Below are 115343 nucleotides of genomic sequence, written 5' to 3' on the forward strand. Positions count from 1 at the left end.
GCCGGCCATGCGATGCAACCGGGGAAGGCGCTCAAGCATGGAAAGTTCGATCTCGGCCAGGTCGAGCGCATCATGGTGCGCGGCAAGTTCGGCCGCCCTGCCCCGGCTCCCGCCAAATTTAACATTGGCGACCGCGTGCGTGCCAAGAACATACACCCGGCCACGCACACCCGGCTGCCGCGCTATGTGCGCGGTCATGTCGGGGTAGTCGAGCTCAACCATGGCTGCCACGTGTTTCCTGATACGGCGGCGATGGAGCTCGGCGAACATCCGCAGTGGCTCTACACCGTCGTGTTCGAGGGCCGCGATCTCTGGGGCGAGGATGGCGATCCCACGCTGAAGGTCTCCATCGACGCCTTCGAGCCCTATCTGGATCCGGCGTGATGAGCGGTGCGCTTGCAGCCGCCGCGACAGCGGCGATCCCGAGCATTCCGCGCGACGACGACGGTCCGGTATTCCGCGCGCCCTGGGAGGCGCATGCCTTCGCGATGGCGTTGACGCTGCACGAGCGCGGCGTGTTCACCTGGCCCGAATGGGCAGCTAGCCTTGCAGACGAGATCAAGCGCGCACAGGCGGCCGGCGATCCCGACACCGGCGAGACCTACTACCTGCACTGGCTCGCCACGCTGGAAAGCCTGGTTGCGCGCAAGGGCGTTGCGTCATTGGACACGCTGCAACGCTACCAGGCCGCCTGGGACCACGCGGCCGATCGCACGCCGCATGGCAAGCCGATCGAGTTGAAGGCCGAGGATTTTGGGTAGGTCGCGCCACTCTTGTGTCCCGGACAAGCTGCAACGCGCAAGCGTTGCGGCGCAGAGCCGGGATCCAGAGGCAACGAACCCCAATGCGGCATGGGCCCCGGCTCTGCAGCGCACCGCTGAAGGAGCGCTGCGCTGCGTCCGGGGTACGAGCGCGTAACGCGGCGAACCTACTTCGCCGCCACGAACTCCCGCCACCCCTTCGCCCGAAGGTCGCATGCCGGGCATTCTCCGCAGCCATAGCCCCAATCATGCTGCGCGCCGCGCATCCCGAGGTAGCAGGTGTGGGAGTGTTCGCGGATGAGATCGACCAGCCCCTCGCCGCCGAGATCCTGCGCGAGCTGCCACGTCGCGGCTTTGTCGATCCACATCAGCGGCGTGTGCAGCTCGAACGTCCGGGCCATGCCGAGCGAGAGCGCGGCCTGCATGGCGCGGATGGTCTCGTCGCGGCAATCGGGATAGCCGGAATAGTCGGTCTCGCACATGCCGCCGACGATGTGGGTGATGCCGCGCCGGTAGGCCAGCGCCGCCGCAAAGGTCAGGAACATCAGGTTGCGGCCGGGCACGAAGGTGTTGGGCAGCCCGTCGGCGCCCATTGCGATCGCGACGTCGCGCGTCAGCGCGGTCTCGGACACCGCCGCCAGCGTCGGGATCGACAGCGTGTGGCTCTCGCCGAGCTTTGCGGCCCAGTCCGCGCGTAGCGCCTTGACGCCGGCGAACAGGCGGCCGCGGCAATCGAGCTCGATGGCGTGGCGCTGGCCGTAGTCGAAGCCCAGTGTCTCCACGCGCGCGAAGCGGCTGAGCGCCCAGGCGAGGCATGTGGTGGAATCCTGGCCGCCGGAGAACAGGACTAGCGCGGTTTGTGATGAAAATGCGTCACTCATGGCCCCGCGCTTTAGCACCGCGGAACGTATCAGCCAATCGGTGGAAATCGGCCCGTTCCGCCCGCCCCCGCTGGGAACGGCGGCCCGCTTTTGGCATAAGGCTGGGACCCAGGAGAGCGCCCCGCAATGACCCCTTCCCGCGACATTTCCCGCCTGATCGAGATCATGGCGGCACTGCGCACGCCGGTGACCGGCTGCCCCTGGGACCTCGAGCAGAATTTCGCGACGATCGCGCCCTATACGATCGAGGAGGCATATGAGGTCGTCGATGCGATCGATCGCGGTGATCTCGATGATCTCCGCGAGGAACTTGGCGACCTGCTGCTGCAAGTGGTGTTCCACGCCCAGATGGCCTCGGAGCAGAATGCCTTCGCGTTCGGAGATGTCGTCGAGGCCATCACCCGCAAGATGATCCGGCGCCATCCCCATGTCTTTGCGGACAAAGACGGCAACCTCGCCTCCTCCCACGTCAAGGAAGTCTGGGACCGCATCAAGGCGGAGGAGAAGGCCGAGCGCGCCGCGCGCCGGCCGCCGGAGCAGGCTCCGACGCACAAATCGCTGCTGTCAGGCGTGAAAACCGGCCAGCCCGCGCTGACGCGTGCCATGGAGCTGCAACGCAAGGCTTCCACCGTCGGCTTCGACTGGAACGACCCGCGCGCGGTGCTGGCAAAGATCCGCGAGGAAGCCGATGAGATCGAGGCCGCGCTCGACCGCAACGACAAGCAGGAACTGGCGGAAGAGACCGGCGATCTCATGTTCGCGCTCGTCAACCTTGCCCGCCATGTCGATGCCGATCCGGACGCCGCATTGCGTGCGACGAACGCGAAATTCGAGCGGCGCTTTGCCTATATCGAACGGGCGCTTGCGGCGCAGGGCCGGACCCTCGAGCAGGCCTCGCTGGCGGAGATGGATGCGCTGTGGAATGAAGCAAAGGGCGAGACGAAGCTGCCTTCCGAGGCCTACAAGGAAGCGCGCCGCTAATTCGCTCCCGGATCAGCGCTCTAGACAGCCCCGCGTTCTCGGGAGCTACGCTTGTCCGGGACGGCAACGTTGTCGGGGCGTCCGCCGTGCAACTCGTTTGCCTGGACGACACTGGTTACCCGGATAGATGCGGCACCGCATCGAACCTCGACACCACGATATCCCGCTTGGTCTCGTCCACCCGCACGGTCATGTCGAAGCGGCCGTCGTGCAGCTCTTTCGAGAGCACCTCGGAATTGCGATGCAGCCAGCTGATGCCGGCACCGTCGGCGGCGTCGATGGAGAGATCGAGCGTGGTGCGTTTGGCGGCCAGACGCTCCTCGATCGCGGCCAGAAGCGCATCGACGCCCTCGCCCGACACGGCCGAGACCAGCATCGCCGGGTGATCCTCAGGCCTGCGCGCCGCGATGTTCAAGAGCTCTTCGCGCTGCTCGGCATCGTAGCGGTCGATCTTGTTCCAGACCTCGATGATGCGGCCTGAATCGTCGGGATTGATGCCGAGCTGGCGCAGCACGGCGTCGACGTCGCTCTGCTGCGCCTCGGCGTCCTCATGCGAGATGTCGCGCACATGCAGGATGACGTCGGCCTCCAGCACCTCTTCCAGCGTGGCACGGAAGGCGGCAACGAGCTGGGTCGGCAGGTTGGAGATGAAACCGACCGTGTCCGACAGCATCGCCTTGCCGCCATGCGGCAGGCTCAGCGCGCGCAAGGTGGGATCGAGCGTGGCAAACAGCATGTCCGCGGCCTGCACGTCGGCGCGCGTCAGGCGGTTGAATAGCGTCGACTTGCCGGCATTGGTGTAGCCGACCAGCGCAACCACGCGATACGGCACGCGCTGGCGTCCGGCACGATGAAGCCGGCGCGTCGCCTGCACCTTCTTCAGCTCGCTCTCGAGCTTGGAGATGCGCTCCTGGATCAGGCGGCGGTCGGCCTCGATCTGGGTCTCGCCGGGACCGCCCATGAATCCGAAGCCGCCGCGCTGGCGCTCCAGATGGGTCCATGAGCGCACGAGGCGCGAGCGCTGGTAGTTGAGATGCGCCAGCTCGACCTGAAGTGAGCCTTCCCTGGTCTTGGCGCGGCGACCGAAGATCTCCAGGATGAGCCCGGTGCGGTCGAGCACCTTGGCGTGCAGTTCCTTTTCGAGATTGCGCTGCTGGATCGGCGCCAGCGCGCAATCCATCACCACAAGCTCGACATCGAGGCTCTTGATCAGCCCGGCAATCTCCTCGACCTTGCCCTTGCCGATATAGGTGGCGGGTCGGATCTGGCTGATCGGCGCGATGATGGCATCTGCAATGACGAGATCGATCGCGCGCGCGAGACCGGCGGCTTCATCGAGCCGGGCTTCGGCGTCACGCTGAACATGTCCCTCCGATTGCGCGTCGGAACTTCCCGCGCGCACCCGCAGATAGGGGCCGATGACCAGCACCCGCCCCGTCTGTTTAGCCCCTGCCGGCCGCGGACGGTCGGCATCCCCGTCGAAGTTCCGGGGTTCCAATCAGATCACTCTCAAGCCGGCTGATCCTCGCCGCCTTCGAACAACTGAATCGGTGCGCCCGGCATGATGGTCGAGATCGCGTGCTTGTAGACAAGCTGCGAGTGACCGTCGCGCCGAAGCAGCAAACAGAAATTGTCGAACCAGGTCACAATGCCCTGGAGCTTCACTCCGTTGACCAGAAAGATCGTCAGTGGCGTCTTGGTTTTGCGAACGTGATTGAGGAAGGTGTCCTGTAGGTTTTGTGCGCGGTCTGCCGCCATTTTTTTTCTCGCTTTGAGTTTCTTTTTATTGCGCCGGTTGCGGCCCTCTTTGTGATGTTCGGGGCCTCTCCCGGTTGCCGTTCCTCATGAGATCCCCCTCGGAAGGAACAGCTGTGCGATTAGAGGACAGGTGGACCTTTTAGGCAAGCCGCTTCACGCGGCAGGGCACGCCCTATTGCCCCGAAAGACTACGGAAATCGATGATTTTCCTGACCTATCCCCGAGATGTCACCGCAGGCTCGCGGCGTTAGACTCTTGTTTTGACGCGTTTTCTTTACGCGAACCGGTATCCACTTCGCCCGAAAACGCTCTAGCCGACACCGAGCGCCTTCAGCTTCCGGTGCAGCGCCGAACGTTCCATGCCAACGAACTCGGCTGTTCGAGAAATATTTCCTGAAAAACGGCTGATCTGTGCAATCAAATAGTCGCGCTCGAATACTTCGCGCGCTTCGCGCAGCGGCAGGCCCATGATGTGCTCGCCGTTGTTGCTGGTCGGCATCGCCGGCACCATGGAGCCGACGTCCTGCGGCAGCATGTCGGCGGTAATGATGACCTCGGGGCCACCCGCAGCTAGAATCATGACTCTCTCAACGTTGTTGCGAAGCTGGCGCACATTGCCCGGCCAGACATGCGATTGGAGCACCGCCATCGCATCCTGCCCGATCTGGCGCTTGGGCAGGCCGCTGCCGGCCGAAATCTGCTCCATGAAGTAGTCGATCAATTCCGGAATGTCCTCGCGCCGTTCCGACAGCGCGGGCACCCGGATCGGCACCACCGAGAGCCGATGATAGAGATCCTCGCGGAAATGGCCGGCCGCGATTTCCTCTTCGAGATTACGCGCGGTCGAGGAGATGATTCGCACATCGACCTGCACCTTGGCTGTGCCGCCGACGCGCTGGAACGATTGCTCCACCAGCACGCGCAGGATCTTGTTCTGCGTCTCGCGCGGCATGTCGGCGATCTCGTCGATGAACAGCGTGCCGCCATGGGCTTCCTCGAGCGCGCCGGGCTTGCGTGCCTGCTCGCCGTTGGACTGCTCGATGCCGAACAGCTCGTGCTCCATGCGCTCAGGCGTGATCGCAGCGGCGTTGATGACGACGAAGGGACCGTCGGCACGGCCCGAGGCCGTGTGCAGCGTGCGCGCGGTCAGCTCCTTGCCGGCGCCGGCGGGGCCGACGATCAGGATGCGGCTGTTGGCCTTGGCCGCGCGCTCGATGGTCTGACGCAGCTGGTTCATGCTGGGCGAGCGGCCGACGAGCTGGCTGGCGCTCGGCGCGAGCTGCTTGAGCTCCTTGACCTCGCGCTTGAGCCGCGAGTTCTCCAGCGCTCTGGTCGCGACCAGGATCAGCCGGTCTGCCTTGAACGGCTTCTCGATGAAGTCGTAGGCGCCGCGCTTGATCGCCGCGACCGCGGTCTCGATGTTGCCGTGCCCGGAGATCATCACCACCGGCAGGTCGGCATTGTCCTTCTTGACCTGCTCCAGGAGCTGCAAGCCGTCGAGCTTGGAGCCCTGCAGCCAGATGTCGAGGAACACCAGATGCGGCCTGCGGTTGGCGATCTCGGCGAGCGCCGAATCGCTGTCGCGCGCGGTCCGGGTCACGAAGCCCTCGTCCTCGAGGATGCCCGCAACGAGATCCCGAATATCGGCCTCATCATCGACAATCAGAATTTCACTTGCCATGGGTCGCGCCCGCCTTGTCAGCTACCTGTTGAGGCTTCGATTTTCGTTGAATCATTGGTCTTTTCAGCCGGCTCTTTGGTTTCGGCCGCCGGCCCTTTTGTTTCCTGCGCCTGACCCTTGACAGCAGCGCCGGCCTGCTCTGCTCGCTCGGCCTTCGCGGGTTGCCCGGAGATCGCAAAGCGCATCCGCATCCAGGCGCCGCGCTGGCCTTCGCGAAAGTCGGAAGCATCCTTCAGCTCGATGCGCCCGCCATGGTCCTCCAGCACGCGGCCGACGATGGCAAGGCCAAGTCCGGTGCCTTTGGCTCGTGTGGTAACATATGGCTCGAGCAGACGCGAGCGCGCGACCTTGGGCAGGCCGATGCCGTTGTCGACCACGTCGATCAGCACGTCCTCGCCTTCGCGCGACACCACGACATCGATGCGGCCTTTTCCGTTTTCACGGCCGAGTTCCTCCGGCGGGACCTGCTCGATCGCCTCGGTGGCGTTCTTGACGATGTTGGTGACCGCCTGGGAGATCAGCCGCCGGTCGAACTGAGCGCGCAGCGGATCCTGCTTGAATTCGGCCTCGATATCGATCTCGGGATGCGCGACCTTCATCAGGAACACCGCCTGCCGCACGGCGTCGGCGACGTCCTCGCCTTCCATCACCGGCTTCGGCATCCGCGCGAAACGCGAGAACTCGTCGACCATGCGGCGGATATCGTCGACCTGGCGCACAATGGTATCGGTGCACTGGTCGAAGATCTGCTTGTCCTTGGTCTCGGTGATGTCCTTGCCGAACTTGCGGCGGATGCGCTCGGCGGAGAGCTGGATCGGCGTCAGGGGATTCTTGATCTCATGCGCGATGCGGCGCGCCACGTCGCCCCAGGCCGAGGTGCGCTGTGCCGAGACCAGCTCGGTGATGTCGTCGAGTGTGATGATGTAACTGTCGTGCGGCTGGTTCTTCTCGGCGCTGACCCGAACCGACAGATTGCGTTCCTGCCCGTCGCGGGTGATCGTGATCTGGCCCTGCACCAGACGCTGGGTCCCCTCCCGCGCCGCCTTCATCATCTCGTCGAGCTCGGGCAGCACGTCGGAGAGCGGGTGGCCGAGCGTCTCGGCTTCGGAGTGCCCGATCAGCTTCTCGGCGGAGCGGTTGAGGATGCCGACGCTGCCGGAGGTATCGACGCCGATGATGCCCGCGCTCGCCGAGGACAGCACGGCCTCGATGAAGCGGCGGCGGCTGTCGATGAGGTCACTGGCGTTGACGAGCTCGTCGCGCTGGCTGCGCAATTCCTGCGTCATCTTGTTGAAGGTCTCGCCGAGTTGCGCGAGATCGCCCTCCGACTGGTGCACCGGCACCTGGACATGGAGATCGCCGGTCGAGACCGTGTGAGCCGCATTCATCAGCCGCCGGATCGGCGAGACCAGCGAATTGGCGAAGTTGAGGCCGATCAGCACCGAAGCCATCAGGATGGTGAGCGCAATCACCGCGAACATCAGCGCAAAGGCGACCTGGATGCCGAGGCGGCGCGACTCGATCTGGGCGTATTCGGCGACGCTGACCTCGGTCTGCTTGAGCTGAGCGACAACATTCGGATCAAGCGGTCGGGCGACATAGAGGAAGGTGTCGTTGAAGGCGCGCAACCGGATCACCGCGGCAACGTAGCTCGCGTCCGGCAGCACCGCGATCTCGGGTTCGTTCTCGTTGACGTTGCTGAGGAAGTCGGGCGCCGGCGGCGAATAAGCGAGCCGCATGCCGGTGTCGGCGGATTCCAGGATGTTGGTGTTCTTGTCGATGATCATCGCGCCAGGCAGGTTGCGGGAGCCGGCGCTGGCGGTGAGCATCTCGCGGAACGAGCGGCGATCCTGGTCGAAGAGCGGCCGGGCGTGCGCGATGTCGTTGGCCATGCCGAGAATGTCACCACGGATCAGCTGCGCATGGTCCTGCATGTAGGCCCGCGCGATCGTCAGCGAGTTCTGGATCACCTGCTTGGTGGGACCGGAGAACAACCGGTCGAGGCCGCGCTCGATGGTGACGTTGGCAACGACGGCGACCAGCACCGCCGGCAGCACCGCCACGATCGAGAACAGGCTGACGATCTGGACATGGAGGCGCGCCGCCGCCCTGCCCCGCCGCCGCGCCAGGATCAGCTGCCAGAGCTCGCGAACGATGATGCCGACCAGCAGCAGGATCGTCGCTGCATTGATCAGGTAGAGCGAGCGGACGATCTCGGGCGTCGGATCAATCGTGGTGAGGCCGGTCAGGACCAGGAAAGTCAGGAAAGCCGACAGCAACGCCAGTGCCACGGCAAAGGGTGCCAGCCAGCGCCTCACCGACCAACGCCGGGGCTCATCTGCTGGGGCCGTGTCAAAGTGTGCGGCCGAGGTGTCTGCGCTGGTCATTCCGGCAATGGCGGTGCTGAAAACGGGTCCGCGACGGGGCGGATACTGATGTATTCGTACCACATTGTTGCCGAATTGCGACAATTCCGCGGCGTCCTCAGCGGGGCGATGGGGCCCATCCACAGCGCAATGCCAAACCAGCGGGAACGGAAGCCGGCTATTCCGGCTTGACCCGGTATGGACAGGATCTTTCTCGCGATAATGGCTTCGGCTGTGCTGCTGCTGATCGTGGCCTCGGACCTGCTGGTCAATGGCCAAGGTCTGCAGGAGCGAGCTGATTTTGCCATGCTGCCGACATCAACTCGCCTGGTCAGATAAGGGGCGGCAGCGCGCCCTGCGGCCAAATGCCGGGATCGTCCCTTTTTAGCGGAACAATTAGGTCCGTCTCGGACTTCTGCTCACCGCGTCAGCCACAACGGCCAGCGCGATCCGGACAGGCTCAGCTCCGCTTTGGTAGGGGGAGCTGAGCCACCTCCGCGCAAACGCGTGTGGCGTTTGTCGCAAGCGAGCTATCCCCCGCTCCGATACACCTGAATATCGAGATCCCGGATCTTCTTGCGCAGCGTGTTGCGGTTGAGGCCGAGCAGGTCCGCGGCGCGGATCTGGTTGCCGCGGGTGGCCGCGAGCGCGGCCGTGAGCAGCGGCACCTCGATCTCCTTGAGGATGCGATGATAGAGGCCGGGCGGCGGCACGCCGTTCGGGAAGCCCTGGAAGTGCGAGGACAGATACGCCTCCACCGCGCCGCCGAGATTGTCGACGCCTTGCTGGACCGCCGCACCCGGACTGACCGTGGGTGGGGCGAGTTCCCCGTCGATGACGGAGCCCGTGATCACGTCCTGCGGATAGAGCGCCGCGAGACGCCGTGCCAAATTCTCCAGTTCGCGCACGTTGCCCGGCCAGCGGTGCTGCTTCATCCGTTCCAGCGCCAGGGTATCCAGCTTCTTCGGCGGCAGCCCGTCCTTCTCGGCCAGCGTGAAGAAGTGCCGCACGAGATCCGGCAGATCCTCGATGCGTTCGCGGAGCGGCGGCAGCCGCAATGGCACGACGTTGAGGCGGAAGAACAGATCCTCGCGGAACATGCCTTGCTGGATCAGCACGCGCAGATCCTTGTTGGAGGCCGCGACGATACGCACGTCGGTCTTGATCGGGGTGCGGCCGCCCACGGTGGTGTATTCGCCCTGCTGCAGCACGCGTAACAGACGGGTCTGCGCCTCCATCGGCATGTCGCCGATCTCGTCGAGGAACAGCGTGCCGCCCTCGGCCTGCTCGAACCGGCCGGAGGCGCGGGTGTTGGCGCCGGTGAAGGCGCCGCGCTCATGGCCGAACAATTCGGATTCGATGAGGTCGCGCGGGATCGCGGCCATATTGACCGCGACGAACGGGCCGTTGCGGCGCTTGCCGTAATCGTGCAGCGCGCGCGCCACCAGCTCCTTGCCGGTTCCGGACTCGCCCGTGATCATCACGGTGAGGTCGGTCTGCATCAGGCGCGCGAGCACGCGGTAGATTTCCTGCATCGCCGGCGAACGGCCGACCAGCGGGATCGCCTCCATCTCGGCGTCCTCGTCCGGCGTCGAGACGCGCTCCTTCGGCTCGGCCAGCGCCCGGCCGACGATGGCGATCAGTTCTTTCAGGTCGAAGGGTTTCGGCAGATATTCGTAGGCCCCGCGCTCGGAAGCGCGGATCGCCGTCATGAACGTGTTCTGCGCGCTCATGACGATGACGGGTAGATTGGGCCGCATCTTCTTGATCCGCGGCAACAGGTCGAAGGCGTTTTCATCCGGCATCACCACGTCGGTGATGACGAGATCGCCTTCCCCCTGGCTGACCCAGCGCCACAGTGTTGCGGCATTGCCGGTGAGTCTGACCTCATAACCGGCCCGGGACAGTGCCTGATTGAGTACGGTGCGGATGGCGGTATCGTCATCAGCTACGAGAATGCTACCTGCGGGCATCGTAAATCCTCATTTCGCCCCCTGTGACACAGGCGACGACTTCCCGGCAGAGTCGGCGCGACTGCTTTGATCGGCATGTTTCACCGATGTGGAATACATCGGCATCAGCACGCGGAAGGTGGTTTTGCGCGGCTGAGATTCGCATTCGATGATGCCCCCGTGATCGCCGACGATCTTGGCGACCAGCGCAAGTCCCAGCCCCGAGCCGGTCTGCTTGGTGGTCACGAAGGGGTCGAACAGGTTGGGCAGGAGATCGTCCGGCACGCCCGGTCCGTTGTCCTTCACGCAGAATTCGAGCGGCAAGGATACCCGGGATTTTTGACCGGGGACTGACAGGCGCACGCCGGGGCGGAAGGCGGTGGTGAGCTGGATCTCGGCGTCGGGCACATCGATCAGGGCTTCCGCGGCGTTCTTCACGAGGTTGAGGAACACCTGGATCAACTGGTCCTGATTCGCCAGCACCGGCGGCAGCGAGGGATCGTAATCCTCGATGAAGCGGATGTTGCGGGCAAAGCCCGACTGCGCCAGCCGCTTCACGTGGTCTAGCACCGAATGGATGTTGACGGGGCCGCGCACCACGGGACGCTCGTCGCCGAACACCTCCATGCGGTCGACCAGCGTCACGATGCGGTCGGCCTCGTCGCAGATCAGGCGCGTCAGCATGCGGTCTTCCGACGAGGCCTGCTGCTCCAGGAGCTGCGCCGCGCCGCGGATGCCGGAGAGCGGGTTCTTGATCTCATGCGCCAGCATCGCGGCCAGCGCGATCACCGAGCGCGCCGCGCTGCGATGGGTGAGCTGGCGGTCCATCTTGTCGGCGATGGAGCGCTCCTGCAGCATCACCACGATATGGCCGGGCCGCTCGGTGAGCGGGGCCACGTGCAGATCGACCTGGCGGTCGCCGCCCATGCGCGGCGTGCCGAGATCGACCTTGTATTCGTTGACCGGCGAGTTCGACGAGCGCACCTGGTCGATCAGCGCCAGCAGCGGGCTGCCGAACGGGACCAGCTCCTTCAGCGACTGCCGCTTCAGGAATTGCGTCGAGATCTCGAAGAAGGCTTCGGTCGCGATGTTGGCGGCAACGATCTTGCCGTCCGGCCCGATCATCAACACGGGATTGGGAAGCGCATCCAGGATCGCGTCGCTGTCGGACGGGCGGCGATGTTCGGCGGCCGAGGTCATGCTGCAGCCCTCCAGGCGAAATCGTCGAAGGCGTCTTGCAGCGATTGATGAACGAGGCGCGGATCTTCGGAGGTCAGGATCTTCTGGCGCCAGGATTTCAGCGTCTCGGCCGGCGCCCGGCTCGCCTCTGCCGCGACGTCGAGCGCCCAGCCCAGATGCTTGCGGGCGTGCCTGAGGCCGACGCGGAAACCATAGAGCGCGCAGACGCCCTCATAGAGCGTGCGGACATAATGCAGCTGGGTCGCGAGCGAGGGCGCTAGTTCCTCCGCCCCGCCCTTCAGGCGGCGGCCGATCTGGCCCGGAAGCCAGGGCTGGCCTTGCGCGCCGCGGCCGATCATCACGGCATCGGCGCCGGAGGCCTCGAGGGCGGCGAGCGCCTTGTCATAAGTGGTGATGTCGCCGTTGACCACGAGCGGAATGGCGATGGCTTCGCGCACGGCGCGGATCGCATCCCAATCGGCCTCGCCCTTGTAGAACTGGCTGCGGGTGCGGCCATGCACCGTGACGAGCTTGATTCCGGCGGCTTCCGCGCGCAGCGCCAGCTCCGGTGCGTTGCGCGTCCGATCGTCCCAGCCCAGCCGCATCTTCAGCGTCACCGGCACATTCACCGCCGCGATGGTCGCCTCGATCAGGCTGAGGGCATGGTCGAGGTCGCGCATCAGGGCCGAGCCGGACTGGCCGCCGGTGACGTGGCGGGCCGGACAGCCCATGTTGATGTCGATGATATCGGCGCCTTCGGCTTCGGCGATCCGAGCCCCCTCGGCCATCCAGTGGGTCTCGCAGCCGGCGAGCTGGACCACGTGCGGACCGATTCCGGTGGCTTCGCAACGCAACCGGGACCTCCGGTGCCCGTTGGCGAGCTCATCGCTCGCGGTCATTTCGGACACGACGAGACCGGCCCCAAGCTCGGCGGCCAGCTTGCGGACGGGCGAGTCCGTCACCCCCGACATCGGCGCCAGGAAGACCGGGGTGGCGACATCAATATCGCCTATTTTCAGCGGCTTAGAGCCGGATATTGCTGAACCGGTCACAGGGGTCTCGTCACTGGGCGGCGCCTCATCGCGCCTGCCATGACCTATCTTGCGCACAATTCTTGTGCAGTCAAGCGTCATGCCTACAGTTTAGACAATTCTGCAAATCTTGCAAGTGCAGTGCAGCAAAATGCTGTTTCCAACAATCCGGGGAAACCCCCTTTTTTTGCGGGCCTGCCGTGCTAGAGGCATGCGGCAATCACCCCACTCCCCCGACTCTTCATCATCAATTGAGTATTTGAGTCCTATGGCGAAATCACAGCGCACCGCAGTCGTCCTTGTCGCGGCCGGTCGGGGCTTGCGCGCTGGCGCCGGCGGGCCGAAGCAATATCGCGAGATCGGCGGCGTGCCCGTGATCTATCGCGCCATGGAAGCCTTCAGCCGCCACGCCGACGTGTTCGCGGTGCAGCCGGTGGTGAATCCCGATGACAGCGCGATGTTCACGGCCGCGGTCGCGGGGCTCCGGCACGAGCCGCCGACCAATGGCGGGGCGACGCGGCAGGCGTCCGTGCTTGCCGGCCTCGAGGCCCTGGTCAAGCACCGGCCCGATATCGTGCTGATCCATGACGCCGCCCGCCCCTTCGTCTCGGAAGGATTGATCTCGCGTGCGATCGAGGCGGCGAGCCGCACCGGCGCTGCGATCCCCGCCATTGCTGTGACCGACACGATCAAGCTCACGGGCGATGGCGGACATGTCGAGGGCACGCCGGATCGCGCGCGGCTGCGAATCGCGCAGACGCCGCAATCCTTTCGTTTCGACGTCATCCTCGAGGCGCATCGTCGCGCGGCGAAGGACGGCCGCAGCGATTTCACCGACGATGCCGCGATTGCCGAATGGGCGGGATTGACGGTTGCAACCTTTGAAGGCGATGTTGCCAACATGAAGCTCACCACTCCCGAGGATTTCGTGCGCGAGGAAGCGCGCCTGGCGGCCCAGCTCGGCGATATCAGGACCGGCACCGGCTACGACGTGCACGCCTTCGGCGAGGGCGACCACCTCATGCTCTGCGGCGTGCGCGTGCCGCATACTAGAGGCTTTCTCGCCCATTCCGATGGCGATGTCGGCCTGCATGCGCTGGTCGACGCCATCCTCGGCGCGCTCGCCGACGGCGACATCGGCTCGCACTTTCCGCCGAGCGATGCGAAGTGGAAGGGCGCCTCCTCCGACCAGTTCCTGAAATACGCCATCGAGCGCGTCACCCAGCGCGGCGGCCGCATCGCCAATCTCGAGGTCACCATGATCTGCGAGCGGCCGAAGATTGGCCCGTTGCGCGACACCATGCGCGCACGCATCGCCGAGATCTCCGGCATCGACGTCTCGCGCGTCGCGGTGAAGGCGACCACCAGCGAGCGGCTCGGCTTCACCGGCCGCGAGGAAGGCATCGCGGCCACCGCGAGCGCCACCATCCGTCTTCCCTGGAGCATGTAGGATCATGGGCGGCAGCGACGCACGCGCCCTCTCCCGCTCGCTGCTCGATCTGTGCCGGATGCGCAAGCTGACGATCGCGACCGCTGAGTCCTGCACCGGCGGCCTTGTCGCCGGCGCGCTGACCGACATCCCCGGCTCCTCTGATGTCATCGATCGCGGCTTCGTCACCTATTCCAACGATGCCAAGCGCGCGATGCTCGGGATCGAGGCGAGCACGCTCACCAATTTCGGCGCCGTCAGCAAGGAGACCGCAACCGCGATGGCCGTCGGCGCGCTGGAGCGTGCCGGCGTCGATCTCGCCGTCGCCATCACCGGCATTGCCGGTCCCGGCGGTGCAACGCCCGGCAAGCCGGTCGGTCTCGTGCACTTCGCAGCAGCCGCGCGCGATGGCCGGATCATCCACCGCGAGCATCGTTTCGGCGCGATCGGCCGCACCGCCGTGCGTCAGCGCTCCGTCGTCGAGGCGCTGCGCATGCTGATGGAACTCGCCCGCGGCCCGCAGGCCCCGACCAAGCCGCGCGCCGCCGCAACCCGCCTGCGCCCGCGCGTCACCCGCTCGCCGCGGCGGCACGCGGTGAAGCGCAGGCCGACGCGGTCGCCACGGAGCTGACGCGCCTCACGCCACCGCGAGCAGCGCGCTGGCATGGTCGAGCACGCACTGCTTGACCGCTCCGACCTCCGAGGGTTTCGCCTTCGCGCTGACCGTCAATTCCAGGATCGGTGCCGCGGGATTGCCGACGTCGAGCACCTTTGTGACCGAGACCGTCGGTTGCGCCTGGTCGTCGATGCGAGAGTCGTTGCGAAGCTCCTCGAGGATGCGATCCGCAAGCGTATTGGCCGCGCCGGCCGGGACCGGAAAAGCCACCTTGACCTCTCCCGTGCCGGGGTAGGCGCTGTGGTTGATGATGGCCGCGCCCCATACCTGCCCGTTCGGCAACAGGATCTGCGTGTTGTCGGGCGCGACCAGCTCGGTCATGAACAGCGACAGCGACTTCACCTTGCCCGCCTTTCCGGCCACCTCGACGTCGTCGCCGATGTGAAAGGGCCGGAACAGCAGCAGCATCACGCCGGCCGCAAGATTGGAGAGCGTGCCTTGAAGCGCGAGGCCGATGGCGAGTGATGTCGCGCCCAGCACGGCGACAAGGCTCGCGGTCTGGATGCCGAAGAGCTGGAGCACGGCGATGCCGACCACCGCGAGCACGCCGTAGCGCGCAAGACTGCCCACGAACAAGGTCACCAGCGGGTCGACGCGGTGCGTGACGTTCAACAGGCGAGTGACGAACCGCTGCATTGCGCCGGACAGATACCAGCCGATCGCGAGCAACAGCACCGCATAGATCGCGTTCAAGCCATACAGGACGAGCGAGGCCTTCAGCGTGTCGAAATTGATCGTCATGGCAGCTCCAACCCGGACAATCCGTACTGAACTCGCGGCAGTGCGAATTGATCCCTCGTGGCGGCCGAGGGGAACACGGCCCGACACTCCCGATCTTAAGGACTACGACGAGGCCAGCTTCGGTCGCCCGTAGATCGCATCCGCCCGCTTCTCGAAGGCGGTGGAGAATCGCGCGAAGGCGGCATCGAACATCGAGCCCATCAGCAGTGCAAGCATGCGGCTCCTGAACTCGTAGGACAGGAAGAACCCGACGTCGCAGACGCCATCGCCCTGCTCTTGGCCTTTGGGCTCGAACGTCCAGCGGTTTTCGAGATTGCTGAAAGGACCTTGCAGATACTCGACGAGAATTTTCAAATTGGCGCGGTCGAGGCTCACCCGGCTGGTGAAGGATTCCTTGACCAGCTTGAACGACACCGTCATGTCAGCGACCAGCACCTCGGTGCCGTCGGGCTTGGCCATCCGTTGGCGCACCTTCAACGCGCTGCACAGCGGCACGAACTCCGGATAGCGCTCGACGTCGGCGACCAGATCGAACATCTCGGAGGCGCTGTGATTGACACGGCGCTTGCTCGAAAATTTGGGCATGGCGGTTCAGCGGGCGGTCGCGGCCCGCGCGGCCTTCAGTCTCGCGAAATCCTCGCCGGCATGATGCGACGAGCGGGTGAGCGGGCTCGCCGACACCATCAGGAAGCCCTTGGTATAGGCAACCTTCTCGTAGGAGGCGAACTCGTCCGGCGGCACATAGCGCATCACGGCGTGGTGCTTGCGGGTCGGCTGGAGATACTGGCCGATGGTCAGGAAATCGACCTCGGCCGAGCGCAGATCGTCCATCACCTGCTGCACCTCGTGGCGCTCCTCGCCGAGGCCGACCATGATGCCGGACTTGGTGAAGATGGTGGGATCGAGTTCCTTGACCCGCTGCAACAGCCGGATCGAGTGGAAATAGCGCGCGCCGGGCCGCACCGTGAGATAGCGCGACGGCACGGTCTCGAGATTGTGGTTGAAGACGTCGGGCTTGGCGGCAACGACCACTTCGAGCGCGCCTTGTTTGCGCAGGAAGTCGGGCGTGAGGATCTCGATCGTGGTCGAGGGACATGCCGCGCGGATGGCGCGGATCGTCTCCGCGAAATGCTGGGCGCCTCCATCAGCGAGGTCGTCGCGGTCGACCGAGGTGATGACGACATGGGCAAGGCCAAGCTTGGCGACGGCCTCGGCGACGTTCTGCGGCTCCGCTGCGTCCAGCGCATTCGGCAGGCCGGTCTTGACGTTGCAGAAGGCGCAGGCACGGGTGCAGGTGTCACCCATGATCATGAAGGTGGCGTGCTTCTTGTCCCAGCACTCACCGATGTTCGGGCAGCCCGCCTCCTCGCATACCGTGTGCAGGCCGTTGGACCGCACGATGTTGCGGGTGTCGGCATAGCCGCGGGTATTGGGGGCGCGCACGCGGATCCAGTCCGGCTTCGGCGGGGAAGCGGAGTCAGGCCGGTTCACCTTTTCGGGGTGGCGCGGGCGCAGCGGGTTCGAGATGGTATCGACAATAACGACCATGGGGTGTCCGGTCTGTTCAGGTCCTACCTAGTCGGTCTGGACAGGCATCGCAACCCGGCTCGCACCGCTTCAGGGAACATGGCAGATATGGGCAATATCCTGCTCTGTTCTCAAGCGATTCTCACCTCGAATGGCTCCACCTCCGAAGACATCAACACCGCGGCTCGGCAAGCCGCTCAAGCGTGCCTTTTTCGGCCGCAGCGTCCACGAGGTCGCGCCCGACCTGATCGGCGCGACGATGCTGGTCGACGGCGTCGGCGGCATCATCGTCGAGGTCGAGGCCTATCATCATACCGACCCGGCGGCGCATTCTTATAACGGGCCGACGCCGCGGAACCAGGTGATGTTCGGCCCTCCCGGCTATGCCTATGTCTACCGTTCCTACGGCATCCACTGGTGCGTCAATTTTGTCTGCGAGGAGGAAGGCTCGGCGAGCGCCGTGCTGATCCGCGCGCTGGAGCCGACGCATGGCTTGGCTGCGATGCGCCGCCGCCGTCATCTCCAGGATTTGCAGGCGCTCTGCTCGGGCCCGGGCAAGTTGACCGAGGCGCTTGGCATCACCATCGCGCACAACGCCCTGCCGTTGGACCGGCCGCCGATCGCACTGCATGCGCGGACGGAGGACGTCGAGGTCGTGACCGGCATCCGGATCGGCATTACCAAGGCGGTCGAGCTGCCCTGGCGCTACGGAGTCAGGAGCTCGAAGTTTCTCAGCAAGCCGTTTCCGAAATAGGGACAGAGCCCATTCCACTTCGCTGGAAAACGCTTCAGGACGCCTGCTTCAGCCGTTCCATGGCTTCGAGCAGCTTGGCCTTGCGTGCCAGCGCGGCCTCGCGCTTTTCGCGCTCCTCCTCGACGACCTCCTCGGCCGCGTTGGCGACGAATTTCTCGTTCGCCAGCTTGGATTCGGCGCGCTTGATGTCGGCGTCGGCCTTGCCGATCTCCTTGTCGAGACGCGTGCGTTCGGCGGCGACGTCGATCACGCCCTTGAGCGGCAGCGCGGCCACCTCGCCGCGCACGAGCAACTGAACCGCACCGTCGGGCGCACGGTCGGCGAAGGAGATGTCCGACAGCCGCGCCATGCGCTTGATGACATCGGTCCAGCGCGGCGCGCGCTCCTTCGTTTCAGTCGATGCGCCGGCGAGCACCAGCGCCGTCAGCGTCGCCGGCGGGATGTTCATCTCGGCGCGCACCGAGCGGATCTGAGTGACGAGGTCGATGACCCAGCCGATCTCGGCCTCGGCCGCAGGGTCAGCGAAGTCGGCATGGTCGAAGATCGGCAGCACCCAGGCCGGCGAGCTGAGCGGATCGATCGGCCCTGTCGTCGCCGCAAGCATCGCAAGCTGCTCCGGTGTCGGCTCGTCCCGCTTCAGGGGCCACGGCGCCAGTGCGAGCAGGCCGTCGCGCTTCGCCGTCACCTCCCACAACTCTTCGGTGATGAAGGGCATGAAGGGGTGCAGCAGCTTCAGGATCTCGTCGCGCGCCCAGGCGACCATGGCGCGGGTCTCGTCCTTGGCGGGACTGTCCGGGCCAAGCAGCACGGGCTTGGCGAGCTCGACATACCAGTCGCAATAGACGTTCCAGACGAAGCGATAGATCGCCCCCGCGGCATCGTTGAAGCGATAGGCTTCGATCGCCTCGGTCACCTCGCGTGTGGTGTGCGCGCTCTCATGCGCGATCCAGCGGTTCAGCGTTTCCTTCGCCTTCGCCGGCTCGAAACCATTCGGCACGGCGCAGTGGTTCATCTCGGCGAAGCGGGACGCATTCCAGAGCTTGGTCGCGAAATTGCGATAGCCCTCGACGCGGCTGGTGGCGAGCTTGATATCGCGGCCCTGCGCCGCCATCGCGGCCAGCGTGAAGCGCAGCGCGTCCGCGCCGTATTCGTCGATCAGGCTGAGCGGATCGATGACGTTGCCCTTCGACTTCGACATCTTGGCGCCCTTCTCGTCGCGGACGAGGGCGTGGATGTAGATGGTCGAGAACGGCACCTCCTTCATGAAGTGCAGGCCCATCATCATCATGCGGGCGACCCAGAAGAAGATGATGTCGAAGCCGGTCACCAGCGCGTTGGTCGGATAGTAGCGCTGCACCTCGGGGGCGTCTTCGGGCCAGCCGAGCGTCGAGAACGGCCACAGCGCCGAGGAGAACCAGGTGTCGAGCACGTCCTCGTCGCGCGTGATGAAGCCTTCGCGCTTGTTGCGGTCGAGCGCCATCTCGCGGCCCTGCTCGACGGTGATGACCTCCTGCTCGACGTAATAGCCGAGCGCGTGGCTGACGGCCTCCTCCTCGGTTTCGGCGACGAACACCTTGCCGTCAGGGCCGTACCAGGCCGGAATCTGATGGCCCCACCAGAGCTGGCGCGAGATGCACCAGGGCTGGATGTTCTCCATCCATTCGAAATAGGTCTTTTCCCAGTTCTTCGGCACGAAGGAGGTTTCACCCGAGCGGACCGCCGCGATCGCGGGTTTCGCGAGTGTCTTCGCGTCGACGTACCACTGGTCGGTCAAATATGGCTCGATCACGCTGTTCGAGCGGTCGCCGTGCGGCACCATGTGGGTGTGCGGCTCGATCCGCTCGACGAAGCCGAACGATTCCAACCGCTCGACGATGCGCTTACGCGAGACGAAGCGATCAACCTTGTGGAACTCCTCAGCGAACTGCGATGCGCCTTCGGGCAGGTCGCGCAGGTAGTCCTCGTTGTCGACGAGATCGAGGCAGCCTTCCCTGTCGATCACGCTGATGCGGCGCAGGCCGTGGCGATTGCCGACCTCGAAGTCGTTGAAATCGTGCGCCGGGGTGATCTTCACCGCGCCCGAGCCCTTTTCCGGATCGGAATAGTCGTCGGCAACGATCGCGATCTTGCGGCCGACCAGCGGCAGGATCACGTTCTTGCCGACGAGCTTCTGATAGCGCTCATCCTCGGGATGCACGGCAACGCCGGTGTCGCCGAGCATGGTCTCGGGGCGCGTGGTGGCGACGACGATGAAGGTCGAGGGATCATCGGGATTGAAATTCCTGCCCTCGATCGGGTAGCGCAGATACCAGAGGTGGCCCTTGACCTCGGTCTGCTGCACTTCGAGATCCGAGATCGCAGTCAGCAGCTTGGTGTCCCAGTTCACCAGCCGCTTGTCCTTGTAGATCAGCCCCTCGCGGTGCAGTTCGACGAACACCTTGACGACGGCTTTCGACAGGCCCTCGTCCATCGTGAAGCGCTCGCGCGACCAGTCGCAGGACGCGCCGAGCCGCTTGAGCTGGTTGATGATGGTGTCGCCGCTCTCGGCTTTCCATTGCCAGACCCGCTCCAGGAATTTCTCGCGCCCCATCTCGCGCCGGCCGGGCTGCTGGCGTTCCATCAGCTGCCGCTCGACCACCATCTGGGTCGCGATGCCGGCATGGTCGGTGCCGGGCTGCCACAGCACGTCACGGCCGCGCATGCGCTCGAACCGGCACAGGATGTCCTGCAGCGTGTTGTTGAGGGCATGGCCCATGTGCAGCGAGCCCGTCACGTTCGGCGGCGGGATCACGATGGTAAACGGCACGGCGTCGCGGCGGTCGGGACGGCCGGCCTTGAAGGCAAGGCTGTCCTCCCACACCACGGACATGCGGGCTTCGATATCGGCGGGCTGGTAATTTTTTTCGATCATGGGGTCGTTAGAAAGCCGCGCGGGCGGATCAAGTCAACGGGAAGCTCAGCGGCAAAGGGCATTCGGCCCGGTCCGCAGGCCGAATATGCCACGGGAGCAGGGCTATATCGGGGCCGAACCGCCGGTCTCAGCGGCCGCCGCGCGAGACCCGCTCGATTTCGGCCTTCACGATGCGTTCAACCAGGCCCGGCAAATTGTCGTCGAGCCAGGATTTCAGCATCGGACGCAGCATCTCCTTGACCAGATCCTCCAGCGTCCGCGCATTGCTGCTGAGCACCGTATGGGCCAGGGAGTTGAAGGCGGATTCGACCGCCGAGACCGTCGACTGCGCGAGCATGGGCTGCTGCGGCGGCAGCGGCGGGGCGTCGAAATCCACCGGCGCATAGGACGGCGGCGGCGTTGGACGCGGCGGAGGCGATTCGGCGAATTCGAGATCGTCGCGCGGCTCGACCTTCCGGAAGCTTGGTGGCGGCGGAGGCGGCGTCGGATCCACCGCCATCTCGTCGGTCAATTCGAGCACGTCGGGTTCGGGCTCAGGCTCGGGTTCTGGCGCACGGACCTCGGGCGCAGGCGTAGCCGCGTCGAGCCCCGCCAGCAGCGCGTCGATGTCGTCCTGGTTGTTGGACGCATCCGCCGCAGGCGCGGGTGGCGGCGCTGGAGCGGGCTTTGCTGCCGGTGGCGGCACGGGCTTCTCGGCGACAGGCTTGGCGGCGGCGGGAGCGACCTTGGATGGCGGAATGTCGTTCATCGCCTGCGGCTTCGGCGGCGCGGCCGGTGCCGCGGCTTTCTCGGGCTTGGCGGTCTCAGCCGGCGGCGGCTTGGCCTCATCGTCGGCAATGATGCGCCGGATCGAGGCCAGAATCTCCTCCATCGAGGGTTCTGTGACCTTTGCAGGCTGCGTCATCTCCGACTCCACATCATCAACGCCCTCGCATGCGCTGTTTTACACCAAGCACGACAGGATTGGCCGGTTCCGCAACGGGAGCCCCGACATTTTCGTCGCGGCAGCCCGACTTGTCCCCAGATCACGGCTCAACGTGCAGCGGTGCGCCCCTGCCCCCGGCACTCGAGCTTTACGCATACGGCATCAACGCGGGGCGAATCGACCCGCATTGTCTCGGCAAGGCTATGTCAGGGATTTTGATGATTGCAAGCAAAGCACCGATCGGCCTCGGCTATTCGCGAGGCCGACCGGATGACTACGGGGAATCAGCGCCCGTCAGGCGTACGCACGCCGGCCCAGCTGTCGCGGACCTGATGGTAGTGAACGCTCGCATCATAAACCGTGGTCGAAAGGCCGAGGACCTGCGGCGTGAGACGGCCGACGGCGGCGAGGACGTTGTAGGATGCGACGACACGGTCGTGCTGCGCGGTCACCAGCGCCACGCGCGCGTTGACCAGCGCCTGCTGCGCGTTGAGCACGTCGAGCGTGGTACGCTGGCCGGCCTTGGCTTCTTCGCGCACGCCGTTCAGCGCGATCTCTGACGCCGTCACTTGCGCTTGGGCGGATTGCACCTGCGCCTTGCCGGCCTGCAACGAACCCCACCACTGGACGATGGTGGCGCGGGTCTGATCCCGCGTGTTTTCAAGGTTGAGACGTTGCTGCGCCAGGTTTTCCTTGGACTGGCGGATCAGCGAATATTCGCCGCCGCCCTGATAGATCGGCACCGAGATCTGCGCCACCGCGGACGCGGTGAATGCCCGATACTGGATCAAGGATTGCTCGTAGGCTTGGCTCGCGCTCGCCTGCAGGGTGACCGTCGGCAGCAGAGCGCCCTCGGCGACCTTGACCTGCAGGAAGTTGACGTCGATGCCGAACATGGCGGCCGTGACGTTGGGATGCTCGACAAGGCCGAGCTGGACCGCCGTGGCGAGCGTCGCGGGCAGGAAACGATCGACAGGCGAGCCGGGCGCCAAGTTCGTCGGCTCGTTGCCGATGATGCGGCGGAAGTTCGCACGGGTCGTATTGAGGTTCGATTCGGCAGTCAGAGCCTGCGTTCTGCCGGCCGCCAGCTGTGCTTCCGATTGCGCTACGTCGGTGCGCGTGACTTCGCCGACGTTGAAGCGGTCACGGGTCTGCTTGAGCGTCTGCTCGAGCACCCGCACGTTGCTGCGCTGGACTTCGAGCGTCGCCGCGTCGCGCAGATAATCCATATAGGTCGTGGCGGCCTGGAGCAGCACGCTTTGATCGAGACTGCGCAACGCCTCGCGAGCGCCGGAAACCTGACTCTCCGCGGCGCGCGTCCTGTTGGCGGTCTGGTTGCCGTTGTACAGCGTCTGGGAGGCAGTCAGTCCCACGCTTCGGGGAATGCCCGTGCCATTAACGGGATCGCTGGTAGAGGCACTCTTGAAGTCCGAGTACTGGTAACCGCCGCTCGCCGTCAGCGAGACCCTGGGGCGATAACCGGACAAGGCCTGCGGCACGTTTTCGTCAGTCGAGCGCACCTGGGCACGCTGTGCGTTGAGCTGCGGATTGTTCTGATAGGCGCGTACCAGCGCAGACTCGATCGTATCCGCCAAGGCAGGCGTCGGCCCGGCAAGTGCGAGCAACAGGACCGAAACCGCAGCTCCGGTGAAGAGCTTCACCCCATGCATCCCAAAAATTCCGTTCATTCTAACGCCCGGCTCGTGCCCGCGAGCTGAGTACCGTCTACGAGTGGAGTCGCTGCCCCGCCGCAACATAGGACGCGGTCAAGCGCGACGGAACCACCTGAGGGTAGTTCTCGGTGGAAACTCTTCACGTGCAGCATCCCGGCCACACTTCTGATTCAGAACGGGATTTTAGCTGGTTTTGGGCTGTCAGAAGACGAAGGCGGCCGCCCGCGCCAGGCCGGGAAGGACCGGAGCGGCAGCGTCGAACAGGGTTCGATGGCCGAATTCACCGTGGGTACGGGTCACGATCATGGCCCGAGGGGGCCGAGATTCGGCCGAAACCCCCACCAGACGCCCGCCCTCCTTGAGCTGCCCGAGCAGCGCCCCCGGCATCACCTCGGCAGCGCCATTGAGGATGATCACGTCATAGGGAGCGGCGGTAGGATCGCCTTCGGTGCAGGCTGCGGCCTTGCAGGTCACATTGGCGAGCCCGAGGGCTGCAAAGGCATCCTTGGCCTTCGCGGCCAGAGCCGAATCGCATTCCGTTGCGGTCACCTGCCGTGCCAGCCTGGCCGTCAGCGCGGCGAGATATCCCGTGGCGCAGCCGACCACCAGCACGTTGTCACCCTCGCCGATTTCGGCGGCCTGAAGCAGCTTGCCGGTCAGTTGCGGCTTGATCAGGAAGCGCTTGGCTGCGCCCTCGCTCACGTCGAGGTCGAGGTCGAGATAGGCCAACGCCTGCCGGCCGGCGGGCACGAAGGCCTCGCGCGGAACCGTGAGCATGGCATCGAGAACACGACGATCGGTGACGTCACTGGTGCGCACCTGGCCATCGACCATTTTGAGGCGCGCGGTCGAGAAACCGGACATTTGCGGACCCTGCAATGCGGCAATGCCGCGAACCAAAGTTGGCGGCATCTTTGGAACATGCCCGGCCAAAACGCAACACGGCCATTGGCCTTCGAGACCAAGGCTTCCGCATCTTACCGCAGCCCCGGGGCCGGAACGATTATTCGATTGCGACCGCAAGGCGCCCGATCAGAGCCGCGACCTCGTCCAGCCGCGCCGAGTCGGGTGTCTCGACCGCGCGCGCCAGGCAGGCGAGGCATTCGTCATCGCTGAGTTCGGGAATGTCGGCCGGCAGAATCGAGGGGGCCATGTGGTCGACCTGGATGTCTGGCATGGGAATCAGCTCCGTAAAAACCCGGCAGTTGCGAAGCTCGATTTCAATTGAGTCGATTTGGCGCCGCCCACATGGCGCGACGACGCCCATGCACACATCTGCTTGAATGCGATTCCAGTCGGGGATCGTGGGCGCGCTGCTCAGAAATCAGTCCAACGAGGTTGTGCGCCGCATGAGGGTGCGACCATATCTCATTGAATTTGCAGCAGGATTTGGCTCCCCGGGCTGGATTCGAACCAGCGACCATCCGATTAACAGTCGGATGCTCTACCGCTGAGCTACCGAGGAAAAGGCGAACCAGTCGTTCGCGCGCGGCTGCGTATAACAAAGCCGCTTGCGCTTGCAAAGGACGAATTCGTCATCGTCCGAACGTACTTGAGGAAGGACCGAACGGCCCATCCTCCGGACGATGTCAGCCGGCGCTATTCCGCGAGGAAGGAGGTGGTCTTGGTGCCGGGATCGTAGCGCAGCCGAAGCGCGGTCATCTTGCAGAGGTTGACGTTCTTCCAGAGCACCGCCTCGTCGTAGCTCTGCCAGTCGACGCGGATGTTCCAGACACAGCCCTCGTCGTCCTCGTCGAACTCGACATAGGTGCTGGCTTGGTTCTGGAGCACCTTCTCGAGCTCGTTGTCCCACTCGTCCAGGCCGTCATCCGGCGCGTTGAAGCCCAGGAATTTGATGGCATAGCCGGTCTCGTTGACGACGGTGACGTTGCGGGCGTCAGCCGCGAATGACGGCATGGCGGCGATAGAAAGACCGATCGCGATCAATCCAGACAGAAAATACTTCATGTGAAAATCCTCCGATCGAAACAGGCCTCGGCGCCTGGCGTCGATCGGCGCAGGCGCCGCGGCAGTCCTATGCGTTGCCTCCAGACACGCCCGGAGCGCGATCGAAAGGTTCAGGACACGACCGATCTGCACTCCGGGACGTTTGCGCGACGCGAGACGCGCCCAGCCTGTTTATCGTTTCGAATTCTCCGCAGCAATGAACGGGCATTCATAGGTCGGCGGCGTCTGTCTTTCCCGGCGCCCGCGCCGGTACGGCGGCGCCGTTGCTCTTCCCGGTCACGGCGCCGACCAGCGCCTGCACTGGATCGTCGCCGGGCGCAAAGCCGCTCTGGCGCAGGATCTCGTCGATCATCGGACGCAGCGCGTGCACCTTGAGCAGCTCGCCGGCGAGCCCTTCGCCGAAGCCGACATTGCCTCCGCCGGCCCCGTTGCCCCCGAATGCGCCGCCGGTGTGCAGGATACGGACGTCCTTGAGGTTGGCGATGGGCTTGACCATCTCGGCCAGCGCCGCCGGCATCGTCTCGATCCGCTTCTTGGCGATCTCGAAGTCGATGACGTTGCTGCCGAGCTTGTTCTGCGCCTCGTTTTTCATGGTGATGACGGCGGCCTCGGCCTCACCGATGTTGCGGACGCCCACGGCCTTGATCTTGTTGGATTCGGCTTCGGCGGTGGCCAGCGTCTTGACGGCCTCGGCGCGATCGAGCGAGGCCTTCTTCTCGGCCTCGGCCGCGACGATCAGCTCGGTCGATTTGCGCTCGGCCTCGGTCCGCGCGGCGAGCACCTGAGTGAGACGGGCGCGATCGGCGACCTCGACGGCCCGCGCGGTGACGACCTTTTCCTCCGCCGAGACTGCGAGCGCTTCGGCGGTCTTGGCTTCGGTGACGGCTTCCGAGGTCTCTTTGCTCTTGGCCGCGATCTGGATCTCGTTCTCCTGGGTAGCGATCTGGATCTCGCGCTGCGCGTCGGTCTTGCGCTTGTTGATCGCCAGATCCGACTCGATCACCGCGGTTTCCTTGACCTGCTTGGCGCCCGCCTCCTTCTCGGCAACGGCACGGTCGGTGTCGATCCGGGCATTTTCCTCGGTGAGGCGCGCCGTCTGCGTCGCGGTCGCGACCTCGGCCCGGGTGCTCGCGGTCTTGTTGGCGATGTCGCGCTCCTGGGAGAGCTCGGCTTCCTTCTTGGTCCGCTCGATGCCGAGGGTCTGCTGGCGCGCCTCGAGGTCCTTTTGCGCTATCGCCACCTCGTTGTCGCGCACGATGGCATTGCGGTCGCGCCGCCGGGTCTCGGTGACCGTCTTGAGTTGGGTGAGACCTTCGGCGTCGAAGAAGTTTTCCGGGTTGAAGAACTTGACGTCGGTCTGGTCGAGCTTCGTGAGCGACACGGATTCGAGCTCGAGGCCGTTGGATTTGACGTCGGACTCGACTGTCGCCTGCACGTGCTTGACGAAGTCCGAGCGCTTCTCCTGGAGTTCGAGGATGCTCATGGTCGCCGCCACCGAGCGCAGGCCGTCGACGAATTTCGCCTCGACCTGGTTGCGCAGGGCTTCGGCATCGTTGGTCAGCGCACCCAGCGTCTGGCTCGCAAGCGCGATACTCTCATCGTCGGGGCGGACGCGCACATAGAATTCGGCAACGATGTCGACGCGCAGGCGGTCCTTGGTGATCAGGGATTCCCGCTCCTTGCGTTCCACGGTGAGCCGCAGCGTCTTCAGATTGACGCTGGCATAGGAGTGGAAGATCGGCAGGATCATGGCTCCGCCGTCGAGCACGACCCTTTTGCCGCCGAGTCCGGTGCGCACGAAGGCTTCGTCACGCGTGGCGCGCTTGTAGAGGATGGTGAAGACGATCCCGAGGACGACGATCAGCGCGACGCCGATCATGGCCGGGACTGCGATGTCGAACATGACTTTCTCCAATGAATGATCTAGCTGCTGCTTAGAGGTGGCTTGGACGGCTTGAGTTCATCGTCGGCCTTCACCGCCACGAAGCGGGTGCCGTCGCGATCGACCAGGAGAACCAAGGTTCCCTGCGGCAACGGTGATGATGAAGGTGCTGCGACCGCCGAGACGAAGTGACGGTTGCCGTGGATGTCGGCGACGCTGACGCGTCCGGGCGGACCCTGGTCCAGCGGGCCGATGACGACCTCACCGATGCGGCCGACGAGATCCCCCAAGCCGACGGCGTAGGTCTCGTCCTTGGGAATGACCCGCGCGATGACCCTGCTGGCGGCACGGACCAGCGGAACCGAGACCACGACGGCCCCGACGGAGGCGAGCGTCGCCGGCAAGGGGCCGGCCACCATCCGCGCGATGTCCTGGATCAGGAAGCCGGTAATGGAGAAGGCGCCGAGCAGCAGCAGCAGGAAGATCAAGAGCGGCACGCCGCCGGCATTGATCCAGGAGATGGCGCTGATCACGCCATTGTCGCTGGGGTGAGCGAAATCGATGTTGGTGCCGAGCATTTCGCTCAGCGAAGCTCCGACCAGCATCGAGATTGCCTCGATCGAGCCGACAATGACGATCATGGCCGCTGCGATCGCGAACGGCCTGACCTCCGGGGACATGACGTGTTCGAGCAGAGCGCTCATGACACGGCACTCAGGAGCCCGACTTCAACCGGGCCAGCCTCGCTGCAATTTCCCTGTCGCGATGCAACGTGCTGAGCTCGTCGATGTCGCTCGAATACGGGATGCCCGGCGGCACACCGGTGGCCCGCGCCACCGCCCTGCCCGCCCGCAACGCCTTCGCCGCCGCAGCGCTGCCGCCCGGTTTCCGGGGCGACGTCGAAGCCTGCTGGCTTGCGACCGCCTCGCTCTTTTCGAGGTCGGCGCGGCGCTGCTCGGCGTCCTGGAGGGCCGATAGCACGGCACGGAGGGACGTGACGGACTGCTCGATCTTCTCGTTGTTCTCGTCGATCGCCCGCGAGAGCACCTCGAATTGCGCCTCCAGGTCCATCTGCCGTGCAATCCCGGCGCGGGCGAGATCGTCGCGGCCATCAGCGATCGCGCCCTCGATCTTGGCGGCAAGATCGGTCATCGCGCGCTCGATCTCGCTGCGACGCGCGTTGAGACGGTATTCCTCGGCCCGCGCGGCCGCGAGCGCATCGCGCGCCTCGCTCTCGGCGCGCTCGATCTCGCGGATGGCCTGTCCGACCACCTTCAGCTTGTTCTTGCCTTCCGCCTGCTCGATCGCGTCATAGGCGATTCCGGCGATCAGGCGCCCGACCCGGGACAGGAAATTCTCGGGAGCGGCAGCGATGCTATCCATGGCGTTCTCCTCCTCTGGCAGACTGTTCGGCGTGACGCCGTAGTGAACTTCGAAACCGTCATCGGTGCGGATCAGGCGCGCCGGCACGCTATGCCCCCAGCCTTCGGCGTAGCCCGCATAGTCGAACGGCACGCTGAAGCGCCCTTGCACGGTCGCAATCGAAATGGTGGCCGGCCCCTTGATCTTGGCGAGCTTGTCGTCGAGCGGCAGACGGCGGCCCTGCGCCGCGCGATATTCGGTGCGGTCACGCAGACCCAGCGTCACCAGGCGCGACGGCAGCGCGGTCTGTTTGCGGATCTGGTCATAGGCGTGGGCGTGCAGGAGCACGACGTTGGAACCGACATTGTGGCTCCGCGCCACCTCATCGAGAATCTCCATCATGCGGTCATAGGCCCTGAACGTCGCCTCCAGCGCGGCCTTGGCGGCCGGATCGGGGGCAAGCCTGTAACGCAGCGCGGCCGGCGCGTTTCGGGGGGATTGGCTCATGATAAGCACTAAAGCACCATTTTGGTGCTTTAGAAAGGACGGATGCGATCACGTTCCGCTGATCCTTATGCACTCTATCGATTGGTCGTCGTGGCCCGGGCGCGCGTTCAAGCCGGCCTATCACCGGTCGATCAAGACTTCTTGCACGCGTCGGTTGCAATTTGATATAATGCGGTAGCATTCGGCAACGACACCCGTCTGCTCGCAGTCCCGGACAAGCTGCCATGCCAAAGGCTTTGCAGCGGATCACTTCGTGCTGTAGCGGGGCACGAGAACATAGGTCCGCGTCCTCGCGGCGCATCTCGCCCGAGTTTTGCTTCATCTCATCACCCTCTTTGTCAGAGGGCGCAGGGAAGACCGGATGCCGGCTGGCACCCGCGGTCCACTGTGCGAAGCGCGTGCTGAACAAGGTGCACAGCGGCATACAGGTGAAGCCAAACAACCGGCCTTCCCTGCGCAGTGGTTTGACGGCTTATGCCGAGCTCTCCCCGGGGAGCGATGCACTATTGCCCCCGTCGCCTTGCAGATGGCTGACGCGCGCACCCGGTCGGGCCGCCACATCACCGCAAGACTTGACGCACAGACCCCGGGCGTCAGGACGACACGGTTTTGCCGTACGCTGATTGCACCGGTCGTGTGCGCGCGGGCCGTCGCTCACGGTTGCCCGCCCTGCGATGCCTCTCGCGCCGATGCTGCCAGCGTCCACCACGGCTCACCCCGCGTTTCGTGACGATCGCGATACGCCCCTCTGACTGGGGTGAGGTGGCGAGACATTGCGACAAATCAGAAATTCTGTAAAGGCGAATATTTTCGCGCTCGTGCATTGCCCCAGGGATAGGGTGTTTTGCCTGCCGGGCAACGCAAGGGCTTGTAGGTGCGTGGGTGGATTGCAGCCATCGCCTGCCGCGCGCAGTTGCAGGTCTAGTCCACTCCAAGGACTCTCACGGCCGCCGGCACACGAGGTCGATCTCTATCAGCGCGTCATAGGCCAGCCCGGTGACGCCGACACAGGTGCGAGCCGGCAGCCGACCGGGCGCGAAGTACATGCGATAGGTCTCGTTCATCGCTGCATAATCGTCCTTGAAGCGCGTCAGATAAATCCGCGTCATGACGACATGCTCGAGACCGAGATCGAGGCCGGCCAAAACCAACTTCAAATTCTCCATTACCGCTCGGGTCTGCGCGACGATGCCGTCGGGCAAGACCCCCGGCGCTTGCGGCGTATCCGGCATCTGGCCGGTGACGAAGACGAAGCCGTCGGTTTCCACCGCGTGGCTGAAGGGTGCGACCGGCTTCGGTCCGCCGCTGATCATGTGGAATTTCACCTGGGTGTCCTTGTCAAGGTTCGTTCTGAAACAGGCGCTTGCTGATGATGGCATGTACGCCCCAATTGCCGTCGACCACCTGCGTGACGCCGAAATCGACGGCCGCCGACATCAGCGCGATCGCCTCGTCTTCGCTGAGGCCTTTGACGTTCATCAGGAAGCGCCGCATCTTGCGAAAAGCGTCTTTCATGGCGAGGTCGAGCGAGGACTTGGCGTAGACCTCGCTCTGCCCCTGCGCGCCGAATTCCGCGAGGTAGTTGGGATGGCTGAATCCGGTCAGCACCCAGTCGGTCTCGGTCTCGATCAGGGGATAAGAGAGATCGGCGAAGGGACGGCCGGCGAGATCGGCCTTCTTGTGCAGGATCACCTCGAAGGTACCGGTCATCGAGCATTCGATCGCAGTGCCGCTCAATTCGCCGTCGCCCTGTGCGGCGTGAGGATCCCCGACCGACAGCAACGCGCCGGGAACGGAGACCGGAAGATAGACGGCCGCCCCCTTTCCGAGCCGCCAATTGTCCAGATTGCCGCCGAAATAGGATGGCGGCACGGAATCGACGAAATCGACCTCGCGCGGCGCCACTGCGATCACGCCGAAATGCGGACGCAGGGGAATCTTGACGCCGTCGAGCACGGCATGGCGGCGCTTCATCGTGGCGGGTGCGACGGGAACGCCGGGATAGTCGTAGGTGGTGTGCACGACGCCGAAGGGATCGGTCTGCGGCTCCCAGCGGTAGGAATAGAGCGCGCGGGCGTGCGGCAGCTCGGCGTCATCGAAGATCTCATAGATGGTGACGACTTCGCGCGGCTTGGGACCGCCGAGAAACTCGTTGTAGTGATAGCCCCACCACGCCGCGACCGAGGAGCCGAATACACGGCCCGCATGGCTCGGATTGCGGCTCGCGCGCGGCACGATGTCGAGGATGCGCACCTCCAGGACGTCGCCGGGCCGGGCGTCCTTCACCGCGACGGGCCCGGTGCAGATGTGCACGCCAAATCCCTCGCCGGCACCGCGGCCGAACACGCTCGCATCCATGGGCCCTGCGCCGCGGCGGTCGACGTTCTTCTTGTGCCGCGTCCAGCCGAACACGCTTTCTGCGGCGGCATCGCCGGCGATCATCAACGCAGGATCGTCGGAGGCGTGCTGCGTCAGCGTCTCGATGGTGATGATGTCGCCCGAGGCGATCTCGATCTGCGGCGGCAGCGAGCGGCTGAAATAACCCCAATGAACGCGGCTGGCTTCGACCGGGAGATGGTGATGCTTACGCCCCGCGGGCGTCCGCTCCTCGGCGCCGGGACAGGCGACACTGGTGCGCGCCTCCACGCTCTGATGCGCCCGCGGTTGCGCCAGTGCCTCTTGCGGCCAGCCGCGCTGACCGGCGACCCCGTGCTGTGCAGTCGCTCGTTCCGCCTCCTGCTGGCGAAACTCGCGCGGCGGCAGACCGAAGCGATGGCGGAAGACGCGGCTGAAATGCGCGGAGTCGCCAAAGCCATAGGCGTACGCGATCTCCGAGATCGAGCGATGCGCCTCGGTCGGATTGGACAGGTCGGCCCAGGCGCGCTGAAGACGCCGCTCGCGAACGTAGTGGGTGAAATTGTCGCCGACGGTTTCGAACAGCTTCTGCAAGTAACGTTCGGAAATGCCCTCGGCTTGCGCGACACGCGCAGGCACCAGGTCGGGATCGTCGAGGCGGCGCTCGATGGTCTGGCAAATCCGGTGCAGCAGCGCAGTCTGCGTCGCACTGGATCCAGCATCGGAACTCGACGCCACCAGCTGATGCGCGAGCGTCAGGAGAAGATCGGCAAGCGACTGCGCGAGCGAACTCCATTCGGCATCGCTCAACGTGTCGAGCGTGCGCGCGGTCGCGTCCAGCAAGCGCGCGAACACGTCGGCGAAGCCGCCGGGTGGAACGACGCGCGGCTCGCCGAGCCGTGGCTTGCCCGAGAGGCGTCCGCGCAGCGCCTCCGACGTCAGCGACAGCACGATGGCGCGCATGTCGCGCTGAAACACGATGCTCCAGTCCCCGCTGCGCGGCAGGAGCACGAGATGACCGACAGGAACGATGCGGTGTCCACCGGCGCTCTTCAGCACCATGCCGTCCTCAACCGGCATCAGCGCGATCGGAAGGTCTTCATTCGCCTGCGGGAGGGGACCAACGCTCTGCGCGCCCGCGGCCATGCGCGTCAGCGCGACACCTGCGACGTGACGATGACAGGCGGTCGCGTGCCCGTCGAAGAAGGAATGCCCGCCTGCCGGCTGCAGGCCGACCGCCGCCAGCACGTCCCGCCAGGCTTCGGGGCGGTCGTCTTGCGCGTAGGACTCGCTCGTGAACGGGCGAAAGCTCATCGGATCGACCCAGATTGCGGTCGATCGAAGCAACCTCTGTGCCAAACGCACGCCGTCGTCCGTCGCCGCGACGGGCCGCAAACGATCTCTGCCTGTCACCCGCTCATCCTGAAAACAGACCGCGTCTCAATGCATTACTCGCACCGGAAGACGTTCTTGCGGATCGTGCCGTGGACACCCCAATTGGCGTCGACAACCTGAGTCACGCCGAAATCCGCGCCGACCGACATCAGCGAGATCGCCTCGTCCTCGCTGAGGCCGTGCACGGTCATCAGAAACCGGCGGAGTTTCCTGAACGCGTCGCGCATCGCACGGTCGAGACTGGAGTGGTTGGCAATCTCGGTTTGCGCATCGGTGCCGAGCGCGGCGAGATAGTTCGGATAGGTGAAGCCGTAGAACGACCAGGCGTGGTCGGTCTCCAGCATGGGATGGTCGAGGCCTTCGAGGCTGGTGCCGGCAAGGTCGGCCTTCTTGTGCAGGATAAACTCGAAATCGCCGGTGAGCGAGGTCTCGATCGCGGTGCCGCCGAGCTCGCTGTCGCCCTGGGCGGCATGGGGATCGCCGACCGAGAAATAGGCGCCGGGGACGGCGACCGGATAGAACATCCGCGCGCCCTTGCCGATGCGCCAATCGTCGATGTTGCCGCCGGTGTAGCTCGGCGGAATCGAGCTGACGAAATCGGCCTCAGACGGCGCGAGGCCCATCGTACCGAAATGCAGCCGCGCCGGCACCTTCACGCTGGAGAGGATGTTCTCGCGCTTCCTGATGGTGGCGTGGTCCACGCGCACCCCGGGATAGTCGATGGTCGGATGCACGATGCCGTCTGGGTCGGTCTGCGGCGTCCAGACGTAATTGTAGACGGCCTTTGCTTGGGGCTCGCCGGAGGTGTCGAGCTCGAAGATGGTGACGACCTCGCGCGGCTTCGGCTCCTCGATCAGGTCGTGATAGTGAAAGCCCCAGTTCGCCGCGACATTGGAGCCGAAGCAGCGGCCGGCGTGGCAGGCGCTGCAGCTCGGCCGTGGCCGGACGTCGAGAATGCGCACTTCCAGGATGTCGCCGGGCTCGGCGCCTTCGATCGCCACCGGTCCGGTGAGCAGGTGCACGCCGATCCCTTCGCCTGCGCCGCGGACGAAGGGACCCTCGACCGGGCCGGAGCCGCGGCGCGCCACGGCCTTGTGCTCACGAGTCCACTGGAACACGCTTTCGGCGCCGGGGTCCCCCTGGATCATGCGCTCGTAATCGTCATTTGCGTGATGGGTCAGGGTCTCGATGGTGGCGCGATCCCCGGAGCGCAGCGTCAGGGCCGGCGCGACGATCTTGGAGAAATAGCCCCAGTGAACGGTTTTCGGCGAAACCGGCAGGGTGACATGCTTCATGAGCTGGCCTCTTCGGGAGTCTTGAACATTGTGGAGGCGCCGCTCATCGCACCGCCTCCGAAGTCTTGTCGGCCTCCATCACACTGAGGAATCGCGCCGTCAGCGGATTGCGGGGGTTGGAGAGCACCTCGTGCGCGGGCCCCTCCTCGATGATCGTCCCACCACTCAGGAAAGCGACGCGGTCGGCCACTTCGTCGGCAAAGCGGATCTGGTGTGTCGAGATGATCATGGTGAGGCCGTCGTCGATGGCGAGACGCCGGATCACCTCCAGCACCTCGTTGACCAATTCGGGATCGAGCGCGGAGGTCGGCTCGTCCAGCAGCAGCACACTCGGATTGGGTGCGAGCGCGCGGGCGATGGCAACACGCTGCTGCTGACCGCCGGACAGATGCCGCGGTAGCGCATCAGCGCGATGCGAGAGACCAACGCGATCGAGCAGCTCGGCGGCACGGCGATCGGCGTCGACCCTGGTCATGCCGTGGACCCAACGCAGGGGACCGGCGATGTTCTCCTTGGCCGAGAGATGGGCGAACAGATTGAACTGCTGGAACACCATGCCGACGCCGACACTGGCGCGCTCATTGGCGAGGTCGCGGGGCGATAGCGGCTTGCCGTTCTCGCCAAAGCCGAGGCGTCGTCCGCCGACGCGGACGGTGCCGGACTCCCAGCTTTCGAGATGGTTGATGCAGCGGAGCAGCGTACTCTTGCCGGAGCCGCTGGGACCGAGCAGCGCGACCACCTCGCCGACGCGCACGGTGAGGTCGAGACCGTCCAGCACCTTTTGTGAGCCGTAGCTCTTGCCGAGATCCCTGGTCTCGACCGCGATGTTGTTGCGCGCGATCGTGGCGGCGCGGCGGGCGCGCTCCTCGCGCGTCAGGGCGAGCGCCGGCGTATCCACAAGCTCGGCCTTCGCCGGCTCAGGCGCATCGGCTGTCGCTTCCGCAAGTTCGCGCTTGGTACCGAGATCGACGCGGCGCCAGGGCAGATAATCCGCCAGCTTGCGCTGGCGACCCTTGGCACGGTCGAGATCGAGCAGCCATTCGACGAAGAGCTGGATCACGCTGATGGCAAAGGTCAGCACCAGGTACAACAGGCCCGAAGCGAAGAAGATCGAAAAGAAGTCGAAGGTCGAGGACGCCAGCTGCGTCGAACGCAAGGTCAGCTCCTGCACCGCGACCACGGAGGCGAGTGAGGAATTCTTCAGCGCGCTGACGGCCTCGTTGCCGAAGGCCGGAATCATGGTGCGGATCGCCTGCGGCGCGATCACCCGCCACATCAGGATCCGCGGCGTCATGCCGAGTGCTTGCCCTGCAGTGACCTGCCCGCGGTCGACGCCGAGGACGCCGGCGCGCAGCATCTCGGCGATGAACGGCGCTTCGTTGCAGGCCAGCGCGAGGCCGGCGGCCAGCACCGCCGGCAGCTTGATGCCGATATGCGGCAGCGCGTCGTAGGCGAACACCATCTGAAGGATCAGCGGCGTGCCGCGGAAGATCACGGTGTAGGCCCTGGCGATTGCCGAGAGTAGCCAGAAGCGGGAGAGCTGCATCCCGGCGAGGATCAATCCGAGGATCAATCCGCCGCCGAGCCCGAGGGCGGTCACCTCGAGGGTGAGCTCGATGCCCTCGAGCAGATACGGCATGCTCAAATAGTGGAGGAACAGCGACATCAGTCGGCCGTGAGAATTCCGGGCTCCATGAAGTTGTTCACATCGAGCCCATGCTTCTTCAGAAGCTCCATGTGCGTGCCGGCCTTCTGGACTTCGATCAGCGCGGCGAGCACGGCATCGCGGAATTTCGGCTTGCCCTTGGCACGGCGATGCCGACCGAATACGGGATCGTCACCGCGACCGCCTTCTCGAGCTTGTCCGGATAGGCTTTTACCGCGCTGTCGACGGTATTGACGTCGTTGATGTAGGTGTCGGCACGGCCGGCAAGGATCGCCTGGATGCAATTGGCGTTGTTGTCGTAGAGCTGGATGGTCGGCTCGGGCTTGCCGGCCTTCTTGCACTCCGGGATCAACGCCTGGATCAAGGGCACCTCGACATAGCCGGTGTTTTCGGCGGCGGCGGCACCGCACAGCGACAAGTTGATGCCGTTGATGCCCTTGGGGTTGCCCTTGGCGACGAGCACGCCGTCGAACACTTTCGAATAGGTGATGAAGTCGGCCGCCTTGGCGCGCTCCTTGGTGGCATAGATGTCGGAGATGACGATGTCGGCCTGGCCGGCCGCGAGCGTGGTCAGCAGCGCTGCGAACGTCACCGCCTTGTACGTCAGCTTGAAGCCGAGGCATTCGCCGATGGCCTCACCGAGATCGATATCGAAGCCGATGTACTTACTGGGATTCTTGGGATCGATGGTCTCATAACCCGGCGTGTGAGGGTTGATGGCGTTGACGAGCGTCTTGCCCTTCCAGTCCGGGTATTTCTCCTGCAGCGCGGTGCAGGCGGCGGGTGCTGCGGCCTGCGCACTCAGCGGTGCGGCGACGACAAGACCGAACGCGATGGCGGCACCGAGCACAAACTTGCGCCGCGGCAATGGTGCGCGCGCCGATCCCCGCCGCGCCCGGGGCCAAACCGATTTGTCCATCTCGCCAGTTCCTCCGAAATGCCATGGCGCCTGCCATGGCCCAATGATCGGGAGGAAGCGTGCGGGAGCGCGCCACGAAAAGCTTGTCCGCGGGCGTACAAAAAATTGGATGGACTGCGCCCGGCATTTGGGCAAACGGCTGCACAAAAACTATTCGCCGCGGCACAGGTCGGCCCCTCCACAGCCTGTCCGCAGCATATCCACAGAGCCGATATCGGGGAATCGCAAGCCGGCCGGGCGACTTGCTGCGCACAAATCCACAAGCTGCTGCGTTCAGCCGCCGGCCTGATCGAACACGCTGCGGCAGGCCTCGCTCAGGCTCGAGCGGTTGCGCCGCAAGCACGATGTGATGGCGCGGACGTTGGGGATTTCGCCGGCGCAGAGCCGGTAGACGTCCGGCGTGCAGGCCCGGCGCTGTTGGGCCGTCCCCTGCGCGTGCGCGGCGGAGGCGAACAGGGTCAGGAACAGGCCGACCGTCGAGGCGCGCCGCGCCCGGCTCTTTACACCCGCGAACCGCAAGAACCTCGCCTTCATGACCAGTCTCCTGTCTGCCCCGCTCCGGCCTGCATCGGTCGGTGTGCGAATGGGTAGGAGAAATAAAGCGCCCAGGATGTGATCTCTTTCACACGGCCGGCACAGCGGAGGAACCTAGGGTCCTCAAGGGACTTTTAGAATTCGCTAACCATTCCGAACCCGATCGCAGGATCGCTAAAATGCGAACGATCGGGTCAATCGGGTAACAAGCCGGCTTTGCGACATTGCGCCGTCCGCGTTCTGCGAGGGGGCGATGAGAAGCGAAGCCGAATTCAACTTGCTGCTGGAAGCCGTCCGGGACGCCATGGTCATTGAAGATTTCGCTGCCGCGCGGGAGGAGGAATTCGTGTCCCGCTCGTGGAGTTTTGACGCAACGCCCAATGCGGCCAATGACAATGACGGCGCCTGGCCCCTCCTGCCGTTTCCCGACGGCTGGTACGCGGCCTGCTGAGGCCGCCTTCTCCATGAACCGAAGCGCCCGCCTCGCGGGCGTTTTGCTTAAGGGCAGCGCCCGGAAACCCGGCGCCGCAACGTCAGGACTTGACGCGATCCTCGCCATCCTGCGTCGCCCGCTCGGATGCGGCCGATGGAAAAATGCTGTCATAGATCGCGCGGGCCTCGCGGATGAGGCGAGCCCGCTCAAGCTCGGTTTTGGGGATAAATCGGACGATATCGCCCACGGGGTGCTCCAGCGCTCGTTGATGAAAGTCGCATCACTTCGCAGATGCGAACTCTATGCCAGCGGGCGTGAATCGGGGGTTTCCAGCACGTCCCGGGCAATCCCGGTGATCGAGCCGCCCTCTCCTCGGCGGACAGCCGCGCACAGCGTCGGCGGAACCCGCGCCGAGATCGAATTTTGCTGAAAAATCAGAGATTTGGAATGGAGGCCACGACCAGAATTGAACTGGTGTACACGGTTTTGCAGACCGTTGCGTAACCACTCCGCCACGTGGCCCCGTAAGGGCGGAGCAATATAGGGGATGCAGGGTTTAGGCAACCGCCTTCGTCCCACTTTCCCGACGCGTTTCAGCGGCTTGATGCCGAATTGAAGCGCTAGGCCTTGGCTGCGCCGAGGTAGCGGCCGAGAATCTCCTCGGTCGTGCCGTCCGCCGTGATCCGCCCCTGCTCCAGCAGGATCGCCCGGTTGCAGGTGCTCTTGATCATGTCGACGTCGTGCGAGGCGAGCACCAGGATGCCGGCGCGGGCGACGATCTCATCTAACCGCTGCCGCGCCTTCTTGCGGAATTGCTGGTCGCCGACGCCGATCCATTCGTCGAGCAGCACGATCTCGCCCTCGACCGCGGTTGCGACCGCGAAGATCAGGCGCAGCATCATGCCGCTCGAATAGGTGCGCAGCGGCAGATCGAGCCGGTCGCCGAGTTCGGTGAACTCGGCGATCTCGGCGCGCCGCGCATCGATCTCGGCCCGCCGCGCGCCGATCACGAGCCCGCGCCGCATGATGTTCTCGTAGCCGGTGGCTTCCTCGTCGAAGCCGGCCGACAGATCGAACAGCGACAGGCGGCGGCCGAGCACGTCGATGCTCCCCGCCGTCGGATGGTAGATGCCGGCGAGAACCCGCAGCAGCGTGGTCTTGCCGGCGCCATTGGCGCCGATGATGGCGAGGCGGTCGCCAGCGCGGATGTCGAGGTTGACCCCGCTCAGCGCCGTGATGAGGTGCGAGACCGCCGCCTTCCGCCGCAGCGTCACGGCGTTGACGAACCGGCTGCGCAGCGAGCGGTCCCGAAACGACAGCACCGGAAACGTGACCGAGACGTCGCGAAGCACGATGTGGGCCGTGGTGGTCATGCGCGCATCACAGCCAATACGCCACGCGATTGCGGTATTTTGCGTAACAGCCGAGGCCGATGGCGGCCACGGCGATCGCATAGACTGCCCCGAGCAGCCATTGCCCCGCATCGGTCGGCTGCGACAACAGCGGTCGGCGCACGAGATCTAGCAGCGTCGCAAACGGATTGACCCAGGTCAGCCAGTGAAAGTTGGTGCCCCGCGCGCTTTCCTCGGTCCAGATGATCGGCGTGAGAAAGAAGATGAACTGCAGGCCGCTGACGATCGCCGAACCGATGTCGCGAAAACGCGCGCAGAGCATGCCGAGCGCGACCGCCCCGCCGAGCAGCACGAGAAACAGGATCGCAAAGCCGGGCACCGCGAGCAGCATGTTCCAGTGCAGCGGCCAGGGCATCACGACATAGAGCAGCACGACGATCACCAGATGATGCGCGAAGATGAGGACGTTGCGCGCGATCATCTGGAGGACATGAACGATCAGAGGCGCCGGCACCGCCTTGATGAGATGACCTGATACCACGAAGATGTTGGAGCCCTCCTGGAGCGTCGTGGCGATCAGCGTCCAGACGATGAGGCCGATCGCGAAGGACGGCAGGAAGGCAGCGATGTCCTGCTTGAATAGCGCCGCATAGACCGTGCCGACGCTTGCGATCGTCGCAGCGAGAGTCAGCGTGATCCAGAGCGGGCCGATCACGGTCCGCCGGTAGCGCAGCGAAATGTCCATCAGCGCCAGCGTGCCCCAGCGATCGGGCCGCGCTGCCTGTGTCAGGATTTCCTTCGCCGCGAGCTGAATTCGACTGCCCCTTCGGTTGCCGCTCTCCGATGCCGCAACAGGAAAGCGGATCGCGACCCGTTTCGACGGATGGCCTCAAAATGCCCGCGCTTCGCGGGGCAATCAACCGTACAGATCAAGCGGGGCGAAGTCAGGCTCGTTTGCGCCGCCGGAAGTCGCGCCGGCCCTTCGGGGCGGGTTTGGGCGCCAGTTCCGGCATCTCGGCCTGGACCTCGCGGTAGCGTGCCAACAGCCGTTCAAAACTCGCATGCAGCGTGTCGGCGATGTCGGGACGCCGCTCGAGGCCGGCGAGTATCGTCGCCGCGGCCTCGATGGTCGAGAGCCCGTCGCTGCGCGGCTCGCGGCGCAGGCGCCCATAGCGAGAGGGGTGCGCCGGGTTGAGGATCACGCGCTGGCACTTCAGCATCCAGGGATTGCGCCACCACAGCGCCTTGGCCTGGCTCCATGTGCCGTCGAGCAGCACCACGCCTTCGAGCTTGCCGAGGATCGCGCGTTGGTTGTCCGCAACCTGGCCCTTGCGGTTGAGCGCGACGATCTCCCCCTCGGCTTCGAGATCGGCGGCGCGTGCCGAGCCGAGATAGAGCACGGCCCAGTGTGAGGCATTCTCGATCGGCCGCCCCAACGCCTTGGACAGGCTCGGCCAGGACAGGCCGACCCGCACCGTGGCATCGGGGAAATGCCTGGCGAGCAGGCGCGCGGTGCCGAGCGCCCTGTCCTGCTCCTGCGGATGCTGGAGGATCAGGAGCGACAGCCGATTTTCAATCGGCGTGACGCTGTCGCAGATGCACAGCGGCATCGGCTTCTGGCAATGCGGGCACTCGGGGATCGGATCGGCGGCGGTATCTGGTGGGTTCGACATGGGCGCCGCTATACGCTTGATGCGGCGCTTCAACAACCTATTCCGCGGGCGCAGCCAGCGGGCGCGGCGCGGACCGCCGCCGCAGGCGGTCGATCAGGAGGTAGATCACGGGCGTGGTGTAGAGCGTCAGGATCTGCGAGACGAACAGGCCGCCGATGATGGTGATACCGAGCGGACGGCGCAGCTCCGTGCCGGGGCCGGTCGCCACCACGAGCGGAATGCCGGCGAACAACGCCGCCATGGTCGTCATCAGGATCGGGCGGAAGCGCGCCTGGCAGGCCTCGAAGATCGCCTCCGCCGAGGACAGGCCGCGCTGGCGTTCGGCGTCGAGCGCGAAATCGACCATCATGATGCCGTTCTTCTTGACGATGCCGATCAAGAGGATGATGCCGACGAAGGCGATCACGGTCAGCGGCGTGTTGGTGAGCTGCAGGGCGAGCAGCGCACCGAGCCCGGCGGAGGGCAACGTCGAGATGATCGTGAGTGGATGGGCAAGACTTTCGTAGAGTACCCCGAGCACGATATACATCGCCACCAGCGCACCGAGGATCAGAAGCGGTTGGCGGCCGCTGGTCTTGGCGAAATCGCCGGCATTGCCGTCGAAGCTGCCGCGGATGCCCTCCGGCATGTGCAGCTCCTCCACCGCCCGCTGGATGTTCTGCGTCGCCGCCTGGAGCTGCACGTCCGGCAGCAGGTTGAACGACACCGTCGTCGAGGGGAACGACTGCGAGTGATAGACCGCGAGCGCGGCAAGGCCACGCGTCGCGTGCACCACGGCCGACAGCGGCACCTGGGCATCGCCCGCGCCCGCGACATAGATGCGCTCGAGGTTGGAGGGATCGACCTGGAATTTCGGATCGATCTCCAGCACGGTCATGTACTGGTTGCGCTGGGTGTAGATGATCGAGATCTGCCTCTGCGAGAAGGCGTTGTTCAGCGCGTTGTCGATGTCCTGCACCCTGACGCCGAGGGCCGAGGCCTTCTGGCGGTCGATCGCCAAGGTCAGTTGAAGCCCGCCGGGATCGCGGTCGCTGGAGATGTCGGTGATCCCCTCGACGCTCTCCATGCGCTTGGCGACGATCGGCGCCCATTTCTGCAGCAGACTGAGGTCGGTGCTGGTCAGCGTGTACTGGTAATCGGAATCGCTCTGGCGCCCGCCGGCGCGGACGTCCTGGGCTGCGAACATGAAGAGACGGATGCCGGGCACGGGGTACAACGCGCGCCTGAGCCGGTCGATCACGACCTGGGTCGAAACGTGATGGCGCTCCTCAGGCGGCTTCAGACTGATGAACATGGTGCCGCGGTTCGAGGTCGCTCCCCCCGGCCCGCCTCCGCTGCCGACGGTCGAGCCGATGCCGGCGACCGCCGGATCCTGCATCACGATGTCGGCGAGGCGTTGCTGGAGGCCAAGCATCGACTGGAACGAAATATCTGCCGAGGCGCGTGTCGCACCGATGATGAACCCGGAATCGTCGGTCGGGAAATAGCCCTTGGGGACCTTGATGTAGAGCGTCACGGTGAGGCCGATGGTGGCGAAGAACACCAGCAGCGTCAGCAGCGGGAACTCCAGCACGGTGCGCAAACTACGGGTGTAGAGCGCGACGATGCGCGACAGCGAGCCCTCGATCAGCCGATCGAACAGGGTCGCCGTGCTGGACGTGGTCTGGCGGATGTAATGGGCGCAAATCATCGGCGTCACCGTGAGCGACACCAGCGTCGAAACCAGGATGGCGAAGGTCAGCGTCAGCGAGAATTCGCGCAAGAGGCGGCCGACGATGCCGTCCATGAAGATCAGCGGCGTGAACGCCGCGATCAGCGACAGGCTGATCGAGACCACCGTGAATCCGATCTGCTTGGCGCCCTCCTGCGCGGCCCGGAACGGCCGCATGCCTTGCTCGAGATTGCGGTACATGTTCTCGATCATGACGATGGCGTCGTCGACCACGAAGCCGACCGAGATCGCGAGCGCCATCAGCGAGAGATTGTCGATCGAGAAGCCCGCGAGCCACATGCCGGCGCAGGTGCCGGCCAGCGCCAGCGGCACCGATATGCCGGCCGCGATCGTCGGCGTCAGCCTGCGCAGGAACACGAACACCACGACCATCACCAGGACCGCGGTCGCCAGCAATGTCCATTGCATGTCCATCACGCTGGCGCGGATCGTGCCGGTGCGGTCGACCAGGGTCGAGATCTCGACGCCGGCCGGAATCCATTGCCTGAGCTCGGGGATCAGCGCCTTCACCCTGTCGACGGTGTCGATGACGTTGGCATCGCCCTGCTTGGTGATCTGGATCAGCACCGCCGGCTGCTTGTTGAACCAGGCAATCGAGCGCGCGTTGCGGACCGAATCCTCGATGTCGGCGACGTCGGACAGGCGCACGAAATTGCCGCCAGAGCTCTTGATGACGATGTCGCGGAACTCTTTCGCCGTGCGCATCTGCTTGTTGAGCGCCAGCGTCTCGCTCTGGCGCTCGCCGTTGAAGATGCCGACGGGACCGAGCGGGTTGGCGTTGACGATCGCGGTCCTGACGTCGTCGGTGGCGATACCGGCGTTCGACAGCGCGACGGGGTTGAGCTGGACCCGCACGGCCGGCTGGTCGGCGCCTGACACCGTGACATCGCCGACACCGGGCACCTGCGAGATGCGCTGCGCCAGCACCGTGTCGGCGACGTCGTAAATTGCGCTGGCGGACAGCGTCTTCGAGGTCAGCGCCAGCACGAAGACGGGCGCGCCGGCGGGATTGGCCTTGCGGAAGCGCGGCAGCGTCGGCAGGTCGCTCGGCAGGTCGATCATCGCGGCGTTGATCGCCGCCTGCACGTCGCGCGCGGCCTTGTCGATGTTGCGCCCGATGTCGAACTGGAGCTGGATGCTGGTTGTGCCGAGCGTCGAGGTCGAAGTGATCTGGTTGACGCCGGCGATCTCGCCCAGCCGCCGCTCCAATGGCGAGGCCACCGTCGCCGCCATCACCGACGGGTCGGCGCCGGGCCGGCTGGCCGAGACGAAGATGGCGGGAAAATCGACGTTCGGGACCGAGGCAACTGGCAGGAACTTGTAGGCGACCACACCCAGAAGGAACAGCCCGATCGACAGCAGCGTGGTCGCGACCGGGCGCCGGATGAAGGGCTCCGAGATCGATACCATCACTGCATCCCCTCGGTCGCGCCCGCAACGGGCGGACCGCCGGATTCGGCCGGCGGCAGCGCCTGCTCGAGGCGGCGGTTGATGCGGTCGAGCGCGAGGTAGATCACGGGCGTGGTGTAGAGCGTCAGGAGTTGGCTCAGCAGCAGGCCGCCGATGATGGAGATGCCGAGCGGAAAGCGCAGCTCGGCGCCGGTGCCGCTCTCGATCGCCAGCGGCAGCGCACCGAACAGCGCCGCCAGCGTCGTCATCATGATGGGGCGGAAACGCAGCAGGCATGCCTGCACGATCGCCTCGTGCGGCGACATCCCCCGCCCGCGCTCGGCCTCGAGCGCGAAGTCGATCATCATGATCGCGTTCTTCTTGACGATGCCCATCAGCAGGATGATGCCGATCAGACCGATCACCGAGAGGTCCTGCCCACACAACATCAGCGCCAGGATCGCGCCAACGCCGGCCGAGGGCAGCGTCGACAGAATGGTGATCGGGTGGATGTAGCTTTCATAGAGCACGCCGAGCACGATGTAGATCGTGATCACGGCGGCAAGCAGCAGCCAGGGCTGGCCGGCGAGCGCCTTGGCGAATTCGGCGGCATCGCCGGCATAGACGCCGACGATGCTGTTGGGCATCCCGATCCTGGTCTCGATCGTCTTCACGGCCTCGACGGCATCGCCGAGCGCGGCGCCCGGCGCGAGGTTGAAGCTGAGCGATACCGAGGGGAACTGCGCCTGGTGCGAAATCGCGAGCGGCGCAGTGGTGCGCTTCAGCGTCGCCACGGCCGACAGCGGCACCTGGGCGTTGGGCGCGCCGGCGGTGGTGCTCGCAGCGCCCGGCAGATAGAGCTTGGACAGGATCGAGGGATCGCGCTGGTACATCGGCAGCGCTTCCAGCACCACGCGGTACTGGTTGGCCTGGCCGTAGATCGTCGAGATCTGCCGCTGCGCGAAGGCGTCATTGAGCGTGTCGGTGATGGCCTGGAGGCTGACGCCGAGCTGGCCCGCGCGGGTGCGATCGACGTCGAGTTGCGCTCGCAGACCGCCCTCCTGCGCCTCGGAGGAGACGTCGCGGAACAGGGGATCGCGCCGCATCTCCGCGACGAGCTTGCGCGCCCATTCCGACACCAGCGTCGCATCGGTGCCGGTCAGCGTGTACTGGTATTGCGAGCGGCTCGACTGGGTCGAGATCTGCACGTCCTGCACCGGCTGGAAATAGACGGCCATGCCGGGGATGCCTGATACCCGCTGCTTCAGCCGAGTGATCACCACGCTCACATCGTCGCGCCGTTCCCCGCGCGGTTTCAGCGTCATGACAAGACGCCCGACATTGGTGGTCGGGTTGACCGAGCCTGCGCCAATGACCGAGACCACGCCAGTCACATCAGGGTCGGCCTGGATGGCGTCGGAAACCTCGGCCTGCCGCCTCTGCATCTCCGCGAACGACACGTCGGGCCCCGCCTCCGTCACCGCCGTGATCGAGGCGGTGTCCTGCAGCGGCAGGAAGCCTTTTGGCGCGACGACATAGAGCACCAGAGTCGCTACCAGCGTGGCGAAAGTCACGACCAAGGTGGCGCGCTGGCGTTCCAGCACCCATAGCAGCGTCCGATGATAGGCCTCGACGGTGCGGTCGATGAAGCGGCTGATCGCCGCGAGGCCCGGCACCGCCAGCTCCTCATGGGTGTGCTTGAGCAGCCGCGAGCACATCATCGGCGTCAGCGTCAGCGAGACCACGGCCGAGGTGACGACGGCGATGGTCAAGGTCAGCGCGAATTCGCGGAACATGCGGCCGACGAGACCCGACATGAACAGCAGCGGGATGAACACCGCGATCAGCGAGACCGTCAGCGAGATCACGGTGAAGCCGATTTCGCTGGCGCCCTTGAGCGATGCTTCCATCGGGCCGTCGCCGTTCTCCATGTGTCGGACGATGTTCTCGATCATGACGATGGCGTCGTCGACGACGAAGCCGGTCCCGATCGTGAGCGCCATCAGCGACAGATTGTCGAGGCTGAAGCCGGCAAAATACATGACGCCGAAGCTTGTGATCAACGACAGCGGTAGCGCCACGCCCGCGATCAGGGTGGCGCGTAGCGAGCGCAGGAACAGCAGCACCACCAGCGTCACCAGCACCACGGCAAGGACGAGCGTGAACTGCACGTCGCGCACCGAGGCGCGGATAGTGACGGTGCGGTCGGAGACGATCGTGAGGTTCACGCCGGCCGGGATCGCGCGCTGAACTTTTGGGATTTCCGCGCGGATCTGGCTGACGACGTCGATGACGTTGGCGCCGGGCTGGCGCTGGATGTCGATGATGACGGCCGGCGTGCCCTGGTACCAGCCGCCGGTGCGATCGTTCTCCAGGCCGTCGACGATCTGCGCGACATCGGCGATGGTGACAGGCGAGCCGTTGCGGTAGGCGATGATGACGGGCTTGTAGGCGTCGGCCGCGGCGATCTGGTCGTTGGCCGCGATGATGTAGGATTGCTGCGCGCCGTCGAGCGAGCCCTTCGGCCCGGAGACATTGGCACTGGCAATTGCGGCGCGCAGATCTTCCATGGCGATGCCGTAGGCGGCGAGCCGCGCCAGATCGGCCTGGATGCGCACGGCCGGCTTCAGCCCGCCGAGCACCGAGACGCGCCCGACGCCGGATATCTGGCTCAGCCGTTGCGCCAGAAGCGTGTCGGCGATGTCGCTCATCGCCCGCAGCGAAATGGTTTCGGAGCGCAGCGCCAGCGTCATCACCGGCGCGTCCGCCGGATTCACCTTGGCGTAGATCGGAGGATACGGCAGCGTCTTTGGCAAGACGCCGGCCGCCGCGTTGATCGCAGCCTGCACATCCTGGGTGGCGCCGTCGATGTCGCGATTGAGATCGAACTGCAGTGAGATCTGGCTGACGCCGAACGAGCTCGTCGAGTTCATCGCCGAGAGCGACGGGATCTGCCCGAGCTGCCGCTCGAGCGGTGCGGTGATCAGCGAGGCGATCACGTCGGGGCTGGCGCCCGGAAGCTGCGTCGTCACCTGTACGGTCGGGAAATCGACCTGCGGCAGCGCCGAGACCGGCAGCGCGAAATAACCGAGCAGCCCGCCGATCAAGAGCGCGATGCCGAGCAGCGAGGTTGCGATGGGCCGTCGGATGAAGGGTTCGGAAACACCCATGGGATCTGCCTGCCGCGTCAAGCGGCTGTTGTCGGGATCATGGCTGCTTGGCTCCAGATCCCGATGCCCCCGGGCTTGGTGCAGGTCCTGGTGCAGGTCCTGGAGCCGGTCCGGTCTGTCCCTTCTGGTCGCCTTCGCTGTTGCTCCGCTTGGCCCGGAACTCGCCGTCCCTGCCCCGTCCGTCCTTCTGGTCTTCCTTCTGCCCTTCCTTGGCACCGTCCTTCTTCTGAGCGTCAGGCCCCCGCGAGCGCTTGCGCGGCGCGAGATCCGCGGACGGGGTCTGGTCGTCGCGGCCGATGATCACCTTGGAGCCATCGGACAGATTGGCAAAGCCCGTTGTGACGACCTTGTCGCCGGGTGACAGGCCGCTGGCGATCACGGCGTCATGTTCGTTCTGCTGGGTCACCGTGACGGGCTTGGCCGAGGCGACGTTGCCCTCCCCGATGACATAGCTGAAAGTGCCCATCGGACCGCGCTGCACGGCTGACGTCGGCACCACCAGTGCCTGCATCAGGGTTTCGACCTTGAGGCGGACGTTGACGAACTGGCCCGGCCAAAGCTGGTAGTTGGCGTTGGGAAATTCCGCCTTGAGCTTGAGCGTGCCGGTGGTCTGGTCGACCTGGTTGTCGATGCCGGTGAGCTTGCCGGTGTCGATCACGGTGATGCCGTCATTGCCGAACACGTCGACGGCGAGCGTACCCTTCGCCGCGGCCGCATTGACGCGCATGATCTGTTGCTGCGGCAGGCTGAACCACACCGCGATCGGCTGTAGCTGCGTGATCACGACGAGGCCCGTGATGTCGGAGGCGTGGACGATGTTGCCCTGGTCCACCTGGCGCAGGCCGGCGCGGCCCGAGATCGGCGCCACAATCTTGGTGTAGCTCAGCGTTGCCGCCGCATTGTCGATCGCGGCCTGGTCGGCCTTGACCAGCGCCTCGGTCTGCGCGACCAGCGCACGCTGGGTATCCGCCTGCTGCTTGGAGCCGGCATTGGAGGCGGCGAGCTGCTCATAGCGCGCAAGGTCGATGCGCTGATTGGCGAGCTGGGCCTGATCCTGGGCCTTCTTGGCCACGGCTTGGTCGTACTGGGCCTGATAGATCGCGGGATCGATCTCGCCGAGCACGTCACCCTTCTTGACGTCCTGTCCTTCGGTGAAGTTGACCGCGATCAGCTTGCCGTCGACCTGCGAGCGCACGGTCACGGTGTTGAGTGCGCGGATCGCGCCGACGCCGTCGAGATAGACCGGAACATCCTGGACCCGCGGGCTCGCCGCCAGCACGGGTACCGGCAGATCGGGCCGCTGGTTGCGGTTGTTGGCCTGCTGCTGGTGCGTGGCGATCCAGCCGAGATAGCCGAGGCCACCAAGGATGGCGAGCGTGACCAAGGTCATGACGAAGCCGCGGCCGCGCGATTTTTTCGCCGTCCCCTCTTCCGTGCCCTGCTTCGTATCCGGCTTAAAGAGCATTGACCGGTTTCTCCATTCGCGGCTCCCAGCCGCCGCCGAGCGCCTGGTACAGGCTGACGACGGCGAGAAGCCGTGCGAGTTGGGCCTGCCACAGCGCGTCTTCCGCCTGGAACAGGGTCAGTTGGGTGTTGAGCACGGTCACGATGTCGGCGGTGCCGGCGCGCAGTTGCTGCTCTGAGAGATCGAAGGCGCGTCGCGAGGCGACAACGACGTCGCGCTGCAATTGCAGCCTGATCGTGGTCTGCTTGATCGAGAACAGTGCGTTGTCGACGTCGGCAAAAGCCTGGACGATGGTCTTGCGGTAAGTCTGGAGCAACTCGTCCTGCCGCGCCTTGGCAAGCTCGAAATTGCCGAGGATCCTGCCGCCGTCGAAGATCGGCTGCGTGGCGCTGCCGACGAGTTGGAAGAAGGCGGCGTGCGGCTGGAACAGCGAGACCAGCGCCGCGCTCTGGTAGCCGCCATTGCCGGTGAGCTGGATGGTCGGAAAGAACTGCGCGCGGGCGTTACCGATGTTGGCGGTCGCGGACGCAAGCTGCGCCTCCTGCCGGCGGATGTCCGGCCGCTGCGTCAGCAGCTCCGACGGCAGGCCGGGCGTCACGCGCGGGATCGCGACCCGGTCGAGCGAGCCGCCGTGCACGCGCACGCTCTCCGGCGGGCGCGAGACCAGCACCGCGAGCGCGTTGACGTTCTGGTCCAGCGTCTGGCGCAGCGGCGGCACCAGGGCCTTCTGGTTGGCAAGCACGCTTTCCTGCTGGGCGACGTCGAGATCCGTGCCGGTGCCGGCCTTGCGCCGCTCCCTGACGGCGTCGAGGATGCGCTGGGCGCTGGCGATGTTGCGCTGTGACGTCCTGATGCGATCCTGAGAGGCCAGAACCTGGAAATAGGCGTTGGCAACGGCGGCCAGCGTCGTCAGTGCGACGGTGTCGCGATCGAAGCGGTTGGCGTTGGCCGTTTCCTCGGCCGTTTGCAGCGCGGCGCGGTTCTGGCCCCAGAAGTCGAGCTGATAGCTCGCGCTCAACGAAGCCGAATAGTTGACGACCTCGCGTCCGCCGATGGACAGACCCGAGGAGCTTGCGCCCGAGGTGCGCGAATAGGTTTCCGATCCGCCCGTCGATACGCTGGGCAGCAGCGCGGCGCCCGCCTGCCGCGCCTGGGCGTCAGCCTGGACGATGCGCGAGACGGCGGCGGCGATGTCGAGATTGACGGTCTGCGCCTCTTCCATCAGCTGCGTCAGCTCCGCGGAGCGGAAGCCACGCCACCAATCCAAGGACGGCGGCGCATCGCCCTTGCCCGCGTATTTGTAGTGCGAGGGAACGTCGAGGGCGGGATCGGGAAGGTCCTGGGTCAGCACGCACGCGCCCGAGCCGGCGGCGAGGCACAATACCGCGAGCCAGCGCGCCGCGCGCAGCGTCCTGGATGCAGAACCTACGGACCGCCGCATGGCGATCGCCGGAACATCCTGTGTCACATCCACCCCCCGCCGGGCAGATCAAGCCGCCGCGCAACCGGATTAACCGATTCGCGGCGGGACAATCGGGGGGCTTTGGACAACTCATTCACAACGTGATGCTTTCTACGGAACCTCGATATCGATACTAGCTGGGCGCGGAACAGCGCGACAGTCCCGCAGTTGCGAGATGGCCGCGCCAACGAACCTCGAGCGGATCGATCAAAATGCCGAATGTCCCTGTCTCGCAGAGACTTCTTTCATTCCCAAAACATCGGGAGGCGTGAACAAGCTTACCAAGATTTCATGTGATAATGCTGCCACACCGGCATCGGGGCTTTCCGATCTGGCGGCGGCGCTCCGTGAGGCCTCGGCTCGGTCGCGCCCCCAACATCCGCGTCCCCAGATATCGTCCAGACCAGCTCCTGGAAAAATGCGCTCGTGAAGTGGCTGGTGACGACCCTTATCTTCCGTGCCGTGACGGCGTTCAGTCATTTCCTCCTAGTGATGTTCCGCCGCGCAGCCAAGCGCATCAATCGCCGGCCACGCTACACGATAATATCCCTGTTTGGACAGGTGCTTCAGCCGGTTTCGCCGCAGCGCAAAAGCCTTCCCCTTTGCCCTCCCAAGCACTAGGTTCTGGCCAACCAGATCAACCCCTTGATAGCGATTTTCCTGACATGACCATTCGAAACGACGTTGTCGAAGCCATCGGCAACACCCCGCTGATCAAGCTGAAGCGCGCCTCGGAACTGACCGGCTGCACCATTCTCGGCAAGGCCGAGTTCATGAATCCCGGCCAATCGGTCAAAGACCGCGCCGGCAAATGGATGATCCTGGAGGCCGAGAAACGCGGCGAACTCAAGCCCGGTGGTCTCGTGGTGGAGGCAACCGCCGGCAATACCGGCATCGGGCTCGCGGTCGTGGCGAGTGCTCGCGGCTACCGCACGCTGATCGTGATCCCGGAGACGCAAAGCCAGGAAAAGAAGGATTTCTTGAAGCTGTGCGGCGCCGAGCTGATCGAAGTGCCCGCCCTGCCCTACGCCAACCCCAACAACTACCAGCATGTCGGCCGCCGACTTGCGGAAGAGCTGCGCAAGACCGAGCCCAATGGTGTGCTGTTCGCGGACCAGTGGAACAACCTCGACAACGCCAAGGCGCACTACGAGTCCACGGGGCCCGAGATCTGGGAGCAGACCGGCGGCAAGGTCGACGGCTTCGTCTGCTCGGTCGGCAGCGGCGGCACGCTCGCCGGCACCAGCCGCTATCTGAAAGAGAAGAACAAGAACATCCGCATCGCCTGCGCCGATCCGCACGGCGCCGGTATGTACGAATATTTCAGGACCGGTGATGCCAAGGCAACGCCGGGCGGCTCGATCACGGAAGGCATCGGCCTCAACCGCGCGACCGCGATCGTCGAGACGGCCAAGGTCGACGACGCTTATCTCATTCCCGACGCCGAAGCCGTCAGCGCCATCTACGAGCTGCTCCAGCACGAGGGCCTGTGCCTCGGCGGCTCGACCGGCATCAACATCGTGGGCGCGATGCGTCTCGCCAAGCAGCTCGGGCCCGGCAAGACGATCGTCACCGTGCTGTGCGATTCCGGCAGCCGCTATCAGTCGAAGCTGTTCAACGCGGATTTCATGCGCGCCAAGAACCTGCCGGTGCCGGAGTGGCTGGAGAAGCGCAGCAACATCAAGCCACCGTTGGTGTGATCGTCACACGCCCCCTGGCGTCGAGGACGCGCGTCCACAAGGACCGCGTGGTCCGGCCTGTCTACGCACCCTCGCCGCGTTCCGAGGCTGCGGCACAACGGTCGCGCCAGAACCGTCGATAACCCTCCTCGACCTTGCGCGTGTAAATCTCGACGTTGCCGGCCGGCGAAGCTGCGATCCGAGCCGGCAGATCTGCGCGCAACTTTGCCAGATGCGCGGGCTGCGCCGCGTATTTGCATGCGATCGCGGCATACCCCTCGTCATCGTCGGCGACCCAGTCACCGAGACCGATTGCAGCCACGATGGAGCCGCCGGCGCGCGACGAGGCGCCGTGGCCGAGCTTGGCGACGACCGGAACGCCCGCATAGAGGGATTCCCAGGTGCTGACGCCGCCGTTTTGCGGGAAAGTGTCTAGGGAGATGTCGACGTTCGCAAAGGCCCGCAGATGCTCGGCGCGCTGGGACGAGCCGAGGCACGTGATGTTCTGCTCGGCGATTCCCTGCGCCACGAAACGTGCGAGAAGACCGTCTCGCACCAGCGGATCGTCAAGCAGCGTATGCTTGATGATGATCTTCGATCCGCTGACCTCGCGCATCACCTTCGCCCACACGAGGATGGCATCATCCGAGATCTTGGAGATGCGATTGAACACGCCGAAGGTCACATGGCCGTTGCGGAGCATCGGAAGCTCCGAAGCGGGCACATCAAGGATGGGATCAGTCGTGATCAGGCACGGCAGATCATGAACCTTTTCGGCCAGCAGGTGGCGGGCGGATTCCGGAATGAAGATCGGGTCCGCGAGCACGTAGTCCATCGTCTGCAGGCCGGTCCCCGTGGCGTGCCCAAAACCCGTGACCTGGATCGGAGCCGGCTTGCGGGCAAACACAGGAAGCCTGTTGCCGGTGGTATGCCCTGATATGTCGATCAGGATATCGACCTTGTCGGCTTCAATGCGATCGGCCAGCTCCTCGTCCGAGAGTTGCGAGGCGTCGACCCAGACGTCCGCCAACGATTTGAATTTGACGGTCATCTCGTCTCGCGTCGGCGAGCACGAATAGCAGACGATCTCGAATTGGGCGCGATCGTGATGACGCAGCACCGGTAACAGACCGAACGCCGCCGAGTGATACCAGAACTCGGCGGACACATATCCGACCACGATCCGCCTGTCGGGATCGAACTGCCGGGGTGCGAGCTTCCTTTGCGGCAATCTGGCGCCGATCGCATCCCACCAGGATTTGCGTGCCGCCTGCTGGATCGCGAAATCCGCGTCGGAGAGAAAGTCCAGAAAGTAGATCTTCCGCGCGATCAGGTCCGGCTCGCCCGGCGCGATCGCCAGGGCGGCGTCGAGATGCTCGATCGCGGCTGCGATCTCTCCCTGGTTCGCAAAACAGGCACTCAGCAGCGCGAGCGCGATCGCCGAGCGCGGATTTTCCTCGAGCAGTGCCGTGCAGGTCAGGATCGCCTGCGCGGTATTCCCCATGCTCAGCGAAACTTCCGTCTTCCCCCGCAAGGCCACTTCGAGCCTGGGTGAAAGCGCAAGTGCCGCATCAAAATTCGCGGCCGCCTGTTCCGGCCGCGACAGCGCAAAATTGAGCCGGCCGCGGTGCGCGTGGGCCTTGGCCGAACCGGGCCTGATCGCGAGCGCCGCTGCGAGCGCGGCTTCCGCCTCGTCGTAGTGCTTCAGCTCGATGTTCACCACGCCTTTGCCGACGAGCGCCTCTGCGTGACGCGGCTGAAACAACAGGGCGCGCTCGAAGCTCTGCCTGGCCCGGTCGAACTGGCCCAGCGCCAGCTCGGCGAGGCCACGATTGCAGAGCGCATCGGCATAATCGGGCTTCAGCTTGATCGCGCGATCGTAGAGTTCGATGGCCTGCCCCGGCAGGTTCATCTGGAGCAAGGTATTGCCGAGGCCGGCGAGAGCCGGCGCAAAGTTCGGCTTCAGCGCGATCGCCTTCTCCTGACACGCGCGGGCGGCCTCGAATTTCTGAAGCACGAAGTGCACGGCGGCGAGATTGTTATGGGCCTCGTGCGAACGCGGATCGATCGCGACCGCGCGCTCGAGCAGCTGTTGCGCCTCATCGAGGCGCCCGAGCTGTTGCACGCTAAGGCCGAGGAAATGCGTGGCGTCAAAATGATCCGGAACGGCTTGCACGATCTGGCGGCAGAGCGCCTCGCTCTCCGCATATCTGCCCTGGCCATAGGCGCTCGCCGCGGCGGAGATGATGGCGTCGGCCTGCTTCTTCAATTTCTTCTGCAATCGCGCATTCTGGAATGCGCGCGCGCCGGCGCTGCTCTGCAAGGTGTCTCTCCGGAAGATGGTCTGGGGGCGAGTCTAGCTGATTCGTGCGTCAAGCCGGCCGCTCGGCGGGGCCGGAGTTCCCTCCGGGATATTCCGGGGCTCACCGCAATATCCGGCCGAGGAATCGCTTGGTGCGCTTGCCCCGCCTACGCGACCTCGCCGCATTCCGCGGCGGCAGCGCAATAGTCGCGCCAGAACTGGCGGTAACCTGCTTCGAGCTCGCGCGTGTAGATCTCGACATTGCCGGCGGGCGAGGCTGCGATCTGCGCCGGCAAACCCGCGCGCAACTTCGCCAGATGCTCTGGCTGTGAGGCAAACTTGCGGGCGATCTCGACATAGCCGTCGTCGTCCTCGGCGACCCAGTCACCCAGGCCGACGGCAGCCACGATCGAGGCGCCGGCACGCGAGGAAGCGCCGATACCGAGCTTGGCGACGACGGGAACGCCCTTGTAGAGGGATTCCCAGGTACTGATGCCGCCATTCTGCGGGAACGTGTCGAGGGAAATGTCGATCTTGTCAAAGGCCTTCAGGTGATCGTCGCGCGAGGTGGTGCCGAGGCACGTGATGTCCTCCTCCGCAATGCCCTGCGCGATGAACCGTGCGACCAGGCTATCGCGCAGCAGGGCGTCATCGAGCAAACCGTGCTTGAGGACGATCTTCGATCCCGGCACCTCCCGCATGATGCGCGACCACACACGGATCGCATCGTCCGAGATCTTGTAGATTCGGTTGAACACGCCGAAGGTGACGTAGCCATTGCGGAGCATCGGCAGCTCGGACGGCTGCAGATTGGTGACGGGCTCCATCGTGATCAGACACGGTAGATCGTAGATCTTCTCGGCAAACAAATGCCGGACCGATGGCGGAATGAAAATGGGATCGGCGAGCACGTAGTCCATGGTCTGCATGCCCGTGCCGGTCGCGTGTCCGAAGCCGGTGGCCTGGATCGGGGCCGGCTTCCGCGCGAAACACTGCAGCCTGTTGCCGGTCGTGTGGCCCGAAACGTCGATGAGGATGTCGACATTGTCAGCCTGAATGCGGTCGGCGAGTTCGTCGTCCGAGAGCCCCCAGGCGTCAACCCAGACGTCCGCCAGCTCCTTGAACTTGGCCGTGTACTCATCCGCTCCGGGCCAGGAATAGTAGCAGATGATCTCAAACTTGGCGTGATCATGATTGCGTAGCACCGGAAGCAGCGTGAGTCCCGCCGAGTGCTGCCGGAATTCGGCGGCGACATAGCCGACCACGATGCGCTTTTCCGGATCGAGCGGCCGCTTCGGCAGCGTCCGTTGTGGCAGCTTGGAGCCGATCGCGTCCCACCAGGATTTTCGCACCGCCTGCTGGACCGTGAAATCGGCCTCGGGCCGGTAGTCCTGCAAGAAGATTTTCCCCCTGATTGCATCCCCGTAGTCCGGCCGGACCGCCAACGCGCGATCGAGATATTCGATCGCAGTGTCCATCTCTCCCTGGGTCGAGAAGGCGAAACCCATCAGCGCCAATCCGATTTCGGAGCGCGGATTTTGCTCGATCAAGGCCGTTGCGGCCGCGATCGCCGGCGCGGTCTTTCCCATGACGAGGCAGACCTGCGCCTTCCCTCGTAGGGCGAGTTCGAGCTTGGGCGAAACCGCGAGCGCCGCCTCGAAATCCGCAAGCGCCGGCTCCAGGCGCTGCAGCTCGTAGCTGAGCCGTCCCCGCTGGGCCAAAATCCTCGGCGCGCCGGGTTTGATCGCCAGCGCCATGGCAAACTTGGCTGCGGCTTCTTCGTGGTGCCGGAGCTCCATGCTGACCATGCCGCTGCCGACGATGGCCTCCGCGTGACGCGGCTGGAACAGCAAAGCGCGATCGAAACTTTCCTTGGCGCGCTCGACCTGTCCAAGCAATATCTCGACCATGCCGCGATTGCAGAACGCATCGGCGTAGTCCGGCTTCAATTTGATGGCGCGCTCGTGCAGCTCGATCGCCTGCCCGTATAGCCCGAGATGCATCAGCGTGTTGCCGAGATTGGTCAGCGCGACCACGAAATTCGGCTTCAGCGCGATCGCCCTCTCCTGGCACCGCCGCGCCTCCTGGTAATTGCCGAGGTCGAAATGCACGGTCGCGAGGTTGTTATGGGCATCGTGCGAGCGCGGATCGAGTGCGATCACGCGCTCGAGCAGCTGCTGCGCCTCTTCGAGGCGGCGGCCGTCGTGGGCACACATGCCGAGCAGGTGCGTGGCATCGACATGATCCGGAAGGGCCTTCAGGATCTCGTGGCACAGCGCCTCGGTCTCGGCATACCGGCCCTGACCATAGGCGTTCGCCGCAGCGGCGATGACGGCGTCGGCCTGCTTCATCAATTTCTTCTGCAATCGCGCGTTCTGGAATGCGCGCGCGCCGCCGCCGCTGTTCTGCAAGCTGTCTCTCCGGAGGATGCCCTGGGCAGAGTCTAGCTGATTCGCGCGCCCGGCCGGCCGGTCACCGGACCAGCATCACCCCCGGGATCTCCCGGGGGCCCCGGACCTGCCTACGCCACCTCGCCGCCTGCCGCGGCGGCACAATGATCGTGCCAGAACCGGCGATAGGCCGCTTCGACCTCACGCGTGTAGAGTTCGACGTTGCCGGCAGGCGAGGCTGCGATCCGAGCCGGCAGACCGGCGCGCAACTTCGCCAGATGGGCGGGCTGCGCCGCGTATTTGCATGCGATCGCGGCATACCCCTCATCATCGTCGGCGACCCACTCGCCGAGGCCGACGGCCGCCACGATGGAGCCACCGGCGCGCGACGAGGCGCCGTTGCCGAGCTTGGCGACGACCGGAACGCCCGCATAGAGGGATTCCCAGGTGCTGATGCCGCCATTTTGCGGGAAGGTATCGAGGGATATGTCGACTTTCGCAAAAGCCAGCAGATGCTCGTGGCGCGAGGTCGAGCCGAGGCAGGTGATATTCTCTTCGGCAATGCCCTGGGCCAGGAACCGCGCGATGAGGCCGTCGCACAGCAAGGGATCGTCGAGCAGGCCATGCTTGACGACGATCTTCGAGCCCGCGACCTCACGCATCACTTTCGACCACACCCGGATTGCCTCATCCGATATCTTGTAGATGCGGTTGAACACGCCGAAGGTCACATGGCCGTTCCGGAGCATGGGAAGCTCCGAAGGCGGCACATCCAGGATCGGATCGATCGTGATCAGGCACGGCAGATCATGAACCTTTTCGGCCAGCAGATGGCGCTCCGATTGCGGAATGAAGATCGGATCCGCGAGCACGTAGTCCATGGTCTGAAGGCCGGTCCCCGTGGCGTGCCCAAAACCCGTGACCTGGATCGGGGCTGGCTTCCGGGCGAAGACAGGGAGCCTGTTGCCTGCCGTGTGCCCCGACACGTCGATCAGAATATCGATCTTGTCGGCCTGGATCCGATCGGCCAGTTCGTCGTCCGAAAGCTGCGCGGCGTCGACCCAAACGTCGGCGAGAGGCTTGAATCTTTCGGTGATCTCGTCCTGCAACGGCCAGCAGGAATAGCAGACGATCTCGAACCTCGTGCGATCATGATGGCGCAGCACCGGTAGCAGGGCGAACGCTGCCGAATGGTTCCTGAACTCCGACGCGACATAGCCGACCACGATTCGCCTGTCCGGATCGAGCTGCCGGGGTGGCAATGTCCGTTGCGGCAGTCTGGCACCGATCGCATCCCACCAGGATTTTCGCGCGGCCTGCTGGACCGCGAAACCGGCCTCCGGCAGATAATCCAGGATGAAGATCTTGCGTGCGATGGCATCGGCATAATCCGGCGAGATCTCGAGCGCCGCGTCGAGATGCGCGAGCGCCGTCGCGACGTCTCCCTGGTTCGCATAGCAGGCGCCGAGCAGCACGATCGCGTAATCGGACCGCGGATTGTCCTCGAGCAGGGTCTTGACGGCGGCAATCGCCTGGGTCGTGTTCCCCAACAGAAGATTGACTTGCGCTTTCCCGCGCAACGCAAGCTCGAGCCGAGGCGCTTGCACCAGCGCCGCATCGAAGTCCACGGCCGCCTGCTCCAGCCGGTACAGATCGAAATTGAGCCGGCCGCGCTGCGCCAGGATCCTCGGTGAACCCGGCTTGATCGCGAGGCCCGCTGCGAGGGCGGCTTCAGCCTCCGAATAGTGCCGGAGCTCGATACACACCATGCCCTTGCCGGCCAGCGCTTCGGCGTGCCGCGGCTGAAACAGGAGGGCGCGATCGAAACTCTCCTTGGCGGGCGCGAACCGGCCGATCATCAGCTCCGCCATGCCACGATTGCAGAATGCGTCGGCATAGTCCGGTCGCAACCTGATCGCGCGTTCGTGCAGCCCGATCGCCTGCTCGCCGAGACCGACGTTCAGCAGCGTATTGCCGAGATTGGTCAGGGTGATCGGACAATTCGGCTTCAGCGCAATGGCCTTCTCCTGGCATGCGCGGGCGTCCTGGAATTTCTGCAGATCGAAATACACGGCCCCGAGATTGCCGTGGGCGTCGGGCGAGCGCGGATCGAGCGCAATCGCGCGCTCGAACAGCTGTTGTGCCTCCTCGAGCCGGCCGCACTCATAGGCGCGCAGGCCGAGCAGGTGCGTGGCATGGAAATGATCCGGAACCTCATTCAAGATCTCGCGGCAGAGCGTCTCGGCCTCCGCAAATCTGCCCTGCCCGAGCGCTTCGATCGCGAAAGACAGGACCGCGTCCGCCTGCTTCCTCAATTTCTTCGCTAGTCGTGCATTCTGGTAGGCGCGCGCGCCGACACTGCTTTGCAAGGTCTCTCTCCGGAGGATGGCCCGAAAAGACGCAAAGCTGATTCGGATGGTGCCAAGCTGGCGGGCCGGTCAGACCGGCGAGGCCACCGGGTTGCGGGCGGTCACCGCAAAATCTGGCTCAGGAACAGTTTTGTGCGGGCGTGCCGAGGCGCAGCAAAGAACTCGTTCGGGGTGTTGGCCTCGATGATCTGCCCGGCGTCCATGAACACCACGCGATTGGCGACCTCACGGGCAAAGCCCATTTCGTGGGTGACGACCAGCATGGTCATGCCCTCCCCGGCGAGGTCCACCATGGTATCCAGCACCTCCTTGACCATCTCGGGGTCGAGTGCCGAGGTGGGCTCGTCGAACAGCATGACCTTCGGATTCATCGTCAAGGCCCGCGCGATCGCGACGCGCTGCTGCTGGCCGCCGGACATCTGCCCCGGAAACTTGTTGGCCTGGTGCGGGATCTTGACCCGCTCCAGGAACTTCATCGCGGTCTCCTCGGCGTCCTTCTTCGGAATGTTACGCACCCAGATCGGCGCCAGCGTGCAATTGTCCAGCACGGTCAGGTGCGGGAATAGATTGAAGCTCTGGAACACCATGCCGACTTCGCGGCGCACGGCGTCGACGTGCTTGAGGTTGGGCCCGAGCTCGATCCCGTCCACGACGATCTCGCCCTCCTGGAATTCCTCGAGCGCGTTGATGCAGCGGATCAGCGTCGACTTGCCGGAGCCAGAGGGCCCGCAGATCACGATGCGCTCGCCCTTCTCGACGGCGAGGTCGATGTCGCGCAGCACGTGAAAATCGCCGTACCATTTGTTGAGGCCGGAAATCCTGACGATGGGGTCAGACATGATGGGCTCGATCAGTTGCGGCGGTGGGCATTGAGACGATGCTCGACGAACAGCGAATAGCGCGACATTCCAAAGCAGAAGATGAAGTAGATGATCCCCGCAAAGGCGAAGCCGGTGAACGCGGTCGAAGGCGTCGACCATTTCGGATCCGAGAACGAAGCCCGTAACGAACCCAACAGGTCGAACAGCGCCACGATCGAGACCAGCGAAGTGTCCTTGAACAGCGAGATGAAGCTGTTGACGAGGTTCGGAATGACGTGACGCAGCGCCTGCGGCAGCACGATCAGCGAGGTCGTCTTCCACCAGGACAGTCCCAGGGCTGCGGCCGCCTCGCCCTGCCCGCGCGGGATCGCGGCGAGCCCGCCGCGGACGTTCTCAGCCTGGTAGGCGCCCGTGAACAGCGAAATGCCGATCAACGCGCGGACGAGACCGTCGACGGTGAAATTGCCCGGCAGGAACAGCGGCAGCATGTAGGTGGCGAAGAACAGCACGGTGATCAGCGGCACGCCGCGCCAGAATTCGATGAAGGCGATCGAGAAGATCCGGATCAGCGGAATGGTGGAGCGACGGCCCAGCGCCAGCGCGATGCCGATCGGCAGCGAGGTGACGATGCCGGTGACGGAGACCACCAGCGTCACCAGCAGGCCGCCCCACAGATTTGTTGCCACAATGGGCAATCCGCCGTGATCGAGCCCCATCAACTTGATGACGGCGGCGATGGCGATGAAGGTGGCGACGCTCGATCCGAGCGCGCGCCATCCGGTGCGAATGCCGCCGCCGAGAACGAAGGCGATCAGCGAGACGACCGCGGCCGTGATGGTGAAATCAGTCCAGACCGATTGGCCCGTTGCCTGGAGCTGGTCACGCAGCAGGGTCAACGGAAAGATCAGCCAATAGATCACCGTGCCGACCAGCACGATGAAATTGCCGAGGATCCAGAAGAGCGGTGCGATGGCCGAGGTCTTGCTGAGATTGAGGAGAGCCTGTCCGGCGTTGACGATGCTATCGTCGAACAGCTGCAGCAGGTCGGCCGTCCAGCTCAGGCCGAAGCCCTTGATGCCGCCGCCGTGCAGCAGGAAGAACGCGACCACCGGAAACGCGATGAAGAACAGGCTGGCATTCAGCCCCTTCGCCGGCAGGCGCGGCACGAGCAGCGGTACCAGCAGAACCGCAGCCAGGATGAACGAGAGATTGACCCGCCAGCGCTCGGCCTCGGGATAGAAACCGTAGATCAATTGCGGCAGCTTGGCCTGGATGTAGGGCCAGCAGGCGCCGACCACAAAGCCGGCGTTCTCCGTGAGGCATGCCGTGCGGTCCTTGCCACTCCACACCGCATCCACCATCAGGAACCTGACGGAGGGAACGATGGTGAACCACAGCAGCAGGGCGCCCACGATCGTGAGCAGGATGTTGGTCGGCGAGTTGAACAGGCGCGTCCGCATCAGCCCGACGAAGCCCGTGGTCTTCACCGGCGCCGGACGCTCGGCGAGGAGGTCCTGGCGGACGAAGCTGCTCGAGGCGATATCACTCATGCGCCCAGACTCCGGCTGACGCGCCATCCATAGACGCTCATGACAGCGCTGGTGAGCAGTGAGATCAGGAGATAGATGCCCATCGTCATGGCGATGATCTCGATCGCCTGCCCGGTCTGGCTCAGCGACGTGCCGGCGAACACGGAGACGAGGTCGGGATAGCCGATCGCGACCGCCAGCGACGAGTTCTTGGTGAGATTGAGGTACTGGTTGGTCAGCGGCGGCACGATGACGCGCATGGCCTGCGGCACGACGATCAGCCGGAGCGTGGTGCCGCGGCTGAGGCCCAGCGAGGCCCCCGCCTCCATCTGCCCCTTGTGGACGGACAGGATGCCGGCGCGCACGATCTCGGCAATGAAGGCGGCCGTATAGGTCGCCAGCGCCAGCGTCAGCGCCACGAACTCCGGGATGATGCGAGAGCCACCGGCGAAATTGAAACCCTTCAGCTGCGGCAGCTCGAAGGTGAACGGCAAACCTGATACCAGCGCCGTAGCGAGCGGCAGACCAAACAGCAGGCCCAAGACATAGGGCCAGATCCGGATCACCTGCCCCCGCTGAAACAGCGCGCGACGGGCATAGAAGCGCAAGGCCAGTGCCCCGACGATGCCGAGCGCCAACATCGCCATGAACGGCTCGAGGCCGCTCTGGCCGATCGGGCTGGGAATGACGAGGCCGCGATTGCTGATGAAGGCAACGCCGAACAGTGAAATGCTCTGCCGCGGATTGGGCAAGGCCGCGAGCACCGCGAGGTACCAGAACAGGATCTGGAACAGCAGCGGCAGGTTGCGGATGATCTCGACATAGATCTCGCCCACGCGCGCCAACAGCCAGTTGGGCGACAGCCGGCAGAGCGCGACGATGAAGCCGATCAACGTGGCGAAGACGATGCCCACCACCGAGACCACGAGCGTGTTGAGCAGACCGACCACGAAGACGCGCAGGAACGTGTCCGAGCCGGTATAGGAGATCAGCGTCTGATTGACGTCGAATCCGGCATTATTCCTGAGGAAGCCGAAACCGGCGGCGATGTGCTGATTCTCGAGATTGGCGCGGGCGTTGGAGACGATCTCGTAGCCGATCCAGCCCAGGATCGCCGCGAAGGCAAACTGGACGGCGACGCCGTTCCAGCCTGCCTTGCCGCCCAGAATGCGCCTGATCTTCAGCGCGATCTGAGGCGGCGGTTTTCGGGCCCCGGAGCTCATGCCGCTGCCACCGGATCAGGAGCGATCAGCGGATCGGCGGCGCGTACTGGAGACCGCCCTTATTCCAGAGATTGTTGAGACCGCGATTGATGGCGAGCGGCGAGCCCGCGCCGACATTGCGATCGAACACTTCGCCGTAATTGCCGACCGCTTTCACGATCCGCACCACCCAGTCCTTGGTCAGGCCGAGCTGTTCGCCGAAATTGCCGTCGCTGCCGAGCACGCGCTTCATTTCGGGGTTTTCCAGCTTCGCTTTCTCGTCGACGTTCTTCGAGCTTACGCCGAGCTCCTCGGCGGTGATCATCGCGAACAGCGTCCACTTCACGATGTCGAACCACTGGTCGTCGCCGTGGCGCACCATCGGGCCGAGCGGTTCCTTCGAGATGATCTCGGGGAGCACCATGTGGTCGTTGGGATTGGCGAGCTTCAGCCGGTTGGCGTAGAGGCCCGACTGGTCGGTAGTGAAGACGTCGCAGCGCCCGGCTTCATAGGCCTTGACCGTTTCGTCGTTGGTGCCGAACGCGATCACCTCGTACTTCATGTTGTTGGCCTTGAAGTAGTCGGCGAGATTCTGCTCCGTGGTGGTGCCGGTCTGCACACAGACCGAAGCGCTGTTGAGCTCGAGCGCCGAATTCACCTTGAGCGACTTCTTCACCATGAAGCCCTGCCCGTCATAATAGGTCACGCCCGTGAAGTTGGCGCCGAGTGAGGTGTCACGCGAGATGGTCCAGGTGGTGTTGCGCGAGAGCAGGTCGATTTCGCCGGATTGCAGCGCGGTGAAGCGGTCCTTGGCGGACAGCGGCACATATTTGACCTTGCTCGGGTCGTTGAAGATCGCCCCGGCGATGGCACGGCAAACATCGACGTCGAGGCCGGTCCAGTTGCCCTTGTCGTCGGGCGAGGAGAATCCCGGCAGGCCCTGGCTGACGCCGCAGGACAACATGCCCCGGTCCTTGATGGTCTTGAGCGTTTGGGCGCCGGCGGATTGGGCGGTCAGACCAGCGGCGAGAGCAAGGGTGAGAGCCAGGGTTACGCGTTTCATGGGCTTTGGGCCTTTCAAAGTCGTATCAAGGATCAAGGAACGTTGTCTCAGGATCATCCCTGCCGGGGCCAGGCGTATCAAGATCAGCCCCTGCAAGAGTCATGCTGGAAAACTTGCCGAACACCCGCCGATCCCGGGAGGCCAATACCTTAATCCCCGCCGCAGGCGCCCGCCCTGATGGCTGTGACGCAAAGTCCGGTCAGGCGATGGATCGAAGGTCGCGGCAGGCCCCTCAACATGCGGCGACTGAATAGCACCTGCGCATTGGAGAGCGGCTGGCGTGCCGGGTCAAGGGGTTGACGGGACTCTTCTGTGTTCTGTTATTAACGACAGCGGCCTTTCGGCCGGCCCATCAGGCGCCAAGCCCGAGCGGAAACGCGGTTTTGAAAGCAGACGCATGGATTCCTCGCACCCTCAAGAGCAGCACGCCGAGACCCGGCTGGTCACCTCCGGCCGCGACACCAAGGCGCAGAAGGGGTTCGTCAATCCGCCGGTCTTTCACGGCTCGACCGTGCTCTACCCGACCGCCGAGGACCTGCACGCCCATCGCGGCGAGTTCACCTATGGCCGCCACGGTTCCCCTACCACCAAGGCGTTCCAGGAGACGCTGATGGCGCTGGAGGGGCCGCAATGCGCCGGCGTCGGCATCGTCCCGTCGGGGCTGTCGGCGATCTCCACCACCCTGCTCTCGGTGCTGAAGACCGGGGACCATCTCCTGGTCTGCGACAACGTCTATCGGCCGTCACGCAATTTCTGCAACGGCATGCTCGCACGCTATGGCGTCGAAACCACCTATTTCGACCCGATGATAGGTGCCGGCATTGAAAAACTGTTCAAGCCGAACACCCGCGCGGTGCTGGTGGAAGCGCCGGGCTCGCAATCGTTCGAGATGCCCGACATCCGCGCCATCGCCGAGGTTGCGCATGCGCGCGATGCGCTCGTCATCGACGACAACACCTGGGCAACCCCGCTCTATCACCGCTCGCTCGACCAAGGTGTCGACATCAGCATGCAGGCGGCCACCAAATATATCGGCGGCCATTCCGACATCATGTTCGGCACCATCTCGGCCAATGCCAAGGCCTGGCCGATGGTCGCCGAGGGCATCCGCCTGCTCGGCGTCTGTGCCGGTCCCGACGATGTTTTCCTCGCGCTCCGCGGCCTGCGCACCCTGTCGGTCCGGTTGGCGCAGCATCATCGCTCCGGGCTCGACATGGCGCGCTGGCTCGCAGGCCGGCCCGAGGTCGCACGCGTGCTGCATCCGGGCTTGGAGACCGATCCCGGTCACGCCATCTGGAAGCGCGACTTCACCGGCGCTTCAGGCCTGTTCAGTATCGTGCTGAAGCCGGCGCCGCAGAAGGCCGTCGACACCATGCTCAACACGCTCAAGCTGTTCGGCATGGGCTTTTCATGGGGCGGCTTCGAGAGCCTTGCGATTCCCTTCGACTGCGATGGCTATCGCACCGCGACCAAGTGGTCGCCGGGCGGCCCTACCCTGCGGCTGCATATCGGACTGGAAAGCGTCGACGATCTCAAGGCAGATCTCGATCGCGGCTTCGCTGCCCTCAAGGCGGCAATGTGAGCCTGCGCGCGAAGCACCGCGCCCACGGATGTGGCATCGCTCCCCTAGGAACGTGCCCGTGTCGCAAACGTTAACGCCAATGCGCCAACAAATGGTTTGAAGCTCAAGCATTTGGCGCTAGCCTCACCAATCGACTCCAATCCGGACACGGAGCATGGGAACGTTGGTTCTGCTCGATCTCATGGGCGGCGTTGCGCTGTTGTTGTGGGGCCTGCACATGGTCCACAGCGGGATTTTGCGCGCCTTCGGTCCCGACCTCAGGCGTCTGCTCGGCAAGGCGCTGAGCAACCGCATGAGTGCTTTCGCTGCCGGCCTCGGCCTCACCGCGCTACTCCAGAGCAGCACGGCGACAGCCTTGATCACGTCTTCGTTCGCAGCCGAGGGTCTCGTGAGCCTCGCCGCCGCGCTCGCCATCATGCTCGGTGCCAATGTCGGCACGACGCTGATCGTGCAGGTGCTGTCGTTCAACATCGCAGCCGTCGCGCCGGTGCTGTTCGTGCTCGGCCTCGTGGCCTTCCGCTCCGGCCCGCGCTCGCGGATCAAGGACATCGGCCGCGTCTGCATCGGCCTCGGCCTGATGCTGCTCTCGCTGCACATCCTGCTCGACACGCTGGCGCCGGCGGAGAACGCACCGGGCGTCCGGATCGTGATGTCGGCCATTACGGGCGATCCAGTCCTGTGCATCGTCATCGCGGCCCTCGTCACCTGGGCCGTGCATTCGAGCGTCGCCAGCGTGCTGCTGATCATGTCGCTGGCCTATTCGCAGTTCATCACTCCATATGCAGCGCTGGCGCTGGTGCTCGGGGCCAATCTCGGCAGTGCCATCAATCCCGTGTTCGAGGGCGCCAGGCGTGACGATCCCGCGAGCTATCGCCTGCCGGTCGGCAATCTCGTCAACCGCGTGATCGGCATTGCGCTGGTCCTGCCCTTCCTGGGCGCGATCGCCGAGCACATGCACGCCTGGCAGCCCGATCTCGCCAGGATGACGGCGGCATTCCACATCGCCTTCAACGTCGGCACCGCCGTCATCTTCATCGGCCTGCTCGACACCATGTCGCGCCTGTTGACGCGCTTCTTGCCCGATCGTGTGCAGGAGGCTGACCCGGCCCGCCCGCGCTATCTCGACGAGACCGCGCTGGAGACACCGTCACTGGCGCTCGCCGACGCCTCGCGCGAGACCTTGCGGATGGGCGACCTCGTCGAGGTCATGCTGCGCAAGGTGATGGCGGCGATGATGACGGGCGACCGTGCGCTGGTCGACCAGGTCACCAAGATGGACAATCTCGTCGACGGTCTCGACGAGGCCATCAAGCTCTACGTGACCAAGCTGATGCGGGGCAGCCTCGACGAGAGCGAAGGACGGCGCGCGATGGAGATCATCTCCTTCGCCATCAATCTCGAACATATCGGCGACATCATCGACAAGAGCCTGAGCGAACTCGCCACCAAGAAGATCAAGCGGCGCTTCCAGTTCTCGGCGGAAGGGGCGGACGAGCTCGCCGCCTTCCACAAGCGTACGATGGACTCCCTGCGGATCGCCTTCGGCGTCTTCATGTCGGGCGACGCCAACGAGGCGCGCAAGCTGCTGGTGGAGAAAACCGCGCTACGCAACACCGAGCTTGCCGCGGTCGAGCGGCATCTCGACCGCCTGCGCGAGGGCCGCCCCGAAACCATCGAAACGACGTCGCTGCATCTGGATGTGCTGCGCGACCTCAGACGCATCCACTCGCACATCTGCTCGGTCGCCTATCCCGTTCTGGATGCGGCCGGCGAGCCTTATCGCCGGACCGAGGCGGAGGCGGCTGCCCTGCCCGCCTCAGGCGCGGCATCGGCAGTGCCGCGCTAAGCGGCCGGGCGTCGACTGAAGTCGGCACGACAGGGTGCCCGACGATCAGGCCGGTTGGGCGCGTGGGCGCACCTGCGTCATGGCCACGCCCGAGATCGCGAGCAGCCCGCCGGCGATCAGCTTTGGGCTTATTCGTTCGTCAAGGAAGATGACGCTTGAAGTCAATGCGAACACCGGCAGCAGCAGACCGAAGGGCGCGACGCGCACCATCGAGCAACGGGCGATCAGCCAGAACCAAAGACCAAACCCAACAATTCCGCCGATGAAGATTGTGTAGGCGAGCGCCAGCCAGCCACGTTCGTCTGCCGTGACAAGACTCGCCATTTGTCCGGATTCGAGCAGCAACGACATCAGCATGACCTGCGGCACCGTGAGCAGCGACGACCAGCCCATCAGCATCAGGGGATCAAAAGGGCCATAACGCTTCGTCAAGACGTTGGACACCGCAAATGCAAAAGCTGCCCCGACCACAAGCAGCAGCGGAAGCGCGTTTGCCGACACGCCAGGGCCCGTTGCCAGCACGACCACACCGATGAAGGCAAGTACCACGCCAGCGGACGTAGTTAGAGACGGCCTCTCCGCGAGCAGCGGCCAAGCCAACAAGACGGTGAAAGGTGGGGCGAGTTGATATGCGACGGCTGACATGCTTCCCGACCCGAGCCCGAGACCAACGTAGAACAGGCCGAAGTTCAATCCACCAAGGAAAAGCGAAATGGCTGCGACAGGTCCGAGCTGCCTGCGCCTCGGCCGTTCGACGAACGGAACGAGCAAAACCGCGATTGCGAGGAAGCGCAGCGCGAGGAAGAAGAGAGGGGGAAATTCCCCCACGCCCACTTTGATGACCACGAACTGATAACCCCAGAGCAAAGGAACGACCACCGCGCAGACAATCTGCATGGCGGACATGGCATCGTTATTTTCACGACCATTTGGTCCAGATATAGGCCTGCGCAAGGGGGAAACGTCCATGGTGTGTCTACCTGATGAAGCGATCGAGAAGAGCGTCGACGGTGGCTTGCGAAACGATCCGTGTCGGCGCCGTCTTACCGACCACCCGCAAGCCCTCGACGAAACAGACGAGAATTCGCGCGGCACTCAAAGGCTCGACACCATCGGCCAGCTGGCCCGCTGCCTTCGCACGGGAAAATGCCCCAGTCACCCGAGCCTCCATGGCTTTGAAAAAGCTCTCGATGCGACGATCAACCTCGACGTCACGGCCGGCCAGTTCCATGGCTGTGGCTACCAGCAGGCATCCGCGCCGACCATTGGCACCGCTGTTGCGGTCGACGTAGCCGGCAAGGTAGGCCCTTAGGCCCTCGACCGGCCCTCTGCGGTGGTCGAGTTCGGTATCCATCCGCGTCAAGGCAATGGCAATGTAGCGATCGAGCGCGCGCAAGAACAGCGAGTGCTTGTCACCAAAAGCGGCGTAAAGGCTGCCACGCGAGAGTTTCGTTGCACGAAGCAGGTCCGGCAGCGCCGTGGCGTGATAGCCGAGCGACCAGAATACATTCATCGCGCGTTCGACAGCGGCTTCCGTGTCGAAACTCCGGGGGCGGCCGCGGGGCAGCTGTACTGGTGCGGGGCGAGGCATAAAAATATATAAACCAATCGGTCTTGAAATAGCAAGGGTCGATTAGGTGACATATCGCTCTGTCGTAGGAGAAGTCCCGAAGGCTGGTTTGGATTCAGCGCCTAGGTCTTCGACGCTTTGCCGCGATTCTTGATGATCAGCATGATGTTCCGGATGTAGATCACCGTCGCCAGCGATTGTCCGAGGATGATGACCGGCTCGCGTTTCACGACGCCGTAGACCAGCGTCATCAGCCCGCCGCCCATCGAGCAGAACCAGAACGCCATCGGCACCACGCTGTTGCCGGCGCGCTCGCTCGCGATCCACTGCACCAGGAAGCGGGCCGTAAAGAACAATTGCGCGACCAGACCGAATGCCAGCCAGAAATCGAACTTGGCGACGAACACGTCGTAGAGATAGTTGCTCAGCGCCTGACCGTATTGGATGATCATGCGTTCACCTCAGTCACTTCGGGTGTCGGCTTCTTGCGGCGGATCAGCCACCACACGCCGGCGAGATCCATGATGCCGATCCACAGCCGGTCGAAGAATCCATAGTTCGACACGCCGGAATGGCGCGGCCGGTCGATCACGTCGACATAGGCGATGTCATAGCCTTCGCGGCGGACCAGCGCCGGCAGGAAGCGATGCAGCCCGTCGAAATAGGGCAGCATCAGAAACACGTCGCGCCGGAACGCCTTCAACCCGCAGCCGGTGTCGCGCGTGCCGTCTTTCAGGATGGCGTTGCGAACGCCGTTCGCCACGCGCGACTGAAGCTTTTTGAAGCCAGTGTCCTTGCGCCCGATCCGCTGCCCGGCGGCGAGGCCGACGCGCCCTGCTCCCTTCTCGACCGCAGCGATCAGATCGGGCAGGAAGGCCGGATTGTTCTGGCCGTCGCCATCGAGCGTTGCCACGATCATCCCGCGCGCCGCGCGCACGCCGCTGCGCACCGCCGCGGATTGGCCGCCTGATCTGGCATGGCGGAGCTGGCGCAGATTGTCCCGCCGCGCCATGAGCGCCGTGAGCCGTTCGCCGGTCGCATCGGTGGAGCCGTCGTTGACGTAGATGATCTCATAGGCCCAGCGGCCGTCGAGCGCAGCACCGATCTCCGCGATCAGCGGCGCGATGTTGTCGGCTTCGTTGCGCACGGGAACGACGATGGAAACCGATGGCTGGGACGTCGACAAGATCAAGGCTCGTGGGTTGGATTGGCCTCTTGGGGAACCAGTACCCCGGCAGGCAGCCGCTTTTATGGGGCGGATGCCCCGCGGGCAACCCTTTTGAGGCGTCCCGAGACCGCCCCCGCAAGAGGCACGATGGTGCCGTCCGCGCGGATGGCAAAGCCCAGCCTTCGGGCCGCAAACCAGTAGCGGACCGCCATGGCGCCGACCGTGCCGACCAAGGCGCCGGCCACGACGTCGCTCGGATGATGGGCAAGCAGCACCAGGCGCGTCAGCAGGATCACGATTGCGTAAGTGAACATGAACACGCGCAGACGCGGCCACAATGCCGAGACGGCAAACGCCAGGGCGAACGCCGCCACGGCATGACCAGACGGCAGGCTCGCATAAGCCCCCGTCCCCTCGAACGGCACGAAGTTGAACGGATTGGCCTTGCCGCCGACGAACGGACGGCCGCGGCCGATGAGGAATTTCAGGATCTCGGCGACGAATGCCGACACGGCAATCGACAGAAACACAAATTGCAGCCGCGTGCCCAGTCCCAGCAGCAGCGCGCGGCGCGTCCCGTGCAGCCCCGCCGCAACGAACGCCAGAACCACCAGCGCAGCTCCCAGCACCGACAGCAAATACTCGTCCTTGCCGAAATCGGTCAGGATGCGGATGGGCCACAGTCCCGGTGTGCCGCGCGCAGGCATCAGCTGGATCTCGGTCTGGTCGAACGCGACCATCAGAACGATGACCAGAGCCGCGCCTGCTGCGCTGAGCCACAGCGAATGCCGCGCCAGTCTTCGCGCGGCCTCAGCGCGGCGCGAATGTGAGGGCGTGCGAACCAGTTGCGCCAGCGCGTGCCTGGAGACGGCGAGCAATTGCGCGGCATAGCCCGGACGCGGGGCGGTGCTGGTCGAGGCCGGCATCTTATTCGGTGCCTTCCGACCGGAAGATCGAGATCGAGATCGCGCGCCCTTGCGAGAAATTATAGCCGTCGATGCGCGTGCCGACCTTGTAGCGCAGTCCGATCGCCTCGGCGCGCTGCACGAAGCTGCGCTCCGAGCGCTGTTCGATCAGCGCGAAGCGACAGCTGCCTTGCCCGAGGAAGTCGGCGGCACCCGAGCCGTCGGTCAGCAGCGTCTTGGTGCCCGTCAGGAAGACGAGGCTGGGCTCGTGATAGCCGGCAGCAGCAGCCTTCGGCCCGACGCAGGTGACGTTTCGCAGCGCGCGCGCAACCTCGATGCTCGGGAACAGCGGGGTCAACGACGGCAGCACGATGCCGTAAACCACCACCGCCAACATCAGGGCCGCGACCAGCGCGTTGAGCAGCGAGCGCTCGGCACGATTGTTGTCGTAGAGCCACCAGGCGAACAGGCCGAAGATCAGCGAGGCCGCGATGAATGGCCAGGCCACGAAGGCAGGCTGGCGGGTCAGTATCACCGCCCCGACGACCACGATGATCGAGGTGGCCGCAGGAATTGCGAACCACCAGGCCGAGCCGCGCATCAGCCAGGACCGCGACAACACCCGGCGCTCTACCGCGCCCGCTGTGAGGATCGCGATCGCGGGGTAGAGCGGCATGACGTAGTGCGGCAGCTTGGTCAGCACGGCCTCGAACACGATCCAGGACGGGATCAGCCAGGCCAGCAGGAACTGCGCGCCGGGCTCGCGCCGCGCCCGCCACACTGCGGGCGCTGCCATCGCCGCAAGCGGCGCACCGGGCCAGAAGGTGATCCAGAACAGCGCCAGGTACAGACCGGGGGGCGCGCCGTGGGATTCCTGAGCCCCCAGCTTGCTCAGCATGTCGCCGCCGACGGAATCGGTGAAGAAGGTTTCGCCGGCGCGCCAGAAGATCGCCACGAACCAGGGCAGCACCAGCACAAGCGTCCACATCAGGCCCCAGACCGGACGCAGCCGCCACAGCCAGGACGCATCGCGGTCCTGGATCGCCAGCGCCACGATGGTGAGCCCTGCGAACATCAGGATCAGCGGCCCCTTGATGAGGATGCCGACGGCCAGCGCGGTCCAGAAGATCGCGGGCCAGCTCCAGGGCGGACGCGTCTCGTCCTCGGCGCGCTGCCAGGACAGATAGGCCCTCGCCATCGCCCCCATCGTCGCGACGACGCAGAGCAGCAGCATCGCGTCGGTCTTGGCGAGCCGCGCCTCGACGCCGAGCAGCACGGAGGCGCACATCATCAGTGCCGCCAGCACGGCGGCGCGCCGCGTGATGAAGCCGAGCGCGGCCCAATAGGTCATGAGCACGGCGCCGATCGCCCCTATCAGCGACGGCAGCCGGTAGACCCAGATGCGCAATTCGGCTTTCGGCAGCTTGAGTGCCGATGCGGCCTCAACCGCGGCCGACTGCAGCCAATAGATGCCGACCGGCTTCTTGTAGCGGACGTCCTCCTGAAAACGGATATCGACATAGTCGCCGCTCTCGACCATCTGCTTGGTGGCCTGGGCAAAGCGCGCCTCGTCACGATCGATCGGCGGGATGGTGAAGAAACCAGGCAGGAACAGCAGCAACGCGCAGAGCACGAGGAAGCCGACCGCGCGCGCATGGCTGGCCGTGACGATATCGAGCATGCGCACAAGCCCGCTGCCCGGATTTGCAGGCGATTTCGACTCGCGGGGTGCTCCAAAACGGGGGGCTGGATAGGTGTCGGCCATTGGTTCCGCTTACGCTGAAACCGCCATCGCCACAACCGCTTAAGCCAGGCTCATTGAATTCGAATGACGACTGTGTCCGCCGCGCCCGTGGCATCGATCACGGTGAGCCGCGCAAAGCCTGGACCGGGCGGATCGATCAGGCGCTGGCGGCGGCCGTCGATCTCGCCAAGTGCTGTTCCGTTAACCATGATGGTCATGGGCAGGACGCCGCCCGCGACCTTGACCGGCAGTGCTGCGCTCTCCTGTCCCCCGGAACGATCGACATCGATCCGCGAGCCGTTCAGCGGAAACTGGATGTGCAGCGCCTGTTCGCGGCCGGTCCGCACCAGTTCGCCTACGGGACGGAACCGCTTCAGCGGCAACGGCAGCTTGGCGTTGCTGGCAACCAGGGTTCCCCTCGGCGGCTTTGGCAACGGGGCCAGCGTCTTGCCAGTACGGGCGAAGGCATCGAACAGGATCGGGGCGGCGGCCACCCGCCCGATCAGGCCGGGGACCGGGGCACCATCGGGTCGGCCGACCCAGACGCCGATGGTCATGCGGCCATCGAACCCGACCGACCACGCATCGCGATAGCCATAGGAGGTCCCGGTCTTGAAGGCGATGCGGTTGTGAGCGGCGTTCTCCGGCGGCGGCGTTCCCAGCAGCACGTTGCCGACCTGCCAGGCCGCGACCTGATCCAACAGCCGGAGCGGCTCGCGATCATCCCTGTCCGTCATGACCTCGCGCAGCGGCTTGGTGGTGCCGAGGCGGGCGAAGCCCGCGTAAAGCTGGGCCAGGTCCTGCAGCGTCACGCCGACGCCGCCGAGACCCATGGCGAGCCCCGGGGCCTCGTCCTTGGGCAAAACCAGATTGCCGCCGGCCTGCCGCAGCCGCGAGGCCAGCCGGTTGGAGCCGACGCGGTCCAGCAGCACGATGGCCGGGACGTTCAGGGACAATTGCAGCGCCTTCTTCACGGGCACCGTGCCCTGGAAGGTCATGTCGAAATTTTCCGGCGCGTAGGAGCCGAACCGCACGGGCCGGTCATCGATCAGGCTTTCCGGATGAATGAAGCCGTCCTCGAAGGCGAGCCCGTAGATGAAGGGCTTCAACGTCGAGCCTGGCGAGCGGATCGCGCGGGTCATGTCGACCTGCCCCGCCCGGCTCTCGTCGAAATAATCGGCGGACCCCACCCGGGCGAGCACGTCCCCGCTGTCATTGTCGACCACGATGATGCCAACCGAGATGTTCGGCCCGAGCGCGAGGGCGCGGTCGCGCGCCAGCGGCTCCAGCACCTTCTGCAAGTTTGCGTCGAGTGTGAGCTTGACGAGCGGCGTATCCTTGACCGTCGACAGCGCGGTGTCGGACGCGTGAGGCGCCAGGATCGGCATCGGCTTGCGTAGTCTTGGCACGGGCACGGACTTGGCCTGCCGTGCATCGTCGGCACTGACCACGCGCTGCTCGACCATGCGGTCGAGCACGCGGTCGCGCGCCTTGCGCGCGGCCTCCGGATGGCGGTCGAGCCGGCGTGTCTCAGGCGATTGCGGCAGCGCGACCAGCAGCGCGGCCTCAGCCAGCGACAGACGCTTCGGCTCCTTGCCGAGATAGCCGATCGAGGCGGAGCGAATGCCTTCGAGATTGCCGCCATAGGGCGCCAAAGCGAGATAGAGATCGAGAATCTGCTCCTTGCTCATGCTGCGCTCGATCTCGATCGCGCGCACCATCTGCCGCAGCTTGGCATAGATCGAGCGTTGCCGCCGCGGCTCCATCAGGCGAGCGAGCTGCATGCTGATGGTCGAGCCGCCCGAGACGATGTGGCCACGCGTGGCCAGTTGCAAGGCGGCGCGCCCCAGCGCCAGCGGATCGATGCCGTTATGGGCGTAGAAGCGCTGATCCTCATAGGCCAGAAGCAGTTTCAGATAGGTCGGATCGACGTTGGACCCGGCATCGACCGGCAGCCGCCAGCGGCCGTCGGGCATCGCATAGGCGCGCAGCAGCCTGCCGTTGCGGTCGACGATGGTGGTGGAGACCTGACGGGCCTCGTCGAGCGGGAGAGACCCGAGGAAGTAGACCCAACCGACGAAGCCGGTGATGGCGAGGATGAGGATGAGTGCGGCGGCTGAGAGGATATGAAAGCCCCAGCTCCTCGCGCCGTCATGGCCGGGCTTGTCCCGGCCATCCACGGTCTTGCCGGCCGAACCGCAGTTCGTGGATGCGCGGGACATCGGCGCGAAGACGCGCTTCGCGCTTTTGCCCGGGCATGGCGACTGTGTAGGCGGCATCACCTCGCTCATCCCACCCTCACTTCGCGGCCCGCACCTCGACATTGCCGGTGCCGGTGCGGCCATAGCGCGAGGGGTTGTACATGTCCTCGACATAGGCCTGCGGCAGCACGTATTTGCCCGGCGAGACCGCGCGCACGATATAGGCGACGGTGAAGACGGATTTGGAATCCGAGGCGCGATCGACCGCCGCGGTGAAGCGGTCGTCGCGGAACTCGGTATCTTCCGGCTCTTCGCCGTCCTCGATCCAGTCCAGCGTGCCGCTGTCGCCGGACGACACCAGCCTCGGATTGTCGATCTCGAGGCCTGCAGGCAGATAGTCGGACACCATGATGTGGCCGTATTCGGGCTTGGCCTCGGTGATCTTCAGCACCACGGCGAAGCGCTGGTTCTGCTTGACCTTGCTGATGTCGGCGGGCTTGCCGTCGAGCGTGAAGTAATTGCGCTCGATCTTGAAGCCGTTCGACGCCGCCGGCTCCGGCGTCACCGGCGAGCCCGACACCGAGACCACCGCCTGCACCGGCGCATCGCCGGTGTTGGTGATCTTCAGCGGCTTGCCTTCCACCGTCGCGGACTTGTAGCTGCGATAGAGCGCGGTCTTGACCGGCTGGCCGTCCACCTCCATGGACAGGTTCTCCTTGGCTAGCGCACGCGCGGCGAGCACCAGCCACGCATTCTCCTGCGTGGAGGTGTAGGGCGTCAGCCCGCGCGCGGTCTCGACCCGCGAGACCGCCTGCGTCAGCGTCGCCTTCGGCGCATTGCCTTCGCTGGCAAGCGACACCAAAGCCGCGGCATCGCGAAGCTGCGAGCCGTAGTCGGTACGGCCGAACTCCAGCGCGGGCTTCGGCGCGAGGCTGTCGAGCGCAGCGCTGTACACACGCTCAGCGCGGTTGCGATCGCCGACCAGCGCCAGCGCCGCCGCAAGCTGCGACTTCGCGATCGGCGTTGCGAGGTTGGCGAGCTTGGTGTCGGCGAGATAGCGGAGATCGCCAATGGGGGCCGCACCATTGCGCGCGAGCACGTAGAGGCCGTAGGCGAGCTCGCGCCCACCGTCCTTCTCCGGCTCGTCGGCATTGACGACGGAGTTGCGGATGCGGTCGAGCGCGTTCTTGAACAGCACGTCAGGCACCGCGAAGCCCTTCTCGCGGGCGCGGGTCAGGAAGTCCGTCACATAGGCGTCCAGCCATTCATCGTCGCCGCCGGCCGACCACAGCCCGAACGAGCCGTTTGAGCCTTGGCGTGCCAGGAGCCGCTCGATCGCGTCGCGGATCCGCTGGTCGACCTCGGTGTCCATGGCGAGGTGCGCGCCGGCTGCGAGGTCATTGACATACAGCAGCGGCATGGCACGGCTCGTGATCTGCTCCGAGCAGCCATAGGGGTAACGGTCGAGCGCCTTGAGGATCGTCGCGGCGTCGAGCGCCGTCGACAGGCTCGCCGAGACCGAGACGCTGCCGGTGCCCGGGACGAGGTCGGAGAACATGTCCGAGGTCAGAGTCAGGCTCTCGCCCTTCGCCAGGGTCCGGATCGAACGCCGCGCCAGCACTTGGGTCGCCGCCTTGACGTCGAGCGCATAGTGGCGCGCCAGAGCCAGGCCGTTCGGGCCCTTGATGTCGACGTCGAGCGTCGCCTGCCCCGCGGCCGTCGCATCGATCGCGAGCGCGAACGAGTTGCGCTGCTTGGCGGCGAGCTTGACCGTGGTGGCGGGATTGCCCGTCATCTTCACCGGGCCGCCGGTCTTCACGTTGATGACGTAGTCGCCGGCCTGGCCCTCGACATTGTCGATCTCGAGATTGACCGTGCCGCGGTCGCCATTGAGCAGGAAGCGCGGCAGCGTCGTGGTCAGCACCACGGGGTCGCGGATCACCACATCCGTGTTGGCACGGCCGAGCTTGCTCGCCGTCCACGCCACCGCCATCACGCGCGCCGTGCCGGCGAACTCCGGAATGTCGAAGCTCACTTCGGCGGTACCGTCAGCGGCGACGGTCACGATGCCCGAATAGAGCGCGAGCGGCTTTTGCGCGGGTGGAGAGCCCTGCAATTCGCCCGCACCGGCATCGCCGCCGGACTTGATCTGGCCGCGCGTGCCGGACATGCCGTCGATCAGTTGCCCATAGAGATCGCGGATCTCGGCACTCAGGCGGCGCTGGCCGAGATAGTAATCGTCCGGAGCCGGCGGCTTGTAATTGGTGAGGTTGAGAATACCGACATCGACGGCGGCGATCACGACCTTGGCGTCCTCGCCCGGATTGAGCCCGTCGAGCTTGACCGGAATCTTCAACGTCGCATTCGGCCGGATCAGCGCAGGTGGCGTCAGCTTCACCTGCAACGTGCGGGCCTGCTTGTCGATGCCGAACCATTTCAGGCCGATCGCCCGGCCCGGCATGCGCTGGGCAGCGGCATCGAGCGGACGGCGCAGCGTCGCCACGACGTAGGCACCGGTGCCCCAATCCTTGCCGACCGGAAGCTTCACCTGGGCGGTGCCCTCCTTGACGTCGATGGTCTGCGTCGTCAGCAGGCGGTCGCCGAGCACGTTGATGGTCAGCTTGCCGGCACTGCGGACATTGACCGACACCGTCATGGTGTCGCCGGAGGAATATTGCGGCTTGTCGATCGAGGTCTCCAGGAGGTCCGGCGTGTCGGCGCTGCCGTCGGAATACCAGCCGACGTCGAACTGCACCGAAGTCACCGGGCCATCGGCTTCGTTCGACTTCACGTCGAGCCGGTAGCGGCCGGGCTGGGGGCTGAGCGAAAGCCGCGTCGGCTTGTCGGCGGCAACGGTCACGTCACCGTCAGCGACGCGCGAGGTCGATTTGACCGGCTCGTATTCCCAGTAATTGTTCTGGCGATACCATTGGTAGCGCGACTCCATCTTCAGGAGCTCGTAGCGCAGGCCGTCGCGGCGCAGCCTCTCGCCCTCCGGCGAGACGAACACGATGTCGAACTCGGCCTTGTCGCCCTCGGCGACGTTCTTCTCGCCGAACAGCGGCTTGACGCCGATCTGCGCCGCGGTGGGCGCGACCGGCAGCACGATCTTGCGCTCGACGGCGCGGCCACCGGTCTCGACCATGCGGACGAAGATTTGCGCCTCCTGCGGACGGGTCGAGGCAGGCTGCTTGTCCAGTGTCACCGGGAAGGTCGCAACGCCATTGGCGTCGGCCTCGGGCAGGTTCTCCAGCGGCGTGCGCTCGTTCGACGTGGTCTCCTCGTCGGCGACGCCGAACTGATAGCCGGCAAAGCCCGGGCGTTCGGCCGCGGGCGCGACCAGCATGTCGCCTTCGAGCTGAAGGCCGGAGGCCGGCGCGCCATAGAGGAAATGGCCGTCCGCCTTGAGCTCCACTGGAGCATTAGCCTTGATCAGCTTCTCCTTGGCGGACAAGTCGAATTCGATCCGATCGGGGACGTAATCCTCGACCATGAAGGTGGTCTCGCCGACCGAGGAGCCCTTGGGGTCGGTGAAGGCGCGCGCCCGCCAGGTTCCGGTCGGCACCGCCGAATTGAGCGTCACGGCCAGCGTACGGCCGCCGGCGCCCTGGTCGGACAGCACGGCGCGGCGGAATTCGACGCCGTCGGGGCGCTCGATCACCAGCGTCAGCGGCCCGCCGGCGACTGCATTGCCCTGCCCATCGCGCAGGAGCGCAGTGAGATAGACGGTCTCGCTGGACCGGTAGACGCCGCGCTCGGCATAAACGAAGGCGTCGGCGCCGGCAGGCACCGCGCGCCCCGAAACGCCGCGGTCGGACAGGTCGAAGGCGGAGGACTTCAGGCTGAGGAAGGCATAATCGGCCTTCTCGCCAGTCACGGTGAGCATCGCCGGCGACAGGCCGCCCTCGCCGCGCGCAAGGCCGGCCTCGAACAGCACGTGGCCGGACTCGTCGGTCTTGCGGGTGGCCAGGATCTCATTGTTGCGGGCAACCAGCCGCACCTCGGCCTTGCCGACCGGATCGGTCGAGGCCAGCGAGTTGACGAACACGTGGATGCCGTCATTGCCGGAATAGGCAGCGACCCCGAGATCAGAGACGATGAACCATTGCGTGGCGAGCTGGTACTCGTCGTCCGAGCCTGGGCCCTTCGCGGCCGCCGTCATCACGTAGACGCCCGGCTGGAGCTCGCCGAGGGCCTGATCGACCGGGAATGCCGTGGTGACGTCCTGGTTCAGCGTCATCGCGGTCGCGAGCTCGCCGGACCAGACCTTGACGCCGCGCTCGTCGCCGAGATCGCTGAGCTGATACTTGGACAGCGTCTTCTGGAAGTCGCTGTCGACCACCGTGTTGATCAGGTTGCGGTCACCGATCCGGAACACGTTGATATTGACCGCGGGCGTGTTGACGCTGACCACGGGAATGCCGCGCTGGCCGGTCCTGGGGAGCACGTAGGCGCGGCTGGTGAAGCGCACGAAGGGCTTGCGGTCGCGCACATAGACATTGAACTCGGCCGATTTCGGCAGGCCTTCCTTCACCGTGGACGGCAGGCCGGCGCGCAGATTGATGTTGTAGCGCTCGCCGTGCTTCAGCCCGTCAACGCAGAGCTGCTTGCCCTCGGCCGACAGCGCCGGCTTGTCCTGGCCCGCGAGCGCCAGGAACGGCGCGAAGTCGGTGCGTTTTGCCAGTTCCTCCGAGAACTGGAAGCAGGCGCGCGGGCTCGCCGAATCCGAGTCCACCGTGTAGTCGAGCAGCCGGAAGCCGTGCTCATTGCGCATCTTCTCATACTGGCCGCGGACGTCGGCGACTTCGCGCAGGTCGAGCGAGAGCCGCAGCGAATCCAGCGCCGGCCGCCACAGTTTCCGTTCCGCCAGCGCCTTGCCGAGCACGGCAAGCGCGTCCGCCTCCTCGCCCGGGTTGCCGGCCCGCTGGTAGGCGATGTAAGCGGCGGTCGAGGCGCGCTCCAATAGGAAGGTTTGCTCGCTCGAGCTTTTCGGCGATATCTGGAAGATGACCTTGGCGAGCCGCAGCCAGTTGCCGGTATCCTCCGGCGTGGTCGCCGCGATCTGGCCGAGCACCGACAGCCCCGAGCGGTAATCATTGCGCCGGAAGGCGGCGTCGGCGTCCGTCTTCAGCGTCGCGCTGGTCTTGGCGACCGGCCCCGCTTCGCTCTTGATCTGCGCCTCCAGCTTGATCGCGGAATCGGCGAGATCGTCGCGCTTGAACGCCTTGTCGGCGGCCTGGGCGGCGCTAAGGCCGAGCGCCAGCGCGGCGCAGAGTGTGACGGCGCGAACAAGACCGATCATGATGGACTCCAGGAAATCGCGGACAGCCGCCCGCGGGCAGCATGAAATGCGCGGAAAGGTGACGGACTCAAGGCGATGGAACCAAAGCTGCAATCGTCTCATTCGCCATGACAAGGCAAGCCCAGAGGAGACCGATCAAGATACCGTCGCGCACGCCGTCCAGATGGCGCAGCAATACCAGATCGATCGACCGGCGGCCGCATCCCGGAAGCTCCTCAGCGTTTCCGGCGATGTGATCCATCGTCCAGTCCGCTGCCGCTCAACCCGGCACCCTGACACGCCACCGTTCCGCTTTGTCGCGGCATTAAGGAAAACGGTTCGGTTCAGGCTTGGCGAAAGACGATATTTTTCATATTGGCATGCTAGATGAACAGCCAGCCCCCAAAACGGGGCGGCGCAAGACGGTCCCGTAGCTCAACTGGATAGAGTAGCGGATTTCTACTCCGCGGGTTGCAGGTTCGAGTCCTGCCGGGATCGCCAGGAAAAACGCTTAGCAATCAAAGACGTTTAGCCTGCCGCGACATAAAATAATACACCGTTTGACTAGAACGGGTGGGGCACAAAGACCCCGCTTGTGGCGCGGTGGGGCAGAAAATCACCGGAGAAATCACCGGAGCGATTTCGCACAGCGAAACCGCGTCGGCGCTGGCATTCCAGCACCGCGATGCCTATCTGGCGCCCATGCCCACGGCGTTTGAATTCTGCGTGCCGAAGGCGGCAAAGGCCGTCCCCGTCGGCCCCGACTGGCTCCATGAAATCAAGTATGACGGCTACCGCGCCCGCCTGGTGCGCGACGGCGCCAAGGTGAGGCTCGAGTCCAAGGCCGGGCTGGACTGGAGCTGGCGCTTTCCGTTCATCGTCGAGACCGCCCGCAAGATGCGCCCGGCGCAATTCGCGATCGACGGCGAGATCGTGGTGCTCGACGTTCGCGGCATCAGCGATTTCGAGGCGCTGCATTCCGGCCGGCACAACGCCGAGGCCCAGCTCTACGCCTTCGACCTGCTCGCCGAGGACGGCGAGGATCTGCGCAGCCAGCCGCTGCACGCCCGCAAGGGCCGCCTCGGCCGGCTCCTCCGCCGGCAGCCGGGAGGGATTTTTGCGGCGCCATTCGAGCCCGGCGCGATCGGCCCCCGCCTGTTCGCGGCCGCCTGCGAGATGGGACTCGAGGGCCTGGTCTCCAAGCACCGGATGCGGCGCTACCGGCCGCGGACCTGCGACTGGATCAAGGTGAAGAACCGCGCACACCCGGCCATGGCGCGCCGGTTTGTATAGGCAATAAAAAACCCGGCGCGCCTTCCGCGACTTGCGTCGCGGCCGGATCGGCGCGCCGGGCCTCGGCCAGGCTAAGGGGACATCCCGCCAGGCCGGTCATCGTCCGTGGGAGGCTAGTCTCCGGACGAATTCCTAATCGACCACCTCGACCTCGACGCGCGCGACGCCGGCGCCGAGCATGCCGAGCGCAGCCGCCGGCGCCCGCGCCAGGTCGAGCACGCGGCCGGCGACGAACGGGCCGCGATCGTTGACGGTGACGACGACGCTGCGCTCGCCGCGGCTGACGCGCAGCCTGGTGCCGAACGGCAGGCAGCGATGCGCCGCGGTCGGCAGGCGATCGTCGAAGCGGGCGCCGGACGCCGTGCGCGAGCCGCTCTCGCCGTTGGAATAGTAGGAGGCGATGCCGGCAAAGCGCCGCGCGCAGGCCTCGGGCGCGCGCGCGTGGCTTGCGGTCACCGAGCCGACCAGGACCGCCATCAGGACGATCGCCAGCAACGCCACGCCGCACAGCCACCCCGCCGCGGTCGACGGGCCGCGCCGCGCCTCGGCCACGGCCGCGATCGACGCGACCAGCGCGGCCACGATCGCGAAGGCGACGACGGCAAGGTCAGTGCCGCCGCCATGCGGGCCATAGAGCAGCGCGGGCTCGAGCGTCACGCCTTCACCGCCAGGATGGTCTTGACGCCAAGCCAGACCGCGCCGAGCACGCCGGTGACGATCACCGTGATCGCAACCCGCATCGTGTACGACTGCGCCTGCTCGACGCTGTTTCGCCATTTCCGCAGATGTTCGAAATCGGCACGAAGCTCCTTGCGGTCATCATCCTCTACGCCGAACGACGTCAGGATGGTCGCGACCGCCTTCATCACGACATCATCCAAGGTGTGACCGCGGCGCTCCGCTTCCGCATCCAGCACTGCACGGACGATGCGGGCAATGTCGTCTTCCGTGAGCAGGTGCGTCGTGTCTTCGTCTTCCGTGAGGCGTGTCGGTGTCATCCCAACCCCATTGTGCCAATCGCCGCCGCGGACTGCCCGCGACGGCGCGCCCTTGTCGAGACAAAGTCAGCCGGCGAACTTGGCGTCCTCGGCCGCGGCCAGCGCGGCCGCTTCCTCATAGTCGGCGTCGAGCTTGGCCTCGAGCGCATCGAGCTGATCGAGCACCTCAGGCATCGCCGAGGGATCGGCCCGGAACGCGGCAATGGCGTTCTTGACGATCGGCATCAGGTCCTGGAATTCCGACTTCGCGATCGGATAGAGCGCGACCATTGCCGCGACGCCTTCGGAGACCAGCTTCGCATTGCCGGCGATCTGCGGGATCGACGACAGCAGGTAGGTGAGTATCTGAGTCAAAGCACACCTCCCGGGACATTGATGCCGTACTGCGCGAAGATCCCGCGCAGCGTCTCGACGGATTGCTTGAGCGCGTCATAGAGCCCCTGCGTGCCCAGCTCCCCCGGGTGGTCGCGCAGAAACCGCTTGACGTCGTTGCGCGCCTGGCGGCCTGCCCGGACCGCCCTGTTGAGCGCGATCGTTGCATTGGGGTCGCGACAGATCGGCCCGTTACTGCCGTCGCAGCGTTTGTTGAGCCGCGGGTCGATGTAGTTTTTGGCGGTCGCCTCGAACGCATCGAAGGTCGAGGCGAGCAGCACGATGGCCTCCGGCGACACTTTCGATTGCGTCACGGCTTCCGCGACGTGCTCGATTTTCTGCCAGGTCTCACGGACCTGCGAGCAGCCGGCAGCGACGACAGCAAGCGCCATCGCTGCGGCAAGCATAACCTTGCGCATGGGATTTTTCCTTATGAGTATGTGGGTGTGAGGCGGCGCGGCTTAGCCGGCCGGCTCGGTCTTGGTCACGGTCGCAGCGTCCGTCACCGTGGTGGTGGTCGACGACAGCGGCGCCAGCGGCTGGCTCGACATCATGTCGGTCTTTTTGCGGCTATCGCTGCTCGAGCCGAGATAGAAGCCGACCGCGACCATGGTGATCGCGAACAGCGTCTGCTTGAAGTCGGCGTCGAGCACGCCGGTCTTGAGCATGTTGAAGATCGACGCGAAGCCGAACAGCGTCAGGATAATCAGTGCCAGGATCGACGGCATCTCAATCTTGAAGTCCCTAAACATTGCGGTTTTGCCTCCAGTGGGTTTGTGTTGCGCGGCGAAAGAGTTGCCGCCCGCGCGCGGCAATCAGGTCAGGAGCGGAACATCCGCCGCAGGATCTTGCGCAAGGCGCTGAGGCCAGGGCCGAGCAGAAGCGCGGCAACGATCAGCACGAGGCCGATCGCGATCAGGGCGCCGCCCATGCTCGTCACGCCTCGACGACGTAGCGTGCCGCGACGAAGTCGCCGCCGTCGGCGCTGGCGATCTTGAACCAGCGGGTTGTGCCGTTGGTCGCCTCGCCGATGATCTCGATGACCTCGCCCGGCGCCAGGCGCCGCGTCTCCGGCGACTTCGCGCTCGGCTCGTCGCGCACGGCGAGGAAATCGCCGGCGGCGACGTTCACCCTGCCCTTGCGCTGCGCCGGCACCACGGCCGGCGGCGGGTCGTCGTCGTCATGCGCACCGGCCTCCGTAAGCCGCATCATCTGTGCCTTGACGAGCGAGACCATCGCCTCCTTGTCGACCTTGCGGCCGGGGCAGGTCTTGCTGGTCTTGGGATCGTCGCGGTGGAAGTGCAGCCCCCGCGCGTTGAACGCGAACGGGTCCGGGTTGATGCCGAGCGCGACGTGCAGGCACGCCAGACCCTCGGCATAGCGCCTCGCCAGATCCGGCGCGAAGGCCTCGCTGTCGAAATCGCCCACGCATTCCACGCCCCACGAATTGGCGTTGAACGAGACCGCGTGCACGCCGCGCCGCTCCGGCAGCGACAGCACACAGAAATTGTCCGGCGTGAAAAAGAAGTGCGGCCCGGCGCTCCAGCCGAGTTCATTGCCGTAATAGCCGGCAAGGCTCGTCATCCACTTCGCATCCGTGATCGGCACCTTGCGGGTGCCGTGGGCATAGGTCCGCCAGGTCGCCAGCGACGGCGCGCCGGTGTGGTGCATGGTGACGAAGCGCGGGCGCCATGCGCCGAACTTGACGCCGTCGAGATAGGCGAGGAATTCGCTGGCCGTGGGGAAGCATTTCCCGACGAAGGGGATCGCTGGCATTTGGCTGGCTCCGATTGGGGTTGAAAGAAGTCTCAGTCTCAGGCTAGGCCCCGCGGCTTCGCCGAAGGTCGGGCCTGCCGTGACTTGCCCTGTCGGTGGTTGCGGTGTTATTTTCCGCCCGTTCTACGGGTAAAGCTCATGGAAATGACGGAAAAAGAACGGTACGAATGGCGCCTTTTCCTCATGGCCTTAGGGCTCTTGGGGCTATGTGCTGCGCTGATCCAGCTTGGAGCGATGGTGCTGGTCCTGAACAACGACATCTCGAAAGCGGAGTGTCGGGCCGGGTACTGGCAGGGCGTCGCTCAGAAACAGCAAAATTACTGCCCGCCGGGGTGCGTATGTGATCTGATGCTGTTCAGGTGATCGATCTTGTGATTGCAAAATCGTGACGCTACCTCTGCCTTCTAAATGCAAGAAAGCCGGACCCGGTGTTAGTGCTCACGGTGTGAGTCGAAAATGACACCAAGTACATCGTCGTGGTGCCGGACAGCTTCAGACGAAACGAGGGTAACGGCACCATGCCCTGAGTGTGGCCCCAGACCGTCGCTGGCGTCGTGAACTGTACGAACTGTCCCAGACCGCCAAAGCTGCCCGACGAGGTCGACCAGCTCGTGCCATAAGAAGTGATGGATGTCGACGCGGCAGGAAGAAAAACCCCCGCCCCAGAGACATCCCAATCGCCTGCCGTGACGCTGATCGCTGCGACGTTCGCATTTGCGCCAGATGTCAGGCTGGCGCCGGACGTCCCGGTATGCGTGCCAGACTGACTGCCTGATGTGTTGATCGCCGTGCCGGCAATGGCATTGGCCGCAGACGTCGCGATCTGGAAGGTGTTCGTCGTGACCGTGCTGCCGATCACCCAATAGGTCGTTCCCGCCGTGAGGCCGGTCGGTAGCGCGCCTGTCGTCGTAAAGACAACCGGAACCGTCCACGTTCCGGTTCCGCCGCCGAGGAACGGGTTGGAAGTCCACGTCACAACGGCAGGAGAGGCGATCGTTACCGTTATTGTCGCGGTGTTGTCAGAATTTGGGGCATGGACAGATATATATTCGCCAACAGAGCCGGCGTTCGCATTGCTGGTGTCGGCAACGCCGACGATGTCAGGCGTTGAAATTGTGGGCGACGTGCCGAAAACGGCAGCGCCTGTGCCGGTCTCATCCGTGACGCAGCCGCGCAAATTGGCGGATGACGGAGTTCCAAGCCATGTCGCGCATCCGGCCCCGAGCCCGCTGACGCCCGTTGAGATCGGGAGCCCCGTGGCGTTCGTCAGCGTCCCGGACGAAGGTGTTCCGAGAGCCCCGCCGTTGACGACGACCGCGCCGGACGTCCCGACATTCACGGCGAGCGCCGTCGCCACTCCGGTGCCGAGCCCTGTGATGCTGGCAAGCGCCGGCGTGCAGGTCGTCTGCGAGGCCGCGGTGATCAGTCCCTTGCCGTTTGTGGTGAACGCAACGCAATTGGTCGCCGAGCCGAAGCTGCCAACATTGGCATTAACGGTCGCCAGTGTCGCTGCCTGAGACCCCGTGCCGGGCCCCGCGGTGACGTCACCCGTGAGTTGGGTCATGCCACCGCTAGCCGGATACGTCTGCGGAATGTCACCTGTCACGACACACGTGGCGGTCGTGGCATTATAGAGAGCGCATCCCGACCCGTTGCTAACGAAATTCTGCAACGTGATGTTGCCGATAGGCGAGCCGCTTTCGTTCACTACGAAGCGCGTGGCAGGCCCGACCCCGTCGATGACATGAACCTTGGGCGGCGACGAGCCCGTACCATTGACGGAGACGCATGCGGTAACGGAGCCCTCGCAGTGGAAGCCGTCAATGGAGGCGAATCCTCCATCACCAACCCGGATGCCAACCGCAACCGTCAGGATGCTCGAAACCATCGACTGACCGTCGATCTTGAAGCCGAAATTACCGGATAGATCGAACGCCGGAGATCCCGACTGTGGCACGCATGAAACGCTATGGATGCCGTACTGCGACTGGCCGCCGTATCCAATTTCGTATTTCACGCAGGTTCGGTTGGCCGTGTTCGGATAGATCGCAAGGCGCGCGAGCGCATCACCGGACTGGTTGTTGTTGGAATAGATGACAGGACCTGTGCCGCTGGTCGACCCGTACAAGGTCATATCCCAGGTCTTGGCCTCGTAATTGCCGACCCGGCTCAGCGGGTCGCCCTGCGTGATCAGGCTCGACGTGGCACCATCCGTATTGCACTGCTTCAGGTTAGTCGCGCCGAATCCGGCGCCCTGCAAGCTAACGTATTCGTATTGAGTGACGCCTCCGCAAATCAGATAGCCGCCCCTCGGTACATAGATGAACCCGCCGCCATACCCGTGCGCGTCCGCGGGCCCGTTTCCTGCCGCAGCAAACGCCGCAACCGCCCTGAATGCGGGACCGTTGTCCGTTCCGTCGCCGTCGGGGAAAAGCCAATTGTAATCAGCGATGGCGCCGAATTGCAGGACGTTCAGGCTATTGTCGGTCGCCATGATCTGCCAGGCATTGCTGCCGTCATCGGTAAAGCTTCCACGCGGAGAGGCCGTCGAAGATACCTGGAGAACCGGCTGAGTAACGCATCCAGCCAGTTGGGTGGTGGCATTTGGATTCACGAAATTGAGGAGATCACCGACCTTGTAACCGCCACCAGGAACGTTGATCGTGAATGCAGTGAGCGCGCCGCCGGAAATGGTGACGTTGCCCTGCAACCTGTCCCCAAAGCCGCCGCCGTTCGTCACTGTGTTCTGCGGCGTCAAGCCATAGAACGTGCCATTGGTGCAGCTCGCGCCGGCCGTGTTGATAGTGACGCCGGTCACGGCGCTGTCGATGAACGGACCATTCCCGACCGTGTTTACGGTAATCGTCGGGTACGTCGCACAGACCACGTTTCCGGCGTTTGACACCGTAAGAATGTCGCTGACCGTATAGCCGTTGCCCTGCGCCCCGCTCCCTTGGATCGTGAAGTTGGTAGCCACTCCGCCCGCAACAGTCAGCGTGCCATAGGCTCCGGAGCCTGTGCCGCCCGTCAGGCGTATGCCAGGCCACACGCCGTTGTTGCACGAGCCTGCATTCGTGATGCTGTAGGTCAGGATGGCAGTGTTGCGCTTGTAGAACGTCGCTCCGCCGCCATCGCCGGCCTTGGCATATCCGAGCGTCTTGACCACGTCGAAGGCAGACAGATCCAGATCGGCAGCGGCGGTGCGGCTCACGACGATCGCCGTCTTGCCGGTGCCACCCTTGACGACGCTGAGCGGCGACGATCCGGGGTTGGTCTGCGCGTAAGCTGGCTGGCACGCCAAGGCGAGCGCGAGCGCGATGATGCCGCGAAGCTTCATTCGATCCGTCCGTTTTTGGTTTAGAAGGTTAGAGAGATCAGACCCAGCCGCTGCCGTCGCTGAGGGCCCTCAACTGGAGCGACGCGCCGTTGCTGTCGATCACGGCAGCAGTTGCGCCCATGACCGTTTTCGCGGTCCCGTCCGATGTGATCCTGATGCGGTGCGTCGCCGAATCGTACTTGCGATCTACGATGCGAAACTTTTTCTTGATCGTCGTCTCGGGATTCGGCAGCAGCACGTCGGTATCTTCGCCCACGGTCTTTTTGATCAGGATTACGTCGTCGTCATCCTCCGCGATCACGACCGTCCCCGCCCCGGTCACCTCGCGCTCGGTCTCGACGACCTCGTCGATGCCCTGCATTAGACCGATACCGACATATCGATCGATGTGTTCGCTCAAGCTGGTGTAGGCCCGAATTTTGTAGTAGCCGCCGGCGACGTAAAAATAGACATATCCGTTGGCGTCGGCGTCGACCGGATTTCCCGCAGGAATCGTCCCGTCACGATCAGTATAAAGGACTGCCAAGGGCTGCCCGGACACTTCCGAACGCACCTCGACATGAGCGCCAGGAACGACGTTGCCCGCTCGGTCCTGGACCGTGAATTGATGCCGCGCCAAGGCCATGAAAGTCGTTCCTAGTTAATACGAGCGCCGCGGATATCGCCGGCGCCAAGAGTCAGCGTGACGTAGCTGTCGCCATCGATCGCTTTGCCGGCCGCGCCGCCAGCGCCTCCGCCGACGCCACCGCCACCGCCAGAGCCAGCAAGGGCGGGGCCGCCGCCATTACCGCCCGTTCCTCCCGAAAAAATGGGTGAGAGGCCGTTTCCACCACCGTTGCCATTCCCGCCGGCCGTCGACGTTCCCGCCGCGCCAGGGCCGCCGGCCGAGCCTCCAGAGCTGCCACCGGGGCCACCCGAGCCACCGCCACCGCCATTTGCGCCAGCGCCGCCGCCGCCGCCGCCGCCGCCGCCGCCGCCGCTGGGGTCGGCGCCGCCGCCGCCGCCGCCGCCGCCGCCGCCGCCGCCCCAGAGCCGCCCGCCGCTAGACATGTTGAGCGCGATGGCTTGGCGCGTGTAGAGCGCGAGCCCGCCCGCGGTCCCGGCGATACCCGGATCACCCGCAGCGCCTGCCGGGCCACCATTGCCGCCGGCCCCTTCGATAGTGCCGTCAAGAACGATATTGACGATAACGCCTGCCGGCCATGTTCCGACATCGAAAGCGGTTTGAGCGAAAGAAATAGATCCGATGGTCACTCCGGCATTCACCGTCGCCGTGACGGTGTCGCCAGACTGCGGCGTAGGATAGATCGAGTCGTGCGCCGTTCGGAGATTCACGTTGAACGTATTGGCGTCGAAGATGATCTGGCGATTGGTCAAATCAGTATCAGGCGCGATCCACAACATCTCCTCCGCCTCGACGGTGAACCTGTCAGGGCCCGGGTTGACGCGCGTCGTTTGGATAGGGATATCGCTCTGAGCGCCCGTTGCGTCCTGCACGCAAAAGGACTCCACCCGATAACCCTGCCCGAGGTCGACGTCAGTGTCGGAGTAGCGAGCGGTTGCGAACGTTACGCGACGCGGCGGATCTCGGAAGCGACCTATAAGGATCGCGCCGAGCCGATCCGCAACGGTTCGACCCGCCTCCGGAATCCACCGCGAATAGATCGTTTTGATAGCAGATGAACCATAGTCGGCCTCCGCTTCTTCATCGATGGTCAGAGATGTCGATCGATAATTGTCTAAGTTCGAAAGCGGTTTTGTCGGATCCTTCTGCCCGAAATAAACCTGAACGCGCGACAGCCTTTGATCTGGCTGCTCCTTGAGGGTGAGCGACTTTTCGAGCGTGTTGTCTGGCGTGAACGTGTCGGCGTCAGTGAGCACGCCATGCAGCACCTTAAGCCTGACTTGCTGCGAGATATTGTCGTCCCATATGGCGAGACCCGCTTGCTCAGCCAATTCAGACAGCAATGTCGCAACCGACGTTGGCTCGCAAATGTTCGCGGTGTAAACCGTGCCGAGATAGGCCGCTGTTTCTGCCTGCCAATCCGCCAACGTGATGTAACTAGCTGGTACGCCAGCGTAGTCCACCAAGAGACTATAAACGATATCGGCCACATCAGCGCCGGTGTACCTGCGAACCCGCTGAACACGATCTTGAGCCTTGTGGGTCGTCGCGGTGGTGCCGCCCTGCCCACGAACTACAGTCAGTGTATTTCCGGTTCGCGAGGTCAACTGCACGACTTCATTGCCGCCGATGCAGAGATAATCCGAGCCTCCAAGAGGATATTCGACGTCACCGATCCCGGCCGGCAGAATCGTGATTGAGGTTGCGCTTGCCGTGATGTCAGCCGATAGGAATCCGTTTGACAGGACCGGAGCCTGCGCCCGATCGCCGTCCGCGAACTTCAGAACGTCCTTTGCGATGATGGTATACTTGCCTTCCGGCGTCGGTCCATCGAAGCTATCGACGACGAAATACCGCGTCTCCATGTCGGCAAGATCGTCGCCGAGGAGCCCGGTGATCCACCGCAATCCCTGCCCGCGCACAAACGGCTGCCGCGCGCGGAACTTCCCCCAGAACGTACCTTTGCTATAGGGATCATAAGTGCGATCAGCGAGGTACTTATCGAACCCTTCTCCCGTGTCAGAATGAGGATGGTCCTTGAACGTGACGCTGAGCGTCGCTCGTGTCCCAAGGTTTTTGCCGAGCGAGATCGTTGCCGGCGTATAGGAGATGTCGAGGATCGAAGCCGCGACGATGTCAATGTCGGGCGGCAGGTACGATGCAGGCTTCGCAAAGCGCCAAGTGATGTCAGACGCAAGGAAGTTCGCCGTATCTTGACAGGTGTTTTTGCTATTGAAGCACTTGATGCTACCCGTCGTCGGTATAGACGCCGTGCACGGCGCAACGCCGTAAGTGCGCGTGCAGAACGGCACATCGATCTCGATGTAAGACAGCGATTTCATCAGGCGACGCCACTCACCTTGAGATCGAACGACAGCAGATGGCTGGTGGTGTCTGGCGTTGGCGCGGGGTCTTCCGTGAGCCAGCCATACCCCACCTCGCGGGGATAGGTTTCAGGGCGCCAGGCGAAGAAGAACGGCAGATCCCGGCCGTCCTTAAGGAACGGGCGCATATAGGTTCGGAACCAAGCCGGCGAGATCAGCGAAAGCGGCACGCTAGTCTCGCGCCATTCGCCCAAGATGATCCGGCCGAGGAAATTTCCGCTCTCGCTGCGACCGTTCGCAACGCTGACTTTGATGCCGTCAGGCATCGCCATATGACCGGCGTAGATCTTGCGCTCGACCACCAGCAGCTTCCCGACGTAGACGACTGCGGCGCGTGCGCTATCCGAGCCGGATTGCAGCCTGATCCTCACCTGCGACAGCGATTGCGCCTCGAAGCGGAACAGTGCCGGCCCGTCGTCAGGCAGCAACACATCCTCGACAATCTCCGTCCAGACGCCGCCGATGTAACCCTCGACCGAGACAGGGATCCCAGCGGACGAAAAATTATGGCGCGCGACAGCGACATAATCGATGTCGTCTACGTAGTTCGTCGTGATGGTCAGATACTGCTCGGTGTCGTCTTCGGCCCGCCATTCGAGATGCGTAGCAGGATTGGCAAGGTTCGATGCCGGATAGTTGGCGTCCTCAGTGTCGGCAACAATCGTTGTTGAAGTCACAAGGTTGTGCCAGCCGATCAGCGGATGGTCCAGCGAGAGACCATCAGCCACATCGGCGAGAACGACCGCGCTTGAGATTACGAGCGACATCAGGCCGACACCACATTCAAGCGGTATCCGTCGGAGAACATGCCATTGAGCCCTTCGATAAGCTCACGAAGGGCGTCACGCGTGGTCGCGATCGGCACAGCGAGATTGACCGGCTGAACGGCGCGACCACCGGTATCGCCGCGCCCCGGATTCCCGCCACGGTTCGGCGTGATATCGATCTGCTCGCCCGGCTCGACCATGGCCTGGAACAGCCTGCTGTCACCACCTCCAACGCCGCCAGGAACTGTCATCGACAGACCATCCTTGAATCCCGTCGGAATGGATTGACTCTTGATCGAGGCCACCAGCGAAGCGCCCTTCGCAAGCACGGCGGCAACGGCGGCAATATTGGCCGGGAACGGCAGCTCGAGCGCCTTGGCGGCGCCCGTAAACATCGAGATCGTACCCTGGATGACACCAAAGACCTTTGCCGCCGTAGCCATGGCAGAGCTCTCTTTCGAGAACGCCCCCGCGATCTGCGTAAAGCTTCCGGCCATCGACTCGCCGGCCTGCGCCCATGTCGTATTCGCGTTCTCCGCCACCCTTTGCATGGCGTCGCCGTAGGTTTCCGCGCTGATCTTGCCCGCATCGAACAGCGCCTGAATTTTCATCTGCTCCTGCTGGAACAGTTGCGCCGGCGCAAGATTGGCCTGCTGCAATTGAAGGCCCGCCAGCGTCAAGGCGTAGTCGGCCGTCTTCAGCTTCAGGAGATCGAGCTGCGCCTGCTGCGCGGCCGTGATTGTGGTGTTGTTGGCGGTCGCGATCGACAGCGCCTGCAGCTGGATCTTGGTCGCCTCCATGGCCCCCGGCAGCATTCCGAAGGTCTGGATCTGAGCGGACTGCGACTGCAGGGACTTGTTCTGAGAGTCGATAAAGCTATCAACCGCGTTCTTGCCGCCGATGGCCGCGAAGTTGAAATCCTTCTGAGCCTTCGACGCTTTGTCCGTCGATGCTGCCGCAGCATCGGCACCCGTCTGCTGACCTTTCCACAATCGGTCGATGATGCCGAAAGTCACGGTCGCGGTCTCGCCGACGCCGGTGACGCCGCCCTTGACCGCGTCGAACGCCTCAGCAAATTGGCCCTTCAACACGAGCGCCATCGCCGACGAGACGGTCGAGATGTAATCGGCGAGCGACTTGAACACGGCGCCAACGATGACGCCGCCGGTCACCAGCGCCTTCATCGCCGTGGCCACGCCGGTCAAGGCCACATCCAGGAAACCCGAGTTCTTGGCACTTTCGACCATCGCATTCGTGATCGCGACCAAGGACGGCAGCACTTGCGCGGTCGACTGCGCAATAAGGCCCTTCCAGACCGCGTGAAGCCGGGTCAGGTTGTCATTGAAATCTTCAGCAGCCTTGCCGGTCGCCCCATCGATGATCAGGCCGAACTTCGCGGCCTCGTCCGTCATCTCCTTGAGCCCGTCGCGGCCGCCATTGAGCAGCGGGATCAGGTCATTGCCGCTTTTGCCGAAAATCGCCATGGCAGCGGCGGTCTTGCCGGCGCCGTCCTTCAATCCTTGGAACCTGTCGGCCACGTCGCCGAGCACCTGATCGGAGGATTTTAGCTGACCGTTGGAATCGAGGACCGAGATGCCGAGCGCCCGAAAGGCGGTGGCAGCCTCCCCGGTCGGCTTCGCCGCGGCATCGACCAGGTTTTTCGACAGCTTCGCCGCCGACTTGCTCAAAGCCTCGAACGACACGTCCGCCAGCTCGCCCGCATAGGCCAAGGCCGACAGCTGCTCGATCGGTACACCGAGCTTGGCCGAGGCCTTGGACAGCTGGTCCATGTCGTCGATCGTGCTTTTCATGGCAACGCCGATTGCTACGCCGGCAGCGGCGACGGCCGCGGCCGCCGCAGCCATGCCGGCCGCGACCGTCGTTCCGAACGCTGCCAGCCCGCCCTGCGAGTCCTTGAGGCCCTTGTCGAGCCCGGTGGTATCAGCACCGAGGATTACCCTGAGTGCTCCGATGACGGAGGCGCTCGACATGCTAGTTTTTCCTCATGACCTTTGCCGCTTCAGCGATGGCGCCGAAAACGGCCCATTGCTGCTCGGCGGTTTGCCGCGGCCGCGATGCCTGGCCCTCGCGCGCCAGGAGTTTCTTCAAGTTTGGCCGCTTCTGCCGAGGCAGGAACGCGGTCTGCCAGGCGAGCACCATCCGCTCATTGTGCTCGCGGCGCCGGCGGATACCGGCCGCCTTGAACGTCAGGGCGAGCGTCCTCGGCGTTTGGTCCCAGAAGGACTCATGGGCATAACCGAGCGCCAGCCAGTCGATGATCAGGCGGTCCCAGTCCCACTCCTCTGGCGCCGCCTCGGCCGAGGGCCCGTAGCGCCGTTGGCAACCTCCGGCGGATTGGCAATCCCGAACGCCTTGAGCAGCAGCCTGGAGCACTCCTGCGACCCGATCTCGTCGAGCAGGTCGCCGACCTCCTCCTCGGTCAGCTTGTGATGCTGATAGAGACCGGCCCACATGATGATGATGGCGTCGCGCTCGCGCCACTCCTCCTCCGGGCGCTTCATCAGCGTCGCCCAAGATAACCCGGTCTTGCCTTCGACCAGCGCCCTGGCATTGGTACCAAGGCGCATGGTGAAGGTCCTCCCGAGCGCCTCGAACGACACCTCGCCCTTTTGCGGATTTGCCATTTCCCTTGGCCCCTTTAGGCGGCCGTCACGGCGGCGCTGGTCGCGGTCGCGCTGCCGGCGGAGTTGAGGCCAGTCACCGCGACCGTGATGGCGTCGCCGCTGTCGCCCGCCTGGATGACGTAGGTCTTGCTGGTAGCGCCGTTGATGGTCACGCCGGCGTTCTTCCACTGGTAGGTAAACGACGTCGGCTCGTCATCCCATACGCCTTCATAGGCGGTCAGGGTGGCGCCCAGAGTCAGCGCACCGGAAATCGCAGGCAGTACTGCGTTGGTCGGCGCGGTGGCCGCGGTGCGCACCGGCGCTCCCGTGACCTTCCAGGTCACCGACATCACCATCTTGTCGTCGATCGGGGTGTCCGGCTCCATGCCAGTGATGAAGGCGTTATAATCGACATAGGCACCGCTCGGAAACACGTTGCGGCATTCCTGCGTGGTGCGCAGCATCGCATAGAGCTGCTCCTCGGCCATTCCGGTCGGCACATAGTGGATGTCGGCCGAGACCTCGCCGGCGTCGGCAAGACCAGGAATGAACTCGCGCGTGCCATCCGGGCTCTGCTCGTGGCTCGCATCGATCGAGTCGACCGACATGCCCGGCGGGGTCACGTTGGCCTGCTCGCCGATCGTCGTATAGACGCCCGCAATCTTCACCTTGAACAGCGAGCCGTAGCCAATGCCTGCAACCGTCATGTCAGTCTCTCCTTCGGGTTTTCTCTGAAAACGAATTCAATCAGGCGACCGCGGTCGGCGCGCCCTCAACGGTGCGATAGGTCACCAGGTACTCGACACGAACACCGCCGATGTGACGCTCGCCTTCGGCTTCCGCCACGATCTCGGTTGCCGTGAGCTGGACGTTCTGCGCCAGCCCGCCGAAAAACACGGCCGTGCCGTAGTTGATCATGGCCGCGACGCCGGCCTCGATCTCCGCGGCGACCTGGTCGAGCAGGTCATCCGGAGCAGCCGCCGTCGACACACGACCCTCGACATGCAGCGTGCAGCGCCGCTCGATCTTCGGCGGGCGGCCGAGCACGGCGCGCTGTGCCGTCTCCGCGCGGGTGTAGACCAGCAGCGTCGGCTCGTGGCCTGCCGGCAGCCGCCGGGTCCGCCCGGCATAGACTCTGTCCGCCGTCGCCGGCAGGCCGGTCAGCCCGGTCACGACGGCGTCGCGGATCTGCTTTCGCACGTGGTCCGGCATCACGCCGCCCTCTTCAGTTTGGAGCCGACAAAACGGTCCCAGCCCTCGCGCGCCCGCGGCACCAGCTTCTGCTGGAACACCACCTGCGCGCGCTCATAGAACGGGAAGCGCTTCTGGTAGCGCGGCGGCTTCACGAACAGCATGACCGGCACCATTTCGCGCAGGTCCGCGCGGTAGTAGATGCCCGGCGCCACGTTGCGATCGGCCGGCCCGCCCGCGCCAGGCCGCAGCACGAAGTAACGACCGGCCTTTTTGCGCTTGGCTTTCGAGCGCCGGCTATTCGTCGCGTTGGCCTGGTAGCCGGAGGACTGCTCGGCGGCCCCGAGCTGCGACAAGATCCGCGTGATGGTGCCGCCCGAAATGCTTCCGAACGCATCGAGCGCGGCACCCTTGCCCGGAACGGCGTATTCGCCCTGCTGCATCAGGCCGGAACGGATCAACGCCCGCTCGAACGATTTATGGACGCGTGCGCCACCCTCGACCTGCGGGCCGAGATAGCGCCAGGCCGGCACAGAGCCGAAACCATCCTTGAAATAGACCTCCGCGACCAGGTCGGTTTTTGTCGCCGGCTTCACATAAAGCGCGTTGAGCGTGAAACGGGTCGGGCGATCGAACACCGATTTCATGGTGTCGACCTCCTCGGCCTTGATGTCCTGCGCGGTCTTGGTCAGCGCATAGGCCGTGACGATCGGCGCATCACGCTCGGCGAGATTGCGCAGCGCCTTGATCACGTCCGACGTGTCGACCCTATAGCGGACAGCGACCATCAGGCGAGCGCCCCCAGCCGCAGCAACGCCATGCCCTGTCCGTCCGGCTCGATCGAGACGACCTCGAAGGCGCCCTCGCCGGTCACGGTCAGCTGATCACCGGCATCGCCATCGGCGCCAGCAGGCAGATCCGCCGCACGGCAGCAGAATGTCGGGCGCGCGTCGAGCGACGCGACCTGGTTGAGATCGGTCGAGATCGACGGGCGGTCGAAGATCCCCGCGATCGTGGTCGAGCCGCCGCCAGCCGCGGGCGCGTAGGTGCCCTCGGCGCCGAATTCTTCGACGCTGAGAAAGACCAGGCGGTCGGCGGCGGTCTCGATCGGCATCGGTCAGACCTTGGCAGCCTCGGCGGCGGCCTTGGCCGCATCCGCGAATTCCTTGCGGCGCACCGCGACGTAGTCACCGACCTTCGGATAATCCTTCTTGATGGCTTCGGTCGTCGACCACTCCTCGGCCCATGCCGACTCCCGGGCTGCGGTCTCGATCTGCTCCTGCTCGGCAAGCCGCGCGGCCGCATCCCGCTCGGCCTTGCGGGCCGCGTCTTCCTCGGCGCGCTCGGCCATGGCGTTGTGCATCTTCACCGCATCCAGGAACGACAGCACCGGGTCATCGCGGTCGCGCTTGCCCCTACCTGCCGGCGGCTCGATCGCCTCGACCAGGCCGAGCTGGCCCTTCGGCGGCTCGGTGAGGCCGATCAGCTCGCCGGCCTTGAAGGCCTGCGTCTCCTTGGCGCGGGCGAGACCAAAGCCCTCGCTGACGCGGCCGCCGCCGGGCAGCGGCTCGAGCTTGTGCGCGCGCTCGATGGCCTGCGCCGAGCTGAGCAGCAGCAGCGCTCCGGCGCCGACATTGAAACCACGACCGATGACGCGGAAAGCCTGCATGGAATGTCTCCTTTGATGGATGGGAACGAACGTCAGGGTTGTCGGCGAGCGCGACGCGCGCGATCGGCGACAACCCTCCCCGGACAGTCCGGGGAGGAGCCGTCAGTCGGATCAAATCAGATAAGCGTGACCTGGACGGCGCGCTGCCAATAGCCGTAACCGACGCCGCGCCAGGCATCGATGCCCATCTGCCAGGCGTCGTTGTCGAACTCGAACTCGGACCCTTCGGCCTTCATCTTCATCTCGACCTCCTGCTCCGACTGGCGGATCAGCGCCTTGATCGGGGAGTCGGTCCGGAAGATGACGAACTTGTCGGTCCAGCCCGCCGAGGTCAGGCGAACGTTCATCACCACCTCGATCTTGAAGTTACGCAGAAGGTTCGGGTTGAGGTTCTGCTGCATCATCGCCGGCACGAGCTGCGACACGGCGCCGAGCGCGGCCTTCATCAGCCCGATCGGCACCATCACCAGGAACGCCGAGGCGTTCTCGTTCATGGGCTCGCCCTTGTCATCCTTCAGCTTGAGGATGGCGACGATGCCGGCGATGATCGCCTGCTGCATTTCCTCGACGCTGGGATCGGTCACGCTGCCATGCAGCGTGGCCGGGAACGTCGAGATGTCCGCGTCGATCTTGTTCGACTGCGCACCGGAGTCGCCGCTGACATGATCGGTGTCGAAGAAATACTGGCCGTCATAGCAGAGCGAGGTCGCGCCGTTGACGATCAGCGTCGAGGTCAGCGAGGCCCAATGCGTCTGGCTGCGATCGGCGAACTCGTCGACGCGGGCGCGGATCTGCCCGGTCTTGTCGCGACGCGCATCCTTCTTCTGGATCTCGAGCGTCGCCTCATAGTGCTTGTTGATGATGGTGAGGCCCTCACCGCTGAAACCCTTGGCCTGGCGGCCGCCGATCCATTCGCGCATCATCGGCGTCTGGCCGAGGAAGTTATAGGTCTCCGAGGCCTGGTCGGAGCCGAAGAAGTTGGCGACGCCGTCGAGCCAGTTGGTGCCGGGGTCGGTTTCGAGCCGCGCGAAATACATGCCCCGGATGGCACGGCTGGACAGAAGCTGCTGGTCCATTTGCGATAGTTCCCTATTTGCTGGAAAAGGTGATGCCCGCGCCGAGCGGCCGGGAAAGAGAGCGCGCGGCGGTGAACGACCGCCGCGCAGTGTGATGGCGAGCTTTTACGCCTCGCGAGCCCAGATGCCGCGCAGCTCCGTGACCATGTAGCCGTCGGCATCGCCGCCGATCAGCTTGACGTAGTCGCCGCGGCGCTGCGTCGCCTTGGTCAGGATGAGGTCCTTGTTATCGGCACCGGTGACGTCGGGCCCCAGGATCATGTCGGCCGCATTCGGATCAAGCATCACCTTGGTGGTGCCGAACGCACCGATCGCGAGCACCGCCAACGTCAGGCCCGCCGCGGTCGCGGGCAGCGTGAGCGCCGCATTGTCGGCGCCGGCGTCGACCACGAACAGCTTGCCGTTGTCCTCGGCATCGAACGTCTTGATGGCCGAGAGCGCCTCGCGGACGCTGTAGCCGCCCCAGGGATCGCGCAGCGCATCGACATCGAACCGCACCACGACGATGCCGGCGGACACGAAACGATGCACGAAGCCGATGAAGCTGCCGCCGACCGGGCTGAAGCTGAAGGTGTCATCGTCGGAGGCGTAGACCGGCTGGCCCTTATCGGTGATGACCGCGCCAGTCACCGCCAGCTCGACCTTGCCGGAAGTGCGCAGGTCGACGCCGATCGCTGCCGCAGCGCCGGAGGCGTTGTCGGCCTTGGCGTTGGCGAAACCGGCGAAGCGGTCGCCCGCGACCAGCGGACGGCCATGGCCGGACGCATCGACGACGCCAACCGCGGCGCCCTCGTAGATGATATCGGCGGCGATCACAGGAAGGCCGCTTTCCTCGATCACGTCCTTGCCGCCCTCATACGCGCGCGGCTTGTTAGCTGCCAAAGTCGTCATTGGCTGTAGTCCTTCAATTTAGGATTTGTGGAAGGAACGCCGGCGCTGAATGCGGTGCGGCGCAGAACGTCGAACGCGGACGGCGATCAGCTCGCCGCCCGGGACCCCAACACGCGCACCTTTCCCGACGCCTCGGCCCGCTTCAGCGAGACGTAATCGTCAGCGGAGGCGAACTCGGCCTGCAGCTGCGGCGAGGCCGCGTATTCGGCCTTCCAGCCCTCGGGCGTGGTGGCCTTCTCCGCAGCGGAAGCCGACGCCGCACCCGCCGGATGCGACTGCGGCGCAGCCTTGACGCCGCCGGTGACCTTCTCGACATCGACGATGGCCTGCGCCTGCTGGCCGCGCGCGGCCTTCTCGGCGGCCAGGATGCGGCCGGCAGCCATGTCGGGCGTCACGGCGCCGTCGGCTTTCATCGCGGCCACCAGAGCCTCATGACCGGCCATGGCGTGCGCCTCGATGCCGAGGATGCGGGCGCGCTCGGCGGTGGCGCCTTCGAGGCGGATCGCGGCGCAGAGATCCGGGAAGGCTGCGGCGAGCTCCGCCGCGGTGGTGACGGCGCCGGGCGCAGCGGCAACGGTCGAGGTGGTCGCGGCCGCCGCCGGAGCGGCGGGCGGCGGCTGCAGTGCGGTGGAAGCCGCAGCCGCAGCGAGATGCACGGCCGCCAATCCAGAGGTATTCATGGTCTTCTCCTTGTGATGGCCTGTAGCGGCCTAGTTGACGCTCTTGACGAACTCGGAAAACGCGACTTGCGGATCGATGATGCCGTCGACCAGGCCGGCCGAGACAGCGTCCTCGCCGTGATAGGTCCGCGCCTCGGTCGCGAGCACCTTGTCGACCGGCAGGCGCGAGCCGCGGCCGGATGCGACCGCGGCGGCAAACTGGTCGCGGCGCATGTCGACGCGCGCCTGTAGTTCGGTGCGCATGCCATCGGGCAGCGGTTGCGTTGGGTTGCCGTCCGCCTTGTGCTTGCCCGACGAGATCAGCGTGATCTTGACGCCGTCCTGCTCAAGCTTTTTCGACATGTCGGCATGCATGGTGATGACGCCGATCGAGCCGGCGGCGCCAGTGTTCGGCATGACGATCTGGCGCGCCTGAGAGGCCAGCAGATAACCAGCCGACAGCGCGAAGTCGGTCAGGATCGCGATGGTCGGTTTTTGCGCCGACAGCTTGCCGATCATGGCAGCGGTCTCGAATGCGCCGTTGACCTCGCCGCCGAAGGAGTCGACCTCGAACACCACACCCTTGATGGCAGGGTCGCGGCCGGCGCGCGCGATCTGCGCCTGCAATCCCTCATAGGAGGTTTCGCCGGACGATTGCCCGATGAACTTACCCTTGTGCACCAGTGTGCCCTCGACGCCGATGACGCCGACATTGCCGACACGCTGCACCAGGCGGTCGCCGGCGTTGGCGCGCTCGAACGCCGCGCCGATGGGGTCGCCGAGCTTGCCCATCGCCTCCGACGGACGGCCGCGCTCGAACGCGACATGATTGACCGCGGCAATGCCGGGCAGCGACACGCCGCCCTCGACGATACGGGCGCCGAGGCCAATCAGAAAAGCCTGCAGCTTGCCCGGATCGACCAGCAGTTCGGCGCCGAACAGGCGGCTCGCAATATGCGGCATCAACAGCGTCATTTGGCGGCCCTTTTCGGTTGGGATTGCTCCGGCTCGTCGCCGTCCTCAGGCTCGGCGTCGGGCCCATCCTGCTGCGGCGGCGCGTTTGGATCGGCGGCCGGCGGCGGCGCAACCACGCCGCTGTCCTTGCGCATGGCGACTTCCTTCGCGCGCTGTGCGTTCTTTTTCTCGAACTCGCCGCCGGTGCGCTCCATGCAGACCTGCTCGATGGTCTTGAAGCCCTGCGCGACGTCCTGTGTGTCGGCGTCCGATTCCTGTTTCGGATTGAGGCTGGCGCGCTGCGGGCCGATCCACTCGGCGCCGCAATAGGCCTTGCGCAGCAGCGGGTCGGCAAAGAAGCCGGGACGATTAAGCCGGCCGGTGGCGACCGCCTCCTCCATCATCCATTCGTAAGCGGGCTGCACCAGGCGCGCGGCCAGCCAGGTGCGGCGCCGGCGGAAATACTGCCAGGCCATTTCGAGCGCGGCGCGCGAGGCGGAATAGGACGCGGTGAAGTGCTTGATCAGCAGCTCGAACGGGATCTCGAGCGCGACGCCGATCTGCCGGCAGAACGACATCACGAACGGGTCGAAGTTGGAATTCGGCCGCTGCGGGTTGAAGGCGTTGAGCTTCTCCCCCTCAGCCAGGCTGACGACAGCGGCGCCGCCGAGCTTGACCTCGTTGGCATTAAGGCTCGCGTCGGTTTCGCCGATGGGCGGCACGGACCCGTCGTCGGCCGGCGCCTCGATCACGAACGCGGTCATGGCGGTCGCGACCGCGGCGTCGACCTCGGCGTCGGAATAGGTGGTGAGCTGCTTCAGGAACTCGATCACCGGCGCCAGATACGGCACGCCGCGGGTCTGTTCCGGGCGCAGGCGGTCGTAAAGATGCAGAACGGCCAGCAGACCGGTATCGGTGCGCGCATGGACTCGCTCCCATTCGAGGCCGGCGACGCGCAGACCGCCGGGGTGTTTGTTGGTGACATGGTAAGCGACGTGCACACCATCCCGGTTGACCTCGACGCCACCGGCGATGGTGTCGGTATCCGCCGCGCGGTTCGGATTGCAGACGCGGTCGGCCTCGATCATCTGCAGCTTGGTGCCGTAGGCATCGCCCGGGTCCTTGCGGTAGCGCCGCAGCACGAACAGGTCACCCGACTCGAGCGTGCTGCGATAGGACGTCGCCTCGATCTCCTCCATGCATTGCACGCGTGTGAAGTCGCAGGACGCGCAGAACAATTCCCACTCACGCTCCTGCTCGCGCTCCATCGCGTCGGCCTGCTCCGGTGTGATGCCGAGCGCCTCGTGGTCGACATTCGCCTGCAGCTTGAGGCCGTCGCCGACGACGTTGGTCACATTCGTCGCGATGGCGCCCGTCGCGATCGGCGCGTTACGCGCGAGATCGCGCGAGCGGCCGCGCAGATCCGGCAGGTCGAGCAGCGTGTCGGCATCGGCCGAACCATCCTTCGGACGCCACCGTTTGGTCGGCCGCCGCTCGCGCGCGCCGCCGTTGTAGCCGCCGGCGCCGGTCGCCTCGGCGAGCTCGGTCCGCGCTTGCGCGCGCGCAAGGCCGCGCTCGGGACTGAATGCGGCGACGACGCGGTCGAGGAACGTCTGCTGCATGGGCTGCTTTGCCATGGTCACTCCGGCACGATGTAGCGGGTGCGGCGGCGACCGCCGGCCGCGGGCGGTGTGAGCGCGCTGACCTTCTGCTGCCAGAACGCGATCTGCTGCCGGATCTCGGCCGCATCGGCCCGCTGCAGCTTGCGGCGGCCGTTGCCGGTCTCGATCTCGTAGCTCTGGCTGCCGGCGACGGCGAGCGAGGCCGCAAGCCAGATGTCTAGCTGGGCCTGTGCCTGCTCGAGCGTGATGCCTGCCATGGCTAGAAAACCCCTCGGCTGTGAATCGTCATGCCGCGCTTTTTCGGCTTGCGCGTCAGCAGCGGACGCACCGGCGCGGGCTCGGCCGCAGCGATCTTGACGGCGTCGGGCGCGAGCAGATCCGGCTGCTGCAGGACCTGCGGCACGCCACGCTCTTTCGCGATGGCGGCCCATTGGTCGGCGGTGAGCCGCGACAGGCCGAGATATTCCGCCATCGCCATCGCGTAGATCCGGCAATCGAGCAGATGGTTCGGGCCGGTTTCCTGCCACTCCTTGACGGTGCGGCCGCGGCGAACGAAGGTCTTCAGATATTCGGCGGTCTGCTGCTTGAAGTAGCGCTCGTCGCAGCCTTCGTGATGATGGCAGTAGCCGTCCGGATCTTGCTCCGCGCCGGCGCGGCGGCCATCCTTGACCAGGTTGGAGTAGAACGTTGCCTTGAGCGGCCAGGTGCCGACCGGCCAGAGCGTGGCGCCCTTCCTGATTTTCTTGCCGGACAGCTTGATGTCGACCTGGATCGGCGTACCGATCGCCGGCGCCGTCCAGCCCGGCACGCCCTTGATGGCAAAAGCACGGGCGCGACCGCGGCAGAACCGAAAAACCTGGTTGGCGCGGCCACCGTCACCCGCGTCAATCGCCACGCAGTCGGCGAGTCGCGTGCCCCCGAACGCGTCGGGGAAAGTCTGGTCGTACACCTTCGCCAGCTTGGCGAACGCGCCACTGCGATGGTCGGTGGTGTCCCCCTCCAGAAACTCGTGAAAGACGCTCCAGGACTCGCTGTTCGAGGCGAAGGCAACGCCCTCGACCCAGATCCCGGTGTGCTGCACGTCGGCGCCCACCACGAACAGCAGCCCGCGCGGCGGAATGTGGCCCTGCTTGTAGTCCTCTCGGCGCGCGAGCAGCATGTCGAATTCCGGCGCGTCGCCCTTCAACTCGAACGGTAATCCGAGCGTCAGATTCCAGAACGCCTTGAGCTTGATCGGATTGTCGCCGGCCTCGACGTACTCCTTGGCGATTTCGTCCCACGGCACGAAGGGCGAGGACAGCGCGTCGAAGTGGTAGCTCTTGAACTTGCCGGCGCCAGGCGCGGTCGGGACCCAGCGGCCCGTCGCATAGACCGCGAATTTCTGCCAGCCCTCGATCACAGCGCCGCAGCACGGCGGAACGTAGCGCGCGCGATACGGCGGCTCCTTCTCGAACTCGAAGCGCCGCGCCTTTTCGGACCACTCGAACCGCAGGTTGTCGTCGCCGCAGTGCGGGCAGACCATGGTCCAGCGACGCTGATCGCCGGCCTCGAACTTGGACTCGATCGACGACGCGCCCTTGATGGTCGGCGTCGAGAAATAGGCGCGCTTCCACGTGCCGGAGCGCAGGAACGAAATCTGGCGTGCCCGGATCATGTCGAGCGGATCGCCCTGGTCGTTCAGATCGGCGGGATATTCGTCGATCTCGTCGCACAGCGCTTTCTTGATGGTCTTGGAGCGCAGATCCGCGGTCGACGACGCGAGCGAGAGGAACAGCGAGCAGTCGGGCGAGAATTTTTTCTCGTAAGTTTTCGAGGCGTTGCCGGCGCGCGCGGTCTGCGGAAAGACCTTCTTGCGCATGATCGGCGACAATTCGAGCGCGCGGCCGAGCTTCTGCGAGTTGAAATCGCCGAGCGCCGAGTCGGTCGGCTGCACGATCATCATGTCGCAGGGATCGCGGTCGATCGAATGGCAGGCCGCGATCTGCAGCAGCGTGGTGAACGCCGATTGCGCCGACTTCATCACCGCGATTTCGTTGTCGGGCGCGTCCGGGCCCAGCGCGTCGAGCGGCTCGATCAGATGCGGCGTGCGCGACAGGTCGATCAGCTGGCTCTTGCGCTCGCCGTCCGGCAGATAGAAATGCTGGTTAGCCCACGCCGACGGCGTGAGCGGCGCCGGCGGCGAAAACACGGCCGCGAAGATGCCGGCAATGATCGGGAGCGAGGCGCGCATCGACACCATCACGAATGATCCCCCGCGTCACGATCGTCCTCGGCGGGCAGCACGCGCATGTTTTGCTCGAGCGACAGCCGGACCTTGCGGACGAGGTCTTTCAACGCCTGGCGCAGCTCCGGCGCGCCGCCCTTGGACGCCGCACCGAACAGCTCGTCGCAATGGTCGGGGATCTGCTCGATCTCGCGGACGATGACGGCCGCGCAGCGTTCCATGCTGCGGGTGACATCCTCGATCGAGAGCAGCTTGCCGAGCCGCTCCTCGAGGTCCAGCCGCTTCAGCTCGGCTTCATAGCCGGCGCGATCGGCCTGCGCCTTGGAGAACGTGCCGTCCCGCGCCGGCGCCGGCGCCTCATCGGCGGCCTTGGTGTCGGCGCCCTGCTGGCGCGACAGGTCCGTCGTCTCGCCGACCAGGCGATCGTACTCGGCTAGGTTGACCAGCTTGGACTTGCCCTTGCCGGGCCGCGTCGACAGCCCGTGCTCGGCGACCAGCTTGTTCACGCGCTCCGAAATCGTCTGCTTCGTGACGCTCTTGCGCGCAGCAATGTCCGAGATGGTGAGCCAAAGCCCATCACCGGCGGCGGCCGAGCTGGCCGCGTTATCGAACATGTCAGGTCCCATCACACCTATGTCAGGTGAGTCAGGTCAGCCCGAACATGCTCCGGCTACCGAAACGTCGCGGTGCGAATTACCCGCGGTGGGGTTGGATCGCCAGAGGGACCCGCGAGGCCAAACGAAAAAGCCCGCGCCGGTTCGGTCCGGACGCGGGCTAAGTCATAGGGAGGAAACGCCCAAGGAGGGCAACGGCGAGCGTAGATCCGACCGCCGTACATCCTAGACACACGAAAGCCCGGCACGATGGCCGGGCTCGGTTTCATGTGAAACGAATTTCCGAATGCTTCGCACACTGACCTGAGTCAGCGGCGCTCGGAGCGTTTCGGCTTCCGACGGCCCGCCGTGCTACAGGACTGACCTGCAGGGACCGGCTCGACCTGCGCCTCGGACAGTTGCACCGAGGCGCCGCGCATGGCGTCGACAAAGACAGTGAGTCGGCTATGGGAGTCAAGACGCCTAACCTGCGCCACGAAGCCGGCGAGCGGCCCGTCGACAATCTGGACCATCTGCTGCAATTCATAGTCGCGCATTCCGAACGGTGCGTTCTCGGCCGCCATAAGGCGTCGCACAATAGCCATATCCGCAGGCCTGAGCGAGGCGAAACGAGGCCCATCGTCCTCGATGACCGTCAGCCAATCGCCGACGTCGTCGATTCGCTTGATTGCTGGATTGTGCACGTCGAACTCCGGAACGAACACCAAGCCGGCAAGAAACGGACGCTCAACGCGCTTTCCGAGATGCGGCTTGCGACTCTCGATCTTCGTCCGTCGATCTACATAGCGCACGATGGTCGGCGAATAGGCACAGATGCCACGCTCGAGCAGCCGGCGAACGACGCGCGCATCGCGGCCGGGCGTAACGCTCAGCATACACCAGCGCTGCGGTGCGACGGGCACGGCGACCGGCTCGTCGGCCGGTACGTAGCCGACAAACTGCCCAATCTCGTAGTGCATGTTCATTCGTCTCCCCCTGCCTGTGATGCTTGCGCCGCGGCCGATTCCGGCCAGCCACCGTCCTTGCGCGGCGGCCATGGGCCGGGCGCGTAGAAGCCCATTTCATCGCCGCGCTTTTCGAGCAGCTCGGGCCTGCCGCCGCGCACGTGCGATGCGAGGAATGCGCGCCATGCGGCGATCTGCTGGCGGTCGGTGATCCACTGCCAAGCCGCCTTGTCGGCAACGCCGGCGAAGGCGAGGATCTGCGGGCTGACGCCGCCGGGATAGACCACGCGGCCATTGCTGACGAAGGGCCGCGTCCTGGCGACCGCGTAGAGCACGGCGATGGCCCGACCGGCCTCGGAGGCCTCGTCGATCGGTGATGCGGATGGTCCGCCCTCGGCAGCGCCTTCGCCAGCCCGGAGCAAGGTCCATCGTCGTTCCTCGATGTAGCGCCAACCCGCCGGAACGGTCTTCCGGCCCTGGCGCTTCAGCTCGTCGAGAAACGGGGCAATGCCGTCGAGCGCCGCCCTTTCCTCGTCGGGCGTCAGAGCGTCGGCGGCGTAGTCAGTGCGCTGGCGATCGTCGACAGCTGCGGTCGGCCATCGCTTGCGGAATTCAGCCTTGAAGCGTTCCTTGCGATCACGCGCCCGCGCGCCCGCGTCTCTCTCATTCGTTTTAAGGGGTCGTTCTAAGGGGTCGTTCTTGGTGCCCGCGTATGTGTGGGCACCCGTGCCCGTGCTAGGATGGGCACCCGTGCCCATGGACGGGCACCCCTGCCCACCAGCGGGCACCCCCTCCCCGATTTCCGGCACTTCCGCGATTTCCGCATGGCTCGCGTCGTCGGCATCATCGGGGTCGCTCGCGAGGCCTTTCAGGTCGACATCGTCCCGGTCGAGCCTCACGCGATACGCATAGCTCGACGACGGCGCCGAATCTTCCGGCCGCCAGACATCGCGCCGCCGCTTCTCCACCCAGCCAGCGTCATAGAGCCGATCGAGCGAGCGCTGCAGCGTGGCGCGGCCGCATCCCAGCTCGCCAGCCATACGGACCTGGCTGCGCGTGCACCAGCCGGCGCGATCAATGTGACGGCCGAGCAGACACAGCGTTTGCAGGTCGCGCGGTTCGAGCGAGCGATCAGTCACCGCCCCCGCGGGAATGATCGACAGACGAGGATTGGACACGTGATGCCTTGAGATTTCGAGTCAACTGGACGCGGTAAGCAACTGGCACAAGGTTAGGTTTTGCTATCGCGGCCCCATCGCATGATCTGCACGATGCGCTCGTCGGAATAGTTCCAGAACAGGCCGCGATCGATGCCGTCGCTGAGGCGGACCAGCCAGATGGCGGGAAATCGCTTCACCTTGACGAGGTGGTCGCGGACCACGGCGAGCTGCTCGGGCGCCATGGCGTCAACGTCCTCATCGGTCAACAGCTGGTTGGTCGAACGGACGTAATTCGCGACCTCCAGCTCGCCGAGCTTACCGGCCTCGATCACCAGCTGCTGGATGACGTTGGCGAGCTTGGTCGCAGGCTGGCCGCCGGAGGCGAGCGTCGCGATGACGAGGTCAGCGGACATCGGAGCCTCCGCGGAAGGGGCCTGCACGGCGGCCCGCAGCGGCCTTGGTGCGCTCGTCGAGCGCGGAGCGGCCAGGCCGGGGATCTCCGAACACACCGCCCGTGAGGCCGCGCTCGGCGATGCGCAGGCGCAGTTCAGCCATCTCGCGCAGTGCGTCGAGATTGACAGCACGGCACGCGCGCGGCTCCGGTAACCTGATCTGAGGCTCGATCGGCCTGACCACCTTTTCCGGTCGCGGCTTGCTACCGCCGACAGGACGCCCAGCGCCTCGCGCCTGGCCGTAGTGTTTGGCCCCATTGACCGCGAACAGCCTGCCGTAATAGCGAACCTCGCAAGCCTCAGGCGTCCGGCCGAGCCGCAGTCCAATCTGACAGAAGCGCAGTTTTTCACGATCGCGCAGGAACAGCAGATGATCGTCCTCAGCTTGGCTCCAGAGCACCTTCATCGGCCGGGTCATGCCGCGCCCCTTTCCGCAAACAACGGCGTGACGCCGAGTCCTGCGCGCTCGCGATCGAGCGCCGCGGCGGCTTTAGGATTGATCCAGAGCACTTCGACGCGCTCGCGGGCGCCGTCGGCATAAGCCTTGAATTCGATGCGGCGCCAGTCGTCGAGCGCGGCGTCATAGAGCGGGTGTGCGTAGCCGGACAGCACCACCTTGCCCCTGAGTCCGCGGAGCGCGCCGAGCAGCCGGTTATGGGCCGCCATGTCCATTTCGTGCTTGTACGCAGACTTGCCGCCCTTGAACATCGAACGCGTGTCGTGGACGTAAGGCGGATCGACGTAATGCAACGCCTCCTCACCGTCATGCCGCTGCAGCACCGCGACGGCATCGCGATGCTCGATCACCACACCCCGAAAGCGATCGACGATCGCGGGATAAGCGCCCGGCAGGTTGGCCCAATCCTGCGCCGGCGTGGTGCCGCTGCGGTTGGAGTTGGAGCGGAAGCCGGTCGATTGATGGCCGCGCTGCGTCGACGAATGCGCGTTGCTGCCGAACCCCATGAACGAGCGGATGACGAGCCGCCGCGCGCGCTCGACAAGATCCGGCGACCACTCATAGGCCAGCTCGAATTCGGCGCGCGCAAACGGCGTCAGCCTCAGCAATTCGATCAGCCGCGCCGCGCTGGCCTCATCCTGAAGCACACGGAACAACCCGACGATATCGTCGTCAAGGTCGTTATAGACTTCGGCATAGCTGCGCGGCTTGTGCAGCAGCACGCCGGCGCCGCCGCCGAATACCTCGGTGTAAAGCCGATGCGACGGCAGATAGGGCAGGATGTCCCGCGCCATGCGGAACTTGGCGCCATGCCAGCGAACGGGCGGACGGGTGATCGCGTTCATGCCGCGACCTCGACCGGCTCGCATTTCGGCGTGAGGCCGCCGCGCTGGACCAGCTCGGTGCCACGGAACCATTCTTTCCAGTGCTCGGCGAAGCCGCGCGCGTCGGTTTCGTGGCGCGACACGCAGATCATGTCGCAGCGCTGGCAGACCTTGCGCGAGGAATGGCCGTCGTCGCTGCGCACCTTTTCGCTCCATTTGTGCTTCACTCGGCCGCCTCCAGGAATTCGGGCTCGGCCGCCTCACCGTCGTCCATGATGGCGAGGATGTTCGCCTTCATCTGGCGGACCTCGACGGCGTTACCGATCTGCTTGACCTGCTCGGTCTTGGTGCCGGCGAAGTGGTAGCCCGGCGGGAAGCTCATCGCGGCCGCCAGCTCGTGCGGCACGAACATGCGGAACAGGATGTCCGCATGACTGGTGTCGACATGGCCGGACGGCAGCAGCACGGCCTCGACCAGGTTGATATGCCCCGTTGCCGTCACCGCTGGCGCCGGCTGGTCGAGCCCATGAACGCGCGGCGCCTGCCCCTCCCGCTCGCCGAATTGCGCCGTGATGAACGCCAGCTCGCCGCGGTTGGCGCCAGTCACGGTCGGCAGCGGCTCGGACGGCTCGCGGGCGCGATCGGACAGATCCGCCGCATGCGTCACAGGCGTCACGAACGCGAATTCGCCGCCCTTCGCCGTGGTCAGCGTCGGCATGGGATCGTCCAGGTCGCGCGCAGCGTTGCCCCGCTGCGAATGCGTCACGGGCACCACCATCCCGAACCGGGCCTTTGCCGTCACGGTCGGCAGCGGGTCGTCGGCGCTGCGCAGCGTCTCGCCGCTGCCGGAGCCGTAATAGGGAGAGATCAGCACATGCGAGTGCTTTGCGACCTGCGTCGGAGTCGGTTCATCGACCGCTCGCGGCGCGCCCTCGGCGTGGCGCGAGAGCACAAAAGGCTCGACGATGTAGCCGGCGCCCGACGTCGTCGCGGCCGGCGCCGGACCATCGACGGGATGCGCCCGCGTCTCGCCAAAGCCTTCGCCGCCACGGTTGAGCAAGAATGGCTCGACGATCCCGATCCGCGCGATCGTGGTCGCGGTCGGCGCGGGCTCCTCGACCGACTGCACGTCGCGGCGGAAGCTTTGCTTGATGATGATCGGCTCGGCGAGCCCGACATGCTGCCCGCGCGCGGCCAGCGTAGGCACAGGCTGCGCCGTCGACCGCACAACGACGTTGTTGCGGAGCGTCACCACGATCGGCGCCGCCGGCCCGGGACCGCCCCGCACCTCACCGCTGCGAATGCCCCGCAGCCAGGAGATGTATTTGCTGACGCGCTTGCGATTGCGCTCGCGCAGGTCGGCTCGCTTGACATGGCGCCGCGCGAAGGCGAACCGCAGCGCATGCAGCAGCGCGCGCTGCTGCTCGGCGATCAGCATCGCGATCAGGATGTCGGGCCAGCCAAACTTGAGCGCGCCGGCCAAGATGCGCGCCAGCGTCTTCGGCGCCAGCGGCACAGGCCGCTTGAAGATTGATTTGCCCCTGATCGACCAGTCGATGATCTCGCGGGCCGGCCTCCACGGCAAAAGGCCATCGGCCGCCGCGCGGTCCCGCCTGGCGTGGGTGACGACCGGCAACACCGGGCGGCGGCCATTGAACTTGAAGAACCCGAAATAGCGCTGGCGCGTCGTCGCAGCGCCCTGATTGGCGGAATTGTAGAAGCCCCATTCGTAGCTGGTCGCACCAACGCGGCGGATGGTGTCGATCCACAGGTCATAGAACTCGCCTTCCCGCGCCTTGATCGGACGGCGCGTCTCCGGATCGACCGGCCCCCATTTGACGAATTCGCGCACATTCTCGATCAGCATGCGGTCGACCGTAAGCTCCGTCAGCCAGGGGATGACATGCCAGGGGTCGCTGCGCTGCTGGTCGCTGGTCGGCTTACCGCCACGCGCGACCGAATGATGCGTGCAGGTCGGCGAAGCCATCAGCAGGTCGACGCGCAGCCCGGGAATGATCTGATGCGGCCGAACCTGGCTGATGTCGGCGCAGATATGCCGTGCGCGCGGGTGGTTGCGCTGATGCGTCTCCAGCGCAACACCCCAATGGTTGATGCAGACGAGGTCGATGTCGTGGCCGAGTTCGGCCATGGCCTGCTCGGCCGCCTCGGACGATCCGCCTGCACCGCAAAAGAGGTCGACGACAACCTTGCGCTCGCTCACGCCCACCCCCGCCGAATGTCCGCGGCATCGCCATGGATCGGACAGCCACAACTCACGGCAGCGAAACCGGGATGCTTGCCGGGCGGCATCTGACAGTCGCAGACGAAGGGCGGGACCTCAGCCGCACCGCCGACGAACAGCGGATCGGCGCCGGGCACGACTTCGGCCTCGATCGCGTCGAGACGCTGGCGCCAGGCGATCGCGTAGCCGATCATGAAGCCGGCAAACATGACGATCGACCCGGCCCCCACGGCGACGTTTGTGCTGATGGTGATCATGCGGCCGCCCGCGTCAGTTCGGCATAGCGTTGCAGGAAAAGCCCGCGGGCGTGCAGCGGTGCCCAACCGATCAACTCGGCATCGAACGGCTGCTCGCTGTCGATGACCCACGGCTCGCCGATGTCTCGCATGATCTGCAGCCGCTCCGTCCGCAACGCGCGCCGGTCGGCCCGCTTGACGGATGGCGGCGTCGTCTCAGGGAGGCCAAACGCGCGATAAACGGCCGCCTGACAGCGCTTCTCTGCCGCCTTGTAATCCGGCATGAACTGCTTGATTGGCGACAGCATGTCGAGCAGATACGCCTCGCTGCCATCGTGCAGCAGTCCGGCGAGAGCATCGTCGCCGCAATTGCGAGAGACCAGCACGGAATGCTCGGCGTTCGAATAGAACCGAAGGCAATGACCGCCGAAACGGCACTGCATCGCAAGCGCGTGCGCGATATCCTCAATGTCGACATCCTCCGGCCGTGGATCGAGCGGCCAGAACTTTTTGCCCGTGTAGGTTTGAATCCAACCAGCCAACTTCATCACTCCCCCTCCGATATGTTGAAAAAGCCCTGCGGCCGCATCCACTTCGCCGGCGCATCGAGTGCGCCGCCGGACGGCTGCCATTTGAAGAAGCCGAGCGCGCCGCTGCACGGGATCGGCACGCCGAGGCGCATCGCGTTGCGGAGCACCAGGCCGCGCGGACCGAAGAACCACGGGCTGTCGCTTTGCTTGACGCAATCAACGATCTCGACAGCGCCGACGATGCCGCCGCGCGGCAGCGCGCCGGGCGGCGGACATGCGATGTCGAGCGAGCGCATCAGCTCATAGCCCTGGACGTACTCCTCGCGTGTCATGCCCTTGGAGGCATGGATCGCGAAGCGCCCGCGGCGGTTGAGGTTGCCCTTGGTGACCGAGAACACGGTGCGGTTTTCGATATCCTTCAAGCCGCAGACGATCGCCCATGCCCATGGCTGGCGGACCGACAGCGCGAGATCCGGCAGGTCGCTCACGTGCGCACCTCCTCAGCCGCCGAGGACGGCATCACCAGCTGCGCCAGGAATGCCCGGCCGTCGTCGGTGACGAGCACGCGATCGGTGGTGGTGCAATGCGCGAAGCCGCGGGCGCCGACGAGATGGCGGATCATGTCGGGCTCGACCGCGTCCCAGCGTCCGGCGGCAATGTCGAGCAGCGCAAGCTGTTCGGCCAGCTCGTCGGCATCGACCGGCAGCCGCGTCTGCAGCGCGCCGTCGACCACTTCAGCCGACGGCGCATCGTCGACCTGCCGCGCGAGATCGAAAAAGCTTCGCTGCGGCGGCTCGTAAGGTGCGGTCAGCTCGACGTGCGGCGCCTCGGCATCCTTGGGCAGCTCGGCCGCCTCCAGCTCGCGCAGGCGGTCCCAGCCCTTGCCGCGCAGCTGCCATTGATCGTTGGAGACATAGGACAGACCCTCCTCAACATGGAGCGGGCCGATCAGGGCCGCGAGATCGCGGCGCTTGTGGCAGAAGTCGGACAGGATCTTGAGCTGCTCGCGCAGCGAGAGCTGCTGCACCTCGGCAGTCGCGTCAGCCGCGGCCGCCTCGATCGTCACGAGCCAATCCGAGCCCGCCAGCTGGTCGATGGTGACCACGTCGCCAGCATCATAGGGCGCGCCGTCGACGTCCGCGACGGCCGCACGCGCCGGCGCCGAGCTTTCGCTCGCGCCGGTCGCGTTGCACATCGCGTCTTGCGACGCGAGTGCGGCGGAGCTGGCCCCGTCAGTTGCTTCCGCTGCGGCCGCCCCAGCCTCGCCCGCCGGCAACTCAGCGGCGACGCCGGTTTCATGTTTCGCAATGACATCGCGCCAGTGCGCGTCGACAGCCACATCGCGAAGCTGCGCGCCGCCGGACAAAGCATCGGCACGGAACGACCAGCCGCACTGGCAGGTCGCGACACTCAGGATTTCGTCGCCGGGATATTCGCGCGTGTTCGTGACGACGTGCTGGCCGACGATGGCTTCCTTTCTTACGCGGTTTCTCTCCGCCTCATCGGCGAGCGAGTGTCCGGCTGGCGTCACTCCCATTGAAGGGTGCAAGGCAGGATGGTCGCCAGTGCCTGCGGGTCTCTCGGCCGTAGCCGTCGCTTCCCCGCCTCCGTCAGAACTCGCGGCGCCCGTCGGCGACGAGCTATCGCTCGCGCCGGTCGGGTTGGAGATTTCGACGCCCTGCGCCGAAACTCCGGCCTGGTTGCCCCACGCGCCCCAGTTTTGCGGCAGCGGATGCTCGGCATCGACGCGGGCGAACAGCTCGAGCACGGGCAGCGGCTCGCCGTTGCTGTCGCAGCCGACCATCGCGCGGATCATCTGGCGATAGTGTTCCGGCTTACGCGAGTGGTCGGTCGCGCGCTCGCGATGATTGGAGCCGAACTTTTCCTCGCTCGCCGGTTTCGGCAGGCCACGGCCGCGCTTGAACTGCAGCAGTAGCTCGTCCTGATCCCAGACCAGGAGACCCGTCCCGCTGACGTCGGGATGCGCCTCGTCGGTCTTGGTCCAGACGTAGCAGGTCGAATAAGCATCCATGCCGAGCGCGAGCTGGCAGGCATAGGCGAGCGGCAGGTCGACGGTTGCCAGCACGACCTCGCCGTCGGCAAGCTCCACCTCGGTCTTGAACGGCACCTTGGCGAGCAGATGCGCGCGCGGAATCCACATCCACGCCCATGAATCCGGCAGCAGCGCCTCGCCGGCGCGCTTGAGATAATCGAGGATCTCCGGCCAGGGCATGGTCGGATAGTGGTTCTCATAGGCGCGGTCGCCGATGCCCGCCTTGCGGCGCCAGGGCGGATCAGCCAGCAAGGCCGGATAGAGCCGGCCATCGGAGGCGACCGCCGAGGCCGAGGACAGCGCCGCGGCGAGATCACGGCGATGGATGCGCCCGCGCTCCTCGGCGTCGACCTTGAGCAGGTCCATGGCGACGCGGCCGGTGCCCGCCCGCATTTCCTCGGCGTGCTTTTCGAGCGCCTGCTCGAAAGCACCCGGCGCCATCGCGGCCATCTTCTGCGCCCGCGACGACAGCTTGCGGTCGATGCCGGCTTCCTGCAGCGTGACGCGCGTGACCTTGTCCTCGGATTCTAATTGTTCCGATTGAGAACAATTAGAATCCTCCCCTTCCCAGCGGCGGCCGCGGCGCAGTTGCCCGGCCTCGCTGGCTGCGGCGAGCAACTCCCCCATCTTACGCTCGGCCCGGAAACGGATCTGCGCGGCCTGGATCTCCAGCTGCTTGTCGCCGGCGATGCGGGCTGCGTAGCGCAAGGCCTCAGCCTGGCTGCGGATGGAGGCGACCTCGTCGACCGCGACCGCCTCGGCCAGGGCACGGCGCGCAGCTTCGTATCGGACCAGCTCAGTCAAAGGGGATGTCCTCCAGCTGCGGCCGCGCCTTCAGGCCCGCGAGCAGCTCGCGCACGATCTGATCGAGCGTCGGCGCGGTGCCGCGCGGGCGGCGGATGACGGCATTATGAGGCTTCGTCAGCCAGCGCCGATTGGCCTTCCGGTTGTCCAGCGTCTGGCCGTTGATGTGGTCGACGACATGGGCGCGCAGGAACGTCTCCGACAGGTTCGGATCGTCCTTGATCGACAGCTCGCGATGCATGCGCAGCGTGGCGCGCGACGGCCCGACATTGCGCTTGGCGTAAAGCATCCAGCTGTCGCCGCGGTTCTTGCCGGCATGCCAGACGTTCCACTGCCATTGCAGCAGCCAGGGCACATCTTCGGCATCGACCAGCGCCCAGACCGGTTCGCGCGACGACAGCCAGATCCGCGCCCATGGCGTGCCGGCGAGATCCGGCAGGCCGGAGACATCGAAGGCCACCTCGCGCGCATCGGTGACGACGACCGGAGCCTGCATCATTCGACGGGCTCCTCGTCATCAACAGGAGCGTCCGCCGTTTCGGCATCCCGGCGCGCCCGACGTTCGGCACGATCGGCCGCGGCCTTGACCGGGTCCTTCGGCACGATCGACAGCACCGCGGCCGGACCGCCCTTCATCGCCTTGCCGGACTTCTCCGGCTTCGGTTCGCTGTAGGGCCCGACGAACGCGACGCCCTCCGCATCGCGCCAGATCCGGACGGGATCGCCGCCGACCCTGGCGATGATCTCGCCGCCGACCGGCACCATCCGCTTGAAGCCGTCGATCACATGGTCGCGGCCGAGCCCGTCATCGGCCAGCGCGGCGACCGCGGCGGCCAGCGGGTTTTCCGGCAGCATGCCGACGGCGTGCATGTACAGCTCAAGGACCTGCTCGTCCTCGACCAGCTTGGTCGGATTCTTCGCCCGCTTGCGCTTGACCATGCCGCGCAGCGCCTTCGTATCGAACCCCTCGGCCTTGGCCTCGGCATATTGCGCGCGGATCTCGTCGGCGATTTCGGCGCGCTCGGTTTCAAGCGAGTCGATGGCCTGCAGAAAGGTCTTGATGCGGTCGACGGCGGCGGCTTTGAGCGAGGTCATCACGCGAACCCCTTGAGCCAGCGCTGCGCGGCC

At 65.2% G+C, this 115343-nt stretch carries 102 protein-coding genes, 3 tRNA genes and 1 pseudogene (2 of these 106 running past the window's edge); 14 read left to right on the forward strand and 92 right to left on the reverse strand.

Annotated elements, in window-relative coordinates; genetic code table 11:
• On the forward strand, window positions 1-384 hold the 3' portion of the coding sequence (gene nthB, locus ACFDR6_RS11670) for a nitrile hydratase subunit beta (RefSeq protein ID WP_375858340.1). It extends 276 nt beyond the left edge of the window; the window shows 384 of its 660 coding nt (coding positions 277-660); the start codon falls outside the window, past its left edge; the stop codon is at window positions 382-384.
• A complete protein-coding gene (locus tag ACFDR6_RS11675; protein ID WP_375858342.1) occupies window positions 384-761 on the forward strand; it encodes a nitrile hydratase accessory protein in 378 nt (125 codons plus the stop codon). The genes nthB and ACFDR6_RS11675 overlap by 1 nt, the downstream gene beginning before the upstream one ends.
• Before the next feature lie 167 nt (window positions 762-928).
• On the opposite strand, the gene queC is transcribed toward ACFDR6_RS11675, so the two are convergent.
• Window positions 929-1642, reverse strand: coding sequence for a 7-cyano-7-deazaguanine synthase QueC (gene queC, locus ACFDR6_RS11680; RefSeq protein WP_317239524.1), 714 nt, complete (start codon window positions 1640-1642; stop codon window positions 929-931).
• A gap of 126 nt (window positions 1643-1768) precedes the next feature.
• Between queC and mazG the strand changes: the two genes are divergently transcribed.
• Complete coding sequence (gene mazG / locus ACFDR6_RS11685; RefSeq protein WP_375858344.1) at window positions 1769-2623, forward strand: nucleoside triphosphate pyrophosphohydrolase; 855 nt, start codon at window positions 1769-1771, stop codon at window positions 2621-2623.
• A 115-nt stretch (window positions 2624-2738) separates the two neighbouring features.
• Here mazG and hflX read toward each other — a convergent pair whose 3' ends face one another.
• The 4 genes from hflX to ACFDR6_RS11705 all read right to left on the reverse strand — a co-directional run bounded on the left by hflX (window position 2739) and on the right by ACFDR6_RS11705 (window position 8449).
• On the reverse strand, window positions 2739-4121 hold the full coding sequence (hflX, locus tag ACFDR6_RS11690; protein ID WP_212085286.1) for a GTPase HflX: 1383 nt from the start codon (window positions 4119-4121) through the stop codon (window positions 2739-2741).
• 11 nt (window positions 4122-4132) lie between these two features.
• Window positions 4133-4381: an RNA chaperone Hfq gene (gene hfq, locus ACFDR6_RS11695; RefSeq protein ID WP_007591126.1), complete on the reverse strand. Its 249-nt coding sequence runs from the start codon at window positions 4379-4381 to the stop codon at window positions 4133-4135.
• A gap of 310 nt (window positions 4382-4691) precedes the next feature.
• Window positions 4692-6062, reverse strand: a complete 1371-nt coding sequence (ntrX, locus tag ACFDR6_RS11700) for a nitrogen assimilation response regulator NtrX (protein WP_212085276.1) — start codon at window positions 6060-6062, stop codon at window positions 4692-4694.
• A gap of 17 nt (window positions 6063-6079) precedes the next feature.
• Window positions 6080-8449 carry a sensor histidine kinase gene (locus ACFDR6_RS11705; protein ID WP_212085274.1) on the reverse strand — a complete coding sequence of 790 codons (2370 nt, stop codon included), beginning with the start codon at window positions 8447-8449 and terminating at the stop codon, window positions 6080-6082.
• A gap of 177 nt (window positions 8450-8626) precedes the next feature.
• Here ACFDR6_RS11705 and ACFDR6_RS11710 point away from each other — a divergent pair, with 177 nt between their 5' ends.
• Window positions 8627-8767, forward strand: a complete 141-nt coding sequence (locus ACFDR6_RS11710; RefSeq protein WP_375847763.1) for a hypothetical protein — start codon at window positions 8627-8629, stop codon at window positions 8765-8767.
• 191 nt (window positions 8768-8958) lie between these two features.
• Here ACFDR6_RS11710 and ntrC read toward each other — a convergent pair whose 3' ends face one another.
• The 3 genes from ntrC to dusB are packed head-to-tail and all read right to left on the reverse strand — an operon-like array spanning window position 8959 to window position 12578.
• Entirely contained in the window at window positions 8959-10401 is a 1443-nt protein-coding gene (gene ntrC, locus ACFDR6_RS11715; protein WP_212085272.1) for a nitrogen regulation protein NR(I), read from the reverse strand.
• A 9-nt stretch (window positions 10402-10410) separates the two neighbouring features.
• On the reverse strand, window positions 10411-11580 hold the full coding sequence (locus tag ACFDR6_RS11720; RefSeq protein ID WP_212085270.1) for a two-component system sensor histidine kinase NtrB: 1170 nt from the start codon (window positions 11578-11580) through the stop codon (window positions 10411-10413).
• Complete coding sequence (gene dusB / locus ACFDR6_RS11725) at window positions 11577-12578, reverse strand: tRNA dihydrouridine synthase DusB (RefSeq protein WP_375858565.1); 1002 nt, start codon at window positions 12576-12578, stop codon at window positions 11577-11579. The genes ACFDR6_RS11720 and dusB overlap by 4 nt, the downstream gene beginning before the upstream one ends.
• A 280-nt stretch (window positions 12579-12858) precedes the next feature.
• Between dusB and ACFDR6_RS11730 the strand changes: the two genes are divergently transcribed.
• Together ACFDR6_RS11730 and ACFDR6_RS11735 are read left to right on the forward strand one after the other, a co-directional pair.
• Complete coding sequence (locus ACFDR6_RS11730) at window positions 12859-14040, forward strand: bifunctional 2-C-methyl-D-erythritol 4-phosphate cytidylyltransferase/2-C-methyl-D-erythritol 2,4-cyclodiphosphate synthase (protein ID WP_317239520.1); 1182 nt, start codon at window positions 12859-12861, stop codon at window positions 14038-14040.
• Between the two features lie 4 nt (window positions 14041-14044).
• Complete coding sequence (locus ACFDR6_RS11735) at window positions 14045-14650, forward strand: CinA family protein (protein ID WP_375858346.1); 606 nt, start codon at window positions 14045-14047, stop codon at window positions 14648-14650.
• 6 nt (window positions 14651-14656) lie between these two features.
• On the opposite strand, the gene ACFDR6_RS11740 is transcribed toward ACFDR6_RS11735, so the two are convergent.
• The 3 genes from ACFDR6_RS11740 to lipA form a co-directional block, all read right to left on the reverse strand.
• The gene (locus ACFDR6_RS11740; RefSeq protein ID WP_375858347.1) at window positions 14657-15436 is read right to left on the reverse strand and encodes a mechanosensitive ion channel family protein; all 780 of its coding nucleotides are present in this window, start codon (window positions 15434-15436) and stop codon (window positions 14657-14659) included.
• 102 nt (window positions 15437-15538) lie between these two features.
• Window positions 15539-16021 carry a type II toxin-antitoxin system RatA family toxin gene (locus tag ACFDR6_RS11745; protein WP_212085255.1) on the reverse strand — a complete coding sequence of 161 codons (483 nt, stop codon included), beginning with the start codon at window positions 16019-16021 and terminating at the stop codon, window positions 15539-15541.
• A 6-nt stretch (window positions 16022-16027) separates the two neighbouring features.
• Window positions 16028-16984, reverse strand: coding sequence for a lipoyl synthase (gene lipA / locus ACFDR6_RS11750; RefSeq protein WP_212085253.1), 957 nt, complete (start codon window positions 16982-16984; stop codon window positions 16028-16030).
• Between the two features lie 130 nt (window positions 16985-17114).
• Between lipA and ACFDR6_RS11755 the strand changes: the two genes are divergently transcribed.
• Entirely contained in the window at window positions 17115-17717 is a 603-nt protein-coding gene (locus tag ACFDR6_RS11755; RefSeq protein WP_375858348.1) for a DNA-3-methyladenine glycosylase, read from the forward strand.
• 34 nt (window positions 17718-17751) lie between these two features.
• Here ACFDR6_RS11755 and ACFDR6_RS11760 read toward each other — a convergent pair whose 3' ends face one another.
• The 16 genes and pseudogenes from ACFDR6_RS11760 to ACFDR6_RS11835 all read right to left on the reverse strand — a co-directional run bounded on the left by ACFDR6_RS11760 (window position 17752) and on the right by ACFDR6_RS11835 (window position 37109).
• Window positions 17752-20628 carry a valine--tRNA ligase gene (locus tag ACFDR6_RS11760; protein WP_375858349.1) on the reverse strand — a complete coding sequence of 959 codons (2877 nt, stop codon included), beginning with the start codon at window positions 20626-20628 and terminating at the stop codon, window positions 17752-17754.
• A 127-nt stretch (window positions 20629-20755) separates the two neighbouring features.
• A complete protein-coding gene (locus tag ACFDR6_RS11765; RefSeq protein WP_375858350.1) occupies window positions 20756-21532 on the reverse strand; it encodes a PopZ family protein in 777 nt (258 codons plus the stop codon).
• Window positions 21533-21837: 305 nt separating this feature from the next.
• Window positions 21838-23223: a TolC family outer membrane protein gene (locus tag ACFDR6_RS11770; RefSeq protein WP_212087241.1), complete on the reverse strand. Its 1386-nt coding sequence runs from the start codon at window positions 23221-23223 to the stop codon at window positions 21838-21840.
• A 204-nt stretch (window positions 23224-23427) separates the two neighbouring features.
• On the reverse strand, window positions 23428-24090 hold the full coding sequence (locus ACFDR6_RS11775; RefSeq protein WP_212085230.1) for a protein-L-isoaspartate O-methyltransferase family protein: 663 nt from the start codon (window positions 24088-24090) through the stop codon (window positions 23428-23430).
• A 139-nt stretch (window positions 24091-24229) separates the two neighbouring features.
• Window positions 24230-24403 carry a hypothetical protein gene (locus ACFDR6_RS11780; RefSeq protein ID WP_018320416.1) on the reverse strand — a complete coding sequence of 58 codons (174 nt, stop codon included), beginning with the start codon at window positions 24401-24403 and terminating at the stop codon, window positions 24230-24232.
• Window positions 24404-24616: 213 nt separating this feature from the next.
• Window positions 24617-24691, reverse strand: a tRNA-Asn gene (locus ACFDR6_RS11785).
• 134 nt (window positions 24692-24825) lie between these two features.
• A complete protein-coding gene (locus tag ACFDR6_RS11790; protein ID WP_317239512.1) occupies window positions 24826-25194 on the reverse strand; it encodes a hypothetical protein in 369 nt (122 codons plus the stop codon).
• 208 nt (window positions 25195-25402) lie between these two features.
• Window positions 25403-27097 carry a flotillin family protein gene (locus ACFDR6_RS11795; protein WP_212085226.1) on the reverse strand — a complete coding sequence of 565 codons (1695 nt, stop codon included), beginning with the start codon at window positions 27095-27097 and terminating at the stop codon, window positions 25403-25405.
• A 20-nt stretch (window positions 27098-27117) separates the two neighbouring features.
• Complete coding sequence (locus tag ACFDR6_RS11800) at window positions 27118-27780, reverse strand: OB-fold-containig protein (RefSeq protein ID WP_317239511.1); 663 nt, start codon at window positions 27778-27780, stop codon at window positions 27118-27120.
• Window positions 27781-27790: 10 nt separating this feature from the next.
• Window positions 27791-28954, reverse strand: a complete 1164-nt coding sequence (locus ACFDR6_RS11805) for a PspA/IM30 family protein (RefSeq protein ID WP_212085222.1) — start codon at window positions 28952-28954, stop codon at window positions 27791-27793.
• 932 nt (window positions 28955-29886) lie between these two features.
• Entirely contained in the window at window positions 29887-30270 is a 384-nt protein-coding gene (locus tag ACFDR6_RS11810; RefSeq protein ID WP_247329119.1) for a RidA family protein, read from the reverse strand.
• A gap of 13 nt (window positions 30271-30283) precedes the next feature.
• Window positions 30284-32614 (reverse strand): acetamidase/formamidase family protein, encoded by a 2331-nt coding sequence (locus ACFDR6_RS11815; RefSeq protein WP_375858566.1) that lies wholly within the window; start codon window positions 32612-32614, stop codon window positions 30284-30286.
• Window positions 32615-32748: 134 nt separating this feature from the next.
• Window positions 32749-33990, reverse strand: a complete 1242-nt coding sequence (locus tag ACFDR6_RS11820; RefSeq protein WP_375858353.1) for an acetamidase/formamidase family protein — start codon at window positions 33988-33990, stop codon at window positions 32749-32751.
• 43 nt (window positions 33991-34033) lie between these two features.
• Complete coding sequence (locus tag ACFDR6_RS11825; RefSeq protein ID WP_375858354.1) at window positions 34034-35656, reverse strand: amino acid ABC transporter permease/ATP-binding protein; 1623 nt, start codon at window positions 35654-35656, stop codon at window positions 34034-34036.
• A pseudogene (locus ACFDR6_RS11830) lies at window positions 35656-36575 on the reverse strand (ABC transporter substrate-binding protein). Before ACFDR6_RS11830 ends, ACFDR6_RS11825 begins: the two are co-directional and overlap by 1 nt.
• 273 nt (window positions 36576-36848) lie before the next feature.
• Window positions 36849-37109: a hypothetical protein gene (locus ACFDR6_RS11835; RefSeq protein ID WP_212085205.1), complete on the reverse strand. Its 261-nt coding sequence runs from the start codon at window positions 37107-37109 to the stop codon at window positions 36849-36851.
• A 253-nt stretch (window positions 37110-37362) separates the two neighbouring features.
• Here ACFDR6_RS11835 and ACFDR6_RS11840 point away from each other — a divergent pair, with 253 nt between their 5' ends.
• Window positions 37363-37560, forward strand: a complete 198-nt coding sequence (locus ACFDR6_RS11840) for a hypothetical protein (RefSeq protein WP_212085203.1) — start codon at window positions 37363-37365, stop codon at window positions 37558-37560.
• An 82-nt stretch (window positions 37561-37642) separates the two neighbouring features.
• Here the strand turns inward: ACFDR6_RS11840 and ACFDR6_RS11845 are convergent, their stop codons facing one another.
• The 9 genes from ACFDR6_RS11845 to ACFDR6_RS11885 form a co-directional block, all read right to left on the reverse strand.
• Complete coding sequence (locus ACFDR6_RS11845; RefSeq protein WP_375858356.1) at window positions 37643-37789, reverse strand: hypothetical protein; 147 nt, start codon at window positions 37787-37789, stop codon at window positions 37643-37645.
• Window positions 37790-37990: 201 nt separating this feature from the next.
• A tRNA-Cys gene (locus tag ACFDR6_RS11850) sits at window positions 37991-38064 on the reverse strand.
• Between the two features lie 98 nt (window positions 38065-38162).
• Window positions 38163-38915 carry an ABC transporter ATP-binding protein gene (locus ACFDR6_RS11855; protein WP_375858357.1) on the reverse strand — a complete coding sequence of 251 codons (753 nt, stop codon included), beginning with the start codon at window positions 38913-38915 and terminating at the stop codon, window positions 38163-38165.
• 7 nt (window positions 38916-38922) lie between these two features.
• Window positions 38923-39639 carry an ABC transporter permease gene (locus tag ACFDR6_RS11860; RefSeq protein WP_249153265.1) on the reverse strand — a complete coding sequence of 239 codons (717 nt, stop codon included), beginning with the start codon at window positions 39637-39639 and terminating at the stop codon, window positions 38923-38925.
• A gap of 199 nt (window positions 39640-39838) precedes the next feature.
• Entirely contained in the window at window positions 39839-40567 is a 729-nt protein-coding gene (locus ACFDR6_RS11865) for a tRNA-uridine aminocarboxypropyltransferase (protein ID WP_375858359.1), read from the reverse strand.
• A 37-nt stretch (window positions 40568-40604) separates the two neighbouring features.
• Window positions 40605-43709, reverse strand: coding sequence for an efflux RND transporter permease subunit (locus ACFDR6_RS11870; protein ID WP_375858360.1), 3105 nt, complete (start codon window positions 43707-43709; stop codon window positions 40605-40607).
• Complete coding sequence (locus tag ACFDR6_RS11875; RefSeq protein ID WP_375858361.1) at window positions 43709-46858, reverse strand: efflux RND transporter permease subunit; 3150 nt, start codon at window positions 46856-46858, stop codon at window positions 43709-43711. Before ACFDR6_RS11875 ends, ACFDR6_RS11870 begins: the two co-directional genes overlap by 1 nt.
• A 37-nt stretch (window positions 46859-46895) precedes the next feature.
• A complete protein-coding gene (locus ACFDR6_RS11880; protein ID WP_375858362.1) occupies window positions 46896-48323 on the reverse strand; it encodes an efflux RND transporter periplasmic adaptor subunit in 1428 nt (475 codons plus the stop codon).
• The gene (locus ACFDR6_RS11885) at window positions 48313-49764 is read right to left on the reverse strand and encodes an efflux transporter outer membrane subunit (protein WP_249153264.1); all 1452 of its coding nucleotides are present in this window, start codon (window positions 49762-49764) and stop codon (window positions 48313-48315) included. The genes ACFDR6_RS11880 and ACFDR6_RS11885 overlap by 11 nt, the downstream gene beginning before the upstream one ends.
• A 686-nt stretch (window positions 49765-50450) precedes the next feature.
• Here ACFDR6_RS11885 and ACFDR6_RS11890 point away from each other — a divergent pair.
• Window positions 50451-51485, forward strand: a complete 1035-nt coding sequence (locus ACFDR6_RS11890) for a cysteine synthase A (protein ID WP_375858364.1) — start codon at window positions 50451-50453, stop codon at window positions 51483-51485.
• A 61-nt stretch (window positions 51486-51546) separates the two neighbouring features.
• On the opposite strand, the gene ACFDR6_RS11895 is transcribed toward ACFDR6_RS11890, so the two are convergent.
• The 7 genes from ACFDR6_RS11895 to ACFDR6_RS11925 all read right to left on the reverse strand — a co-directional run bounded on the left by ACFDR6_RS11895 (window position 51547) and on the right by ACFDR6_RS11925 (window position 63140).
• The gene (locus ACFDR6_RS11895) at window positions 51547-53787 is read right to left on the reverse strand and encodes an O-linked N-acetylglucosamine transferase, SPINDLY family protein (protein WP_375858365.1); all 2241 of its coding nucleotides are present in this window, start codon (window positions 53785-53787) and stop codon (window positions 51547-51549) included.
• A gap of 146 nt (window positions 53788-53933) precedes the next feature.
• Window positions 53934-56177, reverse strand: coding sequence for an O-linked N-acetylglucosamine transferase family protein (locus ACFDR6_RS11900; RefSeq protein WP_375858366.1), 2244 nt, complete (start codon window positions 56175-56177; stop codon window positions 53934-53936).
• Window positions 56178-56287: 110 nt separating this feature from the next.
• Window positions 56288-58525 carry an O-linked N-acetylglucosamine transferase, SPINDLY family protein gene (locus ACFDR6_RS11905; RefSeq protein WP_375858367.1) on the reverse strand — a complete coding sequence of 746 codons (2238 nt, stop codon included), beginning with the start codon at window positions 58523-58525 and terminating at the stop codon, window positions 56288-56290.
• A 101-nt stretch (window positions 58526-58626) separates the two neighbouring features.
• Window positions 58627-59364 carry an amino acid ABC transporter ATP-binding protein gene (locus ACFDR6_RS11910; protein ID WP_249153263.1) on the reverse strand — a complete coding sequence of 246 codons (738 nt, stop codon included), beginning with the start codon at window positions 59362-59364 and terminating at the stop codon, window positions 58627-58629.
• 11 nt (window positions 59365-59375) lie between these two features.
• A complete protein-coding gene (locus ACFDR6_RS11915) occupies window positions 59376-60896 on the reverse strand; it encodes an amino acid ABC transporter permease (RefSeq protein WP_375858369.1) in 1521 nt (506 codons plus the stop codon).
• Window positions 60893-62098, reverse strand: coding sequence for an amino acid ABC transporter permease (locus tag ACFDR6_RS11920; protein WP_375858370.1), 1206 nt, complete (start codon window positions 62096-62098; stop codon window positions 60893-60895). Before ACFDR6_RS11920 ends, ACFDR6_RS11915 begins: the two co-directional genes overlap by 4 nt.
• A 25-nt stretch (window positions 62099-62123) precedes the next feature.
• Window positions 62124-63140, reverse strand: coding sequence for an amino acid ABC transporter substrate-binding protein (locus ACFDR6_RS11925; protein ID WP_212085174.1), 1017 nt, complete (start codon window positions 63138-63140; stop codon window positions 62124-62126).
• Between the two features lie 397 nt (window positions 63141-63537).
• On the opposite strand from ACFDR6_RS11925, the gene metC reads away from it, so the two are divergent.
• Entirely contained in the window at window positions 63538-64722 is a 1185-nt protein-coding gene (metC, locus tag ACFDR6_RS11930) for a cystathionine beta-lyase (protein WP_212085171.1), read from the forward strand.
• A 154-nt stretch (window positions 64723-64876) separates the two neighbouring features.
• Window positions 64877-66568 (forward strand): Na/Pi cotransporter family protein, encoded by a 1692-nt coding sequence (locus tag ACFDR6_RS11935; protein WP_212085169.1) that lies wholly within the window; start codon window positions 64877-64879, stop codon window positions 66566-66568.
• Between the two features lie 45 nt (window positions 66569-66613).
• Here the strand turns inward: ACFDR6_RS11935 and ACFDR6_RS11940 are convergent, their stop codons facing one another.
• The 9 genes from ACFDR6_RS11940 to ACFDR6_RS11980 form a co-directional block, all read right to left on the reverse strand.
• Entirely contained in the window at window positions 66614-67474 is an 861-nt protein-coding gene (locus ACFDR6_RS11940) for a DMT family transporter (protein WP_212085167.1), read from the reverse strand.
• A 70-nt stretch (window positions 67475-67544) separates the two neighbouring features.
• Entirely contained in the window at window positions 67545-68081 is a 537-nt protein-coding gene (locus tag ACFDR6_RS11945; protein ID WP_375858372.1) for a TetR/AcrR family transcriptional regulator, read from the reverse strand.
• A 179-nt stretch (window positions 68082-68260) separates the two neighbouring features.
• Window positions 68261-68590 carry a lipid-A-disaccharide synthase N-terminal domain-containing protein gene (locus ACFDR6_RS11950; protein WP_375858373.1) on the reverse strand — a complete coding sequence of 110 codons (330 nt, stop codon included), beginning with the start codon at window positions 68588-68590 and terminating at the stop codon, window positions 68261-68263.
• Complete coding sequence (locus ACFDR6_RS11955) at window positions 68587-69324, reverse strand: glycosyltransferase family 2 protein (RefSeq protein ID WP_375858374.1); 738 nt, start codon at window positions 69322-69324, stop codon at window positions 68587-68589. The genes ACFDR6_RS11950 and ACFDR6_RS11955 overlap by 4 nt, the downstream gene beginning before the upstream one ends.
• Window positions 69325-69386: 62 nt before the next feature.
• The gene (locus tag ACFDR6_RS11960; RefSeq protein ID WP_375858375.1) at window positions 69387-70232 is read right to left on the reverse strand and encodes a phosphatase PAP2 family protein; all 846 of its coding nucleotides are present in this window, start codon (window positions 70230-70232) and stop codon (window positions 69387-69389) included.
• 1 nt (window position 70233) lies between these two features.
• Window positions 70234-71976, reverse strand: coding sequence for an ArnT family glycosyltransferase (locus ACFDR6_RS11965; RefSeq protein WP_317239488.1), 1743 nt, complete (start codon window positions 71974-71976; stop codon window positions 70234-70236).
• A 50-nt stretch (window positions 71977-72026) separates the two neighbouring features.
• A complete protein-coding gene (pbpC, locus tag ACFDR6_RS11970; protein WP_375858376.1) occupies window positions 72027-74177 on the reverse strand; it encodes a penicillin-binding protein 1C in 2151 nt (716 codons plus the stop codon).
• Between the two features lie 76 nt (window positions 74178-74253).
• Window positions 74254-79458, reverse strand: coding sequence for an alpha-2-macroglobulin family protein (locus ACFDR6_RS11975; protein ID WP_375858378.1), 5205 nt, complete (start codon window positions 79456-79458; stop codon window positions 74254-74256).
• Between the two features lie 67 nt (window positions 79459-79525).
• Window positions 79526-79699: a hypothetical protein gene (locus ACFDR6_RS11980; protein ID WP_375858379.1), complete on the reverse strand. Its 174-nt coding sequence runs from the start codon at window positions 79697-79699 to the stop codon at window positions 79526-79528.
• 162 nt (window positions 79700-79861) lie between these two features.
• Here ACFDR6_RS11980 and ACFDR6_RS11985 point away from each other — a divergent pair.
• Both ACFDR6_RS11985 and ACFDR6_RS11990 read left to right on the forward strand, forming a co-directional pair.
• A tRNA-Arg gene (locus tag ACFDR6_RS11985) sits at window positions 79862-79938 on the forward strand.
• Between the two features lie 102 nt (window positions 79939-80040).
• A complete protein-coding gene (locus tag ACFDR6_RS11990; protein WP_375858380.1) occupies window positions 80041-80730 on the forward strand; it encodes an ATP-dependent DNA ligase in 690 nt (229 codons plus the stop codon).
• Window positions 80731-80862: 132 nt separating this feature from the next.
• Here ACFDR6_RS11990 and ACFDR6_RS11995 read toward each other — a convergent pair whose 3' ends face one another.
• The 6 genes from ACFDR6_RS11995 to ACFDR6_RS12020 all read right to left on the reverse strand — a co-directional run bounded on the left by ACFDR6_RS11995 (window position 80863) and on the right by ACFDR6_RS12020 (window position 83876).
• A complete protein-coding gene (locus ACFDR6_RS11995) occupies window positions 80863-81387 on the reverse strand; it encodes a septal ring lytic transglycosylase RlpA family protein (protein WP_375858381.1) in 525 nt (174 codons plus the stop codon).
• Window positions 81384-81728, reverse strand: coding sequence for a hypothetical protein (locus tag ACFDR6_RS12000; RefSeq protein ID WP_375858383.1), 345 nt, complete (start codon window positions 81726-81728; stop codon window positions 81384-81386). The genes ACFDR6_RS11995 and ACFDR6_RS12000 overlap by 4 nt, the downstream gene beginning before the upstream one ends.
• Window positions 81729-81794: 66 nt before the next feature.
• Window positions 81795-82082, reverse strand: a complete 288-nt coding sequence (locus tag ACFDR6_RS12005; protein WP_375858384.1) for a hypothetical protein — start codon at window positions 82080-82082, stop codon at window positions 81795-81797.
• Window positions 82079-82519: a hypothetical protein gene (locus ACFDR6_RS12010; RefSeq protein WP_375858385.1), complete on the reverse strand. Its 441-nt coding sequence runs from the start codon at window positions 82517-82519 to the stop codon at window positions 82079-82081. The genes ACFDR6_RS12005 and ACFDR6_RS12010 overlap by 4 nt, the downstream gene beginning before the upstream one ends.
• A 42-nt stretch (window positions 82520-82561) precedes the next feature.
• Window positions 82562-82852, reverse strand: coding sequence for a hypothetical protein (locus ACFDR6_RS12015; RefSeq protein ID WP_375858386.1), 291 nt, complete (start codon window positions 82850-82852; stop codon window positions 82562-82564).
• A 184-nt stretch (window positions 82853-83036) separates the two neighbouring features.
• On the reverse strand, window positions 83037-83876 hold the full coding sequence (locus ACFDR6_RS12020; protein ID WP_375858388.1) for an amidase: 840 nt from the start codon (window positions 83874-83876) through the stop codon (window positions 83037-83039).
• A 138-nt stretch (window positions 83877-84014) separates the two neighbouring features.
• Here ACFDR6_RS12020 and ACFDR6_RS12025 point away from each other — a divergent pair, with 138 nt between their 5' ends.
• Window positions 84015-84239, forward strand: coding sequence for a hypothetical protein (locus ACFDR6_RS12025; RefSeq protein WP_375858389.1), 225 nt, complete (start codon window positions 84015-84017; stop codon window positions 84237-84239).
• Window positions 84240-84267: 28 nt separating this feature from the next.
• On the opposite strand, the gene ACFDR6_RS12030 is transcribed toward ACFDR6_RS12025, so the two are convergent.
• From ACFDR6_RS12030 to ACFDR6_RS12195, 34 genes are all read right to left on the reverse strand, one after another.
• On the reverse strand, window positions 84268-87213 hold the full coding sequence (locus tag ACFDR6_RS12030; RefSeq protein WP_375858390.1) for a beta strand repeat-containing protein: 2946 nt from the start codon (window positions 87211-87213) through the stop codon (window positions 84268-84270).
• 37 nt (window positions 87214-87250) lie between these two features.
• On the reverse strand, window positions 87251-87838 hold the full coding sequence (locus tag ACFDR6_RS12035) for a hypothetical protein (RefSeq protein ID WP_375858392.1): 588 nt from the start codon (window positions 87836-87838) through the stop codon (window positions 87251-87253).
• 11 nt (window positions 87839-87849) lie between these two features.
• Complete coding sequence (locus ACFDR6_RS12040) at window positions 87850-90180, reverse strand: hypothetical protein (protein ID WP_375858393.1); 2331 nt, start codon at window positions 90178-90180, stop codon at window positions 87850-87852.
• A complete protein-coding gene (locus ACFDR6_RS12045) occupies window positions 90180-90989 on the reverse strand; it encodes a hypothetical protein (protein ID WP_375858394.1) in 810 nt (269 codons plus the stop codon). Before ACFDR6_RS12045 ends, ACFDR6_RS12040 begins: the two co-directional genes overlap by 1 nt.
• Entirely contained in the window at window positions 90989-92980 is a 1992-nt protein-coding gene (locus ACFDR6_RS12050) for a phage tail tape measure protein (RefSeq protein ID WP_375858395.1), read from the reverse strand. Before ACFDR6_RS12050 ends, ACFDR6_RS12045 begins: the two co-directional genes overlap by 1 nt.
• Before the next feature lies 1 nt (window position 92981).
• On the reverse strand, window positions 92982-93383 hold the full coding sequence (locus ACFDR6_RS12055; protein WP_375858396.1) for an HAD family hydrolase: 402 nt from the start codon (window positions 93381-93383) through the stop codon (window positions 92982-92984).
• Window positions 93269-93634: a hypothetical protein gene (locus tag ACFDR6_RS12060; RefSeq protein WP_375858397.1), complete on the reverse strand. Its 366-nt coding sequence runs from the start codon at window positions 93632-93634 to the stop codon at window positions 93269-93271. Before ACFDR6_RS12060 ends, ACFDR6_RS12055 begins: the two co-directional genes overlap by 115 nt.
• A gap of 14 nt (window positions 93635-93648) precedes the next feature.
• Window positions 93649-94320 (reverse strand): phage tail tube protein, encoded by a 672-nt coding sequence (locus ACFDR6_RS12065; RefSeq protein ID WP_375858399.1) that lies wholly within the window; start codon window positions 94318-94320, stop codon window positions 93649-93651.
• Between the two features lie 40 nt (window positions 94321-94360).
• Complete coding sequence (locus tag ACFDR6_RS12070) at window positions 94361-94825, reverse strand: hypothetical protein (protein ID WP_375858400.1); 465 nt, start codon at window positions 94823-94825, stop codon at window positions 94361-94363.
• The gene (locus ACFDR6_RS12075) at window positions 94825-95592 is read right to left on the reverse strand and encodes a hypothetical protein (RefSeq protein WP_375858401.1); all 768 of its coding nucleotides are present in this window, start codon (window positions 95590-95592) and stop codon (window positions 94825-94827) included. The genes ACFDR6_RS12070 and ACFDR6_RS12075 overlap by 1 nt, the downstream gene beginning before the upstream one ends.
• The gene (locus ACFDR6_RS12080) at window positions 95592-95918 is read right to left on the reverse strand and encodes a head-tail joining protein (protein WP_375858402.1); all 327 of its coding nucleotides are present in this window, start codon (window positions 95916-95918) and stop codon (window positions 95592-95594) included. The genes ACFDR6_RS12075 and ACFDR6_RS12080 overlap by 1 nt, the downstream gene beginning before the upstream one ends.
• 3 nt (window positions 95919-95921) lie before the next feature.
• Window positions 95922-96473: a hypothetical protein gene (locus tag ACFDR6_RS12085; RefSeq protein WP_375858403.1), complete on the reverse strand. Its 552-nt coding sequence runs from the start codon at window positions 96471-96473 to the stop codon at window positions 95922-95924.
• 116 nt (window positions 96474-96589) lie between these two features.
• Window positions 96590-97549 carry a Mu-like prophage major head subunit gpT family protein gene (locus tag ACFDR6_RS12090; RefSeq protein WP_375858404.1) on the reverse strand — a complete coding sequence of 320 codons (960 nt, stop codon included), beginning with the start codon at window positions 97547-97549 and terminating at the stop codon, window positions 96590-96592.
• Window positions 97550-97654: 105 nt separating this feature from the next.
• Entirely contained in the window at window positions 97655-98440 is a 786-nt protein-coding gene (locus ACFDR6_RS12095) for a hypothetical protein (protein WP_375858406.1), read from the reverse strand.
• Between the two features lie 86 nt (window positions 98441-98526).
• Entirely contained in the window at window positions 98527-99120 is a 594-nt protein-coding gene (locus ACFDR6_RS12100) for a hypothetical protein (RefSeq protein WP_375858407.1), read from the reverse strand.
• Window positions 99121-99150: 30 nt separating this feature from the next.
• Window positions 99151-100074: a S49 family peptidase gene (locus tag ACFDR6_RS12105; RefSeq protein ID WP_375858408.1), complete on the reverse strand. Its 924-nt coding sequence runs from the start codon at window positions 100072-100074 to the stop codon at window positions 99151-99153.
• On the reverse strand, window positions 100071-101690 hold the full coding sequence (locus ACFDR6_RS12110; RefSeq protein ID WP_375858410.1) for a phage portal protein: 1620 nt from the start codon (window positions 101688-101690) through the stop codon (window positions 100071-100073). Before ACFDR6_RS12110 ends, ACFDR6_RS12105 begins: the two co-directional genes overlap by 4 nt.
• 2 nt (window positions 101691-101692) lie before the next feature.
• On the reverse strand, window positions 101693-101932 hold the full coding sequence (locus ACFDR6_RS12115) for a DUF6148 family protein (protein ID WP_375858411.1): 240 nt from the start codon (window positions 101930-101932) through the stop codon (window positions 101693-101695).
• Between the two features lie 2 nt (window positions 101933-101934).
• Window positions 101935-103914, reverse strand: a complete 1980-nt coding sequence (locus tag ACFDR6_RS12120) for a phage terminase large subunit family protein (protein ID WP_375858412.1) — start codon at window positions 103912-103914, stop codon at window positions 101935-101937.
• Window positions 103914-104513, reverse strand: a complete 600-nt coding sequence (locus tag ACFDR6_RS12125; RefSeq protein ID WP_375858414.1) for a DUF1441 family protein — start codon at window positions 104511-104513, stop codon at window positions 103914-103916. The genes ACFDR6_RS12120 and ACFDR6_RS12125 overlap by 1 nt, the downstream gene beginning before the upstream one ends.
• A 308-nt stretch (window positions 104514-104821) precedes the next feature.
• Window positions 104822-105472 carry a transcription termination/antitermination protein NusG gene (nusG, locus tag ACFDR6_RS12130; RefSeq protein ID WP_375858415.1) on the reverse strand — a complete coding sequence of 217 codons (651 nt, stop codon included), beginning with the start codon at window positions 105470-105472 and terminating at the stop codon, window positions 104822-104824.
• Between the two features lie 2 nt (window positions 105473-105474).
• On the reverse strand, window positions 105475-106635 hold the full coding sequence (locus tag ACFDR6_RS12135) for a helix-turn-helix domain-containing protein (RefSeq protein WP_375858416.1): 1161 nt from the start codon (window positions 106633-106635) through the stop codon (window positions 105475-105477).
• A gap of 53 nt (window positions 106636-106688) precedes the next feature.
• Entirely contained in the window at window positions 106689-107030 is a 342-nt protein-coding gene (locus ACFDR6_RS12140; RefSeq protein ID WP_375858418.1) for a hypothetical protein, read from the reverse strand.
• Entirely contained in the window at window positions 107020-107487 is a 468-nt protein-coding gene (locus ACFDR6_RS12145) for an SANT/Myb-like DNA-binding domain-containing protein (RefSeq protein ID WP_375858419.1), read from the reverse strand. Before ACFDR6_RS12145 ends, ACFDR6_RS12140 begins: the two co-directional genes overlap by 11 nt.
• Window positions 107484-108371 (reverse strand): DNA adenine methylase, encoded by an 888-nt coding sequence (locus tag ACFDR6_RS12150; RefSeq protein ID WP_375858421.1) that lies wholly within the window; start codon window positions 108369-108371, stop codon window positions 107484-107486. The genes ACFDR6_RS12145 and ACFDR6_RS12150 overlap by 4 nt, the downstream gene beginning before the upstream one ends.
• Window positions 108368-108577 (reverse strand): cytochrome C, encoded by a 210-nt coding sequence (locus tag ACFDR6_RS12155; protein ID WP_375858422.1) that lies wholly within the window; start codon window positions 108575-108577, stop codon window positions 108368-108370. The genes ACFDR6_RS12150 and ACFDR6_RS12155 overlap by 4 nt, the downstream gene beginning before the upstream one ends.
• A complete protein-coding gene (locus ACFDR6_RS12160; protein ID WP_375858423.1) occupies window positions 108574-110571 on the reverse strand; it encodes a DNA cytosine methyltransferase in 1998 nt (665 codons plus the stop codon). The genes ACFDR6_RS12155 and ACFDR6_RS12160 overlap by 4 nt, the downstream gene beginning before the upstream one ends.
• Entirely contained in the window at window positions 110568-110849 is a 282-nt protein-coding gene (locus tag ACFDR6_RS12165; RefSeq protein WP_375858425.1) for a hypothetical protein, read from the reverse strand. Before ACFDR6_RS12165 ends, ACFDR6_RS12160 begins: the two co-directional genes overlap by 4 nt.
• Window positions 110846-111421 carry an HD domain-containing protein gene (locus ACFDR6_RS12170; RefSeq protein WP_375858426.1) on the reverse strand — a complete coding sequence of 192 codons (576 nt, stop codon included), beginning with the start codon at window positions 111419-111421 and terminating at the stop codon, window positions 110846-110848. The genes ACFDR6_RS12165 and ACFDR6_RS12170 overlap by 4 nt, the downstream gene beginning before the upstream one ends.
• Window positions 111376-111846 carry an ASCH domain-containing protein gene (locus tag ACFDR6_RS12175; RefSeq protein ID WP_375858427.1) on the reverse strand — a complete coding sequence of 157 codons (471 nt, stop codon included), beginning with the start codon at window positions 111844-111846 and terminating at the stop codon, window positions 111376-111378. The genes ACFDR6_RS12170 and ACFDR6_RS12175 overlap by 46 nt, the downstream gene beginning before the upstream one ends.
• Window positions 111843-114215, reverse strand: coding sequence for a methyltransferase-A70 family protein (locus ACFDR6_RS12180; RefSeq protein WP_375858429.1), 2373 nt, complete (start codon window positions 114213-114215; stop codon window positions 111843-111845). The genes ACFDR6_RS12175 and ACFDR6_RS12180 overlap by 4 nt, the downstream gene beginning before the upstream one ends.
• A complete protein-coding gene (locus tag ACFDR6_RS12185; protein WP_375858430.1) occupies window positions 114208-114714 on the reverse strand; it encodes an HNH endonuclease family protein in 507 nt (168 codons plus the stop codon). Before ACFDR6_RS12185 ends, ACFDR6_RS12180 begins: the two co-directional genes overlap by 8 nt.
• A complete protein-coding gene (locus ACFDR6_RS12190; RefSeq protein ID WP_375858431.1) occupies window positions 114711-115310 on the reverse strand; it encodes a DUF2312 domain-containing protein in 600 nt (199 codons plus the stop codon). Before ACFDR6_RS12190 ends, ACFDR6_RS12185 begins: the two co-directional genes overlap by 4 nt.
• A protein-coding gene (locus tag ACFDR6_RS12195) for a hypothetical protein (RefSeq protein ID WP_375858432.1) crosses the window boundary here: on the reverse strand, window positions 115310-115343 show its 3' end. 518 nt of this gene lie beyond the right edge of the window; the window shows 34 of its 552 coding nt (coding positions 519-552); its start codon lies off the right edge, out of view — the gene reads right to left on this strand; the stop codon is at window positions 115310-115312. The genes ACFDR6_RS12190 and ACFDR6_RS12195 overlap by 1 nt, the downstream gene beginning before the upstream one ends.

Source organism: Bradyrhizobium tunisiense (assembly GCF_042263385.1).
Classification (GTDB): domain Bacteria; phylum Pseudomonadota; class Alphaproteobacteria; order Rhizobiales; family Xanthobacteraceae; genus Bradyrhizobium; species Bradyrhizobium tunisiense.

Excerpts from the sequence above, each read along its gene's own strand:
- ACFDR6_RS12185 (WP_375858430.1), bottom strand. The coding sequence starts at position 114,714 with ATGATGCAGGCTCCGGTCGTCGTCACCGATGCGCGCGAGGTGGCCTTC.
- ACFDR6_RS11735 (WP_375858346.1), top strand. The coding sequence starts at position 14,045 with ATGGGCGGCAGCGACGCACGCGCCCTCTCCCGCTCGCTGCTCGATCTG.
- ACFDR6_RS11765 (WP_375858350.1), bottom strand. The coding sequence starts at position 21,532 with ATGACGCAGCCTGCAAAGGTCACAGAACCCTCGATGGAGGAGATTCTG.
- ACFDR6_RS12035 (WP_375858392.1), bottom strand. The coding sequence starts at position 87,838 with ATGGCCTTGGCGCGGCATCAATTCACGGTCCAGGACCGAGCGGGCAAC.
- ACFDR6_RS11910 (WP_249153263.1), bottom strand. The coding sequence starts at position 59,364 with ATGTCTGACCCCATCGTCAGGATTTCCGGCCTCAACAAATGGTACGGC.
- ACFDR6_RS12145 (WP_375858419.1), bottom strand. The coding sequence starts at position 107,487 with ATGACCCGGCCGATGAAGGTGCTCTGGAGCCAAGCTGAGGACGATCAT.
- ACFDR6_RS11740 (WP_375858347.1), bottom strand. The coding sequence starts at position 15,436 with ATGACGATCAATTTCGACACGCTGAAGGCCTCGCTCGTCCTGTATGGC.
- ACFDR6_RS12015 (WP_375858386.1), bottom strand. The coding sequence starts at position 82,852 with ATGTTTAGGGACTTCAAGATTGAGATGCCGTCGATCCTGGCACTGATT.
- ACFDR6_RS12190 (WP_375858431.1), bottom strand. The coding sequence starts at position 115,310 with ATGACCTCGCTCAAAGCCGCCGCCGTCGACCGCATCAAGACCTTTCTG.
- ACFDR6_RS12065 (WP_375858399.1), bottom strand. The coding sequence starts at position 94,320 with ATGACGGTTGCAGGCATTGGCTACGGCTCGCTGTTCAAGGTGAAGATT.
- ACFDR6_RS11815 (WP_375858566.1), bottom strand. The coding sequence starts at position 32,614 with ATGAGCTTTCGCCCGTTCACGAGCGAGTCCTACGCGCAAGACGACCGC.
- ACFDR6_RS11675 (WP_375858342.1), top strand. The coding sequence starts at position 384 with ATGAGCGGTGCGCTTGCAGCCGCCGCGACAGCGGCGATCCCGAGCATT.
- ACFDR6_RS12045 (WP_375858394.1), bottom strand. The coding sequence starts at position 90,989 with ATGTCGCTCGTAATCTCAAGCGCGGTCGTTCTCGCCGATGTGGCTGAT.
- ACFDR6_RS11960 (WP_375858375.1), bottom strand. The coding sequence starts at position 70,232 with ATGCCGGCCTCGACCAGCACCGCCCCGCGTCCGGGCTATGCCGCGCAA.
- ACFDR6_RS12125 (WP_375858414.1), bottom strand. The coding sequence starts at position 104,513 with ATGTTCGATAACGCGGCCAGCTCGGCCGCCGCCGGTGATGGGCTTTGG.
- ACFDR6_RS11920 (WP_375858370.1), bottom strand. The coding sequence starts at position 62,098 with ATGAGCTCCGGGGCCCGAAAACCGCCGCCTCAGATCGCGCTGAAGATC.
- ACFDR6_RS11795 (WP_212085226.1), bottom strand. The coding sequence starts at position 27,097 with ATGTTCGACATCGCAGTCCCGGCCATGATCGGCGTCGCGCTGATCGTC.
- ACFDR6_RS11965 (WP_317239488.1), bottom strand. The coding sequence starts at position 71,976 with ATGGCCGACACCTATCCAGCCCCCCGTTTTGGAGCACCCCGCGAGTCG.
- ACFDR6_RS11730 (WP_317239520.1), top strand. The coding sequence starts at position 12,859 with ATGGCGAAATCACAGCGCACCGCAGTCGTCCTTGTCGCGGCCGGTCGG.
- ACFDR6_RS11885 (WP_249153264.1), bottom strand. The coding sequence starts at position 49,764 with ATGCGGCGGTCCGTAGGTTCTGCATCCAGGACGCTGCGCGCGGCGCGC.
- ACFDR6_RS12110 (WP_375858410.1), bottom strand. The coding sequence starts at position 101,690 with ATGGCAAAGCAGCCCATGCAGCAGACGTTCCTCGACCGCGTCGTCGCC.
- ACFDR6_RS11720 (WP_212085270.1), bottom strand. The coding sequence starts at position 11,580 with ATGACCTCGGCCGCCGAACATCGCCGCCCGTCCGACAGCGACGCGATC.
- ACFDR6_RS12020 (WP_375858388.1), bottom strand. The coding sequence starts at position 83,876 with ATGCCAGCGATCCCCTTCGTCGGGAAATGCTTCCCCACGGCCAGCGAA.
- ACFDR6_RS11745 (WP_212085255.1), bottom strand. The coding sequence starts at position 16,021 with ATGCCCAAATTTTCGAGCAAGCGCCGTGTCAATCACAGCGCCTCCGAG.
- ACFDR6_RS11780 (WP_018320416.1), bottom strand. The coding sequence starts at position 24,403 with ATGCCAGACATCCAGGTCGACCACATGGCCCCCTCGATTCTGCCGGCC.
- ACFDR6_RS12150 (WP_375858421.1), bottom strand. The coding sequence starts at position 108,371 with ATGAACGCGATCACCCGTCCGCCCGTTCGCTGGCATGGCGCCAAGTTC.
- ACFDR6_RS12075 (WP_375858401.1), bottom strand. The coding sequence starts at position 95,592 with ATGGTCGCTGTCCGCTATAGGGTCGACACGTCGGACGTGATCAAGGCG.
- ACFDR6_RS11835 (WP_212085205.1), bottom strand. The coding sequence starts at position 37,109 with ATGAAGGCGAGGTTCTTGCGGTTCGCGGGTGTAAAGAGCCGGGCGCGG.
- ntrX (WP_212085276.1), bottom strand. The coding sequence starts at position 6,062 with ATGGCAAGTGAAATTCTGATTGTCGATGATGAGGCCGATATTCGGGAT.
- ACFDR6_RS12140 (WP_375858418.1), bottom strand. The coding sequence starts at position 107,030 with ATGTCCGCTGACCTCGTCATCGCGACGCTCGCCTCCGGCGGCCAGCCT.
- ACFDR6_RS11980 (WP_375858379.1), bottom strand. The coding sequence starts at position 79,699 with ATGGATCACATCGCCGGAAACGCTGAGGAGCTTCCGGGATGCGGCCGC.
- ntrC (WP_212085272.1), bottom strand. The coding sequence starts at position 10,401 with ATGCCCGCAGGTAGCATTCTCGTAGCTGATGACGATACCGCCATCCGC.
- ACFDR6_RS12025 (WP_375858389.1), top strand. The coding sequence starts at position 84,015 with ATGGAAATGACGGAAAAAGAACGGTACGAATGGCGCCTTTTCCTCATG.
- ACFDR6_RS11870 (WP_375858360.1), bottom strand. The coding sequence starts at position 43,709 with ATGGTATCGATCTCGGAGCCCTTCATCCGGCGCCCGGTCGCGACCACG.
- ACFDR6_RS11945 (WP_375858372.1), bottom strand. The coding sequence starts at position 68,081 with ATGAATGTATTCTGGTCGCTCGGCTATCACGCCACGGCGCTGCCGGAC.
- ACFDR6_RS11825 (WP_375858354.1), bottom strand. The coding sequence starts at position 35,656 with ATGTCGCTGTTCCTCCACTATTTGAGCATGCCGTATCTGCTCGAGGGC.
- ACFDR6_RS12095 (WP_375858406.1), bottom strand. The coding sequence starts at position 98,440 with ATGACGACTTTGGCAGCTAACAAGCCGCGCGCGTATGAGGGCGGCAAG.
- ACFDR6_RS11890 (WP_375858364.1), top strand. The coding sequence starts at position 50,451 with ATGACCATTCGAAACGACGTTGTCGAAGCCATCGGCAACACCCCGCTG.
- ACFDR6_RS11770 (WP_212087241.1), bottom strand. The coding sequence starts at position 23,223 with ATGCATGGGGTGAAGCTCTTCACCGGAGCTGCGGTTTCGGTCCTGTTG.
- ACFDR6_RS11755 (WP_375858348.1), top strand. The coding sequence starts at position 17,115 with ATGGCTCCACCTCCGAAGACATCAACACCGCGGCTCGGCAAGCCGCTC.
- ACFDR6_RS11950 (WP_375858373.1), bottom strand. The coding sequence starts at position 68,590 with ATGATCATCCAATACGGTCAGGCGCTGAGCAACTATCTCTACGACGTG.
- nusG (WP_375858415.1), bottom strand. The coding sequence starts at position 105,472 with ATGCACTACGAGATTGGGCAGTTTGTCGGCTACGTACCGGCCGACGAG.
- ACFDR6_RS12050 (WP_375858395.1), bottom strand. The coding sequence starts at position 92,980 with ATGTCGAGCGCCTCCGTCATCGGAGCACTCAGGGTAATCCTCGGTGCT.
- ACFDR6_RS12105 (WP_375858408.1), bottom strand. The coding sequence starts at position 100,074 with ATGACGCTGTTGATGCCGCATATTGCGAGCCGCCTGTTCGGCGCCGAA.
- ACFDR6_RS11710 (WP_375847763.1), top strand. The coding sequence starts at position 8,627 with ATGGACAGGATCTTTCTCGCGATAATGGCTTCGGCTGTGCTGCTGCTG.
- ACFDR6_RS12090 (WP_375858404.1), bottom strand. The coding sequence starts at position 97,549 with ATGGACCAGCAGCTTCTGTCCAGCCGTGCCATCCGGGGCATGTATTTC.
- ACFDR6_RS12120 (WP_375858412.1), bottom strand. The coding sequence starts at position 103,914 with ATGGTGTCGATGCGCGCCTCGCTCCCGATCATTGCCGGCATCTTCGCG.
- ACFDR6_RS11975 (WP_375858378.1), bottom strand. The coding sequence starts at position 79,458 with ATGATCGGTCTTGTTCGCGCCGTCACACTCTGCGCCGCGCTGGCGCTC.
- ACFDR6_RS11935 (WP_212085169.1), top strand. The coding sequence starts at position 64,877 with ATGGGAACGTTGGTTCTGCTCGATCTCATGGGCGGCGTTGCGCTGTTG.
- ACFDR6_RS11925 (WP_212085174.1), bottom strand. The coding sequence starts at position 63,140 with ATGAAACGCGTAACCCTGGCTCTCACCCTTGCTCTCGCCGCTGGTCTG.
- ACFDR6_RS12070 (WP_375858400.1), bottom strand. The coding sequence starts at position 94,825 with ATGCCGGACCACGTGCGAAAGCAGATCCGCGACGCCGTCGTGACCGGG.
- ACFDR6_RS12060 (WP_375858397.1), bottom strand. The coding sequence starts at position 93,634 with ATGGCAAATCCGCAAAAGGGCGAGGTGTCGTTCGAGGCGCTCGGGAGG.
- ACFDR6_RS11800 (WP_317239511.1), bottom strand. The coding sequence starts at position 27,780 with ATGAGCGCTCTGCTCGAACACGTCATGTCCCCGGAGGTCAGGCCGTTC.
- ACFDR6_RS11705 (WP_212085274.1), bottom strand. The coding sequence starts at position 8,449 with ATGACCAGCGCAGACACCTCGGCCGCACACTTTGACACGGCCCCAGCA.
- hfq (WP_007591126.1), bottom strand. The coding sequence starts at position 4,381 with ATGGCGGCAGACCGCGCACAAAACCTACAGGACACCTTCCTCAATCAC.
- ACFDR6_RS11865 (WP_375858359.1), bottom strand. The coding sequence starts at position 40,567 with ATGTCGAACCCACCAGATACCGCCGCCGATCCGATCCCCGAGTGCCCG.
- ACFDR6_RS12115 (WP_375858411.1), bottom strand. The coding sequence starts at position 101,932 with ATGGCAGGCATCACGCTCGAGCAGGCACAGGCCCAGCTAGACATCTGG.
- ACFDR6_RS11820 (WP_375858353.1), bottom strand. The coding sequence starts at position 33,990 with ATGAAGCATGTCACCCTGCCGGTTTCGCCGAAAACCGTTCACTGGGGC.
- ACFDR6_RS11760 (WP_375858349.1), bottom strand. The coding sequence starts at position 20,628 with ATGATCGAAAAAAATTACCAGCCCGCCGATATCGAAGCCCGCATGTCC.
- ACFDR6_RS11775 (WP_212085230.1), bottom strand. The coding sequence starts at position 24,090 with ATGTCCGGTTTCTCGACCGCGCGCCTCAAAATGGTCGATGGCCAGGTG.
- pbpC (WP_375858376.1), bottom strand. The coding sequence starts at position 74,177 with ATGTCCCGCGCATCCACGAACTGCGGTTCGGCCGGCAAGACCGTGGAT.
- ACFDR6_RS11880 (WP_375858362.1), bottom strand. The coding sequence starts at position 48,323 with ATGCTCTTTAAGCCGGATACGAAGCAGGGCACGGAAGAGGGGACGGCG.
- ACFDR6_RS12000 (WP_375858383.1), bottom strand. The coding sequence starts at position 81,728 with ATGACACCGACACGCCTCACGGAAGACGAAGACACGACGCACCTGCTC.
- ACFDR6_RS11840 (WP_212085203.1), top strand. The coding sequence starts at position 37,363 with ATGAGAAGCGAAGCCGAATTCAACTTGCTGCTGGAAGCCGTCCGGGAC.
- ACFDR6_RS11860 (WP_249153265.1), bottom strand. The coding sequence starts at position 39,639 with ATGGACATTTCGCTGCGCTACCGGCGGACCGTGATCGGCCCGCTCTGG.
- metC (WP_212085171.1), top strand. The coding sequence starts at position 63,538 with ATGGATTCCTCGCACCCTCAAGAGCAGCACGCCGAGACCCGGCTGGTC.
- ACFDR6_RS12085 (WP_375858403.1), bottom strand. The coding sequence starts at position 96,473 with ATGCAGGCTTTCCGCGTCATCGGTCGTGGTTTCAATGTCGGCGCCGGA.
- ACFDR6_RS11915 (WP_375858369.1), bottom strand. The coding sequence starts at position 60,896 with ATGAGTGATATCGCCTCGAGCAGCTTCGTCCGCCAGGACCTCCTCGCC.
- ACFDR6_RS12080 (WP_375858402.1), bottom strand. The coding sequence starts at position 95,918 with ATGCCGATCGAGACCGCCGCCGACCGCCTGGTCTTTCTCAGCGTCGAA.
- ACFDR6_RS11790 (WP_317239512.1), bottom strand. The coding sequence starts at position 25,194 with ATGAAGTATTTTCTGTCTGGATTGATCGCGATCGGTCTTTCTATCGCC.
- ACFDR6_RS12010 (WP_375858385.1), bottom strand. The coding sequence starts at position 82,519 with ATGCGCAAGGTTATGCTTGCCGCAGCGATGGCGCTTGCTGTCGTCGCT.
- ACFDR6_RS12030 (WP_375858390.1), bottom strand. The coding sequence starts at position 87,213 with ATGAAGCTTCGCGGCATCATCGCGCTCGCGCTCGCCTTGGCGTGCCAG.
- queC (WP_317239524.1), bottom strand. The coding sequence starts at position 1,642 with ATGAGTGACGCATTTTCATCACAAACCGCGCTAGTCCTGTTCTCCGGC.
- ACFDR6_RS12165 (WP_375858425.1), bottom strand. The coding sequence starts at position 110,849 with ATGATCACCATCAGCACAAACGTCGCCGTGGGGGCCGGGTCGATCGTC.
- ACFDR6_RS12100 (WP_375858407.1), bottom strand. The coding sequence starts at position 99,120 with ATGAATACCTCTGGATTGGCGGCCGTGCATCTCGCTGCGGCTGCGGCT.
- ACFDR6_RS11855 (WP_375858357.1), bottom strand. The coding sequence starts at position 38,915 with ATGACCACCACGGCCCACATCGTGCTTCGCGACGTCTCGGTCACGTTT.
- ACFDR6_RS11875 (WP_375858361.1), bottom strand. The coding sequence starts at position 46,858 with ATGGGTGTTTCCGAACCCTTCATCCGACGGCCCATCGCAACCTCGCTG.
- ACFDR6_RS12040 (WP_375858393.1), bottom strand. The coding sequence starts at position 90,180 with ATGAAATCGCTGTCTTACATCGAGATCGATGTGCCGTTCTGCACGCGC.
- lipA (WP_212085253.1), bottom strand. The coding sequence starts at position 16,984 with ATGGTCGTTATTGTCGATACCATCTCGAACCCGCTGCGCCCGCGCCAC.
- mazG (WP_375858344.1), top strand. The coding sequence starts at position 1,769 with ATGACCCCTTCCCGCGACATTTCCCGCCTGATCGAGATCATGGCGGCA.
- ACFDR6_RS11940 (WP_212085167.1), bottom strand. The coding sequence starts at position 67,474 with ATGTCCGCCATGCAGATTGTCTGCGCGGTGGTCGTTCCTTTGCTCTGG.